The organism is Butyrivibrio sp. AE3006 (assembly GCF_000424165.1).
Lineage (GTDB): Bacteria > Bacillota > Clostridia > Lachnospirales > Lachnospiraceae > Butyrivibrio.
The window spans coordinates 115,343-225,524 of record NZ_AUJJ01000008.1 but is presented as its reverse complement, the minus strand read 5'-3'; the positions used below and the strand labels follow the sequence as shown (position 1 = coordinate 225,524).

Annotated in this window: 96 protein-coding genes, 1 tRNA gene and 2 pseudogenes (1 of these 99 only partly in view); 6 read left to right on the top strand and 93 right to left on the bottom strand. The window is 37.8% G+C overall.

From position 1 onward, the window contains the following. Positions 1 to 356: 356 nt before the first annotated feature. The 6 genes from G603_RS0105385 to dnaX are packed head-to-tail and all read right to left on the bottom strand — an operon-like array spanning position 357 to position 5,925. Positions 357 to 806: a CvpA family protein gene (locus tag G603_RS0105385; protein WP_026523852.1), complete on the bottom strand. Its 450-nt coding sequence runs from the start codon at positions 804 to 806 to the stop codon at positions 357 to 359. 12 nt (positions 807 to 818) lie between these two features. Continuing rightward, a complete protein-coding gene (locus G603_RS0105380) occupies positions 819 to 2,045 on the bottom strand; it encodes a DUF5711 family protein (protein ID WP_026523851.1) in 1,227 nt (408 codons plus the stop codon). 5 nt (positions 2,046 to 2,050) lie between these two features. Further along, the gene (locus tag G603_RS0105375) at positions 2,051 to 3,091 is read right to left on the bottom strand and encodes an aldose epimerase family protein (protein WP_026669555.1); all 1,041 of its coding nucleotides are present in this window, start codon (positions 3,089 to 3,091) and stop codon (positions 2,051 to 2,053) included. 20 nt (positions 3,092 to 3,111) lie between these two features. After that, positions 3,112 to 3,711: a recombination mediator RecR gene (recR, locus tag G603_RS0105370; RefSeq protein ID WP_026523849.1), complete on the bottom strand. Its 600-nt coding sequence runs from the start codon at positions 3,709 to 3,711 to the stop codon at positions 3,112 to 3,114. Continuing rightward, positions 3,711 to 4,061, bottom strand: coding sequence for a YbaB/EbfC family nucleoid-associated protein (locus G603_RS0105365; RefSeq protein ID WP_026523848.1), 351 nt, complete (start codon positions 4,059 to 4,061; stop codon positions 3,711 to 3,713). Before G603_RS0105365 ends, recR begins: the two co-directional genes overlap by 1 nt. 19 nt (positions 4,062 to 4,080) lie before the next feature. After that, complete coding sequence (gene dnaX / locus G603_RS19355) at positions 4,081 to 5,925, bottom strand: DNA polymerase III subunit gamma/tau (protein ID WP_081669837.1); 1,845 nt, start codon at positions 5,923 to 5,925, stop codon at positions 4,081 to 4,083. Positions 5,926 to 6,076: 151 nt separating this feature from the next. Here dnaX and G603_RS0105350 point away from each other — a divergent pair. Further along, positions 6,077 to 6,163, top strand: a tRNA-Ser gene (locus G603_RS0105350). A 47-nt stretch (positions 6,164 to 6,210) separates the two neighbouring features. Here the strand turns inward: G603_RS0105350 and glmS are convergent. The 68 genes and pseudogenes from glmS to G603_RS22270 all read right to left on the bottom strand — a co-directional run bounded on the left by glmS (position 6,211) and on the right by G603_RS22270 (position 84,043). Continuing rightward, complete coding sequence (gene glmS, locus G603_RS0105345) at positions 6,211 to 8,079, bottom strand: glutamine--fructose-6-phosphate transaminase (isomerizing) (protein WP_026669554.1); 1,869 nt, start codon at positions 8,077 to 8,079, stop codon at positions 6,211 to 6,213. Positions 8,080 to 8,181: 102 nt separating this feature from the next. After that, positions 8,182 to 9,225: an LTA synthase family protein gene (locus tag G603_RS19350; RefSeq protein ID WP_051207499.1), complete on the bottom strand. Its 1,044-nt coding sequence runs from the start codon at positions 9,223 to 9,225 to the stop codon at positions 8,182 to 8,184. 9 nt (positions 9,226 to 9,234) lie between these two features. Beyond that, positions 9,235 to 10,401 (bottom strand): hypothetical protein, encoded by a 1,167-nt coding sequence (locus G603_RS0105335; RefSeq protein ID WP_026669553.1) that lies wholly within the window; start codon positions 10,399 to 10,401, stop codon positions 9,235 to 9,237. After that, positions 10,364 to 10,777: a helix-turn-helix domain-containing protein gene (locus G603_RS0105330; protein ID WP_026523844.1), complete on the bottom strand. Its 414-nt coding sequence runs from the start codon at positions 10,775 to 10,777 to the stop codon at positions 10,364 to 10,366. Before G603_RS0105330 ends, G603_RS0105335 begins: the two co-directional genes overlap by 38 nt. Positions 10,778 to 10,944: 167 nt before the next feature. After that, on the bottom strand, positions 10,945 to 12,261 hold the full coding sequence (locus tag G603_RS0105325) for a sugar phosphate nucleotidyltransferase (RefSeq protein ID WP_026669552.1): 1,317 nt from the start codon (positions 12,259 to 12,261) through the stop codon (positions 10,945 to 10,947). 1 nt (position 12,262) lies between these two features. Next, positions 12,263 to 13,354, bottom strand: a complete 1,092-nt coding sequence (gmd, locus tag G603_RS19345) for a GDP-mannose 4,6-dehydratase (RefSeq protein ID WP_051197623.1) — start codon at positions 13,352 to 13,354, stop codon at positions 12,263 to 12,265. A 59-nt stretch (positions 13,355 to 13,413) separates the two neighbouring features. Further along, positions 13,414 to 14,229 carry a glycosyltransferase family A protein gene (locus tag G603_RS0105315; protein ID WP_026669551.1) on the bottom strand — a complete coding sequence of 272 codons (816 nt, stop codon included), beginning with the start codon at positions 14,227 to 14,229 and terminating at the stop codon, positions 13,414 to 13,416. 27 nt (positions 14,230 to 14,256) lie between these two features. Further along, on the bottom strand, positions 14,257 to 16,026 hold the full coding sequence (locus tag G603_RS0105310) for an AAA family ATPase (protein ID WP_026669550.1): 1,770 nt from the start codon (positions 16,024 to 16,026) through the stop codon (positions 14,257 to 14,259). Between the two features lie 182 nt (positions 16,027 to 16,208). Then, positions 16,209 to 16,841 (bottom strand): flavin reductase family protein, encoded by a 633-nt coding sequence (locus tag G603_RS0105305; RefSeq protein ID WP_026669549.1) that lies wholly within the window; start codon positions 16,839 to 16,841, stop codon positions 16,209 to 16,211. A 71-nt stretch (positions 16,842 to 16,912) separates the two neighbouring features. Beyond that, a complete protein-coding gene (locus G603_RS19340) occupies positions 16,913 to 17,851 on the bottom strand; it encodes a hypothetical protein (protein ID WP_051207497.1) in 939 nt (312 codons plus the stop codon). Positions 17,852 to 17,987: 136 nt separating this feature from the next. Then, positions 17,988 to 18,911: a glycosyltransferase gene (locus G603_RS21340; protein WP_081669836.1), complete on the bottom strand. Its 924-nt coding sequence runs from the start codon at positions 18,909 to 18,911 to the stop codon at positions 17,988 to 17,990. 104 nt (positions 18,912 to 19,015) lie between these two features. Continuing rightward, positions 19,016 to 20,023, bottom strand: a complete 1,008-nt coding sequence (locus tag G603_RS0105285; protein ID WP_026669547.1) for a glycosyltransferase family 2 protein — start codon at positions 20,021 to 20,023, stop codon at positions 19,016 to 19,018. A gap of 73 nt (positions 20,024 to 20,096) precedes the next feature. Further along, positions 20,097 to 21,164, bottom strand: coding sequence for a CDP-glucose 4,6-dehydratase (gene rfbG / locus G603_RS0105280; RefSeq protein ID WP_026669546.1), 1,068 nt, complete (start codon positions 21,162 to 21,164; stop codon positions 20,097 to 20,099). A 24-nt stretch (positions 21,165 to 21,188) separates the two neighbouring features. Continuing rightward, positions 21,189 to 21,707 carry a GtrA family protein gene (locus tag G603_RS0105275; RefSeq protein ID WP_026669545.1) on the bottom strand — a complete coding sequence of 173 codons (519 nt, stop codon included), beginning with the start codon at positions 21,705 to 21,707 and terminating at the stop codon, positions 21,189 to 21,191. Beyond that, positions 21,707 to 23,041, bottom strand: a complete 1,335-nt coding sequence (rfbH, locus tag G603_RS0105270; RefSeq protein ID WP_026669544.1) for a lipopolysaccharide biosynthesis protein RfbH — start codon at positions 23,039 to 23,041, stop codon at positions 21,707 to 21,709. Before rfbH ends, G603_RS0105275 begins: the two co-directional genes overlap by 1 nt. Positions 23,042 to 23,112: 71 nt before the next feature. After that, positions 23,113 to 23,277 (bottom strand): hypothetical protein, encoded by a 165-nt coding sequence (locus G603_RS0105265; RefSeq protein WP_155832621.1) that lies wholly within the window; start codon positions 23,275 to 23,277, stop codon positions 23,113 to 23,115. Positions 23,278 to 23,858: 581 nt separating this feature from the next. Next, positions 23,859 to 25,775, bottom strand: a complete 1,917-nt coding sequence (locus G603_RS0105255) for a fibronectin type III domain-containing protein (RefSeq protein ID WP_026669541.1) — start codon at positions 25,773 to 25,775, stop codon at positions 23,859 to 23,861. Between the two features lie 349 nt (positions 25,776 to 26,124). Further along, positions 26,125 to 26,892: a glucose-1-phosphate cytidylyltransferase gene (gene rfbF, locus G603_RS0105250; RefSeq protein WP_026669540.1), complete on the bottom strand. Its 768-nt coding sequence runs from the start codon at positions 26,890 to 26,892 to the stop codon at positions 26,125 to 26,127. Positions 26,893 to 26,932: 40 nt separating this feature from the next. Next, on the bottom strand, positions 26,933 to 27,865 hold the full coding sequence (locus tag G603_RS0105245) for a glycosyltransferase family 2 protein (protein ID WP_026669539.1): 933 nt from the start codon (positions 27,863 to 27,865) through the stop codon (positions 26,933 to 26,935). 6 nt (positions 27,866 to 27,871) lie between these two features. Further along, positions 27,872 to 28,786, bottom strand: coding sequence for an NAD-dependent epimerase/dehydratase family protein (locus tag G603_RS0105240; RefSeq protein ID WP_026669538.1), 915 nt, complete (start codon positions 28,784 to 28,786; stop codon positions 27,872 to 27,874). 48 nt (positions 28,787 to 28,834) lie between these two features. Then, a complete protein-coding gene (locus G603_RS0105235; protein ID WP_026669537.1) occupies positions 28,835 to 30,574 on the bottom strand; it encodes a thiamine pyrophosphate-binding protein in 1,740 nt (579 codons plus the stop codon). A gap of 21 nt (positions 30,575 to 30,595) precedes the next feature. Beyond that, complete coding sequence (locus tag G603_RS0105230) at positions 30,596 to 32,557, bottom strand: hypothetical protein (RefSeq protein WP_155832620.1); 1,962 nt, start codon at positions 32,555 to 32,557, stop codon at positions 30,596 to 30,598. A 41-nt stretch (positions 32,558 to 32,598) separates the two neighbouring features. Beyond that, on the bottom strand, positions 32,599 to 34,089 hold the full coding sequence (locus G603_RS0105225; protein WP_242834840.1) for a glucosyltransferase domain-containing protein: 1,491 nt from the start codon (positions 34,087 to 34,089) through the stop codon (positions 32,599 to 32,601). 462 nt (positions 34,090 to 34,551) lie between these two features. Beyond that, the gene (gene wecB / locus G603_RS19330; protein ID WP_330367540.1) at positions 34,552 to 35,610 is read right to left on the bottom strand and encodes a non-hydrolyzing UDP-N-acetylglucosamine 2-epimerase; all 1,059 of its coding nucleotides are present in this window, start codon (positions 35,608 to 35,610) and stop codon (positions 34,552 to 34,554) included. 73 nt (positions 35,611 to 35,683) lie between these two features. Beyond that, entirely contained in the window at positions 35,684 to 37,303 is a 1,620-nt protein-coding gene (locus G603_RS0105215) for an AAA family ATPase (protein ID WP_026669534.1), read from the bottom strand. Between the two features lie 73 nt (positions 37,304 to 37,376). Continuing rightward, the gene (locus G603_RS21335; RefSeq protein ID WP_051207495.1) at positions 37,377 to 39,551 is read right to left on the bottom strand and encodes a DUF1919 domain-containing protein; all 2,175 of its coding nucleotides are present in this window, start codon (positions 39,549 to 39,551) and stop codon (positions 37,377 to 37,379) included. A gap of 5 nt (positions 39,552 to 39,556) precedes the next feature. Beyond that, entirely contained in the window at positions 39,557 to 40,570 is a 1,014-nt protein-coding gene (locus G603_RS19320) for a glycosyltransferase family 10 domain-containing protein (RefSeq protein WP_051207494.1), read from the bottom strand. Positions 40,571 to 40,585: 15 nt separating this feature from the next. Continuing rightward, positions 40,586 to 41,656: an acyltransferase family protein gene (locus tag G603_RS0105195; RefSeq protein WP_026669533.1), complete on the bottom strand. Its 1,071-nt coding sequence runs from the start codon at positions 41,654 to 41,656 to the stop codon at positions 40,586 to 40,588. Further along, the gene (locus tag G603_RS0105190) at positions 41,625 to 42,518 is read right to left on the bottom strand and encodes a hypothetical protein (RefSeq protein ID WP_026669532.1); all 894 of its coding nucleotides are present in this window, start codon (positions 42,516 to 42,518) and stop codon (positions 41,625 to 41,627) included. The genes G603_RS0105195 and G603_RS0105190 overlap by 32 nt, the downstream gene beginning before the upstream one ends. Continuing rightward, entirely contained in the window at positions 42,515 to 43,717 is a 1,203-nt protein-coding gene (locus G603_RS0105185) for a glycosyltransferase family 4 protein (protein WP_026669531.1), read from the bottom strand. The genes G603_RS0105190 and G603_RS0105185 overlap by 4 nt, the downstream gene beginning before the upstream one ends. Before the next feature lie 11 nt (positions 43,718 to 43,728). Continuing rightward, the gene (locus tag G603_RS19315; RefSeq protein WP_035792078.1) at positions 43,729 to 45,000 is read right to left on the bottom strand and encodes an ABC transporter ATP-binding protein; all 1,272 of its coding nucleotides are present in this window, start codon (positions 44,998 to 45,000) and stop codon (positions 43,729 to 43,731) included. Between the two features lie 26 nt (positions 45,001 to 45,026). After that, the gene (locus G603_RS0105175; protein WP_026669530.1) at positions 45,027 to 45,875 is read right to left on the bottom strand and encodes an ABC transporter permease; all 849 of its coding nucleotides are present in this window, start codon (positions 45,873 to 45,875) and stop codon (positions 45,027 to 45,029) included. Further along, on the bottom strand, positions 45,859 to 46,827 hold the full coding sequence (locus G603_RS19310; RefSeq protein WP_051207492.1) for a glycosyltransferase family 2 protein: 969 nt from the start codon (positions 46,825 to 46,827) through the stop codon (positions 45,859 to 45,861). The genes G603_RS0105175 and G603_RS19310 overlap by 17 nt, the downstream gene beginning before the upstream one ends. Then, positions 46,824 to 47,693, bottom strand: a complete 870-nt coding sequence (locus tag G603_RS0105165; protein WP_026669529.1) for a glycosyltransferase — start codon at positions 47,691 to 47,693, stop codon at positions 46,824 to 46,826. The genes G603_RS19310 and G603_RS0105165 overlap by 4 nt, the downstream gene beginning before the upstream one ends. A 45-nt stretch (positions 47,694 to 47,738) precedes the next feature. Next, positions 47,739 to 48,704, bottom strand: a complete 966-nt coding sequence (locus G603_RS19305) for a glycosyltransferase (protein WP_051207490.1) — start codon at positions 48,702 to 48,704, stop codon at positions 47,739 to 47,741. Between the two features lie 599 nt (positions 48,705 to 49,303). Further along, a complete protein-coding gene (locus G603_RS23060; RefSeq protein ID WP_155832624.1) occupies positions 49,304 to 49,885 on the bottom strand; it encodes an acyltransferase in 582 nt (193 codons plus the stop codon). Positions 49,886 to 50,079: 194 nt separating this feature from the next. Continuing rightward, positions 50,080 to 51,135 (bottom strand): acyltransferase family protein, encoded by a 1,056-nt coding sequence (locus G603_RS0105145; RefSeq protein WP_026669526.1) that lies wholly within the window; start codon positions 51,133 to 51,135, stop codon positions 50,080 to 50,082. A gap of 22 nt (positions 51,136 to 51,157) precedes the next feature. Then, positions 51,158 to 52,231 (bottom strand): glycosyltransferase family 4 protein, encoded by a 1,074-nt coding sequence (locus G603_RS0105140; RefSeq protein WP_026669525.1) that lies wholly within the window; start codon positions 52,229 to 52,231, stop codon positions 51,158 to 51,160. 23 nt (positions 52,232 to 52,254) lie between these two features. Further along, positions 52,255 to 53,379 carry a glycosyltransferase gene (locus G603_RS0105135; protein WP_026669524.1) on the bottom strand — a complete coding sequence of 375 codons (1,125 nt, stop codon included), beginning with the start codon at positions 53,377 to 53,379 and terminating at the stop codon, positions 52,255 to 52,257. After that, entirely contained in the window at positions 53,376 to 54,362 is a 987-nt protein-coding gene (locus G603_RS21330) for an O-fucosyltransferase family protein (RefSeq protein WP_155832619.1), read from the bottom strand. The genes G603_RS0105135 and G603_RS21330 overlap by 4 nt, the downstream gene beginning before the upstream one ends. Positions 54,363 to 54,427: 65 nt before the next feature. Further along, complete coding sequence (locus G603_RS0105125; RefSeq protein WP_026669523.1) at positions 54,428 to 55,345, bottom strand: hypothetical protein; 918 nt, start codon at positions 55,343 to 55,345, stop codon at positions 54,428 to 54,430. Continuing rightward, positions 55,342 to 56,205 (bottom strand): alpha-1,2-fucosyltransferase, encoded by an 864-nt coding sequence (locus G603_RS0105120; RefSeq protein WP_051207486.1) that lies wholly within the window; start codon positions 56,203 to 56,205, stop codon positions 55,342 to 55,344. Before G603_RS0105120 ends, G603_RS0105125 begins: the two co-directional genes overlap by 4 nt. Positions 56,206 to 56,243: 38 nt before the next feature. After that, on the bottom strand, positions 56,244 to 57,314 hold the full coding sequence (locus G603_RS0105115; protein ID WP_026669521.1) for a glycosyltransferase family 2 protein: 1,071 nt from the start codon (positions 57,312 to 57,314) through the stop codon (positions 56,244 to 56,246). Next, positions 57,311 to 58,528, bottom strand: coding sequence for a glycosyltransferase (locus tag G603_RS0105110; protein ID WP_026669520.1), 1,218 nt, complete (start codon positions 58,526 to 58,528; stop codon positions 57,311 to 57,313). Before G603_RS0105110 ends, G603_RS0105115 begins: the two co-directional genes overlap by 4 nt. Next, entirely contained in the window at positions 58,488 to 59,615 is a 1,128-nt protein-coding gene (locus tag G603_RS0105105) for a glycosyltransferase family 4 protein (RefSeq protein WP_026669519.1), read from the bottom strand. Before G603_RS0105105 ends, G603_RS0105110 begins: the two co-directional genes overlap by 41 nt. 24 nt (positions 59,616 to 59,639) lie before the next feature. After that, entirely contained in the window at positions 59,640 to 60,581 is a 942-nt protein-coding gene (locus G603_RS0105100; RefSeq protein WP_035792072.1) for a glycosyltransferase family 2 protein, read from the bottom strand. Continuing rightward, positions 60,581 to 63,205: a YfhO family protein gene (locus G603_RS0105095; RefSeq protein ID WP_026669517.1), complete on the bottom strand. Its 2,625-nt coding sequence runs from the start codon at positions 63,203 to 63,205 to the stop codon at positions 60,581 to 60,583. The genes G603_RS0105100 and G603_RS0105095 overlap by 1 nt, the downstream gene beginning before the upstream one ends. 32 nt (positions 63,206 to 63,237) lie before the next feature. After that, positions 63,238 to 63,783: a GNAT family N-acetyltransferase gene (locus tag G603_RS19295; RefSeq protein ID WP_051207484.1), complete on the bottom strand. Its 546-nt coding sequence runs from the start codon at positions 63,781 to 63,783 to the stop codon at positions 63,238 to 63,240. Between the two features lie 23 nt (positions 63,784 to 63,806). Further along, positions 63,807 to 66,242, bottom strand: a complete 2,436-nt coding sequence (locus G603_RS0105085; RefSeq protein ID WP_026669516.1) for a glycosyltransferase — start codon at positions 66,240 to 66,242, stop codon at positions 63,807 to 63,809. A 48-nt stretch (positions 66,243 to 66,290) separates the two neighbouring features. Continuing rightward, positions 66,291 to 67,025, bottom strand: coding sequence for an ABC transporter ATP-binding protein (locus tag G603_RS0105080; RefSeq protein ID WP_026669515.1), 735 nt, complete (start codon positions 67,023 to 67,025; stop codon positions 66,291 to 66,293). 12 nt (positions 67,026 to 67,037) lie between these two features. Continuing rightward, positions 67,038 to 67,826 (bottom strand): ABC transporter permease, encoded by a 789-nt coding sequence (locus tag G603_RS0105075; protein ID WP_242834839.1) that lies wholly within the window; start codon positions 67,824 to 67,826, stop codon positions 67,038 to 67,040. 8 nt (positions 67,827 to 67,834) lie between these two features. After that, on the bottom strand, positions 67,835 to 68,338 hold the full coding sequence (locus G603_RS0105070; protein ID WP_026669513.1) for a GNAT family N-acetyltransferase: 504 nt from the start codon (positions 68,336 to 68,338) through the stop codon (positions 67,835 to 67,837). 8 nt (positions 68,339 to 68,346) lie between these two features. Then, positions 68,347 to 69,483: a DegT/DnrJ/EryC1/StrS family aminotransferase gene (locus tag G603_RS0105065; RefSeq protein ID WP_026669512.1), complete on the bottom strand. Its 1,137-nt coding sequence runs from the start codon at positions 69,481 to 69,483 to the stop codon at positions 68,347 to 68,349. 10 nt (positions 69,484 to 69,493) lie between these two features. Then, on the bottom strand, positions 69,494 to 71,710 hold the full coding sequence (locus G603_RS0105060; RefSeq protein ID WP_026669511.1) for a glycosyltransferase: 2,217 nt from the start codon (positions 71,708 to 71,710) through the stop codon (positions 69,494 to 69,496). 36 nt (positions 71,711 to 71,746) lie between these two features. Then, positions 71,747 to 72,295 (bottom strand): dTDP-4-dehydrorhamnose 3,5-epimerase, encoded by a 549-nt coding sequence (rfbC, locus tag G603_RS0105055; RefSeq protein WP_026669510.1) that lies wholly within the window; start codon positions 72,293 to 72,295, stop codon positions 71,747 to 71,749. A 45-nt stretch (positions 72,296 to 72,340) separates the two neighbouring features. Next, a complete protein-coding gene (gene rfbA, locus G603_RS0105050; protein WP_026669509.1) occupies positions 72,341 to 73,210 on the bottom strand; it encodes a glucose-1-phosphate thymidylyltransferase RfbA in 870 nt (289 codons plus the stop codon). 128 nt (positions 73,211 to 73,338) lie between these two features. Continuing rightward, positions 73,339 to 74,430: a dTDP-glucose 4,6-dehydratase gene (rfbB, locus tag G603_RS0105045; protein WP_026669508.1), complete on the bottom strand. Its 1,092-nt coding sequence runs from the start codon at positions 74,428 to 74,430 to the stop codon at positions 73,339 to 73,341. A gap of 120 nt (positions 74,431 to 74,550) precedes the next feature. Continuing rightward, positions 74,551 to 75,420 carry a glucose-1-phosphate thymidylyltransferase RfbA gene (gene rfbA, locus G603_RS0105040; protein WP_026669507.1) on the bottom strand — a complete coding sequence of 290 codons (870 nt, stop codon included), beginning with the start codon at positions 75,418 to 75,420 and terminating at the stop codon, positions 74,551 to 74,553. Between the two features lie 182 nt (positions 75,421 to 75,602). Next, positions 75,603 to 76,418, bottom strand: a complete 816-nt coding sequence (locus tag G603_RS19290) for a hypothetical protein (protein ID WP_242834838.1) — start codon at positions 76,416 to 76,418, stop codon at positions 75,603 to 75,605. After that, positions 76,390 to 77,427, bottom strand: coding sequence for a DUF4062 domain-containing protein (locus G603_RS21325; protein ID WP_051207482.1), 1,038 nt, complete (start codon positions 77,425 to 77,427; stop codon positions 76,390 to 76,392). The genes G603_RS19290 and G603_RS21325 overlap by 29 nt, the downstream gene beginning before the upstream one ends. Before the next feature lie 67 nt (positions 77,428 to 77,494). Beyond that, positions 77,495 to 79,747 (bottom strand): S8 family peptidase, encoded by a 2,253-nt coding sequence (locus tag G603_RS0105025; protein ID WP_026669506.1) that lies wholly within the window; start codon positions 79,745 to 79,747, stop codon positions 77,495 to 77,497. Between the two features lies 1 nt (position 79,748). Then, positions 79,749 to 80,783 (bottom strand): ATP-binding protein, encoded by a 1,035-nt coding sequence (locus G603_RS0105020; RefSeq protein WP_026669505.1) that lies wholly within the window; start codon positions 80,781 to 80,783, stop codon positions 79,749 to 79,751. A gap of 149 nt (positions 80,784 to 80,932) precedes the next feature. After that, positions 80,933 to 81,373, bottom strand: a pseudogene (locus G603_RS0105015) (SPASM domain-containing protein); the annotation flags it as partial. A gap of 47 nt (positions 81,374 to 81,420) precedes the next feature. Next, positions 81,421 to 81,567, bottom strand: a complete 147-nt coding sequence (locus tag G603_RS22275; protein WP_155832618.1) for a hypothetical protein — start codon at positions 81,565 to 81,567, stop codon at positions 81,421 to 81,423. Continuing rightward, a complete protein-coding gene (locus G603_RS0105005) occupies positions 81,564 to 82,679 on the bottom strand; it encodes an AAA family ATPase (RefSeq protein ID WP_026669503.1) in 1,116 nt (371 codons plus the stop codon). The genes G603_RS22275 and G603_RS0105005 overlap by 4 nt, the downstream gene beginning before the upstream one ends. A gap of 418 nt (positions 82,680 to 83,097) precedes the next feature. After that, complete coding sequence (locus G603_RS0104995) at positions 83,098 to 83,430, bottom strand: hypothetical protein (RefSeq protein WP_242834837.1); 333 nt, start codon at positions 83,428 to 83,430, stop codon at positions 83,098 to 83,100. Between the two features lie 87 nt (positions 83,431 to 83,517). Next, positions 83,518 to 83,802, bottom strand: a complete 285-nt coding sequence (locus tag G603_RS0104990) for a hypothetical protein (RefSeq protein WP_026669500.1) — start codon at positions 83,800 to 83,802, stop codon at positions 83,518 to 83,520. Positions 83,803 to 83,878: 76 nt separating this feature from the next. Further along, positions 83,879 to 84,043 (bottom strand): hypothetical protein, encoded by a 165-nt coding sequence (locus G603_RS22270; RefSeq protein WP_155832617.1) that lies wholly within the window; start codon positions 84,041 to 84,043, stop codon positions 83,879 to 83,881. A gap of 60 nt (positions 84,044 to 84,103) precedes the next feature. Here G603_RS22270 and G603_RS22265 point away from each other — a divergent pair, with 60 nt between their 5' ends. Beyond that, complete coding sequence (locus tag G603_RS22265) at positions 84,104 to 84,310, top strand: hypothetical protein (protein ID WP_155832616.1); 207 nt, start codon at positions 84,104 to 84,106, stop codon at positions 84,308 to 84,310. 183 nt (positions 84,311 to 84,493) lie between these two features. Here the strand turns inward: G603_RS22265 and G603_RS0104975 are convergent, their stop codons facing one another. Beyond that, entirely contained in the window at positions 84,494 to 85,897 is a 1,404-nt protein-coding gene (locus G603_RS0104975) for an ATP-binding protein (RefSeq protein ID WP_026669498.1), read from the bottom strand. 782 nt (positions 85,898 to 86,679) lie between these two features. Between G603_RS0104975 and G603_RS23220 the strand changes: the two are divergent. The 3 genes and pseudogenes from G603_RS23220 to G603_RS0104960 form a co-directional block, all read left to right on the top strand. Continuing rightward, a pseudogene (locus tag G603_RS23220) lies at positions 86,680 to 86,973 on the top strand (ISNCY family transposase); the annotation flags it as partial. Positions 86,974 to 87,316: 343 nt separating this feature from the next. Beyond that, positions 87,317 to 88,507, top strand: coding sequence for an AAA family ATPase (locus G603_RS0104965; protein ID WP_026669496.1), 1,191 nt, complete (start codon positions 87,317 to 87,319; stop codon positions 88,505 to 88,507). Further along, positions 88,508 to 88,795, top strand: a complete 288-nt coding sequence (locus G603_RS0104960; protein WP_026523772.1) for a hypothetical protein — start codon at positions 88,508 to 88,510, stop codon at positions 88,793 to 88,795. 303 nt (positions 88,796 to 89,098) lie between these two features. Here G603_RS0104960 and G603_RS0104955 read toward each other — a convergent pair whose 3' ends face one another. The 8 genes from G603_RS0104955 to G603_RS0104920 all read right to left on the bottom strand — a co-directional run bounded on the left by G603_RS0104955 (position 89,099) and on the right by G603_RS0104920 (position 97,173). Next, positions 89,099 to 89,704, bottom strand: coding sequence for an RloB family protein (locus G603_RS0104955; protein WP_330367525.1), 606 nt, complete (start codon positions 89,702 to 89,704; stop codon positions 89,099 to 89,101). 79 nt (positions 89,705 to 89,783) lie between these two features. Further along, positions 89,784 to 91,040, bottom strand: a complete 1,257-nt coding sequence (locus G603_RS0104950) for an AAA family ATPase (protein WP_026669494.1) — start codon at positions 91,038 to 91,040, stop codon at positions 89,784 to 89,786. Between the two features lie 215 nt (positions 91,041 to 91,255). Next, a complete protein-coding gene (locus G603_RS21320) occupies positions 91,256 to 91,669 on the bottom strand; it encodes a helix-turn-helix domain-containing protein (RefSeq protein ID WP_051207480.1) in 414 nt (137 codons plus the stop codon). 50 nt (positions 91,670 to 91,719) lie between these two features. Beyond that, positions 91,720 to 93,315, bottom strand: coding sequence for an AAA family ATPase (locus tag G603_RS0104940; RefSeq protein ID WP_026669493.1), 1,596 nt, complete (start codon positions 93,313 to 93,315; stop codon positions 91,720 to 91,722). Positions 93,316 to 93,476: 161 nt separating this feature from the next. Further along, positions 93,477 to 95,360, bottom strand: coding sequence for an AAA family ATPase (locus tag G603_RS0104935; protein ID WP_081669827.1), 1,884 nt, complete (start codon positions 95,358 to 95,360; stop codon positions 93,477 to 93,479). A gap of 188 nt (positions 95,361 to 95,548) precedes the next feature. Then, a complete protein-coding gene (locus tag G603_RS19275; protein WP_051207477.1) occupies positions 95,549 to 95,950 on the bottom strand; it encodes a helix-turn-helix domain-containing protein in 402 nt (133 codons plus the stop codon). A gap of 47 nt (positions 95,951 to 95,997) precedes the next feature. Continuing rightward, a complete protein-coding gene (locus G603_RS0104925; protein WP_026669491.1) occupies positions 95,998 to 96,381 on the bottom strand; it encodes a DUF2304 domain-containing protein in 384 nt (127 codons plus the stop codon). A gap of 63 nt (positions 96,382 to 96,444) precedes the next feature. Continuing rightward, complete coding sequence (locus G603_RS0104920) at positions 96,445 to 97,173, bottom strand: glycosyltransferase family 2 protein (protein ID WP_051207476.1); 729 nt, start codon at positions 97,171 to 97,173, stop codon at positions 96,445 to 96,447. A 201-nt stretch (positions 97,174 to 97,374) separates the two neighbouring features. On the opposite strand from G603_RS0104920, the gene rd reads away from it, so the two are divergent. Further along, complete coding sequence (gene rd, locus G603_RS21895; protein WP_081669826.1) at positions 97,375 to 97,530, top strand: rubredoxin; 156 nt, start codon at positions 97,375 to 97,377, stop codon at positions 97,528 to 97,530. 116 nt (positions 97,531 to 97,646) lie between these two features. Here rd and G603_RS0104910 read toward each other — a convergent pair whose 3' ends face one another. The 10 genes from G603_RS0104910 to G603_RS0104865 all read right to left on the bottom strand — a co-directional run. Beyond that, positions 97,647 to 99,449: a methyl-accepting chemotaxis protein gene (locus G603_RS0104910; RefSeq protein ID WP_026669489.1), complete on the bottom strand. Its 1,803-nt coding sequence runs from the start codon at positions 99,447 to 99,449 to the stop codon at positions 97,647 to 97,649. An 818-nt stretch (positions 99,450 to 100,267) separates the two neighbouring features. Next, positions 100,268 to 100,864: a hypothetical protein gene (locus G603_RS0104905; RefSeq protein ID WP_026523765.1), complete on the bottom strand. Its 597-nt coding sequence runs from the start codon at positions 100,862 to 100,864 to the stop codon at positions 100,268 to 100,270. Between the two features lie 268 nt (positions 100,865 to 101,132). Further along, a complete protein-coding gene (locus G603_RS0104900) occupies positions 101,133 to 102,026 on the bottom strand; it encodes a hypothetical protein (RefSeq protein ID WP_026669488.1) in 894 nt (297 codons plus the stop codon). A gap of 55 nt (positions 102,027 to 102,081) precedes the next feature. After that, entirely contained in the window at positions 102,082 to 103,746 is a 1,665-nt protein-coding gene (locus G603_RS0104895; RefSeq protein ID WP_242829612.1) for an ABC transporter substrate-binding protein, read from the bottom strand. Beyond that, positions 103,743 to 104,654: a carbohydrate ABC transporter permease gene (locus G603_RS0104890; protein WP_081669824.1), complete on the bottom strand. Its 912-nt coding sequence runs from the start codon at positions 104,652 to 104,654 to the stop codon at positions 103,743 to 103,745. The genes G603_RS0104895 and G603_RS0104890 overlap by 4 nt, the downstream gene beginning before the upstream one ends. A gap of 54 nt (positions 104,655 to 104,708) precedes the next feature. Continuing rightward, entirely contained in the window at positions 104,709 to 105,608 is a 900-nt protein-coding gene (locus G603_RS0104885; RefSeq protein WP_026523761.1) for a carbohydrate ABC transporter permease, read from the bottom strand. Next, positions 105,609 to 106,736 carry an ABC transporter ATP-binding protein gene (locus G603_RS0104880; protein WP_026523760.1) on the bottom strand — a complete coding sequence of 376 codons (1,128 nt, stop codon included), beginning with the start codon at positions 106,734 to 106,736 and terminating at the stop codon, positions 105,609 to 105,611. It lies immediately after the preceding gene. Further along, entirely contained in the window at positions 106,736 to 107,599 is an 864-nt protein-coding gene (locus tag G603_RS0104875) for a PHP domain-containing protein (RefSeq protein ID WP_026669486.1), read from the bottom strand. The genes G603_RS0104880 and G603_RS0104875 overlap by 1 nt, the downstream gene beginning before the upstream one ends. A gap of 67 nt (positions 107,600 to 107,666) precedes the next feature. Beyond that, the gene (locus G603_RS0104870) at positions 107,667 to 108,377 is read right to left on the bottom strand and encodes a thiamine diphosphokinase (RefSeq protein ID WP_026523758.1); all 711 of its coding nucleotides are present in this window, start codon (positions 108,375 to 108,377) and stop codon (positions 107,667 to 107,669) included. Between the two features lie 755 nt (positions 108,378 to 109,132). Further along, positions 109,133 to 110,182: the 3' portion of a substrate-binding domain-containing protein gene (locus G603_RS0104865; RefSeq protein WP_026523757.1), read on the bottom strand. It continues 42 nt past the right edge of the window; only the last 1,050 of its 1,092 coding nucleotides appear in the window; its start codon lies beyond the right edge, outside the window; it ends in the stop codon at positions 109,133 to 109,135.

Genomic DNA, 110,182 nt, shown 5'->3' with positions numbered 1-110,182 from the left:
TATCTAATCACTTAAAGTGACTGGATCGTTCGTCTGACCAGAACTAAAGCTTGGCTTTGTTCTGTCCGTTTTTACCTTGTTAGGTTTGTTTTGTTCTCTAAAATTTCTTTTTGGAATTTTCAGGGTTGCATTACTATTCCATTGTCAAAGTGCTTTGTCTTGGCTTGTCAGCCGCAACTCTGATAGATTATCATTTGCAGCTCTTTTTGTCAAGAACTTTTTTAATTTATTTTTGTTCGCTTTTGTGTAGACGCTGAAGCCTTCCGGTCAGTCGTTTCTATCACTCGCAGCGAGCGAATATAAATATACCATCCACCCTCTAAGGTGTCAATGAGAATTTTGGAATTAATAAAAAATTAATTAAATAGCCCCATCAGGGATGTAATTGTAAATTTTATGGCACCTTCAAAGTCATAGCCAATGATGTAATTCAGTATCCTTAGCCAGATGTATATCTCTATGAAACCAAAGGCTGCGCCAAGGAGTTTATTTACCGAGCTGACCATGGGTACGTTCTTGGATCCACGGACGCCTTTGGAGATCCCCTGGATGACTCTGTATATGGCAACCACAACGGCAATCCTTATTATAGAAGATATTATATGAAGGCCACCGCCACTTAGGAACTTCTCGATAACGCCGGCAGTGAGGTTTAAGACCACAAAGCCCACTGCAAGAGCTGCGATCTCAAGGAGCTCTGAGATGAGTCCGTATTTATAGCCGTATGCAATTCTCCACATTAACATAATGACAACCGCAAGTGTCACTATCACCTGCGGTTGAGAAATAAAATTCACGATATCCATATTTTTTCCCTATCAGTTAAGTTCTAAAGTATCTATGGAGCCATCTGTTACCAGAAGGAATTTGCTTCTGACATTTGTGGGGATCATTACCTTTACTGCGCGGTCGAACTTGCCTTTAAATTTCTCAACACCGTTCATATCGCAGAGAAGGAATTCACTTTCTCCGTAGATTCCTATCTGTTCATTGTCAAAGAACACATCTACATATTCTATATTAAAGAATATTTTCGTCACGAGACTTCCCTGAGTATTGTAGACCTGTAGTCTGTATGCGCCTTCAGAGGTATTATTTATGAAAACAACGCCCACATAGGACTCGTTATAGAAAACAGATTTGATTTCTTCATCACCTGTCATGGCTTCTGTCTGGCTGGTTGGAACTTCGTTACCTGAGAAAAACATGATGCGGTCATCGGCTGCAGCAAATATCTTGCTGTCGTTCATAAACTGCACGTAGGGAACAACGGTCTCTGGATAGTCGTAGCCACTTGCGTAGTTATCTGTAATGTTTTGTCCAACTGCGCCGAAGTTGAAAAATGCTACGCTGGTTTTTATCCTGCCATTGTCTGCCTTAAGATATGATACGCAAACAAGCTCTCCGCTTGGAGAAATGCTGACATCCACGGGATATCCGCTATCCTGCATGGTGGTCTTAAAGCTGGCAAGGGTATTGCCTAAAGCATCGAAAAGATATATCCATGTGACATTCTGATCATCAAGTACTGCTGCTACTACGCCCTGGGCTGCCACGCAGAAATCTCTGATAGGAAGATTGGTCTCAATCTCTCCAAGGGACCCGCCTGTATTGGCCACATAGATGTTGTGTCCGTTGTAATCACCTATGGCTACAACATTTTTACAGGTATGGATAGTGGGATTCTGCATCTGGTAAGTTCTGTTCCAGAGCTGTTCTCCTGCTGCGTTGATACAGCTTACACCATCCTTACTGTACTGAAGGACATAGCCGTCAAGGTTAATAGCACTAGCGCCTGCAGAGTCCGATATTCTGACACTGGAGGTAACTGTGCTTTCCGTGAAATGCTTATCTCTCCAGCTGATGTATACTGCGGCTGTCAAAAGGCACAGGGTGACGATGATCACCACTGTCCTTACAGCTACTGCTATTCTGTGCTTACGTATCTTCTCTGTATACGAGGGTTCGCGGTACTCCTGCTCTTCCTCTTCATCATTATCTGAATTTCTTTTTATATACTTGGTAAAATCTCTGACTTCAGCCATAAAACTTAAATAAACCTATATACCGTAATAGAATCATACTCGCGCTCCGGTCCGAAAACAGGATCCGGGAAATTGTCATGATTGATGCAATCCGGATGGAACTGAGTCTCAAGGCAGAAGCCGTCTCTCTTTTTATAGGTAACGCCGTCCTTACCGCCCTCAGCATCAAGGAAATTGCCTGAATAGAACTGGAATGCGGGAAGTGTTGTTGAGCACTGCATTGTGATGCCGGTCTTGGGACTCTTAACGGTTGCAAAAACTCTCTTTGTGCCATCTGCACCGTCGATGCAGAAGTTGTGGTCATAGCCACCGCCGAGCTTAAGCTGCTCGTTATCTACATCTATATCTTTGCCGATAGCCTTTTCTTTTCTGAAATCAAAAGGAGTTCCCTCTACGCTTGTATATTCGCCTGTGGGAATGAGACCTGCTCTTACAGGTGTTGTGGTACTTGAATTGAACTGTGCGATGTGATCGCAGATAGAACCTGCACCGTGACCGGAGAGGTTAAAATAGCAATGATTTGTGATGTTCATAAGAGTCTTGGCATCACTTGTTGCATGATAGTGAATGGAAACAGCATCATCCTCAGAGAGGCTGTAGGTTACTTTAAACTCTCTGTTTCCTGAAAAACCTATATCGCCATCTTCAGCTTTAAGAGTAAAGGTTACGCTGTCTTCTGATTCATCAGCGTCCCATACTCTCTTGTGAAGACCATTATCAAAATCACTGTGAAGATTGTTTTCGCCATCGTTGATAGCCATTGTGAACTTTTTGCCATCGATGGTGTATGTGCCCTTATCTACGCGGTTTGCGCTGGGGCCAACAACAACGCCAAGAAAGCAGTCGTTGCCATAATATCCGGAAAGATCCTCGTAGCCAAGAGCCACGTCAACCTTATTGCCGTCCTTGTCCTTAACGATGATGCCGCGAATGGCAGCACCATAGTTCATAACACTGAGCTCAGTGCCCTTTTCATTGGTGATGTGGTAGCCATAGATAGGTGCACCCTGCTTTGATTCTCCCAAAAACTCCCTCTTTACAGTCATTTCATTTTCCTCCGTTTACATTAAAGTTCTGTTCTGCCTTCCAATGCTCGTAACAATGTAACTTCATCAATATATTCGAGGTCGCCGCCGACAGGAACGCCGCTGGCAATCCTCGTAACCTTTATCCCCGTAGGTTTTATAAGCTTACTGATGTACATAGCTGTGGTCTCGCCCTCAAGACTTGAATTGGTGGCGATTATAACTTCATCCACATCCTCACTCTGGAGTCTCGTGACAAGCTCCGTGAGTTTGATGTCCCCGGGACCGATACCTAACATAGGTGAGATTGCTCCGTGAAGCACGTGGTATACACCTTCGTACTTTCCTGTTTTCTCATAAGCTGCAAGATCACGGGTGTTCTCAACAACCATGATAGTGTGGTGATCGCGCTTCTCATTGGCACAGATGGGACAAAGCTCATCATCAGTCAGCGTAAAGCACTCCTTACAATAGTGTACATTTTCCCTGGCATCCACTATGGAATCAGCCAGCCTTTTTACCCTGTCCTTGGGAAGGCCTATAAGGTAAAAAGCGAGCCTCTGGGCGGATTTACCGCCTATGCCGGGAAGAGAAGCAAGCTCTTCAATAAGCTTATTAATATGTCCGCTGTATAGATCCATTAAAATGAAAGTCCTCCGAGACCTCCAAGGCCGCCTGTCATTTTGCCCATGATGTCGCCCTGAGCTTTATCTGCCTGATCCATGGCTTCGTTAACTGCTGCAACAATCATGTCCTGAAGCATCTCAACGTCGTCGGGATCAACCGCATCGGGTGCGATTGTGATAGCTGTAAGCTTTTTAGCGCCTGTAACTGTAGCTTCTACAGCTCCGCCGCCTGCGCTTGCCTTAAACTCTTTTGTCTCGAGTTCCTTCTGGCTCTCCTCCATCTGACGCTGCATGCGCTGCGCCTGCTTCATAAGATTGTTCATGTTACCGGGCATTCCGCCGGGAAATCCTCCACGTTTTGCCATTTATAAATCCTCCATTTTCTTATTCGTCATTGTCATCGTTATCATCTTTTTCTTCGAATGCATTCTCTTCATCGCTCATCTGCTGTTCATTGAATGCATCCTCACGATCCATCATTGACGGAGCGCCAAACTCTTCATCATCAAAGCCTGTTATGATGTCACCACCGGAATTATCAAAATCATCTGCCGGGCCATCTTCAGTGCTGCCATCCGTAGCCTCTGCGGCATCCGGAATATCAGGCATGACCTCATCCTCCTCAGTAATAATATCAAAATGAATATTGTTAAGAGGAACATACTGCTCTTCCATAGGTCTGTCCTGGCTGGCATATCGCATCTCAAAATCGACGTGCTTACCGATACTTTCGTCAAGAACAGCTGAAAGCTCGCTCTTTCCGGGCTCTTCATTGTATTTATCAACCCGCTCTTTTACATCAAGCACGATGAAAAGCTTGCCGTCATTACCCTGGCTTAATGCAGCTTTTTCGAGATATGTGCGCATGGGATTTTGCATCTTTATAAGGATCCTGCCCCAGTCGTTTACTACTCTTTTTACATCCTCTGCAACAGCAAGCTCAAGGGCTTCCTTTTTCTGAGCATCTATAGGAGCGGCGCCATCAGCAAGGCCGCCGGAAGGTGATTTGGCACCGCCGGGTGCTGCATTTACTGCGATCTTGCCACTTTTAATGCCGCTTAAGATCTTCTCGGATTCTTCATTTTTCTCTTCAAGGATGCGCACTCTGTCGGTGAGTGCGTCATTGCTGTCCTCCATCTGCGGCTTGCAGATACGAATCAGAGTAACCTCTATAAGGATACGTTTTTGTGTTGCAAAACGCAAGTTAGCTGACAGCTCCGAGAACACCCTGATATAACGCATTATGGTATCTACGTCCGTACCCTCAGAGAGCTCCTTTAATGTGCGGAGATTGTCTGTGGACATATCCACGGCATCTTCCATATTGTCGGAAGCGGTGATCAGCATAAGGTTACGCAGGTACCAGATAAAATCGCTGACAAACTGCGTAAGCTCTCTGCCCTGAATTACTATCTCCGAGAGAAGCTCCAAAGCTGCTGTAACGTCCTGCCTGATAAGACATGAAAACAGATCACCGAAAACCTTGGTATCAACTGCGCCGAGAACTCCAAGTACTCTGTCATAGGTCAGCTCCTCGCCGTAATTAAATGCGATGCACTGATCAAGGAGACTTAAGGAATCTCTCATGGAACCATCTGCTGCCTTTGCAATATACCTAAGAGCCTTATCTTCAACTGCTACATTCTCCGCATTTACTACTTCGCGAAGCCTGTCTGCTATGGTATCAATGGTGATCCTGTGAAAATCATAGCGCTGGCATCTGGAGAGGATCGTGATAGGGATCTTGTGAACCTCTGTGGTAGCCAGAATGAAGATAACGTATGACGGCGGCTCCTCAAGGCTCTTTAAGAGCGCATTAAAAGCACCCGTAGAGAGCATGTGAACCTCGTCGATTATATAAACCTTGTATTTTCCTATTGTGGGTGAATATGAGATCTCATCAATGATCTGTCTGATGTTCTCAACGCCGTTATTAGAAGCAGCATCTATCTCTATGACATTGCCCATGGCTGCTCCCGACTCAATAGCCTTACAGGTGGGACACTCGCCGCAGGGATTACCATCCTTTGGTGTCTCGCAGTTTACGGCCCTTGCCATGATTTTGGCAACAGAGGTCTTACCTGTACCTCTCGTTCCGCAAAACAGATAGGCATGTCCAACTCTGTCAGATTTTATCTGATTCTTCAGCGTCGTAACAATATGATCCTGCCCTTTTACATCATCGAAAACGGGCGGTCTGAATTTTCTATATAAAGCTACGTATGCCATTAAAAAGCCCTACTCCCAAAACAAAACTCAGGACACAAAAATGTGTCTTTTTCATCCATGATATTATACCGAATATTAGGCGCACCAACAATAACTTTATTGACTAAAAACATTCATCCTCGTATAATGAAAAAGCGCGTAAAACGTGCATGGAGTCGTATCAAAGTGGTCGTAATGAGGCGCACTCGAAATGCGTTTGTCCTTTTTGGGCACGAGGGTTCGAATCCCTCCGACTCCGCTTTAAAAAAGTGCCGACAGATTTGATTCTGCCGGCACTTTTGATTTTTATTCTACTGTAACGCTCTTTGCCAGGTTTCTTGGCTTATCAACATCAAGACCTCTAGCAACTGATACATAGTATCCAAGAAGCTGAAGCGGGATAACCGCAAGGGAACCGATGAAGTGCTTGTCCATCTTGGGCACGTAGGTTACGAAATCTGCTGTATCCTCGATCTCATATTTGCCATAAGCTGTAAGCCCCATGAGGTATGCGCCTCTACTCTTACACTCAACCATGTTTGAAATGGTCTTCTCGTAGAGATCGTCCTGTCCAAGGATACCAACAACAAGGGTGCCATCCTCAATAAGAGAGATGGTGCCGTGCTTGAGCTCACCTGCTGCATAGGCCTCTGAGTGGATGTAGGATACTTCCTTCATCTTAAGACTGCCCTCTAAGCCGATGGCATAATCGATACCTCTTCCGATGAAGAATACGTCCTTGGCATTGGCAATCTTAGCTGCAAACCACTGGAGTCTCTCCTTATCATCAAGTACCTTCTGAATGCACTCAGGGATTCTGGTGATCTCTGAGATATAGTTGGTGTAATCCTTTTTAGCGATCTTCTCACGAACAATTGCAAAACGAAGGCCAAGAAGATATGTAGCGACAAGCTGGCAGCTGTATGCCTTGGTAGTAGCAACTGAAATCTCAGGTCCTGCAAGTGTATAAAGAACGTGGTCAGCTTCTCTTGCGATAGAAGAACCAACAACGTTAACGATAGCAAGAGTCTTTACGCCATTTTCCTTTGCCTCACGAAGGGCAGCGAGAGTATCAGCGGTCTCTCCTGACTGTGAAATGCAGATTACAAGGGCATCCTTATCAAGGATAGGCTTTCTGTATCTAAATTCTGATGCAAGCTCAACCCTTACAGGGATTCTTGCAAGATCCTCAATTACATACTGAGCTGCCATTCCAACGTGCCATGCAGAACCACAGGCAACGATTGTGATGGATGAAATATTCTTAATCTCTTCGTCAGTGATACCAACCTCTGAAAGATTAACTTCACCCTTCTTTAAAAGTGAATTGATGGTATCCTGAATAGCCTTGGGCTGCTCGTGGATCTCCTTCATCATGAAATGCTCATAGCCGCCGCGCTCTGCTGCTTCAGCAGTGTACTTAATCTCAACAAGCTCTTTCTCTATCTGATCGCCATTGAGGTCATAGAACTCAGCTTTGCCGGGAATAAGGCGAGCCATCTCATTATTGCCAATGTAGTATACGTTCTTAGTATGATTAAGAATAGCGGGAACATCTGATGCAACGAAGGTCTCACCATTATTTATACCGATGATCATGGGGCTGTCTTTTCTTGCAACATAGATCTCGTCCGGATAATCCGAGAACATAACTTCAATAGCATAGGATCCGCGTACACGTACCATGGTCTTGGCAAGTGCATCGATGGGGCCCATCTTATACTTCTTGTAGTAGTAGTCAATAAGCTTAATTGCAACCTCAGTATCTGTATCTGAATAAAACTCATAACCATTCTTTATGAGCTTTTCCTTGAGTTCCTGATAGTTCTCGATAATTCCGTTATGTACACCAACAACTGTAGATTCGACAGTACCTGAAGCGGAGCCTGTGCAATTGCCTGAAACATGAGGATGAGCGTTGGTCTGTGAAGGACCTCCATGGGTAGCCCATCTGGTATGTCCGATACCGCAGCATCCAATCACTGACTGACCGTCGTCTGTCTTCTCTTCAAGGTTCTTAAGGCGGCCTACAGCTTTAACAACTTCAGCCTTCTCCTTACCATTTCTGACAGCGATTCCTGCTGAGTCATAGCCTCTGTACTCAAGCTTGGAAAGTCCCTCAAGAAGAATGGGAGCTGCCTGATGCTTACCAATAAATCCAACTATTCCGCACATATTATATATTCCTTTCGCGAAAATGCATTTAATAAAGTTCGATTCTATTAAATCTTAGATGTTATATATAACACATTATATCAGAGAAGGTCAAACATTCGCTTATTTCCCTGTAAGCTCATGATATTCCACGCGAAAATACTCATCTATCTTATCGTTTTGTTCATCATAGGAATGCCAGGTGCCCGCAGCATCTTTGTAACCAAATACTCCGATAATGGTAAACTGCTTTTGAAGGTCAAGGAGATATCCTGTGTAATCCGTCTTTATTCCAAGAAGCTCATACATATTGGCAGCAAGATAATTAAGGCTCATGTCTTTTTCTACCTGACCATGACCCAGGTCATAGTTTGCCCAGATCATGTAAGGAGTCATATATATGCGGCTGCTTGCCTCAACGCTCCCGTCATTTTCATGAATAGCCTCCATAGAACCATCCATAAGTCCGGGCTCGTGATCGCCAAACATCACGATGATCACCTTTTCATCAGAACCTCTGAAGTGATCAAGCAGATTTTTGAATGCAGATGATGACTCTCTTACAAGGGTAAGGTAACTTATAAAGCTTGAAAACTGCTTATAGTCTTCACCGACAGATACATAGTCATCTATTGTCAGAGTCTCAGGTGCGCCGTACCCTCCGTGATTCTGCATTGTAACGTTGAAAAGGAAGGATGGCTTTTTGCTGTTTTCATAAAGCTCTATAAGTTTATTATAGTCTGCTTCATCTGATACACCCCAGTTAATTACGGGTGCCTTTTTATCCATGTCATCCTTGGAGTAGTAACTGCCAAATTCGAAATTCCTGTAGACATTTATTCTGTTATAGTTCGATGCAGTGTAGGGATGAAAAGCAATTGTTTCGCCACAGATTTTATTCAGGTCATGACCGATATTATATGCATTTTCCAGGTTATACTGCTGATAGGGGTAAACTCCTACATTCAGCCCTGCCATGGAAAGCCCTGTCAGAAATTCAAACTCGCTGTTGGCTGTTCCGCCGCCGCATACAGGGACATATACAAATCCTCTCATAGCATAATCTGAAATACCATACCAGTCAGACATATAATCATCTGATTCAAAATCGCCAAGAACACTAAGATCAGAAAAGGCTTCATTCATGATAGCTATGACTGTAGGCATATCCTCTACTCAAACGCTTTTCCTCCACTTCTCGAGCATATCAATTTTCTTAGCATATATACTAGCCAGTCTATCAATGTCTCTATCGTTCATCTGTGAATCCTTCGAATACATCTCCTTGATGAATGTGGTTGATGGCAATTTGCCTGTATCTAGTGCCCATGGATTATTAACAAGCTTAAGCATCTTTTGCTCATTAGCGGCAAAGCCATTGGTCTTTAGTCCAATTAATTCCTTATTATCCTGAGGGATGCGCATCCCAGCATACATCGCTCCGCCGCAGTCATAAACAGGTGCTACCCTCTCGATTCTAAGCGTATCAGCATTGCGCAAAAATGCAATATTATTCAGGTGTCTGTCATAACCCGACATGACAAAATCCAATAAAATCTGATAATCCAGATCTTCTCTTACTTCGCCTATGTTCATGCCATAATCTTCGCACACATTCAGCAAATGCTGGAAATTGGAAATATCATTACTCTTCTTACGAGAGCTTATCAGAGCATACGCAGATACTAACTCTTTATTCTGTGATGTCATAAGCCTACTGGAACATCCATAGTCATACTCTTTCCCATTGATGTGAACCAGGCTGTATTTTACATGGTTTGTATGATCCTGCTCTTCATTGATCGCAGTTGCAACCACTTCATTAATACTCTCCGTAGACAGATTTGAATGATTACCTTTAATAAGATATCTCTCGCCGTCTATTATAGTCCAGGTCTTCTCCAACTGTCCCTGCAAAGAACTGTTTGGAGAATACTGCGCTTCCCTGTTCTCCTCATCCTCATCTTCATCCGGCCAGATGAGCACATTCTCAGTGAACTTATTGTCAAAAAGATTTACATCTTTCCATTTTAGGTCAACATCCATTGGCCTTATCCAATAATAATCTGTAAGACTAAGCCCCAGATTATTCATAAGATACTCTTCCGGAAGCATAATCCCCTTTGCAGACAAAAACTTAGCTATTCTTCCCTGCTTTATCGGAACAGCCCTATCTTTCCACCAGAGCTTCAACCATTCCTGCCTGTTATTTCTGTCTTCGAGCGGCAATAATTCAATGGCATCATCCTTTATAGAGAATTTGATCATATGACCATTTTCATTTAATTTGCATACAGCAATGCCCTCATCCTTGCGCATCAGAATAAAATCTTTGCTTGACATTTTCCCACTCCGCTTCTTCTCTAAGTTCCTCAATTTTCCACTTTGCTACATCTCTTACAAAATAACTATTTGTCTTATTAACCTTACATAATCTGACAAGTTTATCAGCATAGGCCTGACAACGCAGATAATAACTCTTATTCCTGACGATAATCTCTCCGCCATCAATTTCCAAATCCACATGACATCCATTTAGAGATTCATACAATTCATCCAGCGAAACGCCAAGATAGTCCGCTATCTTCTTGGCATAAGAAAATCTCATCTGTCCGGGATCAGTCTTGCCATTAACTATATCATTTAAGGTACTGTACGGAATCTGAGTAACAACGCTCATTTCCTTACAGTTGACCTTCTTCCCACAAAAATCTTTCATTGCATATACCTCAAAATCATCTTTGAACAAAAACCGCTATAACGTTATTCCATTATATAACGCTTTAGCGGTATAATCAACTCTATATACGCAAAAACGCCGTTTTATACCCGACCAGGTATAAAACGGCGTCTACTATCTGTTATTAATAATCTATCAAAAGTTCATCAAAGTTCAAACTTGTGCTTATCCTCTACTGATATCTCGGAGCCGAGCTGGACCTCGATGATCTGAAGAACTTCATCGCCGTTGTTGATGACAGTGTGCTTGGAGCCTGCTGCCATGGCAACTACATCTCCGGCTGAGACATTGCGCTCGATACCATCAACGATGGTCTTACCTGAGCCGCGAACGATGTTCCACACTTCGTCTCTTCTGTCGTGGCTGTGGTAGTTCATGGAATGACCGGGGTTAAGAGTAACCTTGATGGTCATTGAATCCTTCTCTACATCTATAACCTGATAGCTGCCCCATGACTTCTCAGCGAACATGATGGGCTGCTCGATCTGCTCAACGAAAGGCTTGATATAGGAACTCTGCTCTTTATCTGATACAAGGATACCTTCCGGAGATGAAGCAATCACGGCATTCTTGATGCCCATAACGATTACAGGAACGTTCATATCGTTAATAACATGGACATTCTCGCAGTTCTCGTTAAGAAGCGCATCGCCAATAACATTCTCCTGCATAGCTTCTGTAAGAGTATTCCAGGTTCCAAGATCCTTCCACATGCCACCGAAGCGGATAACATTGATGCTGGACTCTTTTTCAACTACTGCATAGTCAAATGAGATCTTATCAAGAGTCTCGTACTTTGCAAAAAGATCATCATAATCTGTGAAGTCTATAAGCTCATGAGCCTTATTAAGAAGGTATGAGAGCTTGTAAGCAAAGATACCGCCATTCCAAAGAGCACCTTTTTCGATATAATCCCTGGCTGTCTCTACGTCGGGTTTTTCCTTAAATGCTGTTACCTTAGATACTTCATTTTTATCTTCAGGAATGATATAGCCATACTTCTCAGAAGGGTATGTGGGATTGATTCCCATAAGTGTAAGGTTTGCACTGCCGCTGGCAGCCAGGTCTGACAGCTTCTTAAGAGCCTCAAAGTAAGCTCTGTCCACATAAGGATCAACAGGGCAAACCACTACAGGCTCATCCATAGCTACGCCCTGCTTGTCGTGAAGATATGCGCTTGCAAGAGCGATTGCAGGGAAAGTGTCCCTTCTGCAGGGCTCAATTGAAATGCCCACATCAGGACCAAGCTGGTTATTTATAGCAGAAACCTGAGTCTTACTGGTCGCAATAGTAACGTTAGAATCAGCATCAACCTCCCTGATCTGTCTGTAAACACGCTGAACCATGGACTCATAGGTGCCATTCTCATCTTTAAAAATCTTGATAAACTGCTTTGACCTTACATCATTGGAAAGGGGCCAAAGACGCTGTCCGGAACCACCGGATAAAAGAATTATGTTCATATTATTTCACAACGCCCTTCTCAAGGTACTCAGCAAGATTCATCTTAATATGCTCGCCTGCACGCTCAACTGCCACTTTCTCCATATCATGCTTAACCATGATCTCAACAAGCTCTTCAAAGCTTGTCTTGGTAGGATTCCAGCCAAGCTCCTTCTTAGCCTTGGTGGGATCGCCCCAAAGATTAACAACATCTGTGGGTCTGTAGAAATCAGGGCTAACCTCTACAAGAACTTTACCTGTAGCCTTGTCGATACCCTTCTCATCTATATCCTTGCCCTGCCACTCAAGCTCAATGCCTGCATGATGGAATGCAAGTGTAGCAAATTCGCGAACAGAATGCTGAACGCCTGTAGCGATAACAAAATCTTCAGGCTTCTCATTCTGAAGGATGAGCCACATACACTCTACGTAATCCTTGGCATATCCCCAGTCACGGAGTGAATCAAGGTTACCAAGATAGAGCTTATCCTGCTTGCCCTGAGCAATGCGGGCAGCAGCCAGAGTGATCTTTCTTGTAACAAAGGTCTCACCTCTGCGCTCTGACTCGTGGTTAAACAAAATACCTGAGCAGCAGAACATGTTGTAAGCCTCTCTATACTCCTTAACAATCCAGAAGCCGTACTGCTTGGCAACAGCGTAAGGGCTGTAAGGATGGAAGGGTGTATTCTCATTCTGAGGAACCTCCTCAACCTTACCATAAAGCTCTGAAGTAGATGCCTGATAAATTCGGCATGTATCAGCAAGTCCGCAAAGGCGAACAGCTTCAAGAACTCTAAGTACACCTGTGGCATCAACGTCTGCCGTGAACTCAGGTGAATCAAAAGAAACCTGAACATGACTCTGTGCAGCAAGGTTATAAATCTCATCAGGTCTTACGTTACTTACAACCTGCATGATACTCATGGAATCTCCGAGATCTCCATAGTGAAGATGGAAACCGGGAACACCTTCAAGGTGTGCAATTCTCTCTCTATAATCAACGGATGAACGACGGATTACTCCGTGAACCTCATATCCCTTATCAAGCAAAAACTCTGCAAGGTATGAACCATCCTGACCAGTTACTCCTGTTATAAGTGCTTTTTTAGCCATTTTTCTTCCTTTCCGTCACAACCATTAGGTGTAGATTATAAGTTTGACATCACATTATATCATAAATTATTGGATTCTTCGCTATTCTTGTAAAAATGTTCAATGATTCTGGCTATAGGTTTTGGCCAGAACTTACAGAACATCTCAAAATCTTCCTGAGTCCTGGTATTGCCATTTATTAGGGCAGTGGTCTCAGAATCATCATGAATCCTGTGGACCATCAGTTTGTCATTTACAAAAACAAACTCGCCTTTTCTTCTTGAAAACCTCTCCCATGCCTGCCAGTCTATGCCGCCCTTGTATCCAGGAATAAAAAGCTGATTGGGAAGGTTCTCAGGAACATAGGTAACCGATGGACAACATATCGCAGAGCCGAAGGAAAGCATCCTTCGCCTCATGAACCTGGAAGCCCACATGAACCTTGGTCTTAATGGAAACAGCATAATCCTTTTGATATTAAGATTCTTTATATCAGAAACCTCTACTCCATTCCTAAGCTCCGCATAATCGGTATATGCAATAAGTGGCCTCTTTGTGCCATTAAAATGCTCAATAACCTTTTTTGCAAAATCCTTTTTATACAAATCATCCTGATGAGCTATGGTAACGAGCCTGGTCTTAGCGCAGCTAATGGCAAAGTTCCAGTCTGTTGCGATATCGCTGTTAAACTTGCGGTCCTCATTTACAAAATAGGGTATGTCATATTTCTTCGCCAGACCCTCTAAAAATTCTGAAGGCGTCGATGTACACATGATCACATTTGTCTGCAGTGACTGCGAAGTCACGGATTGTATGCATTCCTCTATATATTCACTTTCTCCGTATGCACAAATCGTAAAAGTGTGATCTTTTGCAGTAAATACCTGTTTACTCATAAACCAAATAATTTCCTTAGTATAAAATTACAACTTAGCAAGATACCCGGTAACATTCACATAATTGATACCATCCACTACAGTATCTTCCCCGCGGTAAAGAACCGTCTTATTAGTTATTGTACCAAAGTCATGTTCTGTCAACAGACATTTTTCTTCATCAACCATATTCTTATATTGATCCGCGAAAACATTCTCCGTATGCTTTATCTCAAATATCTCGCAGGTTAGGGTCTTCTCATCAGCAATAACCATATCAAACTCGCCCACAGCAAATATAAGCTTAAACGCCCTCTTACCTCTAGGAAGCCTCTTCTGAGTTTCGAGAAGAACGATGTCCTCAAGCATTCGTCCCTTTACTTCTTCAAGAATCATGTTGCAAAGTCTGTCTTTTTCCAAGATTGAAAACTTCTTGAATGCTTCGTCCTTCATAATAGAGTAAACCAGAGCCTGTGCCTGGCAATATCGCATGCCCGGCTGAGTGAAGATGATATGTTCAACCGGACTACAGCCTATACCTTCCGAAGGACAGTCGACTATAAGATCAAGAAGCCTCAGATATTCCTTAATCTCAGATACATGGTCGTCTGTAATCTTAACTGTTAGATCATCCTTATTCTTTATATCAAGAATCTCCATGAATCTGGCGATCACACCGCTTATATCAGCCTCATCAAGAATACTAAGCCTGTTCTCTGCAGCAGCACGCTTTCTATCAATCTGAGCTGCCGAGCCAAGATCATGTGACTTAAAACCCCTTGTAATAACAGATGCCAGAAATCTATTATTCATGTCCTCAATTATTCGATTCACGGCATTCGTCAGTTCATCCGCTTCATATAAATCCACAAGATGCCTGAAATGCTCACCATCCTTATAGCACGCAAGACTATGCTGAATATTACGGGCAATCGCAGTATCTATGTATCTCCTGGTGGTCTCATCATCTCGGAAAGAAATACCCTCATCATTTAGCAAAGGATCATCAAAATCCGTCTCGCCCACTCGGAAGGTCCCGCCATACCTGATGTACTCATCAATATCATTTATTCCAAGTAGTGAGGAATACTCTCTGAATGGGATGAATGTCGTATGAATAGTAACTGTTCTATCGTACAACTCCTCATCTTTTGAAAAAACAAAGCCCAAAGAATCCGTACCTGCCAGCACTATCTTCATGCCACTCATGGCATATACATCTGACAAAAGTGATGCAGAATCGATAAAATCACTCATCAGAGTAATCTCATCAATAAAAACATATTTATATCCCCGCCCGGAAAGGGTCATCAAATCCCTGTTAAGCATAGACATATTGTCGGATGGCATAATCTTGATATACGCAGCTTTACTTAAATCAAGATCAGATATAGCCTGGAAGATCATAATGGTCTTACCGGTTCTGCGAAGCCCGTATACAAGGCAAACCTTCCCTGATATGTCAGAATCAAGAAAAGCGGACAGACTACTAAAGCACTCTCTCCTCTTGTACATCTTCACGCTATCTACGTAATCCTGTAACCTGTTACCGCAGATAACATTAGTCTGATAACCCACGCCAAATGAAGGCGCGCTTTCTGAAAGGACATTCCCAGAAAGCTGCTCCTTAAGCTCAGCTTCAATCCTATTCCTCCGCTCGATCTGAGACATAATCGCCAGCTCATCTGCAGCCTTAATATACTTACCACCAAGGTACATCCTCTTAGCACCACGAATATTCTTATATGTTATGTTTCCTTTAGGAAGGCTCTCAAGCTCTCTGATAAGCTCTTCTCTTGATCTATCACTAAAATACATACATAATGCCCTCGTATAATACGGTTCCTATTCACAGTGATCATAGCAAAAAAGCAACCAAAAAGCAACTATAATGGTTGCTTTTTGGTTGCTTATCGGTTGCTTTTTATAAAACAGCTCAATAGATTGTTTATCCTCTATCCTAAATAACGCGCAGTTATCACCTCTATAGCGTCATCTTATCATCTTATCAGCTTCTCGAAATCAGCCTTGGGATGTTTACAGATAGGGCAAATGAAGTCATCGGGAAGTTCTTCTCCAACCCACTCATAGCCGCAGATCCGGCAGCGCCAAACCGTCTCGCCCTTAGGAGTGGTGCCAACAGCTTCCGGTTTTGGCTTAATGTCGCTCTGATAATATTCATAAGTGCAGGATGCAGTATCAGAAAGAACTGTCATAAATGTGGGCTCACAGATGAATAAAGTGTGAGAGCCAAGATCAACCTCCTGCTCTACCTTCAGTGAGAAATATGCATTTGTGCCACTTACGATGTAAGGCACGCCATTATCAGCCATAGCATAATTGGAGGCATCATAGTCTGCTCCGAACTTATCAACATCTCGACCTGACTGGAATCCAAAATGCTTGAATAAATCAAAATCGGCATCCTTACTGATGGCAGATATATTACAAACACCGGTATCTTTTATCATGTCATGGGTGAAGTTCGCCTTATTTACAGCAATAGAAATACGATTTGGTTCTGATGCCACCTGGATAGCCGTGTTGATGATGCAGCCATTCTTCTTATCACCGCGCACTGCAGTACAGACAAACAATCCATAAGATAACTTATACATCGCTTTTGTGTTCATTTCTGCCATTTTGAAGCCCTCCTCTTTGAAGTTAGAAAAATGCTATTTTCCATTGTTCTCTTGAATTTATATTATCCGCAAATCTCCTTAAGGCTCTTGCCAAAAGCTTTTTCAGTCATATTCATTCTTCTGGCAGCTTCCTTAATATCAATCAGCCCATCATTAACCAAGGCGCATAAAGTTTCAAGACTTCCTTCGGTCTTTCCTTCGACTCTTCCCTCGGCTCTTCCTTCGACTCTTCCCTCGGCTCTTCCTTCGGCTCTTCCTTCTTCTATAGCTTTCGCTCTTTCTACTTCAACTTCTTTTTCAATTTCATCTTTCATGAGTTCTCTTAAAGCCTCACACATAGTTCCTTCTCTCCTTATCTGCTCATACAACATAAAATTCGCCTGTACGCTTGCCTGCAAAACAGCATCTGTATTCTGCCTGTCTATAGGCATGGTAAGTTCTGCAGTCTCTTCTATAAACCTTCGAACATCCTCTTTATCTGCATTATCCGTAAGTACCCTTAAAGCAGAGTAATCCTCAGGAGATACCTGCCTTGTTACAACAATCTGCAACGGAATATTAATTATCCCATTAATGTAATAGATTCCCGGATGTGGATTATCTACACAAGCCCCGATCTGCGAAAGCATACTCATCAATTCGCGAGGATACGCATTTCTAAATAATGATATACTCATCGAATCATTTGGGATCTCATTCACAGAATTACCCAAAGCCTTGTAAATACAAGCATAACCAACAGTCTTATACAAAGTATCTATAGTGAGCGCATCTCCCGGTGCCTTATATTCAACTATGTTATGTTCCCGAAAAATCCAACCTATCGGTTTCTTAATTCTGATATCATCTGACTTCTTGATAATGAGCATATCCATCTTCAGCGGTTCCTTGGAAAGCTGATGCTCACTCTCAAACTCCAAATGATTACGGTCATCCTTGAGCTCATACTCTATCGCGCCATAGAACGCAGGATGCCACTTGACCTTTTTGTTTTCTTCCATAATGCAATCTTCCCTTTAATTATAATTTATATATATTCATAAAGCATTATGGAACATCTGTTCGGTAAACACAAGTTCGAATATTCGTCAATTTATCACCGTCTAATGCGATAAACAGCCATCAATTGAGCCCGATTTATTTACTTACACGATTCATCAAAAACATAAGCCTAAGGGCAACTTCTCCGCCGACAGAAGGTCGAAGACGCCTAGGGAAAAACAGCCTCTTTAAATCCCCAACTACATTCCTCTTACCACCTGAAAGCAGATACCAGTCTCTCATAACACGTTTACTCATACCCTGCTTCCCAACCAGACCAAAGCCGTCATCATTCATAAGATTCTTCTCAAGCTTGAGAAAAGTTCGAATTCTCTTACACTTATACCCAAACTCAGGGCCAAATATCTCACGGCGAAGCCAGTTAGAAATAAGCGTCATAACACCATTACCGTATTCAGTAACTGTCGACTCATGGCGTCGATATTTTGTAAGAACGCTGTCATCATACAGGATTTCACCATGAAAATGCACAAGCCAAATGCAGAGTTCGTCATGATACATAGCCTTGCCTATCAAATCCAATGACAAAAGAAGATTCCTCATGACATTATCTATCACCATGCAAAAACCAGAAGCGTATGTATAGAACAAAACACTGTAATTATTCAGAATATCTGCACTACCAAGGACATGATGGCTTATGAGCTCAAGATCAGCATCATAGTTGTCGTAATCATGAACATATAGGAGCGGACATGGAGTTTTAGCGTTACCATCTGCAGCACTATCATCATAATCACCTCTATCTGCATGAGACACATTACTGCCAAGCAATGTTTTCACAGCACCTGCAAGTTTATCCTTGTGCCACACATCATCCTGATCACTAAAAGCGTAAAAATCAGCTTTGGGACATCTTCCAAGAATATCCCAAAAACAATCGGGATAGCCAAGATGTTTTGGTGATTCAACCAAAATAACCTTACCCGGATTCCCCTTTTCATAGTTCCTTACAATATCCACAGTAGCATCAGTTGAACCATCGTCCCTTACATATATGCAAAATCTCTATAGCTATGGTTCAAAATCGAATCAAGCTGCTGCCTTATATACTTTTCTCCATTGTATGTGCACATAAGCACATTTACAAAAGCACTCAAAATCTATCCTCTTCCAATGCAAAACACCCTAAGGAAAACTCCGTCAAGATGCAGCCGCCTAAGCTTCATATAAATATATATGGCTCTTGCCACACTACTTCTTTCTCCTTCAGGTCCCTTAAAAGTAATCAGCCTGTTTCTCTCTATCCCCGGCATCTTCTCATTAAGCCACCTGAATACTTCATCTCTATAACTAATAAGAGCCTTTGCATCTGTACCCTTCGCCGCATATAGTATGTGGAAGATACCGGTCTTAAGCATGAAAAATCCGAACTGCTCATCCCTCATCCACTTATCAGCTCCGTTCATTCCCGCAAGGGCATCAAAAAGTGTCAAAATGTGAGACTCTTCACTGACAGCCCTGTGTACCGTATTGGAAACAGATCCATCATTTATCACCCACTGATATCCCACATAATCAGTGTATGAAACCTTCAGAGTATGGGAGTAGCTTAGTACATTGAAATATATATCCTCCCCAAGAGGCACAGGTAAAAACCTGATATTCTCTCTCTCTACAAAATCACGCCTGTAAATCTTACCCCAAGGAGTTATATTCATAAAGCGGCACCACGCATTATTTATAAGCTCTACATGTTCCCTGACTTCACCAGAAACAGTGACATGCTCATAACCTGAGATTACTATATCGCTGCCTTCTCGTTCTGCAACTCCAAGCAATTTCTCGATATAATCATCCTTAATCCTATCGTCCTGATCCATGAAAAGAAGATAATCCCCGGTCGCTTCATCAATCCCGCGATTACGGGCACCGCCCTGCCCAGTATTCTGCTGGCTGATAAGCTTAAATACCATTCCATCAGTTCCCTTTTTAGAAACACACGACCTAATGTGCTCTTCTATTGTTTTGGCAGAATCATCAGCAGATCCATCATCAACCAAAATCACTTCCAGATTCTGATAGGTCTGAGATAGCAACTGTCGAAAAATCTCATCTATATAGTTTTGTCCATTGTAAATAGGTATTATTACCGATACTTTTGCTGTCACACTTATCCCTGCATCTCAATATTACATTAGTCTCAAAAAATATTATAGCGCTGTGATTATCACAGCGCTACTTTTATCCAATAAAGCTCTCTATCTGTCCCTTAGTAAACTCCATCATATCCTTACCAGCATTCCAGGCCTTGTACCAAGCAACAGTTTCACGGATAGCATCCTCAACATGCCATACAGGTTCCCAGCCGAATGTAGAACGAGCCTTTGAGCAATCCAACTTAAGGAAGCTGGCCTCGTGAGGAGCGTTTGCTTCAGCCATGTTCTTCCAGTTTGCAGAATCACCCCAATACTTTACAAAGAAATCAGCGAGATCACCTGTATTTATGCAATCTTCATCGCGAGGTCCGATGTTGTAGTAATCTGCATACTTCTTATCATAAGCCTGCTCCATAGCAATCATAAGATATGCTGCAAGAGGTTCAAGCACATGCTGATAAGGTCTTGTAGAGTAGGGATTACGAACAATACTACTCTCACCCTTTATTGTTGCTCGAACACAATCAGGAACTATACGATCATTTGCAAAATCGCCACCACCAATCACATTACCTGCACGGGCTGTAGAAATAGCAGGTGAACCAGCCTCAGAGAAAAATGACTTTTTGTAGGAATGAGTCACAAGCTCGGAGCAGCTCTTGGAATTAGAATAAGGATCATAACCATCAAGCTTCTCATCCTCTTTAAAGCCGTGGTTCTCAAGATCGTTGTTCTCATAAACTTTATCAGTTGTTACATTAAGGAAACTAACTGCTCCGGGATGCTTTCTAAGGCACTCTAAGATATTTACAGTCCCCATTACATTGGTTTCGTAGGTATAACGAGGATCCTTGTAAGAATCCCTTACTATTGGCTGCGCTGCAAGGTGAAGGACAACGTCAGGATTTGCTTCTACATAAGCTTTCTCAAGCGTCTCAAAATCCCTGATATCTCCAATGCAGGAATGCATCTGATCTGATAGACCAAGTATTCCAAAAAGATCTGGATCAGTATTAGGTGCAAGAGAATAGCCGAATACTTCTGCTCCCATCATCTTAAGCATAACTGAAAGCCAGCTACCCTTAAAGCCTGTGTGTCCAGTGAGGAACACCCTCTTTCCATTATAAAAATCCTTCATCCTGACAAAATCCATCACCATACTCCTCTCAATAACAATTTAATTTTTCTCTTCCGTCTTAAATGCCCAAAACTTATTGATTATAAAGTTAACCGGCACACTGATTAACAGGTTGATTATAGGTGCAATAAACTCGGATATATGGAATACTTGTACCCATAGTACCATAAGCACACTGTTTAAGAATAATCCTGTAAAAGAATAGGATATATAGGTCTTAATCAGAGCCTTCCACAAATTCCTGCTCTGCCCCTCTTCCATGACAAATACCATCTTATTATTCCAATAAAATGACCATAATACACTAAGAACAAAGGCAATTACTGTAGCAATCAGATAATCGATACTACTAAACAGGCCAAATTGTCTCATGGCAAGAAGCGCAAATGTGTACAATAAATATGAGATAACAGTGTTGCTTACACCAACAATTCCGAACTTCACAAATTGCATCATAGACTCATGAATAGAATCTGTATACTCTTTTCCAATTACACGAAAGCAGAAGCGGAAAACCGCTCCTGCTATAGTTTCAATTATTTTCCAAATAAAATTCATTATGCGATAGCCTCAAGAATAATCTTAGCCATATATGTCAGCTTCTCATCTGTCATTCCGGGATATACACCTACCCAGAAGCTGTCAGCCATAATTCTGTCTGTATTCTTTAGGTCACCTACTACTCTGTAGCCCTCACCAGTAGCTCTCATCTCATCAAAACAAGGATGCTTAGTAAGGTTACCTGCAAAAAGCATACGAGTCTGAATACCATGACCTTCAACGTAATCCACAACCTTCTTACGGTCAACGCCTTCCTTACAGGTCATGATAAATCCAAACCAGCTGGGATCAGAATTTTCAGTAGCAACAGGAAGTACAAGCTTATCCTCAGCACCGCCATTAATAAGAAGATCCTTAAGGAATTTAAAGTTGTATTTTCTTCTCTCCACAAAACCAGGGAACTTATCAAGCTGAGCACATCCTATTGAAGCCTGAAGATCAGTAGCCTTAAGGTTATATCCAAAGTGCGAATAAACATACTTATGGTCATAGCCAAGAGGAAGCTCACCATACTGCTTATCAAAACGATGTCCGCAAAGGTTATCACAGCCTGAAGGACATACACAGTCACGTCCCCAGTCACGGAATGATCTTGCAATCTTATTAAGAAGAGCGTTGTCGGTATATACAGCACCACCTTCGCCCATAGTCATGTGGTGCGGCGGATAAAAGCTGCTTGTTCCGATATCACCGATGGTACCTGTGAATTTCCAAACACCATCTATCTCATACTGTGAACCAAGAGCGTCGCAGTTATCCTCAACAAGCCAGAGGTTATGCTTGTCACAGAACTCCTTAACACCCTTAAGATCAAAAGGATTACCAAGTGTATGTGCTATCATTACAGCCTTGGTCTTATCGGAAAGAGCCTTCTCGAGCTCATTAACATCAATATTGTATCCGGGAATTGTAACATCAACAAATACCGGAACAGCACCATACTGGATGATAGGTGTAACTGTTGTGGGGAATCCTGCTGCCACAGTGATAACTTCATCACCACGATTAACCCTTCTATCTCCAAGAAGAGGAGATGTAAGCGTCATGAATGCTGCAAGGTTAGCTGAAGAACCGGAGTTAACAAGTGAACAATACTTAACTCCAAGGTACTTAGCAAGCTTTGCCTCGAACTCATCTGTATATCTTCCGGATGTAAGCCAGAACTCAAGAGCGCTGTCTACAAGGTTAACCATTTCCTTCTCATCATACACACGTGATGCGTATGAGATACGATCTCCCTCTTTAAACTCCTTGTTCTGATTATGATAATTCCTGGCATAATCTGCTACCAAGTCAAGTATCTGCTTCTTTGCTTCTTCCTGTGTACTCATATAATTCTCCTTAAAAAATAATCAATAATTGATTAACCAAGAATATTTTATACCATATTTAGCCCCAAAAGTCACATATAAAACATATCTTCAACCGTCACAAGCCTTACACCTTCCCTTTGGGCCCGCTCTATTACAGGCTTGGTAAAGCCACTCTTGCTAATAAACATTATATGTTTATTCTTGATATCAGGAAATGCCATAGTAGCTGTTATAAGGTCATCATTCTCTTCCATTGGCATGGGTCCGTTTGTGAATTTTGATAGCAAGGATATCCACATCATCCTGCGCCTTAATGTTCGAATTGTTGCCCCATCATCTCCAAGCATTTCATAATAGCTTTTATTGCTATAAATATACCGGTACTCAAAACTGAAATAGTTATCATTAAGACTATATATCGCCTTTTGATATCCTCTTTCTCTCCACAGGGAACTGTTTTCTCAATCAATATAAGTGTACGAAGCGTATTTAGGTACTTACTGACCTTAGATGCATCCTTATGAAAAGTCTCCGCTGTTAACAATCTTATCACTTATGTTCCGAGTAATATCATCTCTATCATCGAATTCCAAAAGATATCGTGGTATTCCGCAAAGAATGCCATATGCTGTAATCTGCTGTTCTCTACTATAATTCGGATAAAACAAGGCTGAAAAATGCCCTACTGACAGGCTCAATTCCTAACCAACCAGTAGGGCTAATAATCAACAGAAATGCTGAATTTTCTGGGCTTTTACGCCTAAATTTTCAATTGAGGTTCAAAACGTACTGGAAGTAAGAATTCTTAATAAACCTCAAATTTGTCTATATCCTCTTACTTCACCTTTACGTTTTGCACTTTACTCCATTTTGAATAAGCTTTATTTCCTTTGGCTGCTTCATAAGTGCGGATTCTAACGTAGTATTTCACGGATTTAAGTTTCTTAATTGTCTTTGATGTTGTGGTTGCCTTGCTTACTGTAACCTTTTTTATATCCTTTTTAAAGTTCTTATTCGGGCTGCATTGTATTTCATATCCGGTAATGTTTTCCTGTTTAGACCAAGTGATCTTTACTGATCCCTTAGCTGCCTTTAAACTAGATATTCTGCAGGATTGCAGATTCTTATCTATTGTCTCAGCGCCGGTCTTGACAGTCTTTACTTCGCTCCAGGAAGAATATGACTTGGATTTACCAGCCTTTTTGTATGTGCGGATTCTTACAAAATACTTCTTGTCTGTGATCAGATTCTTAAGAGTAGCAGAAGTCTTTGCCTTGTTTATAGTAACTGTCTTGGCATTCTTTTTAAATTTCTTATCCTGCGCATATTGCAGCTCGTATCCATCTATTTCGCTTTGCTTATTCCATTTGACTGTTATGGATTTTTTTCCAGTAAGAATATTTGATATAGCAAGTTTTACATCCTTTTCTTCATTATTACCTTCCTCGGGCTTAGGAGGCTCCGATTCCTGCTCTATTGTCACAGTGACGCATTCAGGAGCAGAGATGCCATATTGTCCATTTCCCAGAACTCTATACCATACATAGTATGTCCCGGCGTCTTTGCCCTTAGGTATTTCTGCTTTAAAAGCACCCGCATCAGGTGCCACTGCCTGGCTGCTGCCGATAGCATACTGCATGTTTCCATTCGAAGAAATGCCAGCAGTTACAAGTTCCTGATCCGTACCATTGTAGATAAGGGTCTTTGCAGTAGGTATTTTTGTAATAGTGGGGATCGGCTTGGGAAATTGGATCTTATCATATCCTGGTAATTCTCTTGCTGTATCCGATACGTCAATTGGTTCAAAATCATCTTCACTCCAGCCTATTCCGACTACGGCGTTTTTTACTTTCGAATAAATAGCCTGAATAGCGCCCGTTGCAATAACTGACTTTACATCACTACTTATATCAACTGTTTGAGTATCAAAACCAATATTTCCTAATGCATTTACCGTGGATTTTCCTTTTATAGTAACTAAATGATTCGCAAAGATGCCATCTTCATCCCCATCTGCCCTTACCACAGAGCGGTTTTCTATAGTAACATTATTACCACTTATGCCTCTACAGGGATACGTATCAGTATCCGTATATGTGTCATTAGATTTAGCCGTAGCTGTCACATCGGCATTATTTATAGTTATATTTCCTGAACCAGTAAATATTCCATATGCCTCACTACCCTCACTTGTTTCAGCAGTAGTCACAGCAGTAGTCACAGTAGTAGAATTAATTATGGACAAATCTATGTTATTGGCCTCGATACCAGTAGCAGAATCACTCTTTGCTGTGGCATTTATGGTACAATCCCTAATCTTCATTTCGCATAATTGGCTAGAATATTTACATTTTATAGCACTCACATTTGAACTAACAGTAAGTGATCCGGTTCCACTTATAGTGAAATCTCCGCCAGAAACATCAGCACATATACCATAGTCTCCAGTTACATTAATTCGGTTATCTCCGACTAATACGATATGGAATTCATCGAATCCATCAGCATCTATGCCTACTAGTCCTTCATTATTATCAAAATGAAAATTGGTTAGAGTCAGAGTTCTTGTATCACCATTGTATCTCCAGCCTTCGTTAAGTGGATCATCATAGCTATCATCTATGTCTATCTGGTTCTCACCCATGACGGTAATATACGCCGCATATGCAGTAGTTTTTGCACCTGTCAAAAGCCATACTAACAACGCAAATGCAAATATATATTGTAATAGTTTCACATTCAATTTCTTCATTGTGGATACCTCCATTTTCATGATTTCCAAATGAAAACATAGTACTGAAGCTGATAATGGTATTATATACTATTCACATTTACGAAATATAAAATATATATTAAATATCAGAATTTTCCGCTATACTTTATATTACCATTGGCGTTTATTTTGCTTGGATAACTCTTATTAGTATTTATGGCAATTATTCACAAAAAGAACTTGAAAAAAAAGCTGTTTTCAATATATTTAGAATGCTATAGACAAAAATGAACCAAGCGTTTTATTCTATAAAAACTCGTAAGATGTAAAATATTTTGGTATATAAATATATTTACATTCCATAGTACTGCTCTCATAGTACAAATCATTACCACCTCTTCCAAGGTGCCTTACCGCTCTCCCAAAGCTCTTCAAGCTTCTGCTTTTCACGCTGGGTATCCATGCACTGCCAGAAGCCATCATGTCTGAATCCCATAAGCTGGCCCTCAGCTGCAAGTCTCCTCATGGGTTCCTGCTCAAGGATAGTCTTATCATCATCAAGATACTCAAAAATCTCCGGATTGAAAATCATGAAACCGCCGTTAATAAGCGCCCCATCCATGTCATCCTTCTCTCTGAAAGATCTGACAACACCATTGCTAACATCAAGCACACCTTTCTGCTGAGCAATACTTGCCATTGTAATAGTAGCGATTTTACCGTGACTCTCATGGAATTTCTTAAGAGCATCAAGATCAACATCACACACTCCATCACCATAAGTAAGCATAAAAGGTTCATTTCCAATGTAATCCTGAACTCTCTTTACACGACCACCGGTCATAGTATTAAGTCCGGTATCAACAATAGTAACCTTCCACTTCTCTGAATTATTATTGTGAACCGTCATATTGTTATTGGACAAATCAAAGGTCACATCAGAATTATGTAAAAAGTAGTCTGCAAAATACTCCTTAATAACATACTGTTTATAACCGGAAAGAATAATAAACTCATCATAGCCATAAGAAGCATAATACTTCATGATATGCCAAAGTATCGGCTGTTCGCCAAGCTCAATCATGGGCTTGGGCTTATACTGTGACTCCTCTGATATTCTTGTTCCGTAACCACCTGCTAAAATCGCAACTTTCATTACTTCATAACTCCGTTCAAACACACTATATTTTTTACTATTAAAAATTTATTCGTTCTTCTTCGATAACCAACGGCCTATTCATAATTCTAGCATTAATACTTAAAATATATTCTCCCATTAGTCCTAGAAATACTAAAATAACTGAACCCATAAATAATAGTCCTAAAAGAATAGGCGCTGTTCCCGCATTAAATCTATCCCAATAAACAAGTTTCAAAACAAGATAAACCAATCCCACAATAAAGCTTAAGAATGCCACTCCAAAACCGAGGAATGTTGCAATTCTAAGGCCTATCTTTGTATAAGAAGTGAATGAGAGCATTGCAGCATCATATAGCCTGAAGAAATTATTGCTAGTCTTACCAGCTCTACGCTTCAACTGCTCATATTGTATTTCTTTTCTTCTAAATCCTAATTCTGCAACAATACCTCTAAGAAAAGGTGTCGGATCATTCAGATTCCTGAGCACTTCTATGAAATCCCTATCGTACAAACCAAATCCGGTAAAATGCTCTATCTGCTCAACATCGGAAAACTTTTTGATAGTCTTATAATATACAGACCTCAACCAGTACATCACTTTATTTTCCTGGCTAGTAGTTTTTTGACCTATGACAATCTTGAAGCCATTTTCCCATTCATGAACAAACTTTGGAATCATATCTATTGGATCCTGAAAATCCGCGCATACAAGTATTGTGCAATCACCTGTTGATTGCAAAAGACCATAATACGGCGAATTAAACTGTCCAAAATTCTTTGCGTTGAAGATGGCTTTTATTTTGTTATTTTCTGAAGCCAATTTTCTAAGTATCGGTCTTGTGTTATCAGCAGAATCGTTATCAATAAATATTATCTCATAATCATAATTCGGAAGACTCTTTGAAAACACTTCAATAATAGCCTTTGATAAAGGCTCAACATTTTCTTCCTCGTTATATGTGGGTATAACCACACTTATCTTTTTCATAGAATTTCACACTTTCCTGTTTCTCCTGTACTCAATTACCTCTTTTATGCCATCAGCAAATGATACCCTTGGCGTAAATCCTGTATCAACCAAGAGCTTTTCTACATCAGCATTAAGTGAGACCGGTTTATTATCAGGATCTTCCTGAGCAAATACACATTTCGCAGTATTACCAAACAATGATGCCATCTCTTCAATGTATTCTCTAAGCCTCTTAGATTCCGGATTGGCAACGCAATAAATGCCACTTACGCCTTCACATGTGCCCAATAAATAGAAAATTCTACCTGCATCATGTTCATTAAGATAATTCCACATCTGAGTTGCAGCAGAGAAATTAGCTTCCTCCCCTTTAAGGAACTTATCTATAGAAGTATTTAGCATGGTCCATTCATTATCAAACCTGCCATAAACACTAAAAATGCGTCCCCATACGAATTCCATACCATATTTCTCGCAGAGTCTCTGAGCTAATTTTCCGGCAGCGCATTTAGCTATTCCGTACGGAATCTGTGGGTTTGCTATAGTATCTGCAGAAATAACATCCTCAACGATTCCATATTCTGCCTGAGATCCTGCACCGACAAACCTATGGCATTCCAGACGGTGTGCTAATTCTACTGCTTCAAGCGTAGTCCCAATATTCTTAGACTGAAGAGCCGGATCTTTCCTACCCTGCTGATCCGTATAATTCCACGCAAAATGATAAAACACGTCACATGAAACGCCTAAATCTTCTATATTACCCATATCACCAAGATCACATTCCACAACATGTATCTTATCTGATTTTGGTATACGGTCTATTCTACTGCTATTGTTTCTTACCAAGGCATAAACTTCATCGCCCTGTGAAACAGCTTCCTCTATCAGTGCAACACCAATCATGCTTGTTGCACCGGTTACAACTATTCTTGACATACGTTTTCCTTTGAATAATCATAGGTCTCACACATATAACATGAATATCTACACTTCCTCATAAGTATTGACACTCATATCCATTATTTTATTATACAGAGCCCTATCCAATAACGGCTCCTGATCCTGATTAGGCTTACCAAATTCTAACTTAGGAAAAACATATGTATCCTCTGATATTCTTACATCAACAAAAGCCGGCTGATTATCTTCGAATATGCTTTTAGGGATTTTCTCCACATCCTCCAACGAAGATACTTGACAATATTTTATCCCATAAGCCTTAGCTATAAATTCAAAATTAGGAGAAACAAAGCCACCATCCGGAACTGTCTGAAAATAATTACTATTAAAATACATTTCTTGAAAATGTCTAATCATGCCGAGCGCTTGGTTGTTCATCAAAAAAATCTTCACAGGTAATTTTTCTCTGGCAACCACCATTAGTTCCTGAACATTCATTTGTAATCCACCATCGCCTGTGAAACAGAATACTTTACCACTTTTAGCTATACAGCTGCCAATAGCTGCAGGTAACGCATATCCCATTGCGCCATGTCCACCGGAAAAAAATACTTTCTGATTTGTCTTCAATTCAAACGATTGAGCCACCCAAACCTGATTTTGTCCTACATCTGTTGTTATTGACGTATTATCCGGTATATGCCTGCTTATTGCTTCTATGAGCTTATTGGGTAATCTGTCATCAATACCCAATAGTTCCATTTTAATTTCATCAGCAATCTTAATCCAACCATCGAAACGCTTTTTATAATCGCGAGATTTTAATGCTGATCGAATCTCGGGAATAAGATGTTTTAAATCAGCTGTTACCTGAATCTCATCTTCATGTACGCTATACTCTAACTCTCCGGTATCTATATCCACTCTGATAATCTTAGCGTTAGGTGCAAAGTTTTTCCTCGTTTTACCTACCTGCCTAATATCAAGTCGTGATCCAAATGATATAACCAAATCACTTTTTGCAACCAAAAAATTCGCAACTCTTGATCCATATGCCCCAATAAAACCATAATTATACCTTGAATCCGTAATAGCATCAAAGGCTATCATAGATGTAACAATCGGAGCTCCTATTTCGTTTACAATTTCAGATATATGATCGGTCATATCAGAGGTTTTAACTCCGTTACCAATTAGAATCACAGGCGCCTTGGCATTATCTAAAGCTTCAATTATTTGGTCCACACTATCAGATTTTACTACCTGCTCATCTATTGAAAAACCTTCCAGCTCGTCCTCATTAATCTCTGATCTAAAAATATTCATAGGGATATCTAAAAGAACAGGTCCTCTACGTCCACACATCGCTATATGAAATGCATAGTCTAACTCATATTTTATCTGATTCGCATCTTGAATCTGTTTAGCATATTTTGTCACGCCGGAAACCATTGATACAATATCTGTTTCCTGAAATCCTCTTTGCCGAACACCAAGCTCCCCTTTTAATTCGTTGGAGTTAACCTGTCCGGTAATAAATAAAGTGGGGATAGAGTCAAAATATGCGTCACAAATGCCTGTAATAAGATTAGTCGCTCCTGGACCACTTGTAGCATATGCAACTCCAACATTTCCACTTTCCTGGGCATATCCGCATGCCGCAAAAGCAGCACCTTGCTCATGATATGAAACATGTGCCTCTATTCTATCGGCGCGCTTACTAAATGACTCCATCAGATGCGTGACCATGCCTCCCGGATAGCCAAAAACATCCTTTATACCTTTCTCTATGAGATAATCAACTATATAATCTGAAACTTTCAAAACCTTTTCCTTCAACTTTTATTACTTTGCAAACATTGACAAGCTAAGTAAAAACGACATCACTATTCCAATTAACAAACAAATAAAATACTCTTCTCTTCTAAAGGCTGCTTTAATATCACCATTATCATCCGATAGACACTCCCAAAAGTGATAGGCATAAAAATAATAAAGCAAAATGTATATAGAAATGAAATATCTCCACTCTATATTCATTATCATTTCCGGAAGAACTAACGACGCAAACAATGTGTATGAAATAAGCTTTTCATTCTCATTGAGTCTTTTTGTTCTAAAGAATATAAACAGTGCACTAATCAGAATATAATAATTCATTAGTGAAAACAACAATCCCGACGTCTTACGCCATTCGATACGATCTGGATATGTGACATTCGTCTTTATATCAAATGTCAAGAACATTTTTTTTGCAAGATAAATGAGACTTTCAATCGGGCTATGTAAGTAAACCCCAAATATCTGCTCTAAAGATAAATATTCTTCAGAAGTGTAAAGAGCGCTCTCCATAGAAGCCTGCTGTGCATCAGATATCTCGAATGGGTATGTTGTATATGATTTACCTAGTGATATATTCATACCCAATTCCATTAACGTCTGCTCCTCAGTATATATACTATTATAGGGAAAAAAACCAAAATGCCCTTTTTCCCTATTCACATCAAACTGAGGAATAGAAATCAACACAAAGCTGCTCATTGCAATAAAAATTGCCAAACAAACTTTATAATTTATTTTAATAATACGCTTTATAAGCATGGATATAAAAAATACAACCAGCAATGCAGCCCAGCCATATTTGTATGCCATTCTCAAATTACATGATACTGCCACAAAAATGCCAAAAAATACCGAATAAATAAGCTTTTTTTCTCTATAACAGCGTAGTAACATCCAAATCCCGGAAAAGAAAGCTGATACTGCAAATAAATCAACTAATACCGCTGTGAGCATTCCATTCCAGAAGACAATAAAAATCAGTAGCGAACTGATTGCATTTAATAAGGTCGCCTTTCTTCCAACCAACGTAAAATATATTCCCGGAAGGACCATAAAAAATAGCCATGCAGCCGAAGCTGAAGTAAACACAAAGTATATATAAACAGGATCTATTCCAAGTATAGTAGCCACTTTATTTGAAATAGTAGGAGCAAAATTACACAGGTAGCCTCTAAATGTTGCCGTCTGTGCTGCCACTTTTGCAGGATTCCACGCACCGTCCTTAAACAAATCAATAACCCAATAATAAATTTGATCGCCAAATTCAAGAAAATTTATGATACCATTTTTATATTGCACGATATCATAGACGTAAATGGCAAGCATCGAAATAATAAAATGTCTAACACCGACTTCTCTTCCTAATAGCTTACTATTCACAATCCCATGACTTACTACTGGAAGAACAAAAAAAACAGCTTCACATACTACCAAAAAGAAGAATAGATATATTCCCACATAAATAAGAATAGGAAGTTTTTCTTCTCCAAATGGGTATATTTTCCTATATTGACCATCATTTATTATCAAATTGGATAAATCTATTCTTTTTTCTTTATCATCTTTAAGAATTGCTAAATTTCCAGAATCGCTATTTGCTTTGACTGCCATGAAAGCATTCATCTTCATAGCAGATTTAATACTTATATGATTTTCTGAATCACCTTTAAGAACTACTGATTTGTTACCATACTCGTCTTCAATAATCTCACACCCAGCACTGTCTGCTTCTTTTTCAATTCTGCTAAACAAATCATTAGGCTCATCTGAATCTACAATATATATGTCACCTACAGGATTTTCAGTATCTCCATATGATATTTCCACTTTTTCTTTTGGCAGAAAACTTTTGGCAATAGTTCTAACATAAGTTCCTAATAGTGAAGTAACAATTAAAGACAACGCCAACTTTAGAATTATATTTTTCCAAAAATCAATATTTTTTTTATTTATTTCATTAACCACAACGTTTATTAACCCCTTCATACTTTTGTATCATATTACTCTTAGTCTATCATCTTACCTATCTTTGCTATTATATAATCATTATGAACGACAATACTCCCTTCAGCAGGCCACTCTGGCATTTCATTCGCTATATCAGTTGCTTCTAATACCTGATCCATACTGGCAGCCAAATAATTAATTCCATACATCCCGAAATAATCATGCGTAAACATTGATCCCCAGTAATATGTAGGAGTTAAAGTACCATTTTGATTCATCATAGGTTCAAGCATGTAGCTATAATTGTGTTCTGTATCAACACATAATTCATTTAAATCAAAATTCACATCCATTATTCCTATAAATGCGATTGGAAGATTTTTTCCAGATTCTGTCAATTTTTTATCCAAATCATAGCTTAATTTAGTTGCGGTAAAATACGAATTTGTTGCAACCATATCATATGTATAAAGCATCCGAGTCACACTAGTCAAAGAAGAATACAAAGCAACCGCTCCACATAAGATACAAATTATTTCTTTGTATTTAAAAAGGAGGTTTCCATCATTGATAAAAATGTGGTTTGCCAAGTACATGAATAGAAAAGCTATACTTATCGGCAATGCCAATTGAGCACGCACAGCAGGCGTAAAACCAACCACGATTCCCAGTATAAATGATGAGAAAACAAGGCCTACAAGCAGTATCAAATCAATTAAATAACCCTTATATACTTTACCCACTCCTACATGGATACAAGAGGTAATAAAACTATAGCAAAATACTAGTAGAACAAATATTACTATTACCGACAATGCAAAACTATATAATGCGCCTTTTCCTGTAAAACAGCGCTCTATGTAATCAAGCTTCAGTGTTTCCCAAATAGCTAATGCCGGTCTGTTTCCCCATGCAATTTGATTTGTAAGATATGTTGATGTGACTGTGATTTTAATGATTAATTCATAAATTGCAAAGTCTACCAAAAATACCACGATATGGCGAAAAACATCTTTACCCAGACCCATCCATGTGCGTGCACGCTTTTCATCCAATAGATATAAACCAATACACGAAGTGATATATACATTGAGCATCGCTTGATAAACTCCAAATGCCAATACTGCTAATCCTATACTCAACGCATATGTAATTCCTGATGGAATTATCAAATCATCTACTGACCACAACAAAAATAATGCTACGCCTACCAAAAATACTCCAAACACTATCTCAAATGACTGGAATTGAAAATAGAACTGCTCTGACCATGCCGTATGCACAAAAAAAAGCATTGCAAACAGAACAATTACTAATTCGTTTTGTTCTTTTTTTGTAATATATTCTACAAAATAAGAATAAAACATTACCGTCAAAGTCATAGCCATGAATAACATGACTCCTGTGTAATACACATTATATCTGCACGTTCTAAAAACGTACCTTAACAGAACAAGACCATATCTTCCGATATCATACCAATTGTATGTGGTCTCGTAATTTCTTGTCAGGACTCCTAAGTCTTGGTAAAAATATGTGGAGAAAATCATTTTCCCATAACATATAAAAAGCAAACTCATGACACCTATTGCAGCAAATCTGTTTCTTCTAAAAAAAGTAAAAAAAGAAGTGCGCTCCATTCCGTATTATCCCTCCTTAATCAAATCTTAAATAATTATATATCAAAAGGTCTTAATGCTATCACTAATACTATATGCAACACACAAAATGCAGCAAATATGTATCTAAATTCACAAAAAAATATCAGCTCTTGTATATCAGTAAACAAATCCAAATACTTACCTTTATTATCTACCAAATAGTACTGATTGCTTAAGAAAAACAGACATCATAAAAATCACTTGAAAAAAGCTATAAGTTACAACTTCATCATTAACATTATGAAAAGCATTCCTGAGAAGGCGTGCACTCTACAAGGGCTTAATTTATATTTAACAAATAAAAATCCTTTAGAATTCTGAAGTTTTCCCAACCTGCACTCCTCCACACAACTATATTACAATATTGCTAAGTTCTTGAACTATCCTCTCACTCGCATGTCCATCACCATATGGATTAACAGCCTTCGCCATCTTCTGGTAGCACTCCACTTCATCAAGAAGCATCTTCGCTTCCTGGTATATAGCATCTTCCTCTACACCTATAACCTTAACAGTACCTGCTTCAACAGCCTCAGGTCTCTCTGTTTCTGTTCTAAGTACTAATACAGGCTTGCCAAAATGAGGAGCTTCCTCCTGAAGACCATCCGAATCCGTCATAACCATATAGCTTCGAGCAAGTAATTTATGCATATCGAGAACGTCTACCGGATCGATCAAAAGCACATTATCTATATTACTAAGAATACCAAATACTACATCTCTAACTGCAGGGTTAAGGTGGACCGGATAAATGAAAACCACATCTGGATACTCATTTGCCATACGCTTCACCGCATTGCAAATATTTCGTAGCGGTTCTCCCATATTCACTCTCCTATGAGCAGTAAGCGTTATTATTCTGCGATTAGTAAAATCAACAGAATTAAGACTGTTATCTTTAAACTCATAATTATCCTTTACTGTATATTTAAATGCATCAATAACAGTATTACCGGTTACAACCACATTCTCAGTTATACCTTCATCTGCAAGGTTCTTCTCGTTCATCTGTGTCGGAGCAAAATAATATGTACTGATTCTGTCTGTAAGAAGCCTATTCATCTCCTCAGGAAATGGAGAATAAATATCTCCAGTACGTAACCCCGGCTCAACATGGCCAACCGGAATCTGTTGATAAAACGCAGCAAGCGCTGCTGCATAGGAGGTAGTAGTATCTCCATGCACCAGCACTACATCAGGTTTTTCTTCAATTAATATTGGTTCCAGCCCCTCCATAACAGAAGTTGTTATAGTCGTTAGCGTCTGACGATCTTTCATTATATTTAGATCATAGTCAGCACCCACACTAAATGCATCCATTACCTGATCAAGCATCTGCCGATGTTGACCGGTCAAGCATACCTTGCAATTTATTTCTTTATGTTTTTTAATTCCTAAACCAACGGGCACATCTTTATAGCCTCTGGTCGGGTTCCAAATACAACAAATACTTTCACTAATTATTCCTTCCAAGCAAAAATCATCATTGATTGCCAACTATCACATCCTCAATCTTGCAAGTATGTTTTTTATTCATTTTATCGTAACTTATCCCCACAAAAACAACTCGCTTCGTTTCAATTATCTCTGCAACCTTGCCTGTAAACCGTTGAATATACTTCTTCTCTTTAATCTGATTTATAGCCGATTCGGCAGTATCATCCACCTTTAATTCCAAAATAATCCCCGGCTCTCCATCTCTTTTGGGATAGAAAATGAAATCAACAAATCCTTTTCCACTTTTATCCTCTCGGTGAACATCATATCGGTCTCTTGCTGCTAAATAAGCCAAATTAACAATTACTGACAAATCCGACTCATTATTATATCGAATTATCGGAGCTTCAGAATCATGAAAGCATTCCAAAATTGACGCAATTTCATCTTCCCTTCCCAGTAATGTTGCTTCCAATACCTTTTCGGATTCTCTCGCCAGTCTGTAAACATAGCCCAGTGACGCTTCTCTTGAGATCATATCTGCAAACTGTCCCATTAGTTCCTTATTAGGAATCATTACGAACCCATCGGAATAACTCAAAAATCCATAAACTACCATCGCAGACAAAATCTCATCTCTTGTCTTAAGGTTCATTGAAGTAGCTGCATATTCCTTCGCTTCACATCTGACTTTTTCACCTGAAATCATGAGCGCAAGATCGTCCTTCACTCCATCGATGTTGTTACGAATATAATAGAAAATCTCGTCGTAAGGTCCTGCGTTTGTCCAGTAATTACCTAAATTATTGTTTGTTAATGCAGCTATGACAGATCTGGGATTGTATACTCTTTCTCCAAGAAATGTATGATATCCATCATACCAATCACCCAAATCTTCAATGGTAATTCTAGGATTTAATTCATCTCTGGAATAAATACTAAATAAAGCATCTACTTCATCTTGTAGAAAACCAAAATACTTTCCAAAACGCTCTTCCTTCGCCATGGTATATTCAAGAAACATATTCAATTCTGAACCACTTGAATACTTAGCAATCGGCAAAATCCCTGTCATATAAGCCATTGCAACGTATGCTTGATCTTTCAACAAATTTTTTAAGAAAAGCAGGTACCTTGCTCTATCAGCCTCGCTTATGAAACTCATATGAAAAACAGCATCCCACTCATCCAAGACAAAAACAAACTGTATTCCCTTGCTGTCAAAAACCTTTTTTAAATCATCAAAAACCGTGCTGTCTTCTCTGAAATCAATATCCCGGAACACTTCTCGTAAATCATTAGCTAATCTTTTTTTAATAGCCGAAATATACTCATCATAATTCTTGCACAAATCATCAATTTTGCTAAAATCAATGCTTATAACATGATAAGAATTAATATGATCTTGATATTTTGTCCCCTTAGAAACTTCGCATCCGTCAAACAGTTCCCTTGATTCAGCGCTCTTTGAAAAATAAGCAGCTATCATATTTGCTGCTACCGTCTTACCAAATCGTCTAGGTCTTGTAACACAAATATAAGTCTCCGTTGTGCCCAATCTATCAACTAATTCTGTGATTATCCCTGTTTTATCAATAAACCACTTACTGAATCGGATCCTTTTATATAGCTCATATGAATCTGCTGAATCAAGATATATTCCCATATTTATGTTTCCCCATTAAATTCATTTCAAACAATCATCAGTATTCATACTTTTTACAAATATACTGCCTATGTCATTTTCCATTGAACCATCCTACAATGTCGAACTGTTCATATACTCTTTTCACTGGATATTTTTCATTTTCAAATGCTGACAACACCCCAACTTTGTCCTCATTTTCATATCCTTTTATGTAAAATGCTGACTTTATCTCAGGATGAGGAACATGTGTAAATACAACCTTATGCTCCAGTGGAAGTCTATCAAAATCTTCTAAATCTTTCTGCGTACAACCTGATCTATCTGTAAACACAAAAAACAAATTATCCCAATTTATTCTCTTTGCCCTACGCTTCCATGCAAGCGCTGCCTCTGACTCATCTAAATAGTGCATAAAATATATTTTCACATCACGCAAATATGCAGTCGGATAGCTAACATCCCCATAAATAGGATCTCTTTCTTTTACAAATCTTAGTTCCTCGCTCATATAGGCTTTAAGATCAGAACACATTTTCACATAATCGTCAGCTTTTATGAACAAATTTACAAATGGAGAATTAAATGGCACTCCCAAATCCTTACATATAACACCACCATTGCAATTAGAAGATATTATTGATATATCCTTATTTTTCAACGATTTTCTCAAGTTGAATATATGCGCCGCTCTGATACAATCCACTATGTAGCATTTAAAAACAAACAAACATTTTCTTATCGGTTTATAGATTTTAAATAATGGAGCAAATAATTCTAAAGCCTTAGTTTTTAAATATTCATAAGAATTACTTCCCGAAAGATTATATCGTCGTTTCTTTATTAAATATAAGTTAATCCGCTCATTATAATCATATCTAAATTTGCGGGGAATAGCATTATATTTTCTGACAAAACCATTTAATAATCTTACGTCTTTTTTATCTTTTTTTTCACCCCTTATCGTCTTCATTTCAATTAGTCTGTTGATTGAAATAAATTTCATTTCATTAAAATAAAAGTAATTATCTGGTATATAAAGCATATCCTTAGGGCTAATATTATAATATTTTAATTGACTGACATGATTATCTACATCATCTAGTCCAATAATATCGTCTTCCAATTTATCAATTCTGCTATCACTAATTGAATAATCTGATAAATAATCCACATCTCTCGCTTGTCTTAATCCACATACCTCAAGAACACTACTTGAATCTATGATAAAGCGTTGACTGTCATATCCTTTATCTTTAATTACTTCCTTGATTCTGTTAAGCTTCATAAAGACATTGCTGTATTTATATGGTTCAGCAAAGTTCATAAACTGTACTGAATTCTTATTAAATAATAATTCAGTCATCATTTCAGTTTCATTTTTATTATCAGAAATATGTATTGAATGATTACCTATTTTAAAGAGATCTCGAATTCGACTTTTTAATTTTAATACGCTTTCTAAATCATCCGCACAGAATAAAAAAGTATGAACCGCCCTATTTTTAACAAAGCACTTTCTTGCTTTAGCATTTACTCCATTAAAGTGATCTTCTATAGTACCAACCCATGTTTGATTACCATATATTTGAGCCATAAAATTGCAAATTCCACGATACGTCAAATATACATCTTGTTCATACACAATCCCCCCCACATCCTTAATTAGTCCTTTTACATCTTGTATTCTTTTTTTATTTGCAATAGGCCAAACGCATGCCAGATAGCAATTTGAAGATATATGAGCATATGTATTTGCCATGGCCCCTAAACTAACTTCACTCATCAACCTTCTTTTGAAAAAGTCATAATCAAAGTGTCTTACTAAATTAGGGAATCTGATTATAGAGACATTCTTATTATAATAAGCTGCAACAGCAACTCTATGTGCTCCATCAAGTAAAACGTCATTTTTGCCAACAGGAATTAATGATTTATTCTCATCAAAACCATTTTTTCTAATGTCTTCTATTAGCTCATCCATTTTTTGTATATATATTTGGAGTGAATTCTTTTTTTCTGATCCTGGCTCAATAAATCTTCCATAAGTAAATGCATTTATGTTATCTTTATAAATTTTATTCGCCCATGCCATATCTATCCCTTTTTCACGAGCATCAATATATATCCATTTTGCCATCAGATCAAATCGTTCTATTGACAACAATTGCCTTGCCGGAATAGAAACCACCTCATATTCCTGCGTTATATCTATATGATTCTCTCGAATAAAATAATCTGTGAGTTTATTTAAATAACTTCTATCCATAATTTTCAGTTATTTCTCCAATTAATTAGCCCTTTTGCCAGTTGCAGTAATTTCCTAAGTGCCCATCCATTTTTATCAGTATTCCTCTTCATAATTCCTGCTTGAGCCATCTTATTTACCCATATTGCAGTTTGCCCATGCGGCCTCCTATACGCTTCCTTTATGGGTTGGTCAAAAATATTTATTAGAAATGCTTCTAATTCATCAATACTCTTTTCCATACTATTTTGATTAATCAAAGCCCTTTGTGAAACCATCTCATTATAGAGCTCATCATCTTGGTCAATTTTTTTTACGACTTCTATTCCTTCATCTATCGATGAATAATCCATCAGATTTACAAATGCTTTAGGATTAAACTCTTTTGTCACATCTGGATCCCCCCAATAAATGGGGATTCCTCCAGCCGCAAATGCTTCAACTAATTTCTCTGTAGTATACCCTCTATATGATGTATTTTCTACAGCAAGCGAAAACTTGTAGTTCTCTTGAAACGCTCGTTTATCACATACACCTCCGTCACACCCAACGTTATTTCTATAACGACCTCCAGAATCTACCTTCTTATAATTTGACAATTTATCAAAAATAACATCTCGTGTTTCATCACCACTACCATTTGAACATACCCAACAACAAAACTTTTCTCTATCATGATGCCTATCTTTATGTCTTCTCATTAAAAGATTTATGTCATCCTGATATTTCAGATTCATAACATAATTGGGCACTCTAACATATCGATCATCAAATTTAAGTTCATCGAACCCAATGAAATAATCAAACAACGTAAAATCTGGAGCCACTGCCTCTGCAGTATAAAATATACGAATTCCTGTTGCATCAATAAAATCATCGTTATACAGACTACATATTGAATAATCAGCACTTCTTCTATCACATATTTTCAAATCATAATGTTTAGATAAAATTTTAAATATAAGATTCTGCTCTACATCAAAACCTTTCCAAAAACCGACAAATGCAATTTTTTTCAATTCTTTCATTTTATATTCCATATCTCTGCTTTTCTTTTATGATTCTTTTATAATCGTATTAAGCAACCTATCAAGTATAATCGGTACATATAAAGACAACGGAAAAGCAACAATTAATACTATGAAGCTACTATCACTTACATAGCCTAATTTTTTTCCGCGTACAATATAATTAACAAACATATGCATTCCTAAGATAGGTAATGTATTCTGTCCAAGTAAAATCAGTATTTTTCCAAATCCAGTACCATCCAAAATGCTAGCAGCCAAGAATACAACCATTATTCCAATATTAGCACATAAATAAAACAGAAAATAACTTGGACTAAATGTATTACTTCTGACATCTATCGATATATGGAAGAACTTCTGAAATACAAACAAAAGAAAGCACAAAAACAAGCACAACTGAGATGCTCTACATTTATTATACTGCACAAAATTTGCATGCGTTCTGACCCAATACCCCTCTACCAAAAATAAACCTTCTCCAAGAACAACATTAATTGGGTTGCAAAACCCCCATTCAAGTGGTATTGTTCCCACTTGCCAATTCAACACAGCTAATAAAACAGCTACAATAATTGCACATCTCAAGCCATATTTCTTAATAATCATAATATATAGTATTACTATTGGAATCTGAACAATCAAATACCATAGCTGACCTATTCCTGGAAACAATGCATTCATCTTGAATATTGATATAGCTGCGCTAACATATGCCCTGCCAGTAATACAATCTTTGTCATACAACGCATATGCGATATTTGCTACTGCCAGCCCTATGATTCCCCATTTCACATACGATAAATAATACCTTAGGAACACTTTTTTCAGTCCCTTTTGTATGTTAAGAACAATACCGGATATAAAGAAAAATACCGGAACATGAAAAAGCTTTAAAATACCAATTATATTAGAATACTCCCAGCAAACATGCGAAAAAACAATACAAACTATCGCTATTCCTCTTGCTATGTCAATGCTTTTTATTCTTCCATCAGTATTCTGTTGTTTAAGAGTTGATTGCTCATTATAAAGATCATTCCCAGCTACACGCGTGTTCTCTTTTTCATACGTTTTCTCTCCTGTAAAATGATTCATCATCAACCCCATAAGTTCCCAAATTAATAAAGTCAGACTTCATATTGTTTGAAGCCATTAGATACGCAACTACAGAACCCGAAGTTCTTGATGCCAACATATAGTGACATTTAGATAGCAAGAAAATATTAGAAAAGTATTTTTCCCATTGCACTAATATGGGATCTGAACTTTTTAACAAATGATTTCTTAAATATCCAGAATCATAATCAGATACTTGATTATTATCAACTTGATAAACTCTATGTCCAAATGTTTTTTTAAATAAATCTGCTATATTTTTATCTTCTGTAACTAAAAAAATATCATCAATATTAAACTCATTAAGCTTTTCTTTTGTTCGTTGAATCATATACTCTTTTGTAGGTTGAACTGGATGTAATTGTGGACGTAATTTAATATAATCAGTTCCTCTACACAAAACACCTAATGTATTATTCAATTTTATCTTCGATTCTATTTGCTCCAAATTCCCATTAAATCGTGTTTGTATTGCAGAAGAATATGCAATATTTTTCAAAAAGAACTCGCGCCAAAAATCAATTAAACATTCATTTGTCAAAAAATCCATCGACAATTTTGGTCTAAATGTATCCACTCCGGAAATTATAATAGAGTTATTTTCTATTTCACTATTAAGCGAATATCCACTTGGCTGAACAAAGAAATATTCCCACAAATTTTGATCTGTAGTTTTTGATTTATATGATATGTCAACAATAGGAATCAGCTCATTGCTATATGCATAATTCATCCCGCCCAGAGCCGTTAATATATGTGAACAAAGACCCAAATTATCATCATTTCGCCGAATAATACAATATTTAAATGTTTTTTTTGATGTTTTTCTAAATAAGTTCAATAAGGCACATCCTTTTTTGAATTAAGAATACTTTGTATTCGCTCATGAATAATATCAACTGTATTATAATAACTAAATCTCTTTAAATAATCTTGTTGTATTCGCTCGTAATTACCCTCATTATAAATATCTAAATCTATTGCTCTCTGCATAGCTCTATATAATGCTTCCAAATCACCACTAGGAATAATTTCTCCATCATTTAAATCCTGGATCAAATCATCCTTTGGAGCTACAGTATCCGACAATATTATGTAACATCCATTGTACTTTGCCTCCAAAAATACGATTCCAAAGCTTTCTCCTTTACTTGGCATAATAAAAATTTTTGCTCTTCTATATAAATCATACAATACTCGTTTATCAGTAATACACTCTGCGAATTTAATTCTATCAATAATTCCTGGGCACTCTGTATAAACCTCATTTAATGCTGGAATTAGTGAATTATCAACCCTTCCAACAAGTAGTAAATCCCAGTCGCAGTTTGTATATATCCTCCCAAACGCTCTTAATAGTATGTCTGCGCCTTTATATTCACTTAAATTAGCTGCAATCATGAACACATTTCTTTTTTGATCCCAATTGTGATTCAACGAATTCAACTCAAAGCATCCACATGGTAGATATACGACTTTTTCACCAAACACTTTATTTAACGATTCAATAAATTTTGTGGATTCACAACTTACTATATCACTATACTTAATAATATCTTGAATTCGGCTTCTTATTCTCCAATCCCTGCATCCGTTATTAAAAATATCGATGAGCCACTTATGAGTCTTGTCCCCCAAATCCATTTTTAAATAGATAATACCTTCCGGATTACATTTCTTGTATAATCTTGCATATATTCCAACAAATTCATCATGAATATGATAAAGCTGTAAAACATCTATTTTTTTCGAATTATTCACAAGAAAACTACAACAACTAAAAAAATCTAGGTAGTTTACGCCTATAAGCTTTTTAAAAAAAAAATTTAACAGCTTACCAGGTTTTCTTATTCTACTTATTCGCCAATGTATAAGCCCTTCCGTCGCCTCAAGCGAAGGATATTCATCTAAATTTCCAAACGTAGCAATATATGACTTATACCCAAATTTTTTATGTAGGATAAATGGAATCAAGCCAACATCCTTCGTTATATGTATATCTTTCCCTATTGGAAAAAAAGTCACAAATACTTTTTCCATAAAAGCATCTCCTACTGCTGTATCTCTAGTTTTGGTAACACGACATGCCCATATGATCCATGCCCCCATTCAAAACCATGATTAAAACCCTTCCTAGTCTTTATTACAAAATGCACTTTGCCCTTAACAGAATCATATCTGATATGTGCTGCTTGATCGTTAAACTTCCATACTATTAAATCCGCATAATATTTTCCAGGTGCAATAGTAGAGATATCTGCACTTAAATGAACCGTCTTTTCCTCATCTTTACTAATATCAATTAGTCCATCAGTATAAATAGTAGTAACTGGCGTATTGTCCATATAAAATAATGTCATTCGAATACTAACTCCAGTTACATCAATATAACTTTTAAGCTTTATTGCGCAATTTAATTTACTGCCAAAGGTATATACTGGTGAACCTTCATCTTCAAACTCAAAGCTTTGCATTACAACCTGACAATTTTCTTGAGCAGTTCTCTTTATCGATGTAAAATCATATTTAGTTTCAGAAATATCAACCGTTCCCATGTAATAAGCTATCGCTTCGTCAACATCTCCATTAAAGACTATTTTACCTTTTTCCAACACTATGCATCTGCTACATAAATTTCTTATAGTGGCCATATTATGACTCACATATAATATTGTTTTCCCATCACTATTTGCGGCATCTCCCATTTTTCCAAGACATTTCTCTTGAAATTTCATATCTCCCACAGCCAATACTTCATCCATTATCATTATTTCAGCATCAAGATGCGCAGCGACAGCAAATGCTAGTTTTACATACATTCCACTCGAAAATCTTTTTACTGGTGTATCAATGAATTGTCTGCATTCTGAAAAATCTATTATTTCTTCTATCTTGGAATCAATCTCTGACTTTGTCATCCCAAGAATCGCTCCATTCATATAGATATTCTCACGCCCTGTAAGTTCAGGATGAAATCCAGTACCTACTTCAAGCATACTTGCTATTCTTCCTTTCATCTTGATGCTGCCTTCTGTTGGCGCAGTCACTCTACAAAGAAGTTTCAGTAATGTTGATTTTCCAGCACCATTGGCACCTATTATTCCTAACGCTTCCCCTTTATGTACTTCTAAATTAATTCCGTCCAATGCATAAAAAGAGTCTCCAAACTTAGATGAATCTGTTCCAATCTGTGTATTAGGATCCTCTTTACCACGTTTTCTTGCCCACCAACTCTGAAGATCAGCAGTTAATGTTCCTCCTCCTATTGTACCAAGATGATATTGTTTTTTTATATTTTCTATTTTAATAACTGTTTCAGACATAAATATATCCTTGTATTCCTATCGTATCAAACTGTATCCATAAAAGTCTTTTCGACTCTATTAAAAAGCAGCACCCCAACAAAAAACACTATTATAGTGACAAGTAAACTGACCAACCAATAGCCCACTTCAAAACTCCCTATTCCAAGCAATGCATATTTATAGTTTTGTACAACCGCCGACATAGGATTAGCCAAAATAATCGTCTTAAGCGTTTCAGGGACATCTGATATCGGATACACTACCGGTGTTAAATACATCCATAAACTAAGCCCAAATGAAACTAAGATTACCAAATCTCTATATTTAGTAGTGAGGGAGGAAACTATTATCCCAACCCCCAGCCCTAAAACTGCTGTTTGAACCATCAAAATAGGTATAATAACAATATATGGTGATATAGTCATCTGAAAACCTTTACCCCAATATATTATTATAGTTATTATTGACATCATAAATACTACTAACATATTAATAGCCGCAAAAATAACTGCAGATATAGGCATAGTCAGCCTAGGGAAATATACTTTACCCATGATGCCCGCATTGGCTGTAAAAGTTGAAGAAGTTGCCGAAACACAGGTTGAAAAATAATTCCAAAGTGTATAACCAACAAGATAAAACAAAAAATATGGTACTCCATCAGAAGATATACCCGCTATATTACCAAAAATAAGAGTTGATATAAATGAAGTAACTAGAGGATTTATTATAAACCACATTGGTCCTAAAATAGTTTGTTTATATTGAGCATTAAAGTTACGCTTTACTAATAAAAAGACCAAATCCCTATATTTATATACCTCATCAAGATTTAATTCATACCATTTTCGTTCAGGTGTTATAACAACATCCCATCTATTTGCTTCTTGCATTAACTAATCTCCTGTAAATACTACTTTTCATCATTCTAAAAAAAACATCCATCTTTTCTGTAATGAAATATACTTTAGGACAAACCACAAAAATTGAATATCTTAATGGAACTCTAATTCCCTCTTTTCTTAACTCCTCTATATTAGTACGAAATAGAGCTTTATCACATTCATTTCTGCTATATTTCTTATACATAGTTATATTATAAAAACAGAATCTTTCAATCGATATTTTTTCCGCCTCCTGCAATTGTAATCCTATAAAAAAATAAATACGATCTTTTAATGCTTCTAATGCGCAATCAACATTTGCCTGATTTAAAGTATCAATTATTGATCCTGCCCGTTTCCTATAAAAATATAATGGTTCATAAATAGATACTATCTTTCTACATTTATGTATCAATCTATGAAATACGTATTCATCTTCATGTAACTTACCTAATGGATACTTAATATCGTCAAATAGTTCTCTTCTATATAATTTATTCCATGCGTATACTGAAACTGTCCCCTCACCTCTAAGAGCACCCATTTGACTCGTAATATCATATTTAATAACATTAGTATCTATTTTCCTAGCACAAAAATCTTTATCATCTCTTAGAAAACTGCACGAAACAATATCTGCATCCTCCTTAATCATAATGTTTTCCATAATTTGATACATCTGAGGATGGACTAGATCATCGCCATCAACGAAAGCTAATATCTCCCCTTTTGCTCTCTCAATTCCATAATTTCTTGCATCAGATAATCCTCCATTTGTTTTATGGAATACTCTTACTATATCCATGCTTCTATATTGATCGCATATGACTCCGCTTTTATCCGTCGAGCCATCATCCACAAGAATTATCTCTACATCATCATATGTTTGTCTAAGTAATGACTGTATGCAATCATCTATGTAATTTTCTATATTATAAACAGGAACTATAATGCTAATCATACTTTTTCACAATAATCTGATAATAAAATATGGTACTTACTCTCTAATTCATGTATACACTTATCATTTCTATCTTGTCCAATATTTGTCATAAATAATGCATTCTCAGAAAATGCTGCTTCCTCTATTGGAATATAATCTTTTCCCTTAGTACATACTACTTTAACATCATTCAGAAGTGCCATAAACTTAACCCATACATCATCAACATTGTAACAGCACTCATATATAGTATTTTTATCATCATAATACTTCGAGAATATGTGCGGAGGAAAAAGTGTTCCTGCTCCTATTGTTGAAAATAAATCATCCCTAGGAACATTATGATATCCATTTACACTTCCCCATTTACTATATTTCTTTAGCCTACCTTCATCGTCAACCAGCATCCGACTAGCACGCTTTGTCGATAAGCAATGAGGATATTTTCTATATGATTTCATGAGCTTTAAAACATGATTCCTCTCGTAAACCAAATCATCATCCGCCGTAATGATTATGTCATTTGGATATTCCTGAAGCGCATAATAAATTTTCTTATGTGAACCCAAATTCTCATCCTTATAAATAATTTTCAAGCCATACTTAGTTAATTCCGTTACTTGTTTAGGCAATGTCACGTTTATTGAATCATTTCCCAAATACAACAATACCATATCTGGTTTAAAAGTCTGATTTAGCAGACTTGCTATAGCAATATGTAATGTCTCAAACCTCTCAGGATAACTTGTTAACGAAATTATTATTTGGGGATGCAATCTCTGCTTTATTCCAGACTTGCTTATCGGAATATTCCTATACCTCCATAAAACAATACTGTTTATTTTACTTCTAATTTTACCCACTAATATATTTACAATAGTCAACTAAAACCTCCAGAATAAAAAAATACGAATAAATTACATTTATAGTCACCTTTCATTTAGCACTTCAATAATATGTTTTAAAGTTTTTAAGAATCCATTTTCCTTAAGATATGCCCATCTACGTTTTAAATCACCTCTCCAATAAAAATTATTCTTATAATAATTCTCATAAGCTTTTTCTGATATTTTAGAATTTTCAACAATATATGGAAGATCTATATCTTTATCTGATTCAATCATACCGACATTTATCATATCATTATTCTTTCCACAACTCTCCCCACTTCCATCAGCACCAATATTGCTTGAAAATCCATCTTTGCTATATAACACTAAACCATTGTTTTTACATATTGCTACAAAAAAGAAAATCGCCCAAGATTTAAGCGATCCATTGTTATTTGCAAGAACCTGCTCCCACATCCCTTTATATGATCCATTATAATTAATATGATTTATCTCCCTTTTAGATGTATTGCATACTAATTTATTCACATCATCATCAAAAAGTCTCCATCTATCTTCCCATGTCGCCCATCCCCAACAGTTAAACCAAGGAAGAAAATAATAATCATCTAGTTTAGCCTTATTAACAGGAGGCGTATATGAAGATATCGCCATCACTTTCTTTTCATTAGTATATAAATCTAGTGCTCTATTCATATACTCTAAGAAACGCTTACCCACAACGATATCATCTTCCACAACTATAACGCTCCCTTTCACATTAATAACTGATGATATCCCATCTATGATATTCCTTTTCATACCATAATTTTTTTCTCTGAATATATAATGAATTTTCTTAAATCCCGTTACATTCGAAAGATATTCTCTAACATCATTGACTTTATCCTCATCACTTATTGATTTAGCACCATCAGAAAAAATATACAATTCACTTTCAGAAGCCAATTTGTTGTTTAATAAGCTACGAATAGCATTTTCAACATGATTCTTTCTGTTATATGAAAAAAATACAATTGGGGCTAGATCTTTCTTCTCATTCATACTCTTAATAATTTACCTTTCATTAAATCAGTCATATATCCAGATCAACATAACCTCTAAATAAGGATTACCTTATCATAATACCACATTCATGATCTGACTCTCCCCATAAATCATTATGTGTGTTGCATGATTCGCATTATTAGTCCGACAAATCAAAGGATAGACTTCTCATGAACACATAAAAACTGTCTGCCCAAACTGGAAAAAATGACAATTCTTCTCAAAAATCACTCCGAAAACATTCTTATCGTAAAAAAATGGTGTAACCAAAACAACTACACCATCCACGCTTATAAGTCCTAAAACACATTTATAAAGAAACTGCTCTATATAATTCAGGTTATCCAAAAATAGTTCCTATTATGCATACTTCAGTAGCCAAAATTCCGCTTCTTACTCCACAAGCTTTTACAATTCAAGCATGTTATCTGGGGTACTTCTGCCAGTCTAAAAACATTGATAATCTCAGAATGCTCAATTCTTAACAATTGCAGCAATACTTCACCATTGTAAGAAAGAACTTTGTTCTCTCGAATCCTCCAAAATCAACAAAGCATATGAATTAATTACTCATGAGTATTCTGATGATTATATTACTATTTTTCTGGTTCGAGCCTTTTTATTACAGTTGCCGGATTACCTCCAACAATTGTCCAAGCTTCGACATCTGCTACCACAACACTTCCAGCTTGAACTATTGCCCCTTCTCCAATGGTAACTCCTTTTAAAATTTTACATCCTGTCCCAATCCAGACTTTGTCACATATTTTTATTGGTGCTGATCGTACAACCTCCCAATCCTTATTTGCGCATGGATCTCCATACTTTAAGTAGTTTTTATACTCATTTTGAGTGTCTGCTTTTCTTTCGTTCCAATATATTGAATGCGAATTGTGATCATAGACCAACGTATCCCACGCAATTATTACATCATTGCCAATTTCAACGCCATTAATCGAAATAATCGTGCCATTTATCAAACAATTATCGCCTATTGCAACATACCCTGTATCTTTTTCAAATATTATTCTTGCATCAATAATACCCTCATTTCCTATTTTTACATACTTTTTCCCTATTGTTGGATTCCTTAAATCTATTCTAAATGCATTTCCATATCTAGTATTAGCACTCAATTCAGAAAAAGGAGCAATGGCTTTGATATGTCTCTTTAACATGTATTTTTTTAGACTATTTAACATGATTCCCCCTTGTAATTCAAATCTGTTCTATCGACATGCTTGATGCTGGATCATTTACTTTCCTTATTATCATGATAATAGCATAATTAAAGCACCCAAAGCCACAATCCATTCTGTATAAGTAATCATTCTTAGCTGCAATGCAGAATAAATCATCTCGTAATGAGTGCTCATTTCTCTAAATTTTTTCTAAATGTAGAAACACTGTATTTCACTATGTTAGCCAAAAAAGCACTCATTATAAAAGTTATTAATAGTATCACCTTACCATCAAAACTTTGGGCCAAACATCTAAATACTAACAATATCAAAAAATGAAACAGATAAAACTCATATGAACAATTGCCCATCCATACCAAAAAGGCATTTGAAAAGCATCTTTTTATATAATTTCCTTTATATAATAAAACAACTACTATTCCCGCACCAACCGCCATTATATAATCATTAACCATTTCATTCTCAATTTCAAAAATATACTTAACATCTAGCATTAAAATACTTACTACTATCAAGCAGACTTCAACTACTTTTGACATTTGATTCTCACTATTAGATGATACAATTTTTTGAGCTACTGCTCCTATAATTGCCATTGTCATTATATGAAAATTCACAATAGGGAAATCTAATACTTCAAATAGTACCGAAACAAATCCAAACAAACCAAAAACTAAAATCTCAACATTGTACTTCATTCCTTTGATTCGAGTTTTTAGCTTATTCCATCCCCACATGAGTGCCCCATAGAAAACCATGATATTTACTTCTATTCGTACAGTCCAAGTAGGTGGATTTATAAGTTTATAGTCTCCAACTAAAAATAAATATTTTATAAAATTTAATACTGAAACTCGTTCCTGCCAAAATCCATTGGCAAACGCCTTTACGCCATTAAATGTATTTAATCCTACCGTATTGCATAAAATGACGCCTACCACACACGATATCCAAAACTCCGGCAAAAGTCTTTTACTTCTTTTATAAATAAATTTCCAATATCCTAATCTTTTATCAAACTGCTTACAAATATAAAATCCACTTAATACAAAAAAAATTACTACAGATATTGAACCATCAAAACAAAGATTTATAGGTTTTAGTTGCCTTATGCAATCTATAGTCTGTACTGAATACATACTAGCAAAATGCCCTAAGAACACTACGCAGCTTGCAATTCCTCTAAGACCTTGTATCGATTTATTTTTTTCTTCTTTTCTATTCATAATGGCAAAGACATTCCTCTCTTCACCTTAATACTTTTTTATAGCATTCTAATGTCTGCTCAGCAGTATTTTCCCAATCAAATTTCACAAGTTGTTCAGCCCCTCTCCTTACCAGTTCTTGCCGAAATTTTTCATTCTCAAGCAAACTTTTAACTCCATTACAGATACTTGTAGTCTCTTCTGGATTAATATATATCACAGCATCTCCTCCCACTTCAGGCAAAGAACTAGTATTACTGAGCACTACTGGACAGCCACATGAAAACGCCTCCAAAACAGGGATTCCAAAGCCTTCATATAATGATGGAAACACGAAACAAACAGCATTAGAGTATGCATAATTCAGAATGTCGTCATCAACATCCATATGAATAACTTTTTTATTCATTTCTCCATGCATTGTTATCTCATCCTTAGTAAAGGTTCCTCCACCTAAAGACACTAAATATAAATCCTCATATTCAATTAACAAAGGTTTTATCGCTTCAAAAAATTTTGCATAATTTTTATAATGGAATCTATTCCCAACAAATAGTATAAATTTTGAAGGAAATCCCGGCATGTCTTTATTCACTTCATTTGGTATAAAGCTACTACCATGATATATAACCGAAATCTTATCCTCAGGTATTTCAGGATAAAATTCCAAAATATCCTTCTTTGTGTTTTCAGAAACAGCAATGATATGATCCGCATGTTGAATCATCTTCTTTTTATTACTGATAGTATATGAATCCTGAAGTGTATCAAAAAACAATTCATGTATCATATCATGAATTGTTACTATCAATTTACCATTACCTTTTCCAATAATATAAGGATTATAAAAAGTAGGATGAATAATATCATAATTATGTTTTTTAATATCACATACAGTATAAATTTGATTAAAAAATTGCTTTGCCGGTATTTTAGAATAAATTGGTCGATATGTACTATTAAAAACAGCTTCAAAATAAGAATTCTTATTAAACCAACAATGTGCCGAGACCTCGACTGACTTCTGATTTAGGCGCTTATATAATTCATAATGGTAGCGGGATACTCCTCCATATTTCTGAAACAATAACGCTTGATAATCAAATAAAACTTTCATAAAGAACTCCCTATGGTTTCAGATTAAAGCACATTTTTTAAAGCTGCTTCCATCTCTTTAGAAAATGTTCTCATATTTATTTTTGTCTGTACCAATTCATATGTTTTTCTACTTTCTTCCATGATATGATGCATGTCCCAGTTTGATAATTCTATTACTTTCTCCTTTATAGTCTCCAATTTACAATTATCCAACAATATCGCTTCATCTTCATCATATCCACATTCTCTACTGCAAACAGGAATTAGCCCCTTAGACATACATGCAGCTATCGCTCCTGCCCTAGCTTCAGAACAAGAAGGAAGAATTGTAAAACAGCATTTGCTCGAAATCCCGTCAAATTCTTTAGATGAAATATTAATAAATCCAATAGGATGTATATTTTCACAACATGTCAATTCTCTTTTATATTCTTCAAAAAAGTCCCTCTCCTTTTCGAAATTGCCACATACAAACAATTCCGCACAAAAGTCTTTTTCAGAAAATATTTCCAGAAGCAAATCCAATCCCTTATGTACACAACCGGCACTCCCAAAATATAAAAAGCAATTTGACTTCTTGCGTTTTATATCAAATGAATACTCAAACTCATAACCAGTATTATGCACAGAAAAACATTTAGGTAATTTAAACTCATCCTTATATGTCGCCAAATTAAACTCATTGCCAATAATAATCAGTTCATCAAAATTCTCTAACTCTTTAGGATATCTCGGAACTTGTCTGCGAGGAGAAAGCATTACGCCACGTCTTTCTTTTAAATTACCCAGTCTCTCCATTTCGGCTTTATTTGAAAATGTAGGATTACTGCCGGTCATATATACAATTCTTTTAGCATCACTTTTAATCCAATTCTCATAAATAGGATGTTCTTTTATTTGTATTTCAAACAACGCATCATACATTTTATCGAAATGTGCGTTTTCTTCATTAAAATCTATAACATCTACATTATAGCCCAGAGCACCAATAATTCTAGCAATCTCAACTACTTGCATTCCATTCTGATGATACCAATTCTGCTTCCCTCCAAATGGCGCTTTTATATAGCTAATAAGACAATTTTTATCATAATTATCTCTATTAACATTCTTTCGAATAGCCATTATTCCTTTTTTTCTTATCCATTTCTTAATTAACTTAATCATCTTCTCTTATTTTTTGAATTAAATTTCTTCAAATTATTATTCATACCCAGATCAAAAATATAAAGGAACTCAAATTTTTCATCTCTACTATACTTTAATAATTGTGATGCCGTAGCAACTTGAGATACGCCACAAATCAATCCGTCACACTTGCTCAAAAAATAGGCATCCCGTAAAACCTCTAGTCCAAGTCTATACTTGTGCTCAGACCGATTATCTTCTGAAAAAGCAATTGACACGTTTCCGTCTGAACGCATTATATCTTCACAATACGAAAGCTTATCACCTATTTCCTTTTGAAATGCTAAAAGCGCCCTTTCATCATCAGTTGCAAGAAACACACCCTGCATATCTGTTGTATCCAATGTCTCTTTGACAATTTTTATTATTTCATCAAGCTTTTGATTCTTAGGATGTTTGTCATAACCAGCATTAAAATCTGTTCCTCTATAATGAACCCCCAATATTTTTTTATTAGCAATTTTACTTTTCTCTTTCAGAATTTCAAAGTTACAATCAAAATCATTCTGAATATCAGATTTCATCCTTATATACTTCTTAATTATCTCAGTAAATCTGCCAATCATTTTTTCCGTAAGATGATATCCATCAACTCCTTCGAGAAATTCAATCCATTGTCCATACTCAGGTTTAGATACAATTACATTCTTAGCTTTATCAACAGCCACTTCTTTCCCAATGGGTTCAAAATAATATTCAAAAGGATTTTCATTTAGCCTGGAGGGTTCAAAATATAAATAATCTTGCCCATATCTCACACACGGAATAAAACCATAATCATCTGCAAAAGCCAGATTTTCAATCAATGTCTTAAACTCTGCAAAAAAGCCATATCCACGCCCTGCCTCTTTTATTTCATAAATAACTTCTCCAAAATGTTTATCCCCTCGATGCTCCATATGCAACTCATCTGGATTGCCATGAATCGGAATATACTCTCCAATCTTCTTTTCATTTCCCAAAAGGCCTGCTACAAACAGTTTTCCACTATGATATATTGCCCTTGCTCGTAATCTTACTCGCTCATTCATTTTCTCAAAAATCGTTTTATACCTTTCTTATTCATCAAATAAACTATCATTTTTACTCTATCACAACGATTTAACAATATATTAGCTATTTCAAAATCAGAAAATGCTGTTTTGCTCTCTAAAAATGATTCAAACTTTTCCGGTTCAAGATTTATTAGTTTATTTAATAAATAACTATTTACACATACCCCATGTGTCTTAGTTTTGATTCCAATGCTGATTATATTTTTTACACCGCTGTCCTTAACTAATCCACTTTGTATATGATCATTGTTTACTGCATCTCTATTCTTAGCGGGATAAATATATATATATTTTGTATTCCCCTCACATTTTTTTACAACTGATAATAACTCATAATATTTGCTATAATCTTCGTCATGGCTGTACTTTTCGACTAAAGGCCAAACATTGTAATCAATTTTATTTAATGACCAAAAGCATGAAAATGTAAAAACACAACTAGCTTTCAAGAGTGTTCCTACTAGCGTTGCCATATAGGCTCCTCCGGAACTTCCTAAAGTAATAACTTCGTATCCCTCAGTTTCTTTCTTTAAAAAATCAACAACAGCATCCATTGTAGGCATTTTTTTACTTATCCCTACAACATAAAAACTTTTGGCCACATCTCGCACAAATATATGCTTTGAAGCTCTATTTATTCTATGATTTTTCCATTCGTAAACATTATCCCTGATTACCTTTGCTTCCAACTGTTCTTCTGTATTCGGATAATAAATACCACTACTGGAAAAATAAATTGCGCAAGTCTTTTGTTCACTTTCAATATCAGAATATTCAATTTCATAATTATTTAAAGCATATGCCTTTTCCCATATTTTTCCACTAGTAATACTTTGTTTCGTTCCATTTACACTGCTCTTTGCAGAATTCATTAAATAATTAGTTATCATATTCTTATCCAATCGCTTGGTATAATGTCTTCTCCACGAATTCCGTTCACCCATCGCTTTGGTGCCACAGTTATTGAATCATCATAATTACCCAAAAAAGCGCCCCACCAACTAAATGAGCTATTTGCAATTATATGATGCTGACACAAACTCATTAAATATAAATCTTTATATCCTTCATCTTCAGGATACCCATTTGTATATGTAATATCGTCATCATCCCCAAGAATTATTTTTGCCTGATCTATATCATTTGAAAACACATAGAAATGCGTTTTTTCATCTGTCCGCTTTTGAATTCTGTCCTTAATATGCTTAATTGCCTCTTTATAATACTCTTCAGTACATATTCCACCATATAAATCGGGACGAAGTAAGTAATCACCTAACCTAACATGAATCGAGACTGAGTTGTTATCTTTTTTTATTCTATCTACAATTTCATCTGAAATATTTCCAAATGATATCTTCTCCCTAATTTCTTCTGCTACATTTTCGAAGTATTTATAACTCTGCCAATAACCATCAAAATACCCCTTGTCAGTATCAAACACTTTAGGGTCATAAAAGTTTTCTCTCTGTCTATAGTATGTTTTCTTTCCTATACGCTTTATTATGGCTTTTGCCACAGGATCTCTTGGATGACAATATAACTTGATTATATCCCAGACATTTGCCTCATCCACATCAATTCCCAGGAAAGGTAATTGATAATTTCTTCCTTTACTATACTTTGTGAATGCTGAGATATCCGCATAAGTATCATATCCCTTATCCTTAAATGACATATACAAAGCATATTGGAATAATTGGTTTCCCAATCCTCCCCATATTCGAACGATATGTTTATTATCTGTCATTTTTTAAATCTTCCTCTTTAAATGTTTTCAAATTGCTATTAGTAATTCGTAGTTAACCGTATCATCCAATATGCTACAAAGAATCTTTTTTTAATCATCAAATGGGCAAATAACTTAGATGGAAAACAATATTCTGATACGGAACAGCTTTCAATGCATTTCTCATACCCTTTCAATGCCATAGCTTCTAATATCTTTCTTTTGGCATCCTTGAAGCCATTAGGATTAAGCTGTAACTCTTTCTTCATGAACAAGAAGTACATAGACAATCTATCTGCTAAAATCTGCTTTCTGTACTCATATCCATATTTCTCAGCAAGCTTATCAATTGCATCATAGAGAACCTCTAATCTGTTAAATACTCCATCAATATACCCCCCGGTCACAGACTGATTGTTCCTATAATAATGGTATGAGCATAATTCATTATCACATATCACAATTTGAGAATTTAGTATAGCTACAAATACAGTAATCCAATCTTCACCCATCAAAACATTATCAGGTATATCATCAATATATTTTATAAGTGTCTCCCGCCAAAAACATTTGCTCCATCTTGACTTCAATACCAATTCTGATTGCATATCACCATTGGAGAACAGACCTGGATAAATTCTACTTAGTATTTCATCCCTATTATATAGACCTGATGATAATCTATTACGAATAATGCTAGTTTTTTGGTTATCCTTTTCAATCTGAGCACCAAATAAGAATATATCAGCAGAAACTTCTTCAATATGAATTCTTACTTTATCAACATAATCTTTTTCATAATAGTCATCAGCATCACAAGAAGCTATATAACTCCCATCTGCTGCTAAGACTCCATTCTTCCATGCCCTTGTTACCCCTGTATTATCCTGATGAAGCACTTTAACTCTTATATCATTTTCAGCAATCCTGTCACAGATTTCTGATGTTCCATCCACAGATCCATCATCAACAAGAATGAGTTGTATATTACTAAAAGTCTGATTTAGTATACTTCTAGCTGCTCTTTCTACTGTTTTCACGCAATTAAAGCACGGAACAACAAAACTAATTAAAGGCTCTCCACTTTTTATATTTAAATTGTTTTGGATACTATTAACATTAGTCATCATTCAACACACTCTAACCATTCCTGTGCCATATGCTCAATGGTTATATCTGCAGCTCTTTTCCTGCTCTTTTCTGCATATTTTTGCTTTAGTTCATCATCACATAGCATAGTCTCTATTGCCTCCGCCAATATGTTTTCTTCTTTAGTTATTTCTGCTTTGGCATTAAAATATGTCCCACAACATACGGGGACAATTAGTCCATAATCAGCGTGTTCTATGTCTGCTTTGTTCTTATAACCATTATCAGTATTAGGTGCCAAAATCTCTCGTGCTCCAGATTCAAAGTCCGATGCTATACATGGTAATCCACAACACATAGCCTCTATTATGCTATTGGGGAAGCCTTCGTACATCGAAGGCATCACATACACATCTGCTTTTGCCAATATTTTGAACGGATTATCGCAAAAGCCACCTAGAATCACATTATCTGTAAGCTCCAGTTCTTTTATAAGCTTCTCAAGATAGCCTCTTAGATCTCCCTCGCCTAAGATAAGGAGTTTAAAGTTTATTCCTCTACTTTTTAATAGAGAAAGACTTCTAATGAGATGCCAATGTCCTTTTGACGGATCAAGGCGCCCCATTGCAACTATTATATTATCTCCCTCAAGCCACTTTTCCTCTTTTTCGGTGAGTGGCTCAGCTACCTTTCTTCTGATCTGATCTCTATCACAGCCATTATAAATAACTTTTATCTTCTGTTTATCTATTCCGTAATTATCTGTAAGATCTGCAGCAACTCCTTTGGATACTGCAATTATTTTATCTGCTTTGTTATATAAAAACCTTATCAGAGGAGCAACTATATATTTATATCTGACATCCCGTCCCTGCTTCGTTATATTTGTGTGTACAGATAGGATGGTCATTGAGTATCTGTTTCCACTTAATATATTAGCTACATTCGCGCTGTCCGAAAAGCTGAGTGTCGCGGCATATTCACCGGTTTTCTTAAGCTGTCTTAGTTTTTGTATTCTGCGAGCAAAAGCATATGCCTGATAGAAGAGATTTCTCTTATCCTTTACTGCTGGCAGTCCCAATGTAAGTATCTGCCCCTTATAAGGATAGTCTATAACAGTATCATCATTTAAAAGTATATCGCAGTCATATTCCTCCGATAAATATAGGGACAGATTAGATACTACCCTTTCTGCCCCGCCTTTTGTCAATGTGTTACTTATTAATACTACTTTCTTTTTGGAGTAATCCTTCATATTGGTCTATTTTTGTTTCCCAGTCATAAGACTTAACTTCATCAGAGTCTAATGTAACCTCTTCATTGTATGAATCCATAGTCTCTGATATTGCTTTCCTGATTGCTTCCTTATCTGATACAGGGAAATAGGATGCTTTATCACCCATAAGCTCCCTATGCGCTTTTATATCTGAAACCACAACCTTACACCCACTGCAATAAGCTTCAAGAAGTGTCACCGGACTGTTTTCAAAATAACTTCCGGACATAAAAATCGCTGAAGTAGACAGTATTTTCAGTTGTTCCTTGCTCTTTGATTTTAACCATCCATGGAATATCACATTTCCCTTGAGCCCATTCTCTAAAACAATTCTCTCCAGTTCCTTGCGATAAGGACCATCCCCGACAATTCTAACTTTCCAGTCTCTGAGAATATCCGGTGTCAAAGCACTAAGAATATCCTGCATTCCCTTCGTTTCCTGGATGCGTCCCATAAGTAGAATACTTTTATCTTTTGACGTTGGACAATAGAGCTTGGTATCTATTCCATTTGAGATAACCTGTATCCTATCGTCGCATTCATGATTCATGTTCTTGCATATCAGATTTTTAAGATAGTCCGAGAGGGCTACTGTTGCGCTCGCATCCTTGACTATTGCTCTCCATGGTTTCTTCAATAATGCGTACAGAGCACCGAATCTCTTATTATTATGTCCGGGCACATCACTGCCGTGGGCCGTAAGAACATATGGTAATCCATACTTCCTCTTGAGGTATCTAGCTACAACACCGGTTGGTATTATAAAATGAACATGCGCAATATCATAGTGATTAGTCTTAAGACTAGTATTCAAATACTTTATTGTAGATATGATATAAGTCAGCTGCTCCCACGGGTGGCACACAAACTTTTCTTTTCGAAGGCACTTTACTCTGTGAATATGCATGCCTTCTACAATCTCATCCTCCAGGAGATCTTTGAATCCCATGGTGACTACTTCCACTGAATGCCCTCTGCAAACCAACCTCTTACTGATATCGTAGGATACAGATGCTCCACCCCCTCCAATCGGAGGAAATTCATAATTTAATACAAGGATTTTCATTAGTCTATCTCTATCCTAAGGGTATCAATCTTTATCATCAAAGTCCTCAATTGCCTTTACATTATATGGCACATCTACATGAACACCAAAGTATGTCTTCATTAGTATCTCGCTCATGAGTCCGAATATTACCATTATTAAGCCAATTATTACAAAAAAGATGGTCAACAGCGGCGGAAAAATATTCTGAGACATTTTCCTCCCCATTGCAAACAGTACAATTGACCATATGCCACAGCCAAATCCCAGCAATTCAAATAGCATACCCATTCCGCCAAGAAGATGTAACGGTCTTGTTGCATACTTGTTCCAGAACCATACAGAGATCATATCTACAAATCCCTTGATTGTTCTCTTCCAATTATATTTAGTATAACCGGAAGTTCTGGGTCTGTGGTTTACCACTACTTCACCTATCTTGAATCCCTTGATTTTGAGGATTGCAGGAATGAATCTGTGCTGTTCACCGTAAAGACTTATGCCTTTGAAGCATTCTTTCTTATATACCTTTAAGGAACAACCACTGTCATGAATCCCATCATGCACAAGAAGGTATCTTAAAAAGTTAGCTCCTCTTGAAACAAAGCGTTTCATGAAGGTATCCTTGCGGTTTTTCCTCCAGCCGGACACAACATCCACATCTTCTTTTTGCATATACTCTATCATCTGAGGAATATCCGCTGGATCATTCTGACCATCACCATCCATGGTCACGATATAGTCATACTGCGCAGCTTTGATTCCTGCATCCATGGCAGCTGTCTGACCAAAGTTCTTGCGCATACTTATAAGTTTAAGTGGTTTCAATGTACGACACACTTTATCAGTGCCATCTGACGACCCATCATTTACAAAGATAATCTCGTATGTGTAGCCATTTGTCTCACATACGTCCTTTATTTCTTTATGAAGATTGGCGATATTGCCTTCCTCATTATAAACCGGTACTACTATTGATACTCTCATCAAACTACCTTCCTTCCAACAAATCTCCATTTATTAGCATTTATTGATTCGTTTAACCCGATAATTACTGCAAGAACCGCCAATACAATAAAATATAGTCGCTTATATATATCCTTTTTTACAGACTTAAACCAGGAAATTTCAGGATACTCAAATACCAAGGTGTGTTCACCTTTGGTAATCATCGTCCCTAAAAAGCCTTTATTAACCTTAAATGTATCCACATTTTCCCCATCGATACTTACTTTCCATGTTGTATCCCAGGGTATAGATGTAGCCATTACACCATCATATTCAGACGAAATACTACCAACAATTTTATGTCTATCATAGCTGGCAAACTTCATACCATTATCCTGAAGCTTATTGATTGATTCAGTTATAGTATGATAATACTCTTCCGCATTATATTTTCGTACATTCAAATACTTAATATGCTCAAGTACCCAGTAATCATAACGCAGTTGTATATCTGAATCCGGACATATCTCAACAGGAGACATAACCTCGTAATAAATGGGTTTTTCCTCGTTCATTTCATTAGTGTAATATATGGTTGTTGTATCCGGTAAATCGTCAATATTATACACCTCTGCCTGTAGTACATAAACGGTGTTAGGAGAAGCGGGGAGAGTAATTACTCCACCACTCTCATTTAAATCAATATTTCTACTATCAAGCACTTTCAAATTGGACAGATCATTTTCACCAATGCAGGAAATATCTTCCCTTTTTTCGTCCAATAAAACACCCTGCAAAACAGCTCTATTGCGTTCTTGTATTGTCATATGCTCAAAATCGTCTGCATCAATCTGTTCATTATATACATAGGCTAATGGAAGAGAAAGAGAATTAGTATATATACCATCTCCAATTTCCTTATTTTTTTCCAAACCATATTCTATTTTAGGTCGATCTTCTAAAGCTGAATACTTTACTCCCAATAATGCATTAGCATAAATATTAGCAGATGTTCCCATCTGATATACGCCATATGATTCAGGCAGGCCAAATGATCTATAGAAATCCAAAACACCACTTGATAATCCTAGTCCGCCAATATAATCCTCAAGTCCATTGTATTCCCCCACAAGTGCTCCACAAAAGCATATATTTATTGGATAATAACTTTCTATTCTGTACCATGACTTATCTTTTTCTGTAATAGACTTAGTTCCATTATCAAAAAAGGCCTCTAGCTGATCGTCAGAGAATGTCTCTCTATCATTAACTACATTCCATGAAACAGTTATGGTCTCGACACATAATAACAATAACATCAAATAGGCAGCCTTCTCATTTCTGGTTTTGCCATATATGTTTATTATAATAGCATATAGCATTATTAGACTCATGCTGATCCAAAAGTCACTTATACGTGCAACTTTTTCATCCCAAAGAATAAGTAGCATTATAACCGTGTATATAATTATTGTTCCATTAAAGACCCAAATGCTTTTGCTTTTTATTCTTCCCCTCTCTATGTTGTATAAAAATATAGTTACACAAAATAAATTAGCTAATGAAATCCAATATGAAGTAAGTTTATATCCCATTTCATTAAATGCAAAACCATTAAATGCGATATTCACTACCGGAACACATAAATACAATATTGAGAAAGCATAAAGAAATCCAAAAAAGCATTTCTGCACTCTGTCCAAATTATAAAATGCCACAGGAACCAGCAAAAACAAAAGAATACCACAATACAGAGCAGGCCCTCCTAATAGATTATTTGAACCTATATAATCTATAAAAATGCCACCTATACTCTGACCAACAGTTCTCTCAAATGCCTCCTCCAAATAGGATATTTCTATCCCTTCGTACCACTTTGGTAACAGACTCAACCAATTATTGAGATTTCCACTGAATCTTTCGGACGAAAAGACTGAACCCAATTTGCTTAATACAAATATACCCGCAGCACATAGAAATCCACCAATAACACACAATACTCTTCTAATATTCAGGTGTTTTATATATATCAATCTAATAACCAAATATATGAGCAACATTGCTCCATATTCAATCGAATAGAATGTTCCCAATTCACTGTATGAAATAAATAACGAACTGTATAGAAATAGAAAATTAAATATACAAATATTATTAAGTAATCTCTCAGCAAGGTATAGATTTAGAGCCACCAAAATTGCAACATTGGGATATGATATCCATGCTGCCCTTGTAATGAGCATTGCATTGAATTCGTATCCCAATACTAAAATCATTGCCTTTATTCCGGTAATTCCAATTTCCTTTGTCCAAAGATACATTAGAACTCCAGATGCAATTATCTTAATTACAATGCTAACTCCTGATAAATATGCGACTTTGTCAACTCCAAAAAGGCAAAACCAATTCGCTAATCCTAATACTATTGGTCCTTCTGCGCTTCCCAATCCATTCATAAAAGAATATCCAAAGTCATATTCGCCAGAAGCTATTCTGCTTGCTATATGGACCATTTGAGGATAAGTCTGAAAAATATTATCGCTAGCAATATCACCCAGCACAAAGTTAGTTGAACCATTTAGATATTTCCAAAACAAAATAATCGGCAGGCATATTATTATAAATACCAAAAAAAATTCTGTTAATTCTTTTTCTCTTTTCATAATATGTCCCCTCCCTTAATGCCTAGCAGTAATTATAGTTTAAACTCTTCCTGCTTATAATCAGCTTCATATATTACCATTCTATATGCATCATCATAAGTACCATCAATACCTAAAGCTTCTTCCTTTAGAGTATTCTCTACTTTAAATTTTGCACTTTCCAGTAACTGCCTTTCATCCTCGTATCGGGTAAAGACATAAGAATATACTTTATGCATTCCCAATTCCTCAAACGCAATGAATAAAAGCTTTTTAATAGCTAATGACTGGCTTTCGGTATTCCATTCTTCATCATCGCTGGTGAATATGCATAACTCACATCTCCTATTAATTCTATCTATATCCTTCAAATATACAGTTGCTATAGGATATACCACAACACCTGTAAATTCCTCTATTCTCTCAACAATGTATTGTTTATAACGTCCTGTTTCAACCTGTTCGTGAAAAAAAGCTTTGTTAGATTCTAAAGTCACAGGTCTTCTGTTAAAACAGTGCATAGAAACATTTGGACTGTTCCTCCACTTAACAATCAAAACCCCATCTTCTTCTGTTATTGGTCTAAGATATATTTTCATAGTCTCCCTCCTTAAATAGTGCATCAACAATCAGCTAACAATACATTTATGCCCATCCTTTTAATACGCGATATATAGATTTGCCAAAAACGATTGGTTTCACCAAGTGATACTTCAAAAACTCCAATTCCAACACTTCCTTCGTCGTATCGACAGGATATCTCTACATTAAGCATCTTGTTCATCATATTTTCTGCACCTTCCATCTTAAAATATGTCCAATCATTCCATTTAAGTAAGGCAAAAGGTTTTGTCTCATTACATAACTTGTTGCCCTTCATATCCTTAACCGTTACTGTAACTTCTCCAGAAGCGTATTCCTCATAGCACTTTGCAAAGCACAGTCCAATCCTTTGTGGTCTGTATTTTCTACTGGTAATTTTATATTTCCTTTTTTTACGAATCTTACCAGGAAAATTAATAGCCTCATCCATAAATGACCTGGTACTAGAATTGGCTAGTTCCTGCTTTTCTGCTGAAAAAACAGAGTATCTCTTTAGCAAGGCATAATTTGAAGTTGGTTTAATATCTCTCATCACTTCAGAAAAGACTTTTTCAGCAATACTGTAGTTGTTATGCTCACGTGTAAATTCCAGAGCATTACTAAATAAACTTTTTTGTCTATCCTTATCACTAATTAAATCTGTCAGTACATCAGAAATCGTGTCATATTTGTCAATTATTGTAAGACAGTTCTTCAATTCATCAACATTAAATGGTCTTACATTATTTGCAACCAATGTTGCCCCAAGATATAATGCATTCCACATAGCATTAGTGGTTTTAAACTCATTGTTACCTTCATCCTTACCGAAATGCAGTAACACTGAAATATTATACCGTTTTGCATTCTCCAAAATATGCTGAACACTATTGGATGCTTCTAGAAATATCATCTCAATATTTCCAAAATCTTCACCGTTATACTTATCTTTGAATGCACAAACAAGTCTCACTTTTTTATCATTTGCAAATTCCTTGATATGAGGTAATATTTCTGTCTTAAAGAATTCTACTCTTCCGAGTCCACCAAGAAATGCCAGTGTTATCTCATCGCCTTCAAAATGGTTCAAAGAAAAGCCTTCAGTATCAACTACACATGGAAATGTTACTGCTTTATCCTCATCTACGAATCCATGTTCTACAATATAATTTCTAAGAGGATCAGTGGATAGCAAAACTTTATCATATTCCTTCAAGTGTCCATTCTGCCAATTGTATGCTTCTTTTTCAACAGAGCCTCTAAATATACCCTCCAAATACAATGAAACAAAATTATCATCTGCAAAATAGAAGAAGGGTATATTGTACTTCTTGCATAATTCAATATTATTCTGCTTATATTCCTCGACTCTTACTATTAAAGCTGCATCCATATCCAACAGCTCTATTTCGTCATAAACCAGACCTACATATTTAAATACAAAGTCACTATTTCTTTCAGTAAATCTTTGTATGCATAGGCCCATAGTAGCACCCATCTGACCAATTACGCCAATCCTTCTCCTATGACGAAAATCAGTATATTGGCAATTGTCACTTATTTCGTTTGCTATCTTCGAAAACCACTCCTTTTGAGTGAATTTTTTTAGCGCTTCTGTAATAGATTCGACATACATTTTTGAAGCATTCTGGCTATATTCAATTATATCTATATCCTCATAGCCAGATGGAGATAAGTCCATTTCTCTGGATTCAACTTCTCTCTCTAAAGTTGAAAATTCATTAAAATCATAGTTGTTTCCCAGAGAATCACGCAATTTGCATCCTAATTCCGTGCCACCATTGATATTAGTTGAATGTATAAGATAATACTTCTCCACACGTTTCCACAGCATCCAGTCACATACCCTGATCTGAATTATATGTGGATCATAGAGTCCTACTCTTTTATCTTCTAATACGCATCTGTCAACCACAACACCACTGTTAGGTATAAAATTAGCTTGTGCTAGATCAAAAAGCTCAAACTGTGAAGGTGTGCCCATCTCGTCATTCTTTTTGCCATTTTTAAAAAATTGAACTGGACTGACGATCACTTTTGCATCCGTTTCCTGAATATATTCTGTAAGGTTTTTAAGATACTTTTTATCCCATGTGCAATCATCAAAAATGAAGGCTATGTATTTTCCTCTAGCCTTCATAAAACCTTCATATTCGCTAATTGCAGGCAATCCTACATTATAGGTATGCCTGATCGTTTTAACGCGCGAATCTTTTTTCATAAACTTTTTAATTATATCTTCCGTACCATCAGTAGATGCATCATCTATGATTATAAGTTCAAAGTCCTTAAATGTCTGATTTAGTACTGATTCGACACACTTTGCAAACAGACCACTTTGAGCTCTCCTAAATGTAGGTAGCAAAACTGAATAAAGAGGTGCCTTCTCTTCATTTGTAGAATTATTATTATTCCATACCGGCTTACAAATTCTAAGTATGTCTCTGACTTTCATCTTTTGTCCTTTTTGATATAATTGTTAAGTTCCTTACAGTTAATTATCTTAGCCAACAGATGCCTTTAGATACTCTTCTGTTACATATTCTGGATCACCTGACAGCATAATCTTTCCGCCTTCCATCCAGATGCACCTATTACACATTTCTACAGCTGATTCCATACTATGGGTAACAAGAACCATTATCTTAGAATTACTTACCATTCCCTGCAATCTCTCATTGGCTTTTTGAATAAAACCTGCATCGCCGGCAGCGATAATCTCATCTAGCAGAAGAATATCTGGTTCAATTGAGGTGGATATAGAAAATGCCAAACGAACAAACATACCAGAAGAATAGTACTTAACTGGCATATTAAGGTAGTTACCCAACTCAGAAAAATCTGCTATCTCCTGCATCTTTGCATCTATTTCTTTCGGAGTGAGCCCTAGCATCAAACCTCTGAGTCTCATATTATTCCAGCCGGTTTGCTCCATCTCGAAACCGGTAGCAAGCTCAAACATACTTGAAATATTACCTTCAACCGACATTGTGCCTTCTTTTGGAGGATATATTCCTGATATCAATTTAAGGAGCGTACTCTTTCCCGCTCCGTTATGTCCAACTATAGCCAGCCTGTCACCATCCTTAAGTGATAGTGTGATGTTATCCAGGGCTTTTACTTTACCATTCTCAAAGGAACTGAATTTGTTACTGCCCGGCACCAAAATATCCTTTATACTTCTCTGATGCCAAACATTAAATTCTAGCCCGATATTTTTTAATTCAATACTACTCATATATACACCTGTTTATAATTTCATCGCAATTCCGTGATTATTCTTCATAGTAAGAACCGCACTAATCAGGAATGCTATCAGAGTAACAACAAAAACACATCCAAACTCCTGCAAAAACTGCGCATTTACAGCAGTTCCCAAAGCTGGAGTCCTAACTACGTTAATGAAATAATAGAAGGGATTAATTCTATAAACTATGGAATATCCTCTCTCATCCATCATAGCGGTAGTATAGATAATGGGAGTAATGTAAAACAGTCCCTGTAATAACAGACTCTGTAACGGCTGAAAATCTCTAAAATGTATAGTAATCGCACTTGATAGATTTGCAATTGTCATTCCTGCAAGCAAAATAACAATCATTCCAGGAAAAAACCACAGCATCTGAAGTCCAAAACTAGATGGACTAAGAACCAGATAAACTAAAAAGAATGCAATCATGCTATAGATCAGATTAACAAATGCAACTAACACTACTCTTATTGGAAATATCTGCGGACTTACCTGTGTCTGTTTCAAATATCCTTCTGCATTAATATATGCACTTGTTCCTCCATCTGCACTTCCACTAATAAACAGCCATGGATTCAAACCAGAAAAAAGGACCGGGATTAGGCCACTTGGCTCCATGCCATAGATAATAGCATATATAGAACCAATTATGATAGATAATCCCAATGGTGTGATAAGCTGCCACGCTACTCCTAAAACCGAGCGATTATATTTCATCTGCAAATCTTGCTTAACCAAGCTTACCAAAACATATCTGTCTTTATATAAACCTTTAAAATAATTATTCAAATACTTCATCATTCACCTAAACATATAACTACTTTTGTAACAGAATCATTTACTGAGTCTTCAACAAAGCCCGCCCTAAGAAACGACTTCAAACTTGTCTTATTAGTAGAATAGATATTGGCATATAATGAATTCAGTTTTAATTCATTCCTTGCCAATTCTATCAACAACGAAATAGCCGCAGCGCCATAATGTTTGCCCCCGGCTATTTCTCTATCCACTATTATTCTTCCGACTTCAGCAGTTCTTTTATCGGTATCTATATCATATATGCCAATTCCCCCAATATAATTGTCTGAGTTTTTCTCATATATGCTAAACATATATTGGGTATCATCATCTAGATATTTCTTATACCACGCAGCCTGCTGATCGCTTGTTATCTCTTTTCCAGAAAAGAAAAATGAAATGTTATCTTTCCGATTCCTTAGAATTCTATATTTTTCGCTATCTTGTGCAGTCATAGGCGTTAGTTTTACGCCTTCTGACTGCATATTGTAATTATGATTCATAAATCACCTTAGTTTTTTTCCACGAATTCAATTACTTTATCACAAATATACTGTACATCATCATATGTAAGATAAAGATTCATGGGAAGTGTCAAAGTATGATCACTTACATACTCTGCATAAGGACATGTTCCTTTAGCATATGAATACATTCTGTAGTTAGTATTATCAGCATAGTGAACACCAGGGAAAATCTCATTTGCATTTAGGAAAAGCATAAGCTCATCCCTGTTCTCAACAAGAATCTGGAATAAATGGCATGAAGATTCACAGCCATCTTCAATTCTTACAAACTTGATCTTATCAGAATACTTTGAAAGTCTCTCCATGTACCATCTAACAAGCTGACGTCTGTATGCATTATCTCTGTCAAGATACTTAAGCTGTACCTTACCAATAGAAGCCATGATTGAGTTACCGTGAGCCTTGTCGCCTACATACTCTACATCATACTTCCACTTGTAGTTACCCATGTTAGTTGTTCTAGCATATGTATCCTTGTTGATACCAAGCCATGCCTTCTTTCTAACAATCTCATCATAGTTACCGTTCTTGAAGCAAATCATTCCACTATCACCAGTGGGAAGGTTCTTAACAGCTTGGAATGAATAGATAACTACATCTGCTTCTGATCCAGGAATCTCACCGTCAACTCTTGTACCTGCCATATGAGCAGCATCAAGGATAAGCTTAAGGTTATTCTCCTTACAAATTTTAACGATTTCTTTATAGTTACCTGTATTTCCACCAAGTCCAACATACATGATAGCTTTAGTCTTATCTGAGATTCTCTCTCTTACAGATTTAGGATCAAGGCACATTGTATCATCGATATCAGCAAAAACAGCCTTGAGATTTGATTTAAGAATTGCATGGTTGGTTGAAACAAATGTAAGGGGTGTAGTAATTACCTCATCACCGTCCTGCCATCCGTTCTCTTCCTTTAATATCTCAACAGCCAGATATAAACCAATTGTAGAAGAATTAAGATAATGTGCAAAAGGAAGACCTGTATATTCCTTCCATGCATCCTCAAACTGAACAGTCTTAAATCCAAGACCAGTCCAACCAACTTCCAAGCACTCTCTTATTTCTTCAAGACACTCATCTACTTCATATTTTGCTTTAAATAACTGTATAGCCATTTTTACCTCCTTAATACAGCAACTTACGCCAAACAAATCTAATATAATTCATCACTCTAAATGAATGATAATTAACCTTGTGATCAACAGATTTATAGTACCTTATTTCAGGTATTTTGTCACATAGCCTGTCTACTGCATCTTCGATTTTGAAATCTTCTCTAAGATTCTTTTGTGAATTCTCAACCATGCTAAGTCTCAAAGCTTCATTAGTCATTAGTTTTTCTATCGCTTCAGCCCATGAATCCACATCATTCTTAACAAGTATACCATTTACATCATTCTTTACAACCATTCTATATGGATAGACATCAGAATATATTCCTGCTATACCCATTCGAGAATATTCCAAATATTTATTATAATATTTGCAGTTACCAAACTCATTATCTGTAATTATTGCTATTCCTATGTGGCAGCCTTTTTTTTTGACAAATCTTCTATATTCGTCTGCATCAGTAGTCCACGGAATATACTCAGTATTGAATTCACAAGACTCCAGCTGTCCATCCCTAAATCCTGCAAAAACCGCTGTAAAATCAATATTCATTCTATGTAGTTTATTTAATGCTGGTATTATTATTTTTTGTAGGTTATCTTTATGAGATGGTGAACCCGCAAATAATATTTTATACCCTCTGTCAACCTTTACTACATCGTCAAGTTTTACTATTGGTTCAAATACTTTTTCAGTGACAACTTTGATGTCTTTGTTATACTGCAAATACTTTTTACATATATAATCATTTGAAGACCATAGTATATCACAATTATTTAGGCATTTTAGAAGTGCATCGCCTTCAACGGTTCCTTGATAAATACCGTATAAATCATCATCTAAATATAAGACCGTTCTTCTTCCTGCCAAATTAGCTGATTCGGCTATTTTTGACATAAAATACTCTGCACCACGCGTAAAAAAAATGATGTCTGAATCTCGTATATCCCCTGCTGTGACTATTGAGCTGTCTTTACTTTTTAGTATTGCCTCCGTCTTTTGCGCAACCAACTGTAGCATATTTTCCAATAATACGTTGGTAGTCGTATATCCAGCAGTTACTAATAGAATTCGTACCTTTTTATCTTCCATCTTTTTCTTAGTTCTTCTATACTCATATTGCTCAACAAATTCAGTAACATTTTTTCTAAGGCAATTCATAAATATAGTAGGTTTATATTTCACCTTGCCATTATTATCATTATCGTATAAAAACTCCGGAATATTTTTGCTAATCTCCTTCGCCAAGTTTTCATCAGAAAATCTGTCAACGCACAATTTCTGAGCATTTTTTACCATATGTTTTCTTGCTTCAGCATTGTCTATCAGATATTCAATCTTTGAAGTCCATGATTCTACTGAATCGTCCGCCAAAACTCCATTTATACCATCTTCAATTATAAGTTTATATGGGTAATCATTATGATATATTCCAACCACTCCAAGCTTGGTATATTCTATGAATTTATTAAAGTACTTGCATCTATAGAAGTCACCATCCTTCAGCGGAGCAACTGCTATATCATAATGCATACTCTGCATCAAATTGTTATATGCTTCATAGTTGCTTAACCAGGGATAATATTGTGTTTCTGCCAAACAGTCCTTTAATAATGAAGGATCAACTCCCACGCATACAAATCTTATATTTCCACTTTTTTTCTGGACATTATTTATTGCCGGAATAACTCTATCGTTTAGATACTGTGCGTGATCTCCGCTTCCAGCAAATAATATTACTATTCTGCCATCATTGTCCGCGATTGGCTTAAACTGCGTAGCATTAACTGTTACATCTGTTAATGCTGTTCTACCATTAATAATGTACTTTTCATATTTATTAAGGAGTATAGTGTTAGATCCCCACAATACATCGCATAGCGCTAAGCTTTTTTTCAGGTATTCACTATTTCTGGAATAGGTAGTATTAGCCAATACTTGTCTTAATCTGCTGGCATATTCATTCGGAACATTCAATAAATCATCATCCAAATAAACTATTACTTTTTTTCCAGCATCTTTCGCGGCACATATTACACGATAAATCCCAACTTCAAATGGCCTGATTGCAAGTACAGAATCTGCATTTCTAATATCTTCAGTTTTTACCTCAAATACCGGCTTCGAGATTATATTGCGTCCGCTTCTTAGCGAGTAATTCTTCATTAATCCACATATCAAATCAACAGTCGGTATTTGGGCAGTATAAACTATTAAAACGTTTCCCATATAACTTCTTTCGTGATGTCTTATAGATTCAGACATTTATTTCAAACTATTAAGTGTTCCCCATTTCTTATCTTTGTCAGACATTATGAGTTCCACTCCATCCTGATAGGGCCATTCAACCCCTATTTCCGGGTCATTCCAAAGGAGGCCTCCCTCATCATCAGGATGATAGAAATCTGTGCATTTATATGCAAATTCAGCATAGTCAGAAAGGACCAGAAATCCATGTGCAAATCCTTTAGGAATAAAGAACTGTTTCTTGTTCTCAGCTGAAAGCGTCACTCCAAACCACTTTCCATAGGTCTTAGAATTTTCTCGTAAGTCTACAGCGACATCAAACACTTCTCCATTTATTACTCTTACCAATTTGTCCTGAGGAAAGTTCTTCTGAAAATGCAATCCTCTAAGAACGCCTCTTTTTGATGCAGACTGATTGTCTTGTACAAATTCCATATCTATTCCAGCCTCAACAAAATCACGCTTAGAGTATGTTTCCATGAAATAGCCTCTACTGTCACCAAAAACCTGTGGTGTGATAACTTTAAGTCCTTCTATTTCACATGTTTCAACTGTAATTTTTCCCATTGTTAATAGTCCTTTCGTAAATGCTATGGTTATTAGCCTGCTATATTATAATCCTTTTGATACTTCAATAAGATATTTTCCGTAATCGGTTTTCATAAGTGGTTCAGCAAGCTTAATGAGTTGTTCCTTAGTAATAAATCCTCTCTTGTATGCAATCTCTTCGATACAGGATACATAGAGTCCCTGCCTCTTCTGGAATGCGCAAACAAAATCTGCCGCATCGAGCAGGGAATCGTGGTTACCTGTATCAAGCCATGCAAAGCCTCGTCCCATGGTCTCTACTCTAAGTGTTCCGCGGCGAAGATACTCGTTGTTAACGCTTGTGATCTCGATTTCGCCTCTTGCGGAAGGTTTAACATTCTTAGCTATATCAATTACATCATTGTCATAGAAATAAAGTCCGGGAACTGCGTAGTTGCTCCTGGGATGCTCGGGCTTCTCCTCGATGGAAAGTGCCTTACCATTCTCATCAAACTCAACAACGCCGTATTCTCTGGGATCACGAACATAGTAACCAAAGATTGTAGCTCCCTTTTCTCTTGAAGCAACCTCTCTAAGGAGCTTACTGAAGCTCTGACCATAGAAAATATTGTCTCCAAGAACCAGAGCAACACTGTCACTACCGATGAAGCTCTCACCGATGATGAATGCATCAGCAAGACCTCTGGGCTCCTCCTGAATAGCATATGAAAAGCTCATTCCAAGCTGCTCACCTGTTCCGAAAAGATCCTCGAATATAGGCAGATCTCTGGGTGTAGAGATAATAAGAACCTCCCTTATACCTGCCAACATAAGAGTTGACAGCGGGTAATATATCATTGGCTTGTCATAAACAGGCATTATCTGCTTTGATATTGCTCTTGTAAGTGGATATAGTCTGGTGCCGGAGCCTCCGGCGAGAATAATTCCTTTCATATTAACGCTCCTTGAAATAGTGGGTATAACTCTACTTGTTATTTTGATTGATGCTCTTTTACATTATGAAGCTCTGTCTGGCCATACGCCACACAGAGCTCCCCATGCATTATGTAATATAACATTAATTATTTAATTTTTCCACCGTACATACCATCGTAGTACTTCTGATAGTCGCCGCTTGTTACATGCTCCATCCAGTCCTCATGTGCAAAGAACCACTTAATGGTCTTTCTGATACCTTCCTTGAACATGGTCTCAGGCTCCCAGCCGATCTCAGCCTTGATCTTGTCAGGCGCGATTGCATAACGACGATCGTGACCCTTTCTGTCCTCAACATAAGTGATGAGGTCGTAGGTAAGCTTCTCTTTTCTGGGATCTGAATCATCAAGGGACTCTCTGAGTACGTCGATGATTGTCTGAACGATCTCAATGTTCTGCTTCTCATTGTGTCCGCCGATGTTATAGGTCTCAAAAAGTCTGCCCTGCTCCTGAACCATATCGATTGCCTTGGCATGATCTTCAACATAGAGCCAGTCACGAACATTCTTACCATCACCGTAAACAGGAAGCTGCTTGCCCTCAAGTGCATTGTGGATCATAAGAGGTATAAGCTTCTCAGGGAACTGGTAAGGTCCGTAGTTGTTAGAGCAGTTTGTAATATTTGCAGGGAACTTATATGTGTCCATATAAGCCTTAACATGCATATCTGAGCTTGCCTTACTTGCTGAGTAAGGGCTGTGAGGATCATAAGGTGTTGTCTCATAGAAATATGCATCAGGATCCTCAGGAAGTGAACCGTATACTTCATCAGTACTTACATGAAGGAATTTCTTGCCTTCCTTAAAGCTTCCATCATGAAGCTCCCATGCCTTCTTAGCTGCGTTAAGCATTGTAGCTGTACCAAGTACATTGGTCTCAACGAAGATCTCGGGATTAACGATTGATCTGTCAACATGACTCTCAGCTGCAAAATGAACAACGCGGTCGATGTCATTCTCCTCGAAGATCTTATTTATTGCATCTCTGTCACAGATATTGGCCTTAACAAAGGTGTAGTTGTCTCTTCCTTCGATGTCTTTCAGGTTTTCGAGATTACCTGCATAAGTAAGGGCATCCACGTTAATGATACGGATGTCATTGTCGTATTTCTTAAACATGTAGTGAATGTAGTTGGAGCCAATGAATCCGGCCCCGCCCGTAACTAGATATGTTCTCATTCTTTTCCTTCTTTCTGCTTTTTATATGGTAAGATACGATATGTTATTACATATTGCATAGTGGCTCAAGATAACCTTGTTTTCCACATTAGTTTTTATTGAATTATCCCGGTTGTCTCATCAGAGTCCGTTTGCAACCTCTTGTAAATATTTACCATAATCAGTTTTCATAAGGGGTTCTGCAAGTTTAAGAAGCTGCTCCTTATCTATGAAACCTCTCTTGTAAGCAATCTCTTCGATACATGAAACATAAAGTCCCTGTCTCTTCTGGAAAGCGCATACAAAGTCAGCTGCATCAAGCAGTGAATCGTGATTTCCTGTATCAAGCCATGCAAAGCCTCGTCCCATAGTTTCTACACGAAGTGTTCCTCTTCTGAGGTACTCGTTATTGACGCTTGTGATTTCTATTTCGCCTCTGGCTGAGGGTTTAACGTTTTTTGCAATCTCTATTACATCATTGTCATAGAAATAAAGTCCGGGTACAGCATAGTTGCTCTTTGGGTGCTCTGGCTTTTCTTCTATTGAAAGAGCCTTGCCGTTTTCATCAAATTCTACAACGCCGTATTCTCTGGGATCACGAACATAATATCCGAATATTGTTGCGCCCTTTTCTCTTGATGCAACTTCCTTAAGAAGCTTACTAAAGCTCTGACCATAGAAGATGTTATCTCCAAGGACAAGTGCTACAGAGTCGCTTCCAATGAATTTCTCACCGATAATAAATGCATCGGCAAGTCCTCTTGGCTGCTCCTGAATAGCATACGTGAATGACATTCCAAGCTGCTCGCCTGTTCCGAAGAGGTCTTCAAAAATAGGAAGGTCTCTTGGAGTTGAAATAATAAGTACTTCTCTTATACCTGCAAGCATAAGTGTTGATAAGGGATAGTAAATCATCGGTTTGTCATAAACCGGCATAATCTGCTTTGAAATTGCTCTTGTTAACGGATAAAGTCTTGTTCCGGAACCTCCGGCAAGGATTATTCCCTTCATAATTGTTTATCTCTCCTATGTGTTTTTAAACATCACAAAGCACTGTTTGGCTTTCCCCTGCCAAACAGTGCTTATAACTAACGGATATAATCTAGCATATTTGGGAGTGAATATCTAGTGGGGGCATTTAAACTTATTGCTATTCTTTCAATTTTGATATAACCTTTATCATGCTAATACTCCTATTGCTGTTGTTTCTTACGCTTTTCATCTTGCTTACTGGCACCAATCTGCCAAATTCCCATATCTAAAAGTTTCATCTGTGGATATTCTAGATCGTATGCCTTAAATTTCTTTCTTGTTTTCTCAAATCTTTTTTTGTCACTTTCATAGAACTCCACTAACTTTGACAGTGATTCTTCACCATAATTTACATTAGATGATATTCCAAGCTCCCTAAGTCCAGCAACAAAGCACTGATCATATGCCGGCACACATCCCAAAGTTCCCAGCAGAATCTTTGTAATCAGAATATCGGACACCTTATACTTAGCCTCCGTTTCTCTCACTTTTTTACGTACACTTCTATAGTAATCTCTCATAATTGTATCTATATCTGACAAAGTAGTTTTAATATCCGACTGATTCAGCTTGTCACAATCAATTCCAAATAAGCAGTTATATTTCTCTTTCAATATTTCTTCAACCACAGGAGTATGCACCTTATAATCTTTTTGAATCAAGAAAGAAGATGCCCGGTACATGCCCCAACTGGCAAGATAGAATGCCAGCAGCAAGCTCAGATAATCGTAGTCAGGATTTTCTTCGTACCTTGCATCATGAAAGCTTTTGTAACAGTGTTCCCATGATCTATCTCTGCTATTAGGATCCTTTTTTAAGGCTTCATAAAATTCATTTGCTGATTTAATTATTTTTTCGACTTTATTATCCATCACTTGTCCTTTCTCAAATATGCATACAAAATCCGCTTTATAGAGTTCGCAATTAAATGGACATAGAAATGTAGTTTTACCCAAACGAAACAGTTGTTGCATCATCTACATGGACAATATCTCCCTCGTAATACGCATAAGATTCATATAAACCTTGACTTCCGTATGGAACATCTATTCCGTAATCCAAATACATAAAACTCTGTCCGTATATTTCTTTAAGAAATATGATTCCAACATCAGTTATCCTATATATTCTTGTCACCAGAGTGCACATCAAGTCCCCTACCGAAAAGAATAGCAACACATCATCCATATTGCCCAGCGTAGCTAAAGAAATTTGCATCTTATAACCTTTAGCCAATAGCTCATCTTCGTCAAAAAAATCCTTGGGCACTTCTTGATAAAAATCCTTAGCACATTTACCGGTATCTATAATAAGTCTGAATGTCCCCTGCGTTCCCTTGCCATATGTGATTTTGTAAGATATACCAAATTCAGGGATTTCTATTTCTTTGTTTCTTCCATTGAAGCGATAAATACTTTTACCTATTACTAGGTTGAACAGAAGCCTCCCTCTCATAAGGAGCCTTTTATCTGATACACTTGGAATTTTATAATCTCTTTTCCATCCACTTCGTGGATGCACGCATATTTCCTCAGCTAACGACTGTATAATGAGCCCTGATAATTCCTCCTTCTTTTTAAATCCTTTTCTTATCCTTCCCGTCTGCGCAAGCTTCAAAAACTTTTTATATTGCCTCTGTTTAGTTACCGTCTCTTCAAGCACCACCGGTTCTCCATCTTTTCCAAGTTTCACAAAGACAATAATTGGTATTTTCTTTTCACACGCATACTCGTACTCCATTTGCGTATAACTCTTTTTTGTTTGAGGGTCAATTGTTCCTACATGTCCCCCAAGTATCAAGACATAATAATCCGCTATATCAATTGTTTTCTTAATATATTCGAACTGCTCCTGATCAATTGCAGGAAACGCCTCCATTCCCATTGGAAAATGTCCCATATCTAATAGGGCTTTACGGACAACATCACGCTCCTTTTTCAGATCCTTATATGTCGAGCTCACAAATATGCCATATCGCTTCATCATAGTAGGCCCCTCATTTTTTAACATCTTCTCTTAAATACAGATGCTACAAATCCGTTTACTTACTATCCTACTCAAGTACAATTTCTTCCTGCGCCTTCTGATATATCTCGTTTTGGTTAGTCGCATTTATCTCGTTTACAATATATCCTCTAAGCAAACAAGCATGCTTAAAATCATTAATTTTATTGACACCTTTTATATTTCGGACGGTTATCACCATCCCAAATCTAAGCTCTTTTTTTAGCGCATATCTTCTGCGTTCCTTGGACGTAAGGGTCACCCCCCATAATCCCTCACCATAATTCTTAAGTGATTTCATTCCCTTCTCTCGATAGAGACTTGAAATGAATTTTGTATTATCCCACTTTCTAAATTCATTTCTGGCTCTTCGTTCGCTACTATATTCTCCTTCTTCGTCCTGTATATTCTTATTTATATCAACTATTCCATCTGAGCTAACCCTACCAAACTTCAACGACAATTCTCTTTGGGTATAATCAACGCCTTCTAGCCTGTTGCATTCAGGGAAATAGCATAATGTTGCTCTGGCCACGTACGGATTATTCCCATTCTCATCCTTAGGTACAGGTATAGCATAATTAGAGGTCACATACGAATCTGATATCCCCTGCATAACAAATTTAATTTCAGAATCCTCACATGTAGTAATAGCCGATATATCTCTCGGAACAACACCATACCCAATCACATTCTGATACCTATAATTACCCTGTTTATATTCCCATCCGGCAGCTGAATCTATAATCAGCGCCTTAGCAGTTTCTCTCGTGAATCCTAAAACTTCAATCAAGTAGCACATTTTTCTTGAAATCCAAGGCGCAGCAAAAGATGTACCATACTGTTTATCAATCCCCTTATTAGTACATACATTAATACGTTCATTATCTTCATAATCTCCTCCATAATAGGAAACATCCGGTTTATTAAAAAAGGAGAGTATTTTTCCACTACGGGAATAACTAGCCGGAGTCCCATCTCTCTTTACAGAGTTAACTACAATAGCATTCAGAGAGTCTGCCGGTGATCCTATCCTCAAATAATCTTTTTTTTGCGATCTATTATCATTCGTACCCGCAACCACAAAAATAACATTCTTCTTTTCCTGTATCTCATCCAATGCTGCTGCATCAAAAGAAATAAAGTTTTTTGATACTTCTTCATTCGTTCCCAAGCATAAATTCCAAACGTGAATATCTTGATTTTCATTAACAATTTTCTCAATCTTATAGATCAATCTAGTAGGTGAAATTGTCCCTGCGCAGACTCCAAAATGCCTTACCCTAAACCTTCCCAAGCCATCATCCAACCATGGATTTAGAGTAGGACCATCCACTATAATAGATGACACCGCTGTTCCATGTTCATAGTGCTCTTTTTTTGTACTATGCTGCTCATATAACTCCAGTGTTTCTCTGTAATCAACCCATTCTCCGAAATATACATTTTTATCGAATAAAGTATCTATAACACCTATAACTGGCTCATTATTGGGCTTTGGTATCGGAATTTTATTTTGGGAATATTTACCGTCATTAGCATAATCAATTTTAGATATATCAGTTGCTACCATCGAAATAAGATATGGTACTTTCTCAACCAAATAGTTGAACAATTCTACTGACGCAGATATCGAATTTTTCCCCGCAGGACTATATATATACTTAGCACTATCAATACCAATTCTTTCAAACAAAGTATCTAAATCATTTTTTGTATTATAAAATGTCAGGATTACGCGATCTTTTATTTCAGCACCCTTCACAACATTTGGTATAGCAAATCCATCTATGACTGAGCAGTCAATAATAGTATTCCTTATTTTGCTTTTATTATATGGTTTCTGCGGATAGTTTATAGCAGTATTATCCGCTCTAAAATTCTCACTATTTGCACATCCTCCTAATTCAGTATCTATGAAGTCGTAAGCTAATTGAAGTTTATGAATAGCTTCTTCTATTTCTTTTGCAGAAACATAGTGGGTAATAATATGCTTAGGATCATCCTGTGATTCCGTGAATCTCGCCCCTACTATAGATTTATTACAATCACTCTTAAACTTTAATATTTCTTGTATGCGTCCGCTTTTAGCAATAATATCGTTATAATATACATCGATTAGGCAACCATCTATATAATTATCAACCTCCTCATAGTATGACTTTATTTTATTTAAATCTGCTATCAGCTTTAAAATGTGATCCGCATAAACAAAATTTGCTTTTTTTATATTCCTAGCCCCTGGTCTCTTGCTATTGGGCTCGTGATTATATGGCATTTTTATCCCCAACAAACTATTCATTTTAAATCTCCCTTATTTTCCTTGATACACTACTTTTAGACACCCTCGTAATCACCTCAATTTCTCTAGTAGTGTAGCCCTCTTCGGATAACCTCTTAATCGAAATATCCGTATCATGAGTTAGTTCCATATATAATCGCCTAAGATAATCATATTCATTAGAATCATCAGCAAAAGCCAACGATACCTTAATTATTTGAAACATTTCTCCTGGATAAGGAATCTTATCCATATTTCTAAGTATTTTATTAAACAATCTCATATCTGACTTACTTGTTTTACTCTTCTTTAACAATTGTTGCAAAATAGAATTTGCTATATCTATCAAATCATCCTTGCTATATCTATCAAAAGAAACTAATCCGTCAAATCTTCTGAGTAATGCCTTATCAAATGAATCTATAAGGTTTGTCGTTGCAATAATCATTATCTGATCCGATAAAGTATCCAATTCCTTAAGAAATGTAGATGTCACCCTTCCCATTTCACGTAAATCCTTATCATTGATTCTATTCATCACTAATGAGTCAAGTTCATCAAACAATACCACTACATTCTGAGAAGGTAAGTGACGTATTTCATCAAATAGTCTTACAATATTTTTGGGTGTTTGTCCCAAATGTGAATCTACCAAGTCTTCCATCCTCACAGATAAAAGATCCCTATCAAGCAATCTCGCAATTTGATATGCAGATTGCGTTTTACCAGTTCCTGGCACTCCATAAAAAAGAACCTTTGATATACGAATATCACTATTGGATGCCCTAACAATTCCCAACACATCATCCCTAATTTCATCTGGTAACAATAAAGGCTTGTTAGTAAATGCATTCTTTTTTAAGTACTGCAAATCTCGATAATTATTCTGTGGAACATAAAAATCTGTAGTTGATATGAGATCTAATAAATAATTTCCAATATCCTCCTCTCCATGTTCCCCGAAATCTGCTGCTATTTCTGCAACCTCTGCACGAAAGGCCGAATCATTCTTATCTACATAGTATTTCACCAAATTAATGATATTTTGCTTTTTCATTGGATTTACACCTCCAAACATATAATAACATAATCCAGGGACAAATATAATCTATTTTGGGACAACTTTTTACTTTTTGGATAATGATACTTTACTAATTAAAAAGAGCCCTGCCTATCATTGCAATGTGATAAGCAGAACTCATATTTTTACTTATTAAGCTGACTGGAAATATCCTCATCAACAATTTCTTCGCCGGTCTTGTACTTAAGCTGCTCCTGGCTGGCTGCTGAGAGGCCGTTATTTATTACTGCGTTCATGTCACAGGTTGAGCACTTATCAAGCTGCTCCTTTGTAACTTTACCATCTCTGTAGTCACAGCAGATCTTGTTTTCGTACATGCTGTAAGGATGCTTGGTAAAGAGTGCCTTGAATTTGTGTCCTGCAACCCATGTTGCTGGCTTCCAGATATATTTATGCATTGCAGGTGATACAGAACCGATCATCCAGCAATTTCTGTCGCAGTGTCTTACTTTATTTCTTACCTGCTCTGCTTCAGGACTGTTCCAGAGTTCATCCCAAGTCTGACGGTTCAGGTTACTCATTACTTCCTTGTCCTTTGTTCCGTTACAGGGCATTACGTCTCCGTATTGCGTTTTTATTTCTTTGATTAAGTTTGCCCCTTCATACTCACTGTTTAAAAATTTCCCAACACCTCGAATATCACATGATAAGGAACCAAGTCCAGTAAATCATCAGCAGTAAATGATAAACATCCATTTTCAAGAAGCATATCAACTACCTTCTTCTCATTAGGGCCCTCACACATTATCAGTAATCTCATTTCTTAAGTTCCTTCTTCAGATCCATGAGAGCTTCGTAGTTAACTGCTGTTTTGAAAACATTGTTATAGAATTGTTTGCTCTTAAGTAACTCCGACCTTACTTCGAAGTCTTTATACATGTTGTAGATCTTTACTTTCTCGTCTGATTTTGTAATGTATATATTGTCCTGACGATTGAATATATCCAGAATCTCACAGTAATGAGTCGCAAATATCAAAGTGGCGTTTTTCTTATTGATGCTCTTGTCTTTATATAAACTGATTATGTTCTCCACCAATGTCTTATGGAAATGGTTCTCTATCTCGTCTATTATGATGTCAAATCCGTTAGCTAGTGAAAGAACTACCAATGTATATAGCGCTAATCCCTTTGTAGTTCCTGCCGAAATTCTGAAATAGAGCTCTTTATCTGACAGTATCTCTTCTCTGCCGCAGAATCCCAACCGGTAATTATGATCATCTATCATTTCCAGGCCTGTAATGTTCTCATCAAAAATCCTAATTATTTTTTTCAAAACATCATCTGATAGACCAAATGCTTTTTTAGCAGAAAAAGAGTCATAGTATGCATCAACACCATAGTCTAAACTTTTGCTGTATGCTGAAAGAACTCCCAATTTCTTAATTACAAAAAATATGCTGGATGTATCTTCCGGTAATTCACCCTCGAAAGCTGCTGCTTCATAACCTTCATTCTCAAAAATGCTATTGGCCTTGCTTTTGTAATATGCTTTTCTAACTATAGTCTGATCAGAGAACAGCACTTTATCACTTAAAGGATCTTCTCTAAGCTTTGTGGAATACTTATAAATGTAATTCTCATGATAAAAATACATCGTCAGAGAAACATTATTTAAACTATACTCTCTCTTCTCAACTCTGAATGTACCTAAAATGTCATAACACACATTAAGCAAGTCCAAGACAGACGTTTTACCGGATGCATTTTTTCCTACAATTCCCACAGTGGAAAAAACAAAAAGTCCGTCTGCGATTTCCTCTAATTCATACTCTTTATCTTCTGCCGTCTTCCTGGCTAACGGAACAAAACTTATGTCAAAATCATCTGCGCAGTTTTTGAATTCCGATGCAATTACTCTCAATAATTTCATGGTTATGTCCACCTTTCTGTATATAGTATACTTTTTTGCGCAGTTTTAAACAATAATTATGTTTGAAACCATTTTTAACGTTTGTGGTAGTACAGTTCCGAATTCTTTTGAACATAGAATCTTAACTTCCAGTCATTTTACCACTCAAAATCAAAGCCCTGCTGAAATGCTTTCGGCAAGCAACTCAGTAGGGCTTATTTTTATCCGAATAAAAACTCATCAAGATCCTCGAGCGCTTCCCTTAGCTCTGGATTCCTTTCTTGATTTATATAACGTTCTAGTTGTAGCGCCTCCCATTCCTCAGGTTCACACTCCATATCATATGAGAGTTCAACTAGATCCCACAAAAACTTACTCTTCTTTGTGCTTTTATGAGTCCTGCAGTATTGTTCAATCAGTATTCTCGAGTACTCTTGCATTATTCATCCTCACTTTCAGTGGAACCTTTTATGAACGCCATGATCTCTTCATAAGAATGTTCACTCTTGATAACTGCAGCCATGAGTTCATCCTTCCTGAGTTCATTGCGAAGCTTGATGAGCTCGGCAAGAGCTTCTTTCTCGGCTTCATATTTCAGCTTGGCTTTTTCCATCACAACTTTTTGATGCTCGATCTTAGGGTTGCCTAAAATTGGATTTAAGTCACAATAACCTTCCATACGTAATTTCCTGAAGAACACTTCTTCAAAAGCATCACGAATCAATTCATTATCGTTCATTTTTCTAGAATCAGAAAAGAAGAAAAAATACATTTATTCCTCCCAAAATTATCCGCATCGATTTAAAGTTATAAATCCTATCTCACAATATGAACATAGCAACGTGTAATCTTGTTCCAATCATATTTCCAAAGCAATACTTTTTACATCTGATCGATCAACAGCTTCGAACTCTATACACATTTCATAAATCCTAACAATATCCTTAGCATTTCCAAAATCAGCTATTTTTGACTTTTTCGCAATACCGCTATTTATCAACATCTTATCAATTGTACCAGCCGCTTCATCAACTATTGCAACTAATAAAATAATGCTTTTCCTTTTGACAATTAACAATTTGTAATTATCAAAATCCATATACACATACTTACCACCTCTAAAAACCTCTATTATTTTATCCATTGAAGCCCCAATAGCCACATCTATATATGAGTAAATAGGTAGTTTTCTTATATGCTTTTGTATACTGTTGCGATTATTACTTATTCTTCTCAAGCATGAGCATCATTTGTCCATACGTCGTAAGTATGTATAGTATTTGATGCGCGTATTCATGCTCTATGGCATTTTTCATGCGTTCTCTATCATCCTGTGAATTAACGATAATTCCATTAGTATTTCTAAATTGACCCTCGTCACTCATTAGTCATCCTCTTTTCTACCATTCATATGCTTTCTATAAAATCGCTAATGAAATCAGACCATGTGCAGACATAAGATTAAGCAACGTAAAGCTACTGACAATACGCCTTATGACGTAGTCAGCCTTGGAACTATCACGGTAGTATATGTCCGTTTTTACACCTTTTTCTTCAAGAGCTACGCTCTTTTTCTCTTCCTCATATCCGAGCCCAATAAAGGTGATATCGAACTTCCCGGTATCATTTATGTAGTTTATGTAATAGTTTAGGTTCTTACCACCCGCATGCCTTACCTTGGAGTATGGGACATAGGGGGCGAGCCAGAGAATGGATTGTTTCATGCTTAATATTTTTACCTTTATTACTTCTAATTATATAGAATCCAAAATTTTCTGCTTGAAATCTTTGATTTCGTTCTCAATCCAAACTTTTTTCTTTGGTTTGGTGTTATTTTACTTGTCTTCAGGGACCTTTAGCTGCTTAATATCCACAGGTTCAATGATAGCATTTGGCACAATTGGTTCCATGAACCCAATAGCATAAAGCGGATATGTGATAAAGCCATCACCTTCGCCTACGTTGGTGTCAGCAAGCTTTATTGCCGGGTGAATTCCGTATTTTTTCTGATTACGGATCACATATTTCATGCTTGTTGCTCTATTATTGGTAGCCTTGCATTCGACTATCACCGTTTCGCCCTTATCTTCAAACAGAAAGTCAAGTTCCGGAGATCCACTAGGCGCATGGAAGTAATATAATTTCATGTCGTTAGTAGCAAATGCAGATGCAACCATATTTTCTGCTATGGCTCCTTTGTAAGCACTTAAATCTCCTGAAAGAATTTTTGCAGGAATATCGTCGCCAAGCTGCGATATGAGTAGCCCTGTATCACAATAGAAGGCTTTGAACTCAGTTGGTATTTTTGCTCCCTCGAGAGGGAATGATATCTCTCTTGTGTTAAATGAACGGACAATAAGACCCACATCTATCAGGTATTGCAAACCATCAGCCTTTTCCGGTGAATGTCCTTTAGCATTTACAAGACTGTACTGAAATTTCTTATATTCTTTTGAAAGCTGTGATGGCATTGAATCCAGGCATGCCTCTGCCCTAAGTTTAAGTACTTCGTTTGTCTTGTCATTTCCATCAGCGTCTTTATACCGTCCAAAATCATCCCTTATCGACTTTAGTATAGATTTTTGCACATTTCTCACAGCATTGAGGTCATGAGCTTCAAAAAATGTATTTACTGCCTCAGGCATACCACCTACTATAAGATACTGCAGATACAGAGCGCGCATACTTTCATGTATGGGTTTATCTATTGTTTTCTTATCATGAATAGATTCCCTAACATAATCAAGTACTTTTTCATCTATTCCTGTATTTTTTAAGAATTCGCGAAACGAAAGTGGGTACATTGTCAGCTGCTCTTCATAGCCAACAGGTATGCCCCTTGTATATGGTTCGCGGAATCCTTTCACGCCCAGAAAACTTCCGGTAGCAATAACATCATAGCGGCCATCAATATCCCAATACTTAAGGGAACTCCTGGCATTGGGGCAATCCTGAATCTCATCAAGAATGATAAGTGTTTTGTGTGGGACAAATTTGGCATTTGTAATTACAGCTGAAATGGACATAACCATTTTGTCTACGTCAAAATCTCCTTCAAAAGCACCGTGCACTGTCTTATTTGCTCTAAGATCAATGTATACGCAGCTTTCAAAGAATTCCTTGCCAAATTCTTTCACAATATATGTTTTTCCAATCTGTCTTAAGCCTTTTATTACTAGGGGGTGATGATTTCGATTGTTCCAATCGTTAAGCTTTCCCCAAATATCTCTCTTTAACATAAAAACCTCCTGTTTATACCATTGTACAACGACAATTGTCATTTTTCAAAGGATAAAGTAGCCTCGAATTGTCAAAATTCAAAGGTAAAAAGGCGTTATGATTGTCATTTTTAAAAGGATAATCAGCAGGTTGATTATACTGGGTCAAAAGTCAAGGACTTTTTTTAGACAGAAATCAATGTTTTATGGAACCCGAGATGGCCGGATTGTCTCAGCCGGCATGGATACTCATATTCAGTTCTCTGGAGGAGGCCGAGGTTCGGGGCCAATGTCATTAAGTTAAGATGACACTATAAAGATCTCTACATCAGAAATGGTGTAGGGGTCTTTTTTTCTAAAAAGTAGTTGACAGATAAACATAAAAGTGCGGCCGCTTTCGCTACAGATTATTATAAGAAGTAGCGAAAGCGGCCCTTAAAATTAGAGGCAAAAGTCTTTATTTCAAGGAGGTGCACATGAAAGCAAAACAGGTTAGAGACACTTTACTAAAGGAGATACGCACTGTTTGTAAGTCCATTGAACAGTTCTGTGTCTCTCCAGGAAAGGATTTTGTAAGAAACAGAAAAATGCCGATTGAAAAACTCATTTTGACAATCATTGGTATGGGGAGCAGAAATATCACAAATGAATTATTAGATTTTTATGATACTTCTCCAGATACGCCTACAGCTTCCGCTTTTGTACAGCAGCGAGACAAACTTAAACCTGAGGCGTTAGAGACTATATTCAAATCATTTTCTATTAAATTGTTAGCTAGCTCAGTGAAGCAAATGCCTAGCAAACCATGCACCGAGTCACCTTGCGGGCGAATGATACACATATATCCCGAAAAGAATCTTCGTGCCTATCCCCGTGTTCTTCGCGGAACTGAGGAATGTAAAATCAGGACCACTGTTGAGCGAGAAATCAATCACATGAAGGATAACTTTTGCTTAGCAAATCGTCGTACACGAAACGAGAAAACTCTGCATGCTGACTTGATACTTGCTGGTATCACACAGCTTATCTCCGTTGTGCTTGCCGACAAGATTCATCATCATGAATACATCAGAAGCCTTAAGCCTCTTATAGCATAGGACTTACCAACTTAATAATGTTTTAGCTTTATTCAAGTGCGCCTAAAACCAGATTTTTTCTAAGTTAAATTGCATGGCTTTCAAAAAATACATTCCTTAATGCTTATGTTAAAGTTGCGCATATACTTTTACTGAGTTTCGCAATTACCTATTCATATATTCATTATCCCTATGCAGCTTTTAGGTTTTGCACAAGATATTGTGTTTTTATTTGATTTATATGAAGAATATCACTACATGTTGCTTATGTCAATATTTTTGTGAATTTTCCGTAATTTTATTGACGTGGCATGCATAAAATGTTATTTTATTATCAGAATAGGAATGATAGGAGGTTCATGCCGTGCTAGTTCAGTTTTCTATGAAGAATGTTTTGTCTTTTAAAGATGAAATCACTCTTGATATGACATCCATACCAGCATATAAAGAACATCAGTACAATCTAATCCAAGGAACAAAAGAAAAGTTCTTACGAGTAGCAGCAATCTATGGTGCAAACGCAAGTGGAAAATCAAACCTCTACTATGGTATACAGATGTTCCAAAACATAGTTATGCGCTCTATGAATGCCGTCGGTGAGATTGAGGATAACATTCTGGAAAAGTATTATAATCCCTTTGCTTTTGATGATGAATTCTCTCCATCTGAATATCAAATTATTGTCTGTGATGATTCTGCAGAATATAGCTATGGATTTGAGTTTGATGATAAAGAAATTATTAGTGAATGGTTTTATGTCCGGGATTTTGAGAGCAATCGTAAATCAATAATTTTAGAACGCAGTACTAAAGAAATTAAAATGGGGGCTTCGATCAGAAGAGAATGTGACCGATATAAGAATCAGATTTCAAAAGAAGCTCTTGCCCTAACCTTTTTCAGCAGATTATCTCTAAAAACAGAAGTATTTCACAAAGTATTTGCTGAAATTTCTCACATGATGATAGTAGATACTCGCTTTTATGAAAATCCCCGTGTTATGGAACGATTTCTGCCAGATGTAATTGATAATAATAAAGATGAGCTCATCAGGTTTCTCACTGCTATTGATACTGGTATCAGGGATATTTCATACGATACAATCGACAAAAAGATAGAGTTTTTTACATATCATAATGGTAAGAATCAAAAGAAATATAAGCTAAATCTGTATAACGAATCGCAAGGTACCTTAAAAAGCATAATTATTTTTATTATTGCTTCTTCAATCATTATGCGAGATGGCATTATGATCGTAGATGAGTTGAATATTAAGCTGCATCCTCTACTCCTTAAATTTGTAATTGATTTATTTAACAATAAGGATTCTAGTGCCCAGCTTATTTATACAACACATGACACAACTCTTTTGGATCGAAAATTTTTCAGAAGAGATCAGATCTGGTTTGTTCAAAAAGATGATTATGGGTATTCCAGCCTTTCTGCCTTATCTGATTTCAAGATTCGTTCTGATGCATCGTTTGAAAAAGACTATTTATCCGGAGTTTATGGAGGAATCCCTTCATTATCTGAGTATAATGTGGAAGCAGGTGATTGAATGGGAAGCGATGATATTTTTAAAAAGAGACGGGCCGATAGAAAAAAGCGTACCCATGATTTTAAAACGCCTAAGGCAAACTCGTTTCTTATCATTACAGAAGGTGAAAAAACTGAGCCTTATTACTTCAATGGTCTAAAAAAACAAATCCTTGAACAAATTGGTGGAACTGTTGATATTATTGAAGTTCCGGAAATTGACATTTATGGACAGGGATACGTTATTAGAAAACTCTATTCCAAATTTCCTTACAGTATCTTCATATACCTTTTTTGTAGGTGCATCTAAATAAATCATGATACCTGACTGATTTTTCTTTGCTCTCCGAATATGATTCTTATTATATACATATATAAAATGCCAAATATTCAATGCTATAACCAGAATAATAACAACTGCAAGTATATTTTTTCCAGTATTCGTCAGTTTTGAATAGCTTATATTTTTATAAGTAACTGTATATGAAAACACACCACATATCGCAGAAATGATAGATACCGCTGTTAACGTACTGAATATTAAGAATATTATAAAACTACTCCATTTCCCCCATTCTTCACTAACAATTTTTTCTATAAACTTATCCAATTATCAAACTCCCATAATACGTTCTCTTTCAACGTCTTTTGTCTTATCCCTAATCTCACCAATAAGCTTATGCACCGTAGTACAAGGACACATTTCTGATGGTATGGTCTTGCCATCCCTGATACATTGTTGAAGCTTCTGCTCCGCTATTTGTATCGCTTTCTCCTCATCACCATTGTCATGGACCTTCTTGTATAAGCTCTCATCGGACTTAGAGTATTCCTGATTGGTTTTCGTTTCATACAGTTGTCCAAATTTTGTGCAGCAGGTCCATGAATTATCGATTGCAGGCATAGATCCAAAATATGCATACATCCATATTTCAAAACAAGGGTTGGACCAGCCCACATTGATGCCTTTACTTTCTGCTTCTTTAATTATGTCATCAAAAGTCTCCACCTGATCTCTATCAAAAACAATCCAGGGTGATCGATACTGAGCATCATAAGCCGTCAGTTCAAGGCACCTGTCTATTAGCTTTCTTGTTTTGGTCTCTTCAACCTTTATCACTATGTTCTTTCTGATATTTTCAGGCAATGATTGATGAAGCCCCGTAAAATAGCATCGCTCAGTGCCCTCTGTATCCGTTACGATGAGGTAATACCCCAATTCCGGTATCCTTAATCTCCTACGGGAATCCCTTTTCACTCTATTCCCAGTCCTGTCTTTTTTACCCACAAATGCCACCTCAGTTTATAAAATCTATGCTTTTTAAGCTGGGTATTGCCCCATATTTTCCTATGAGATAATTCTTCTCATAATTCTCATCCTTACGAATATGAATACCATCTTCATCAACAAAATCAGCTAATGAATATAATGTGGATTCACCATTTTCATCCTTCTCCACAAACCAGACTTCATCTCTGCGCAGTAACTGATTTGATAATTGCCATGTATCATGAGTCGTAAAAATAAGCTGTGCATGGTTTGTATTGATCTTAGGATTTAGAAATGTAAGCAGGAAATTTCTTACCAAAAGCGGATGAAGGCGAGCATTCAATTCATCGATAACAAACACGCTTCCCTTCTCCAACACATCTCTTAAATCCGGATAAAGTGCAAACATCTTTAAAGTTCCGGCAGATTCCGCCTCAAGAGGTATCTCCACCATTTCATCCGAGCCAACCATCTTATGAAGTGAATTTATCTTATACTTTTCTTCTTTCGCCTGATTCTCCTGAGGTATCTTCTCAACCCTAAAGTCTTTGATATGCTCATCAAAAGAATCAAAAAATCTTATTACATCCTTCTGAACATCTTTATTATCAGCAAATTCATTAGGCAGTCTTCTGGAGAGGAAATAATTTGTAATTGGATCTCCAAAGTCAGCAAATTCATTCATAAGGAACCATTCCCTGACTTGCTTACATATTTCTATTTTCAGTTTTGCCCCGAGAGATACTATCAGAACCTGTTTCTCCAGAGCTACCTTGATATTATCTCTGCTGCTAGCTGGAATACCTGACAAATCCAGTTCATCTGGCGTCCTTCCACGGTAGAAAACCGTTTTAAATTCTCTGGCTGTTTTTGCTTTAGAATTTAGCCATTCTTCCGTGACACCTTCACCATTTATACAAAATCCGTAATTATATGTTTTTTCCTTCTTATCACCAGGAAATGTAAAATATATTTCAAAACTCGACTCATCTGTTGCAGAGTCCGAAGCAAACAGGAACGGAGTAGGCTTATATAACTCATATTCCTCCTCATCATCCCCATATTTGAAAGAATTAATAACATAATCGGACATATATCCTAATGCATGGTATATGTTTGATTTTCCACTGGCATTTGCTCCATAAATAGCCGCAACTGTCAGGCTCTTCTCACCGCCAACATTCACAACTCTCTCTGAGAATTCCGTCATTTTTGTTGCAGACAAGTCCAATATTGCTTCTTCTTTAAAAGATTTAAAATTCTTGAAATTAAATTGAATCAACATGGTTTGATTCCTCCTTAATTCTGATTATATACAAATCGGACTAAAAATCAACGCTCAAATGTGATTTATTCTCATTTGGATGTAGTTTTTGCTTTCTAGGCACAGAAAAGCCGAATTTAGATTTTGCGCATTGAAATAGCCAGCACCCATATGGGCGCTGGCTAAAACCGCTTTTAATATCCCTATTACACTGCTATCAGTTCGCAGTATCTACCTCATTCGCTATCGCCTTCTCCATCCCCCTCATCCTCTTCGCCATCTTCCCCCTCCTGCAGCTTCCGGAGTCTTTCAAGCTCGTTCTCTCTGTCGTACTCGGCCTGTTCTTCTTCAAGAAGGAGGGTTCTGCGACCCTTTCCGCGCTTGCCGCGTCTGTCGATGAGGGCGTCTTCGCCGCCTGCCTCGTATTTTCGAACCCACTGGTAGACGTGGGCGTAGCGAAGGCCGTAGAGTTCAGCAGTTCCCCGGATGTTTCTTTGGTGGGATAAGCAGAACTTTACGACTTTTATCTTTTCCTCGTGGGATAGCTTTTTGTCTAAAAGATCGAGACCAGAGTCAAGATTCATCTGCATGAGCTTGATCTTGGTCGCAAAAGATAATGGCTTTCTGGTAAGCCTCTTTTTTCTTGCCATGGGCGCCTCCGAATTTTTCCGTGCAACATCCGGCATTGATGGCTAATTAATTAGCCAACTATGTACTCTTCAATATTTCTAACATCTTTACTTGAAGAGAAGTTGATGCCAACCTTTATGAGATTAAAGCCATTTTTTAACTTATCAACATATTTTTCTGTATATTTCTTGTCCTCTATCTGTTCCAGCGCTTCTTTCGCAGATTTATCAATCTTATATTCAATGACATAGATATACTTTCCGGCAGTAAGTGTTGCATCTATCCTTCCAATATTTGTTCTATTCTCAGAAATGATCTCCATGCCGGACATTCTGCATGCCAAATATATGAGGGACTGATAATACTTTTCATATTTTAGGTGAATATCATAAGGGATCCCTGCAAACAATCCCTTAAGGGATGTTATCATACTATCAACGTCGCCTTCTATCGCCGCGCTTTGTATGTCATTAACAATATTGTTTATATCCGCGATGGGCTTATCCATATATACAGAAGCCAGGTCCGTTTCAAATGATAATTGCACTTCCTTGTTAGGGTACACCAATCGATATGTGGGGGCAGGCTTTTCCGCCACCATATCTCCTATAGTCAGATATCCTGCCTGAAGCAATAGTTGAATTAGTAAGTGTGAATCAGCCTTATCTTCTGAAAGTTTCATAATATCAAAAGAGTTATAGGCAATATCCGTCATAACTGCATTTTCAATATTTTCAACAGTTATCCTCTGTTTCTTGGCCTGCTCTACCAGCATAACCGGTGTTGCAGTCGCATACCAGTAGTTCCTGAATTCAAAATTTTCCATAAAAAATCTTCCAACGGACACCGGGTTATATACCTTGATTCCATCGAATGCAAATTTAAATCCATCATACCATGAAGCAAGTCTCTCTTTTAACTCATCATAAGTGCATCCGTTCTTTTCAGCACCGGCTTTGATATAATCAGTAAAATACTCATCCAGCTCATCCTGGGTGTAGCCTACAGCGTCAGAGTACTTACTGCTTCTACTTATATCAACCAGATTGTTGAGCTTACTAAACACAGAAACCTGACTCAGACGCGTCACTCCGGTGAGAAAAACAAAACGCTCCATAGATTCATAGCCTTTTATCATCTGATAAAAAGCTTCCATCATCCTTCGTATGAGTTTTACTCCCTTTCCATCCTCAAGGTTATTGGTTATAGGTCTGTCATATTCATCAATAAGAACAACAACACCTTTTCCATATTTCTTATAAAGTGCCTTTATAAGTTCACCAAACTGAAGCGCCGGCGAACTGCCCTCTATCTGAACTTCATGATCAGAAGCGATACTTTTTAGTTCAAGTTTTATCCACTCTTCCAAATTCGCTGCAGTGGTGCTGTCACTTCTTCCAAAATCTATGTGTATGATAGGATATTTTTCCCATTTATAATCTGAATCGTAGATGTAGAGTCCTTGAAACAATTCTCTCTCACCTAAAAAAACCGATTCCAAAGTACTTACTGTAAGGCTTTTGCCAAATCTTCTTGGTCTGGAAAAAAAGAACAATCCAAAAGGTTCTTTTACCATCTCGTAGATATGCCTGGTCTTATCAACGTACATGCAGTCTGAATTTATTAAGTTTCTAAATGTAGATATAGATGTACTTATTTTTTTCATATCCATTAGCCTTTTCTCATGCGCAAATTGCTTGCTTTAGATTATAAATCAAATAGCAGCGTCCTGATTATAATAACAGTATACATCCTGGGAATTAAATAAGGTATACAACTTATGCCAAGCATTGATGACATAAAAGTATTCTTATTAGTACTTTATTCTTACCCAATCAAAACTTTCTTTCCCTCGAACGCAAATCCATAGTGATGGATGTTTTCCTGTTTTATACCCCTGGCTAATAAAGCTGCATCATAGTTTTTCTCTTTGATCTGATCCAAAGCTTTTTGCACTGTTTCTTCGAGCGACTTCTCATCATCCGGATCGTGGACTTTAAATTCCAGAACGTACGCCGGAGAATTATTGTCTTTTGGCTCAAGACATACATCATAGCGCCCAAATCCGCTCTCTCTGTTCGAAATTATGTGGTATTTGTCTCGCAAATCCACTATGAGCCCAAGGACAAACCCATGATAAAATCTCTCGGGTTCAGTCGTCGAAGAAGGCTTATTGCCTACATCAAAGCTGGAAAAAGTGTTTAGTGCCACTTCATTCATGAAGCGATTCATGTACTTTACATCATTTAGAAGAAGTGCTTTTAAAAAGTCGTTGTATCGCACACTATCGCCTTCAAACCAGCGTTTTATCATATCCTCAAATGCATGTCTGACCTCAAGATTTGTGAGAGATACACTATACTTTTTGCGAACACCCTGGTTATCTATGGCATGATCTATCTTAAGATAACCGGCTGCAAGCAGAAGGCTGTAAATACCTGATTCGTTATTATTTATAAGATTGAAAACAATTTCATCATCAATAAGCGCCTCGATAGAATCACCTACCAAGAGACGTTCCATAGCTTTCTTTACATCCACGCTTCCTTCACGAATTAGTTTTTCGACCAAAGAATTTTCACTTGTGTTGGCCCAATAATCATCAAGAAATCCTGTGTCAAGGAACTGAGTGATAGACCACGGGTTGTAAATATCTATAGCTTCTCCTATTTTGAATCCGTCATACCATTCCTTTACGTCAGCCATGCTATCATTCAGATCATATACCGACAAAACGTTTCTGATTTCGCTTTCTGTAAAACCGAAGTCCGTGCTGTACTTTGCATTCGTCATTGTATCGACCTTCAGATTATTAAGGTCTGAAAAAATAGATTCTTTGCTGATTCTGGTAATTCCGGTCATTATTGCTCTTTCGAGATGCGTATTAGTCTTGAATGTGGAATTAAAAAGATTTCTTATAAATCCGGTCATTTTATCCCAGAAACCATTTGTATAGGCTTCCTGAATAGGCGTATCATATTCGTCCAAAAATACAAGAACCTTTTTATTGTAGTATCGATGCATCATTTCACAGATAAATCTTATGGAATCTGCGGCAGTTGCATCTGTCATATCATACGTAACCATGCCCCAGAACTTCCTATCCATTTCTGTGACATGCGGTGCATCTTTCAGATAGCTATTGTTCCTGTATAAGCCAACAATCTCCTGTATTATCTGACTACGGGATGTTTCATAATCTGTTCCCTTAACGGATGCAAAACTAATAAACAAGACAGGATATTGTCCTTGTAGAGATCTGTATTCTTTTTCATTCCAAATGGATAATGAGGTGAATAACTCGCTACTTCCTTCATGACGATTAGAAAAAAAGTAGTCAAGCATACTTAGATTAAGTGTTTTTCCGAATCTTCTGGGTCTTGTAATGAGAGTTACAACATCTGCGCTTTCCCACCATCTTTTGATAAATGAGGTTTTATCAATATAAAAATATCCATTTTCTATAATTGCAGCAAAATCCTGGTTACCTATAGATATTTCAGGTTGAGCCAGGGCATTTTTATAAGAAATGCTATTGGAAAACGCACTCTCAAGCGCCAACAGAGTATCTTCTCTGGGCGCCTGTATATTTCCACCAATTACTTTTTGAACAGTGCTTAGCGGAACACCTGACTTTTGAGAAATTATCTCATATGTCAACTTCTGTTCCTTTTTTAGCTTTTTGAGATTTTCTATTCTTTTACTGTTCATATTATGTGTGCTCCGATTTGATTCAGAATTATTTTTGAGAATTATTGCAATTTTACGGTTTCAAATTGAAATTTTGCATTATTAAATTGCAATTTATAAGTTAAAAATAGCATTTTGTGGTCTAAATTGCAATATTTCGATGCAAAATTGCAATTTCATTAACTCTGAGACAACTCTCCACACTTATCTTATTCGCTATCCCCCTCATCCTCTTCGCCATCTTCCCCCTCCTGCAGCTTCCGGAGTCTTTCAAGCTCGTTCTCTCTGTCGTACTCGGCCTGTTCTTCTTCGAGAAGGAGGGTTCTGCGACCCTTTCCGCGTTTGCCGCGTCTGTCGATGAGGGCGTCTTCGCCGCCAGCCTCGTATTTTCGAACCCACTGGTAGACGTGGGCGTAGCGAAGGCCGTAGAGTTCAGCGGTTCCCCGGATGTTTCTTTGGTGGGATAAGCAGAACTTTACGACTTTTATCTTTTCCTCGTGGGATAGCTTTTTGTCTAAAAGATCGAGACCCGAGTCAAGATTCATCTGCATGAGCTTGATCTTGGTCGCAAAAGATAATGGCTTTCTGGTAAGCCTCTTTTTTCTTGCCATGGGCGCCTCCTGTAATCGTCAAATTAGTAGTTACGCCCCAAAAAACTTTACTCTCCCGTAGATTCTCCCATTTTCTCTTCAAGCTCACGAATCCTCTTTTCAAGGAGTCCCTGGTTTTGGATGAGCTTGGTTATTCGGCCTGCCTGCCTTGATGCAATGCTGGTAAGAGACAGTACAAGCATAATAAGGAATCCTATCAGCATGATGTAGAGACCGTTCATGGCACTGGTAATGCCAAGAATCTGGATCAGATAAAACATCAGCATCGGATTTATCACAAGAATCAGCATCACAACTCCTGTAAGCAGCCACAGAAGTGTGTACTTCATATTCAGCATTCTATGCTTTAAAAGCGAAAGAATTATTATAAAATAGATCACTATTGCGATGATCAGCACCACGGTAAGTCTTGGCGGAATAATTGTCCCCATTTAAAAATCTCCCATTCCTAAAATAACTGTATCTATAGTCACATACGGCATGCGGGGTATCTCTTATCTTCTGATACCATAGCTGATTCTGCAGACTATGATGTCAAGTGTGACTTTTATCATGTAATAAACGGATCTTCTAAGATTGATTGAGCTGGTACCGGTCTCGCGCTCTCGCATGACAACAGGAAGCTCCATGATCCTCTTCCTTCTCATAACAGCGTCCATGATGGCCTCAGGTTCCGGATAATCTATCGGATAGCTGCCGGCAAAAGCATTTATGAAAAAGCGGTTCACTGCTCTAAAGCCGCTGGTAACATCCTTGATTTTCCTAAAGCAAAGGACTGTTATGAGTCCGCTTAAAAATCTGATGCCGATTCGCCTTGTAACTGAGCTCTGGAATCCTTCTTTATTAACGAACCTGGATCCAATTACATAGTCTGCCTGATCGTCCAAAATAGGCTGTACGATATCGCCGATATAAGCAGGATCGTGCTGCCCGTCGCCGTCAAGCTGAACAGCAACATCGTAGCCTTTTTCCCTGGCATACTGGTAGCCTGTCTGAATGGCACCACCGATTCCAAGGTTTATAGGGCAGGTCACGTGGTTATAGCCCTGCTCTCTTAAAATCTTGCCGGTGTCATCGGATGATCCGTCGTTAATTACAACGTAGTCGTACTGCGGATATCCGCTCCTTAGCTCTTCAACTATATTTTTGATATTCTCGCCTTCATTATAGGCTGGGATGATAATAAGCACATTTGATTTCTTTGTGCTGCCTGAATATGTCATTTAATATTCCCCAGTTTATGGATTTGTGTCATACAACACTAACCAATTATAGCATATTTGTAAAATGGCAAACACGTGCTTATTTTTCTGCCGGATACTATCAAAAATATTTCACGAAATTATAATAATCTTCCTCTCGTAATCATGTTACAATATTCTCATCTATCAACTAGTTGTTTACACACGAAAGGAGTATTTCTTATGAAGTATGTATGTGGCACATGTGGATATATTTATGATGAGGCAGCAGGCGATCCGGATAACGGTATCGCAGCAGGAACAAAGTTCGACGACCTTCCGGCAGATTGGGTATGCCCCCTTTGCGGAGTAGGTAAGGACGAGTTCAAGCCCGAGTAAATCAGTAAGGTATACAGTTTAGGCTGTATACCTTATTTTTTTGCCCGCCCATAAAAAACGCACTCTCCACATTTCAGAGAGTGCGTTTTTTGTTTGTAACATCCAATTCCAGACTTTTACAGATTCTCAAATATACTTGTGCTCTCACCAAGTCTCTCTGTTACTCTGTTGTTCTCACTCATGGCATTGTCGATGCCCTGAATCTCACCAACAATCTCCGTAGAGTTATTTGCGGACAGTCCGATGGCTTCACTGGACTGCTTAACTGATTCAGTGATGGACTCAACGGAATCTGCCATGCGCTCCATGATGACATTGAGGTTATCCGCCTTATCGGAGAACTTACCAAGCATCTCATCCATCAAAATGGCTGCCTGCTCGTACTTATCACCGGTATCAACGAATGCGTCATAGTCAGCGATAACTGTATCGGTGATGAAGTCGATAACTTCAAGAGCATTGTTGGATAGTGTCTTAACAGCATTAGTAACTTCATTACTGATAACCTGGATATTTCCAGCTGTCTGTCTTGAGTTCTCAGCAAGGGCGCTGATCTCTTCAGCAACAACTGCGAAGCCTTTTCCTGCTTCTCCAGCTCTTGCTGCCTCAATGGAAGCATTGAGGGCAAGGAGGTTTGTCTGGGATGCGATATCCAGAATTACGTTTGTAAGCTCGTTGATCTGGCTAACCTTCTCACTGTCTTTTACAGAACTCTTAAGGACTTCGCCAAGCTCTGTGATCTTAGCTCCGGTATTCTCCTTCTTATTGGTAGCTTCAGACTTAATGTTATCTGCTTCAACCTTGATATTGCCGGCAGTTTCTGTACCTGCTGCAGCTTCGTTTCTGATATCGTCAGCAGCTTCCTTAACCTCTTCAAGCTTACCGTTTATGAGCTCAGCGGTTTCAGATACTGTATCCATGCTTGCGGAAAGCTCCTGCAAAGCTGCGGATGTATTGGTGATGTTATCACTTGCTCTCTGAATCTGCTCTGTCATCTCATCGGAAGATGTGCGAAGAATGACTGTGCCATCCTTAACATCCCTGATGATATTCTGAAGAGTGCCTATAAACTGGTTTATTCCATCCACGATGGACTCAAGCTCAGTCTTGGTCTTTGTATTTATTCTGGCTGTAAGATCACCCTTTCCTGCATTGATGTTGTCGATTATTGAAACAACTTCACCGGAAATTGCACTGATCTTTTTGCTGACACGAGTAATACTTAGAATCATACCAACTACTATACAAACTATAATTACAATGATTCCAATAACAGCCTTTTTGGTTGCAGTATCAAGGCTGATCTGCAGGTAAGCATCAAGGCCATTCGACAGGCCAACAAGAGAAGCCTCCGCTACATCATAGCAAGCCTCCATGTTGCCCATATTTGCGTAGTAGGTGCTTCCCAAAATTCCATAAACAGTCTGTAAATCACCTGACATGCATCCATCTACTATAGCATTGGCATCAGCAAGGTAGCTATTTAGAGCTGCCTCCAAGGCATCCATCTGCTGCTGTCCATCTGCCACCTGAGTAACAAGTATGCTCTGCTTAAGATATTCCACATGCTCGGGAATTCCTGCTTCAGCTGCCTTCATGTCATCTACGTATCCCTGGAGTGTTGCCTGATCTACACCCTCGACAGATGATGCACCGATGAGAGCGCTTAATCTTCCATCGATCAAAAGCGTTTTCTCTCTAAGCTTTGCCTCCTGGACCAGGGATTCAGCCTCATTCACACTGGCCGTATTTGCTGTGAATTTCATGGTCTTCATGCTGTTTATCATTATGATGGTCACAATGATTACAGCTATCAAAATCACGATATTCACCGCCAGATTCTGAAAAGCTATCGTCTGTAAAAATGAGCCCTTTCTCTCGGACATGATTTCCTGCCTGTTGTCACGATCATTTGCCATAGTAGTACCCCCTCGCTCTAGCATGCTCACTGACCTGTATGCACAGATCTGACAATCATTTTGTAAATGATTTTTAATCTACTTATATTATAAAACAACGTTAACATTTCATTTATTAAAAAAAATTAAAAAATATTCTTTAGGAAATACGTCCAGAGATGGAGTGAATACAAGAAGTAGCAGCATAATACCTAATGCCGCTACTTTCTCACGTTTTTTACAAATTTTATCTTTATTGTTGGTTTTCAATTGTTAAATTTAATACCTATTCGTATTAACATGCTATTTTCCGGGAATCGATCCATCGCATTCCAGGGAAAATAACCCACATGTAGCGCCTTTTAGATTGCGCATACATCATATTAGTTCTTCCATGAAAATATCATGGTTTTTGCCCTTTCTGCTATGTAATACATAGAGTGAACACTCTTCATCGATCGATTTACGTACTACGGTGAATACCATGATCAGATCGGGCGTGCATCATTTTGTGCGTTTTCCAAACCCATAGTTTGATAACTCCTTAGGTACTGCGTTTAGGAATAATCAAGATGATCATCTTGTGCTTGAATGCATTTGGAACTGAATGCTCACTGATAGTATCATCAGCAAAAAGTTTCGTCAATATTAAAAATAATAATTTATTTTGATTTTGCAAAATATAGTTGTATTCTGATTTGATATTTTTCCGCATAGATTCGGAGAATTTTTGATCTTTTAGAAAGGCAGAGTGTATCTCGTTTACGAGCCGTACTATCGATAGTGCGAATCATACTCCCGGTTTTAGGTTCTCATTTAATTTCTTTTACAAAGCATCCTTATACCACCTGCTTATCCAGGTAGTCCTCGTATGCTGACATATTAGAGATGGCGGAAAGTGTGGAATTCTGCAGTGATGTCAAAGTGCTGTTTGATGAATCATCACCGCTTCCAACTGCAAGCCCGCTAAAGAGTGACTGGGTAAAGTCAGCTGAATCTGTAAGGGAGTTCTGAAGGGTATCCTTAAGGATAGAGGCTGTGAGATAGTTCTGCATGATGAGGCTGGATCTGGCTTCCTTCTCAGTGCCATTTGACACATTTACGCCTGCAATACCGGAGAGCTTCTGTGCTGTGTCATCGTCAACGCCTTCGGACTTAACCATAGAATCAAGCATTCCTGTGATAGAAGCTGATCCTGTATTCGATGTTATTGCTCTGATGGCAGAATCAGCAAGCTCAGCATTGGAATATTCGTCATAATCTCCGGCAATCGACTGCACGGCATCTCCAAGGATCCCACTAAATGAATCACCTGAAGAAAGCGTATTCATCACATCCTTTATTGATGATACGCCTGTTGAAGCTCCTATTTTATTGCTAAGTGCTGATAAATTGGTGTAATTAGAAACAATCGAAGAAAGATAATCGTAGTCCATGACTCCCCCAACTTCCACAATATCTTGTGGCTCCCCAAAAAACTCTTCCCATATATTGCTTAACTAATTTTTATTATCTCACATTTTTGCAGCTTGTAAATTGATGTATTTTAACATGTTTTTGCATATAAAAAGAACCGCTACAGCTCTGGCTTTACGCCTTGTTGTAACGGTTCTTGTAGATTCTATGCGGTTTTACGCACCCTGCGATTTTATTCTACGGCTCCCACTATAGCCGTATGGAACAAAATACCGGATTTTTAAATAATTACTGTACAGTTACAGCTGTGATGTGGGGGTTAACACCCTCATACCAGTAGAGGAAGCCCTCCATGTCTACTGTATCGCCTACGTTAAGGCCTTCAACTGCCTTGTAAACGTCTGAATCCTGTCCGCAAAGGTAAGACTCAACTGTGAATGTATATGTTGTGCCGTTTGCAGAAACATTGAAGTAAAGGTCATCACCCTGTGAGCCTGAACCATCATAGTTATAAAGGAAAGCTACGTCATTGCCGTCAGCATCCTTGCTAGCCTCAACAGTCATACCCTTGAAAGCTACGAACTCGTTCTGGTGATCGATAATAGAATCATCTGCAAGAAGATCTGTAACATCAAGTGCCTCTGCTACGAAGTTGCCATCCTCGATCTCGAACTTAGCATCTGTGATCTCAACTTCGCCTGACCACTCTGACTTATAACCTGTAACCTTGATCTTGGTGCCGGGTGTGAGCTGCTCATACTCTTCCTCTGAGCAAGGCATGTTGTAAATGAAGTATGCACCATCCTCAGCCTGTGTGTAGAATGTAGCGTTACCAACGCCTTCGTTCTCCCACCAGCCCTGCTTAGCCTGTACATAAGTCTCAACTGTTACTTCTGAATCAAGCTCAGCTGCAACGTAATCATCATGAGTCATAACGTCGCCTGCTGCTGTCTCCTCTGTAGCTTCTTCGCCTTCTGCAGCCTCTTCTGTAGCTTCTGTGGCTACTTCCTCAGCTACGTCTGCTGCATCCTCAGCTACTTCCTGAGTTGCATCAGAAACCTCTTCTGCTACCTCAGATACTGCCTCAGTAGCTGCGTCCTGAACCTCTGCACCTTTGCTGCCGCATGCTGCCATGCTAAGAGCAAGGCCCATTGTCAAAACTGTTGCAATTACCTTTTTCATAATTTTTCTCCTCTTTATTCTTACATGTTAATAATGTAACAGACGTATTATACCACTATTTCAAAATTTTGTTTGAAAAAATGTAAATTCCTATTAAAAGCCAGGTGGTAATCAGAAGTCTCACAAGCCACTTGGATTCCGCCGGCAGTTCTCCGAATTCCGTTTTACCGGTTCCTGCTGCCGATACCTGATCCAGGTGATAAAGGCTCTTCGTATCCTCATAGAGCTTATCTATATAGGCTGCGTCCACTTCGGTTTTCCTTCGAACTGACTTTGTCACATTCTCAATCAGCGACCCGGCTGCATCTCTAAGCGATGCGGAACCATTGAAAACGCTGGTAATAAAGGTATATTTCTGATTTTCCAAAAGAAGCTTTGTGGCTTCGATCTTCACATCATAATAGGTAGTGTTGTCTTCCCCTGCTCTGCTTAAATAGTCCTGATATTCCGGAGAATCCTGAGCCTTTGATGTTACGGGAACGTAGCCTTCCGTCTCAGCGTAGGCTATCTGCACATCATTTGTCAGCATGTACTGAGCAAAAAGCCAGGAGGCAAGCACTTCCTGGGGATCCTTCTTATTGAAAATACAAATCGACGGTCCCTGGGACATCATGGCAAATTTCTTTTCTTCGGGAGCAAGCCTTGATGCCTTATTATCTGAAATCTGCAATCCCTCCCTATCCACAAACTGAGGAATAGGGTAAACTGCGGTCTCAAAATCGACGATCTTATCCTTGGCAATATCGCAAAGAGGTGCATTAGTGCCCATCCAGGTGGCACCTGCCGTAGAATCCACAGCAAAAATGCACTGTCCCGCATTCAGGAAGTTTGCAGGATATCCTGATATTTTAAATGTGGAAAAAGCTCCTGTTTTGGCGTGAGATGTGATCTCCATGAGGTTTTCCCTTGTCACATCCTCAAAAAGCCAGTTGTTTCCAAAAGAATCCGAATACTCGGCGCCCTCCTGTTTTAGCAGAGAAATCATCATATTGTCGGTGGACTTATATATGAAGGGAATGAGGACCTTTTGACCATTTAATTTAAAGGTTCCATCCTCATTTTTCTCCGTGGCCTTTTCAGATACTTCCCAGACAAAATCCCAGGAAAGAACTTCAGGCATCTCATATCCAAGCTTCTCCACATAGGTCTTGTTCACATAGCAAGCCTCCGTGGAGCGCATATAGGGAATTGCGTAGTAGTGATCCCCTATTATTCCCTCAGATAAAAACTCGGGGATAATCTCATCTTTTGAAGGAGCGTCGTATTTTAGCTCATCCCCTGAAAGACCATACCTTGAATCCGTCAAAAGCTCATCCAAAGGAACCACCGTATCGCTGCCCGTAAGGTAAGTTGCGATATGATCCGGATATGTGATGCAGACATTTGGCGTTGTATTTGTGGAAATATTGGTAATTACGTCGTTGTAAATTTTTCCGTAATCCGTGTAAAGTCTGAGGCTTACGTCGATATTTGGATAAAGCTTCTCAAAATCGGCGATGGCTTTCTCATAGATCCTGGTCTGGGTCTTGTTGGTGTCGTTTTTTGCCCAAAATGTAATTTCATATTTTGAAGTCTCATCGAAGGCTTCCGGAATCTCAAAACCGGAGGATTCCCTGGATCCATGGCACGCAGTAAGCGGCAGAACAGACATGGTCATAAGCACTGCTGCCATGAAAGCTGCGGCCTTCCCGGATTTTTTCATAAACGAAAACAGTCTCATCCCTTGGTTCCTCCTCTTGCAACGCCTGCCATTATCTTTTTCCTGAAAACAAGGAACAGAACCATCAAAGGCACTGAAATAGCTACAACCGCTGCCATCATGGCAGGGATATTCTCTCTTCCAAAGCCGTTTTCCCTGATCTCCTGAATTCCGTTTGAAACAAGGAAAAAGTTGGGATCGTCGGTTATGAGTCTTGGCCATACGTAGGAATTCCAGCACTCAATGACTTTCAAAATTGTGATGGTTATAAGTGTGGGCTTTGCTATGGGAATCATAACACGCCACAAATAGCGCATGTCAGATGTCCCGTCCACTTTTGCTGCTTTATAAAGCTCATCCGGAATCTGCTCAAAGTTTTCTTTTAACAGATAAATATAAAAGACTGAAATAACAGAAGGCAGCACCAGTCCCGGCATGGAGTTTCTGAGGTTCATGTTGGTGATGGTAACGTAGTTGGTGATGATAACCAGCTCGTTAGGAATCATCATCAGTGATAAAAACAGGGCAAACAGTATGTTTTTCCCTTTGAACTCAAGCCTTGAAAAAGCAAAGGCCGACAGCACCACAATAACCAGCATGATCGCTGTTGTAACCACCGTGAACACAAAGGTGTTTAGCAGATATCTGCCAAGAGAAACCTCCGTAAAAGCATCCACGTAATTCTGGAAGGTGGGCGATGTCAAAAAAAGCTTTGGCACGTACTCACTGTTATAGGAGCTGTAGCTTTTAAAGGATGTAAGGATCATCCAGTAAAAAGGGAACAGTACGATAAGCGCCCAAAAGGCCAGCAGCAGATACCTTATGATCTGTCCAAAGACATTTGCCGCCGTTGCTCTTTGCTCAATCAGCTTATATTCAGAATTAACATGAGGCACAGAGCCTGTTTTTCCATCTGTATTTGAAGACATATATTTCCTCTTTTCATGATACGTTATGTATTAAGGTCATGCTAAAGCCCGTAATTACTGGTAATAAACGGTCTTCTCGCTGACGAGAAGGTTGATTATGGTAATCGTAAATACTATGGCAAAAAGTATGATAGCTGCTGCCGATGCGTAGGATGGATATCCGCCGCTGTTTCCGTAGAGCATGTCGTAGATATAACCAACTATAGTGTTCATTCCCGCAGCGTTAAGGTCCGTTCCAAAAAGTGCAACCTCGTCGCTGTAGGCCTTGAAAGCTCCGATAAAGCCTGTGATCACAAGATAAAATACCATGGGCGAAATCATGGGCAGCGTTATCTTGAAAAAGATTCTGAATTTTGGTGTGGCATCAATTTTTGCAGCCTTGTAATAGATAGGGTCTACGGATGCCAGATTACTTGTAAGAATCAGGATTTTAAAGGGCAGTACCACCCAGATTGTGTAAAAACACATAACAAACATCTTGGCAGAATATGGTCCGTCTATGAAATCAACGGATTCGCCGCCAAAGAATCTTATAAGCAGATTAACCATTCCGTCTGTGTAGGCGGTTTTCTGGAAAAGGATCATGAAAACAAGTCCTACCGCCAGAGTGTTGGTCACGTATGGAAGGAAAAAGATTGTCTGGAAAAGTTCACGAAGCTTATCGATTGAACTTAAAGCCAGCGAGATTATAAGTGCAATGCCCGTGGAAAGCGGCACTGTTATAAGCACGATAATAAATGTATTCTTAAGGGCCTGAATAAAATATGGATCATGAAGCACATAAGAATAATTGTAGCCACCTATACCAAAGTAGCTCTGGGATGCGAAATTATAGCCCTCCTCAAAGGAATATATGAAAACATCTATCATGGGATAGACCAAAAACGCTCCCAAAAATATGATTGCAGGCAGTAAGCACAGCCATGCAGTTAAAGTCTGTTTTTTACTATTCATTTAATGAAGCACCTTCCCCGTTTTTGCATCAAAAATATGAATCTTGTTAGGTTTAATATTAAATGCCACTTCGCCGCCGGGAGTCTTGATCTCTGTGCCGGATGCGATAATTGCACGTATCATAGTGCCTTCAAAATATTCGTTGGCACAAAGGATACTTGAATCTCTACCCATTACTTCAAGCTTTCTGAATTCGCAGATAAGTCTCTCCTTATTATCAGAGGCTTCGCTTCTGCCATTCCAGCTATCATCCGGAATGAAGCCTTCGGGCCTTATACCCACGAAGACATCTCTGTCTTCAAAGTCTTCTTCCATCATCATGATTCTGTCATTTCCAATGAAAACAGTGCCCGCTTTGACAACGCCTTTAAATACGTTGATCTGGGGCGTCCCAAGGAATTTTGCAACAAAAAGGTTATCCGGCTTGTCATAGACATCCTGGGGATTGCCATGCTGCATGATCCTGCCATCCTGCATAACCACTATGGTGTCGCAGATACTCATGGCTTCTTCCTGATCGTGGGTTACAAAAATTGTGGTTATACCTGTTTCCACCTGAATTCTCTTAAGCTCTTCTCTGGTCTGAAGCCTTAGTCTCGCATCAAGGTTTGACAGAGGCTCATCAAGAAGCAGAACCTTTGGTTGCTTTACAAGAGCTCTTGCTATGGCAACTCTTTGCTGCTGACCACCTGACATCTCTGAAGGCTTTCTGTCAAGGAGTCCTTCTATCTGCACAAGCTTTGCGGTCTCAAAAACCTTTCTGTCCATCTCATCCCTGGTCATTTTGTCCTTACCGCGAAGGTTCTCTAACGGGAATCTGATGTTTTCTCTTACATTCAGATGCGGATAAAGCGCATAGTTCTGGAAAACCAGACCAACTCCCCTGTTTTCCGCAGGGAGCTCAGTGACATCATCATCGCCAAAGTGGATTTTGCCATTGGTTGGTTTTTCAAGCCCGCTTATAAGATTAAGGACTGTACTTTTTCCGCAGCCTGAAGGCCCAAGAAGTCCAATAAGCTTGCCATTTGGAATCTCGTAGTCAAAATCATTTACGGCAATGACATCCTCTTTTATTTTTTTGTTTCTGTTTGGAAATTTTTTGGTAAGATGCTCCAAAACTATTTTCATTAATAAGTCCCCCAAGATGTATTTATGGTCGTAAATCCTGCTTTTTGATAATTTCTTAGAAAAATATCACTGTCTGCATTCATAATAAGATCATTTGGAAAGTCTATCTCATTAAGCTCTGCCATTAGCTGCGGCATCTGTCCCACCTTCGCCGCTGACAAAGCCCCTGAATCTGCGCATATCATAACATTTTCTTCTGCGCACTTTGTAAGAAGGCTCCTGATTCTCCTTACTGCGTCGTCCCCATATAAAAAGCTCTGCTCGTCAATTTCTACAGGTTTATGTAATTCCTTGCATACCCTGAGGAGTTCATCCATGTCGCAGCTGAGCTCTGTCTTGCAAAGATTACCCAGCATCAAAACCTTGCTGTCTCTAATGACATTTATGTACATCTGCGTAGCCTTCGCTTCGCTTATTTCCATGGGTTTCCATCTGCTGCTTACCCCTGCAACTATAAAATCCGGAGTAAAAATGATATCGCCTGGGTACTCTTCTTTCCCTGGAAGTCCTATTCCGAAAAGATATCCCTCAGGACTAACTATATCTGCTTCGCAGCCGTACAGAAGCTTTACTCCAAGGCTTTCACGGATGAGAACATCCTCCTGGCCATCGAGGTTTTCACTGATCGGAGCTTCCTCCTGGTCTCCGGCTTCCTCATTTGCAGCATCCCAATCCGTGGTTTCGTTTTCTGAAAATCCCGCGCCTGCGGAGTCCTCATCAACCACCAATGCGCTGAAGGGATCTGTTACTGCCAATAGCTGAATATCCCTGTCTCTTGCAGCTTCGATATTTTCCTGTAATGTGGATACCCCGCCTGCAGAGAAAAATGTGTGTGTCCGCAGGTCGTTCCTTATCTTATTCATTGTTTTCGCTTATCCTTTTAAATATATAGCCAAAACTGTTACATTGGTAGCCTTTTTGATATAAATCTTAGAATTTCTCGCTCTTTACCTTTATTATGAAAAGCTTCCCTTCTCTTACAGAAACTGTTGCTCTGCTGCCCGGTGCCACTTCATTACTTATCCCTACCGGGAAATCCATGGTAAGCTCTACGTCTTTAACATTGTACTTGGCGCCTTCTATTGTGACGCCGCTTGCATCGCCCCCTGCAGGAAGCACAGAAAAGAAACTAAAGTCATCGCCAATTTCTGCAATGTTGCTGGCAGTTCCCAGACTTTTACCGGCTTCTGCTATTCCATTATTTTCAGAGATTCCTTTATCCACCGAGGCGCATCCGCCTGAAATCAGGCTGATCTCCGAGTAGTCATCAATTATCATCCCGGAAAGTCCCTGCTTTTCAAGCATTATCAGAATCGCCATGTTTCCAAGGCTATGATCGAATCTCTTTCCAATCGCTCCTATCAGTATAAATTCCGTAAATCCACGCTTTATGGCTTCCTTAACGGCATAGACACTGTCTGTATCATCTTTTTCCGTTGGCAGCTTTATAAGCTCAACCTCTGTTTCAGGCACAGGATGTGAATCAAAATCCCCGATTATAAGATCCGGCTTAACCCCCAGCTTTTCTTCGTGATAGAGCCCGCCATCGCAGTATATACAGAAAGTCTCCTCATCAAAATGGGACTTCACCCATTCATAATTCTTTATTTCCGAACCCGCTATTATTGCGCACTTTTTCATAAATATATTCCCTTTTTCTAAAAGTGTTTCTACTCCCCTATAAAAGCTACGATTTTTTTGATATATACCTAATAACGTCTGTTATGGTCATCTGAGGTATACTCCGCACAAAAAACATCTTTCTTTTTACAAAAGTGTTCCTAAAATATGTTTACTGTTCCTTTTTACACAACATATATAAGAAAGGCTCTTAAGCCAAATTTATATACCTATTTCTCCCGTAACTTCTCGCCAAGTATATAAATTGAAAATAATAATTAGACTTATATACTTTTTTATATGCATTTCCTGTAGTACTCAGCCCATGTACTTATAAAGCACAGAAAAAAGTATATAAATTGACATTATATTTCTATCTTATATACCGGCCCTGCTCAGTCGCTTACAAAAAGATATATAATTACTATGTATTTTTCAATCTTATATACCTGTCTCCAAGTATTCATTTTTTACAACAACACAACTGTAAAATAGGATAAAAACATAAAGTGCAAAGTGAGAACTGAAAAATAGAATTCATCAAATCCTTTTTCAATTCGAATAATCCCAATTTACCTCCTACAGCCACATCTATATAAAAATGGATTAAGCATATATTCCCTCATCAAAAAAGACAGATGATATACCATCATCTGCCTTATATTATAATCCTTTATGCCATGTTGTGACTATATTACAGCTACGTTTTAATATAATAGCCAGAACCTGCGAATATATATGTTCGCAGGTTCTGACCATTAACTAAAACCTAACGGTTATTTAATCCTGTCAAGAATTTCCTGGGCGTTGTCCTTTGTGACCATCACATAGTCGCAGCCGATGTAGTGGTCGTTGCCGGCACCCTTCATGTAGTTGATGGTTGCGGCTGCTGCCCTGTGTGACTGATCAAAGTAATCATTGAAGACCGTTCCTGTAATTGATCCATCAATTACATCGTCCAAAGCCTCCGTCAGCGCATCCACGCCAACAAGATAAATGTCTTCTCCAACGGTCCTGCCTGCTTCGTTAATGGACTCCAGTGCGCCAAGAGCCATTGAATCGTTATTACAGAAAACAACCTCCGTCTCGGGATGCTTTTCAAGTGCTTCCTTTGAGAGCTGCTTAGCTGACTCTCTGTCCCAGTTTCCAACCTCGTCGTAGAGACACTTTACGCTCCAGCCTTGATCCTCCAGTGCCTTTACCGAAAACTGCGTTCTGTACTGGGCGTCGATATTCTCAGGATCGCCCTCTATCATAATGTATTGAACTATGTTGTCATCATTCTGGTCAACCTTTTCAAGGCCGATATCCACGATGATATTTCCCTGAAGAGTTCCGGACTGCCTTGCATCGCAGCCAACGTATGTAACTTCCCAGCCGTTATCAACCCATCTTTGCTCCTCGGCAACATCAGGCTCTCTGTTTATATAAACAAGAGGTATCCCTGCACCAACTGCCATGTCAGTGATACCGGCTGCTTCCGAGGTATTTACCGCATTGATGATAAGAACATCAACGCCGTTATCAATCATCGTCTGTATCTGCTGATTCTGCTTTTCCTGACTGAGCTCTGAATCCTCAACAGTGATGTTTTCCTCTGAAAATCCCTGGTCAACCAGATAGTTTACCAGCTCATCCCTGTAAAGGGACATAAAATTATCATCAAACTGATATATGCAAATACCGATTTTTTTCTGTGAAATGTCATTACTGCTTTCTGTGGCAGTATCCTGTTCTGCTGTCTCAGCGCTTTCTGCCTCCGCCGATTCTTCTGTGTCTGCTGACTCCGACTCTGCCCCGGCGCATCCGGAAAGCATCGCTGCTGC

Coding starts and splice junctions, on each gene's coding strand:
- G603_RS0105385 (WP_026523852.1), bottom strand. CDS start 806: ATGGATATCGTGAATTTTATTTCTCAACCGCAGGTGATAGTGACACTT.
- G603_RS0105380 (WP_026523851.1), bottom strand. CDS start 2,045: ATGGCTGAAGTCAGAGATTTTACCAAGTATATAAAAAGAAATTCAGAT.
- G603_RS0105375 (WP_026669555.1), bottom strand. CDS start 3,091: ATGACTGTAAAGAGGGAGTTTTTGGGAGAATCAAAGCAGGGTGCACCT.
- recR (WP_026523849.1), bottom strand. CDS start 3,711: ATGGATCTATACAGCGGACATATTAATAAGCTTATTGAAGAGCTTGCT.
- G603_RS0105365 (WP_026523848.1), bottom strand. CDS start 4,061: ATGGCAAAACGTGGAGGATTTCCCGGCGGAATGCCCGGTAACATGAAC.
- dnaX (WP_081669837.1), bottom strand. CDS start 5,925: ATGGCATACGTAGCTTTATATAGAAAATTCAGACCGCCCGTTTTCGAT.
- glmS (WP_026669554.1), bottom strand. CDS start 8,079: ATGTGCGGAATAGTTGGATTTATTGGTAAGCATCAGGCAGCTCCCATT.
- G603_RS19350 (WP_051207499.1), bottom strand. CDS start 9,225: ATGCCTACAGTCATAGCTATCATGAATGAAGCCTTTTCTGATCTTAGT.
- G603_RS0105335 (WP_026669553.1), bottom strand. CDS start 10,401: ATGTCAAGCAAAGATTTTATTCTGATGCGCAAGGATGAGGGCATTGCT.
- G603_RS0105330 (WP_026523844.1), bottom strand. CDS start 10,777: ATGAAAGATTTTTGTGGGAAGAAGGTCAACTGTAAGGAAATGAGCGTT.
- G603_RS0105325 (WP_026669552.1), bottom strand. CDS start 12,261: ATGAACATAATTCTTTTATCCGGTGGTTCCGGACAGCGTCTTTGGCCC.
- gmd (WP_051197623.1), bottom strand. CDS start 13,354: ATGGCTAAAAAAGCACTTATAACAGGAGTAACTGGTCAGGATGGTTCA.
- G603_RS0105315 (WP_026669551.1), bottom strand. CDS start 14,229: ATGAGTAAACAGGTATTTACTGCAAAAGATCACACTTTTACGATTTGT.
- G603_RS0105310 (WP_026669550.1), bottom strand. CDS start 16,026: ATGTATTTTAGTGATAGATCAAGAGAAGAGCTTATCAGAGAGCTTGAG.
- G603_RS0105305 (WP_026669549.1), bottom strand. CDS start 16,841: ATGAACACAAAAGCGATGTATAAGTTATCTTATGGATTGTTTGTCTGT.
- G603_RS19340 (WP_051207497.1), bottom strand. CDS start 17,851: ATGGAAGAAAACAAAAAGGTCAAGTGGCATCCTGCGTTCTATGGCGCG.
- rfbG (WP_026669546.1), bottom strand. CDS start 21,164: ATGGATTTTGTCAGGATGAAGGATTTTTATAATGGAAAGAGGGTGTTC.
- G603_RS0105275 (WP_026669545.1), bottom strand. CDS start 21,707: ATGAATTTTATTTGGAAAATAATTGAAACTATAGCAGGAGCGGTTTTC.
- rfbH (WP_026669544.1), bottom strand. CDS start 23,041: ATGAGTACACAGGAAGAAGCAAAGAAGCAGATACTTGACTTGGTAGCA.
- G603_RS0105265 (WP_155832621.1), bottom strand. CDS start 23,277: ATGGAAGAGAATGATGACCTTATAACAGCTACTATGGCATTTCCTGAT.
- G603_RS0105255 (WP_026669541.1), bottom strand. CDS start 25,775: ATGAAGAAATTGAATGTGAAACTATTACAATATATATTTGCATTTGCG.
- rfbF (WP_026669540.1), bottom strand. CDS start 26,892: ATGAAAGTTGCGATTTTAGCAGGTGGTTACGGAACAAGAATATCAGAG.
- G603_RS0105245 (WP_026669539.1), bottom strand. CDS start 27,865: ATGAAAAAGATAAGTGTGGTTATACCCACATATAACGAGGAAGAAAAT.
- G603_RS0105240 (WP_026669538.1), bottom strand. CDS start 28,786: ATGTCAAGAATAGTTGTAACCGGTGCAACAAGCATGATTGGTGTTGCA.
- G603_RS0105225 (WP_242834840.1), bottom strand. CDS start 34,089: ATGATTTTCTCCACATATTTTTACCAAGACTTAGGAGTCCTGACAAGA.
- G603_RS0105215 (WP_026669534.1), bottom strand. CDS start 37,303: ATGGGAATATATCTTGATTCAGCAGATTCATATGAGCTATATAAAAGG.
- G603_RS21335 (WP_051207495.1), bottom strand. CDS start 39,551: ATGGATAGAAGTTATTTAAATAAACTCACAGATTATTTTATTCGAGAG.
- G603_RS19320 (WP_051207494.1), bottom strand. CDS start 40,570: ATGGAATATAAAATGAAAGAATTGAAAAAAATTGCATTTGTCGGTTTT.
- G603_RS0105195 (WP_026669533.1), bottom strand. CDS start 41,656: ATGAATCATTTTACAGGAGAGAAAACGTATGAAAAAGAGAACACGCGT.
- G603_RS0105185 (WP_026669531.1), bottom strand. CDS start 43,717: ATGGAAAAAGTATTTGTGACTTTTTTTCCAATAGGGAAAGATATACAT.
- G603_RS19315 (WP_035792078.1), bottom strand. CDS start 45,000: ATGTCTGAAACAGTTATTAAAATAGAAAATATAAAAAAACAATATCAT.
- G603_RS0105175 (WP_026669530.1), bottom strand. CDS start 45,875: ATGCAAGAAGCAAATAGATGGGATGTTGTTATAACACCTGAACGAAAA.
- G603_RS19310 (WP_051207492.1), bottom strand. CDS start 46,827: ATGATTAGCATTATAGTTCCTGTTTATAATATAGAAAATTACATAGAT.
- G603_RS19305 (WP_051207490.1), bottom strand. CDS start 48,704: ATGAATGAGAAGAAAGATCTAGCCCCAATTGTATTTTTTTCATATAAC.
- G603_RS23060 (WP_155832624.1), bottom strand. CDS start 49,885: ATGTTAAAGAGACATATCAAAGCCATTGCTCCTTTTTCTGAATTGAGT.
- G603_RS0105145 (WP_026669526.1), bottom strand. CDS start 51,135: ATGAATAGAAAAGAAGAAAAAAATAAATCGATACAAGGTCTTAGAGGA.
- G603_RS0105140 (WP_026669525.1), bottom strand. CDS start 52,231: ATGAAAGTTTTATTTGATTATCAAGCGTTATTGTTTCAGAAATATGGA.
- G603_RS0105135 (WP_026669524.1), bottom strand. CDS start 53,379: ATGATTAAGTTAATTAAGAAATGGATAAGAAAAAAAGGAATAATGGCT.
- G603_RS0105125 (WP_026669523.1), bottom strand. CDS start 55,345: ATGATAACTAATTATTTAATGAATTCTGCAAAGAGCAGTGTAAATGGA.
- G603_RS0105120 (WP_051207486.1), bottom strand. CDS start 56,205: ATGACAGATAATAAACATATCGTTCGAATATGGGGAGGATTGGGAAAC.
- G603_RS0105115 (WP_026669521.1), bottom strand. CDS start 57,314: ATGATGACTAATGTTAATAGTATCCAAAACAATTTAAATATAAAAAGT.
- G603_RS0105110 (WP_026669520.1), bottom strand. CDS start 58,528: ATGAAGGATTACTCCAAAAAGAAAGTAGTATTAATAAGTAACACATTG.
- G603_RS0105105 (WP_026669519.1), bottom strand. CDS start 59,615: ATGAAAATCCTTGTATTAAATTATGAATTTCCTCCGATTGGAGGGGGT.
- G603_RS0105100 (WP_035792072.1), bottom strand. CDS start 60,581: ATGAGAGTATCAATAGTAGTACCGGTTTATAATGAGGAAGGCAATATC.
- G603_RS0105095 (WP_026669517.1), bottom strand. CDS start 63,205: ATGAAAAGAGAAAAAGAATTAACAGAATTTTTTTTGGTATTTATAATA.
- G603_RS19295 (WP_051207484.1), bottom strand. CDS start 63,783: ATGAAAATATATCTTAGACCAATAACAGAAGAAGATGGGGTTTTGATT.
- G603_RS0105085 (WP_026669516.1), bottom strand. CDS start 66,242: ATGAAAGTCAGAGACATACTTAGAATTTGTAAGCCGGTATGGAATAAT.
- G603_RS0105080 (WP_026669515.1), bottom strand. CDS start 67,025: ATGAGTAGTATTGAATTAAAAAATATCGGGCTAGAATTTAATGTTTGG.
- G603_RS0105070 (WP_026669513.1), bottom strand. CDS start 68,338: ATGAATCATAATTACAATATGCAGTCAGAAGGCGTAAAACTAACGCCT.
- G603_RS0105065 (WP_026669512.1), bottom strand. CDS start 69,483: ATGGCTATACAGTTATTTAAAGCAAAATATGAAGTAGATGAGTGTCTT.
- G603_RS0105060 (WP_026669511.1), bottom strand. CDS start 71,710: ATGGGAAACGTTTTAATAGTTTATACTGCCCAAATACCGACTGTTGAT.
- rfbC (WP_026669510.1), bottom strand. CDS start 72,295: ATGGGAAAAATTACAGTTGAAACATGTGAAATAGAAGGACTTAAAGTT.
- rfbA (WP_026669509.1), bottom strand. CDS start 73,210: ATGAAAGGAATTATTCTCGCCGGAGGCTCCGGCACCAGACTATATCCA.
- rfbB (WP_026669508.1), bottom strand. CDS start 74,430: ATGAGAACATATCTAGTTACGGGCGGGGCCGGATTCATTGGCTCCAAC.
- rfbA (WP_026669507.1), bottom strand. CDS start 75,420: ATGAAGGGAATAATCCTTGCCGGAGGTTCCGGAACAAGACTTTATCCG.
- G603_RS19290 (WP_242834838.1), bottom strand. CDS start 76,418: ATGATGCAACAACTGTTTCGTTTGGGTAAAACTACATTTCTATGTCCA.
- G603_RS21325 (WP_051207482.1), bottom strand. CDS start 77,427: ATGATGAAGCGATATGGCATATTTGTGAGCTCGACATATAAGGATCTG.
- G603_RS0105025 (WP_026669506.1), bottom strand. CDS start 79,747: ATGAATAGTTTGTTGGGGATAAAAATGCCATATAATCACGAGCCCAAT.
- G603_RS0105020 (WP_026669505.1), bottom strand. CDS start 80,783: ATGAAAAAGCAAAATATCATTAATTTGGTGAAATACTATGTAGATAAG.
- G603_RS22275 (WP_155832618.1), bottom strand. CDS start 81,567: ATGAGATTACTGATAATGTGTGAGGGCCCTAATGAGAAGAAGGTAGTT.
- G603_RS0105005 (WP_026669503.1), bottom strand. CDS start 82,679: ATGAAATTATTGAGAGTAATTGCATCGGAATTCAAAAACTGCGCAGAT.
- G603_RS0104995 (WP_242834837.1), bottom strand. CDS start 83,430: ATGTATTTTTTCTTCTTTTCTGATTCTAGAAAAATGAACGATAATGAA.
- G603_RS0104990 (WP_026669500.1), bottom strand. CDS start 83,802: ATGGATAAAATAATAGAGGTTTTTAGAGGTGGTAAGTATGTGTATATG.
- G603_RS22270 (WP_155832617.1), bottom strand. CDS start 84,043: ATGAGTGACGAGGGTCAATTTAGAAATACTAATGGAATTATCGTTAAT.
- G603_RS22265 (WP_155832616.1), top strand. CDS start 84,104: ATGTGCAGACATAAGATTAAGCAACGTAAAGCTACTGACAATACGCCT.
- G603_RS0104975 (WP_026669498.1), bottom strand. CDS start 85,897: ATGTTAAAGAGAGATATTTGGGGAAAGCTTAACGATTGGAACAATCGA.
- G603_RS0104960 (WP_026523772.1), top strand. CDS start 88,508: ATGGGAAGCGATGATATTTTTAAAAAGAGACGGGCCGATAGAAAAAAG.
- G603_RS0104950 (WP_026669494.1), bottom strand. CDS start 91,040: ATGTTGATTCAATTTAATTTCAAGAATTTTAAATCTTTTAAAGAAGAA.
- G603_RS21320 (WP_051207480.1), bottom strand. CDS start 91,669: ATGGCAAGAAAAAAGAGGCTTACCAGAAAGCCATTATCTTTTGCGACC.
- G603_RS0104940 (WP_026669493.1), bottom strand. CDS start 93,315: ATGAAAAAAATAAGTACATCTATATCTACATTTAGAAACTTAATAAAT.
- G603_RS0104935 (WP_081669827.1), bottom strand. CDS start 95,360: ATGAACAGTAAAAGAATAGAAAATCTCAAAAAGCTAAAAAAGGAACAG.
- G603_RS19275 (WP_051207477.1), bottom strand. CDS start 95,950: ATGGCAAGAAAAAAGAGGCTTACCAGAAAGCCATTATCTTTTGCGACC.
- G603_RS0104925 (WP_026669491.1), bottom strand. CDS start 96,381: ATGGGGACAATTATTCCGCCAAGACTTACCGTGGTGCTGATCATCGCA.
- G603_RS0104920 (WP_051207476.1), bottom strand. CDS start 97,173: ATGACATATTCAGGCAGCACAAAGAAATCAAATGTGCTTATTATCATC.
- rd (WP_081669826.1), top strand. CDS start 97,375: ATGAAGTATGTATGTGGCACATGTGGATATATTTATGATGAGGCAGCA.
- G603_RS0104910 (WP_026669489.1), bottom strand. CDS start 99,449: ATGGCAAATGATCGTGACAACAGGCAGGAAATCATGTCCGAGAGAAAG.
- G603_RS0104905 (WP_026523765.1), bottom strand. CDS start 100,864: ATGGACTACGATTATCTTTCTTCGATTGTTTCTAATTACACCAATTTA.
- G603_RS0104900 (WP_026669488.1), bottom strand. CDS start 102,026: ATGAAAAAGGTAATTGCAACAGTTTTGACAATGGGCCTTGCTCTTAGC.
- G603_RS0104895 (WP_242829612.1), bottom strand. CDS start 103,746: ATGAGACTGTTTTCGTTTATGAAAAAATCCGGGAAGGCCGCAGCTTTC.
- G603_RS0104890 (WP_081669824.1), bottom strand. CDS start 104,654: ATGTCTTCAAATACAGATGGAAAAACAGGCTCTGTGCCTCATGTTAAT.
- G603_RS0104885 (WP_026523761.1), bottom strand. CDS start 105,608: ATGAATAGTAAAAAACAGACTTTAACTGCATGGCTGTGCTTACTGCCT.
- G603_RS0104880 (WP_026523760.1), bottom strand. CDS start 106,736: ATGAAAATAGTTTTGGAGCATCTTACCAAAAAATTTCCAAACAGAAAC.
- G603_RS0104875 (WP_026669486.1), bottom strand. CDS start 107,599: ATGAATAAGATAAGGAACGACCTGCGGACACACACATTTTTCTCTGCA.
- G603_RS0104870 (WP_026523758.1), bottom strand. CDS start 108,377: ATGAAAAAGTGCGCAATAATAGCGGGTTCGGAAATAAAGAATTATGAA.